The following is a 115,343-nucleotide window of genomic DNA, read 5'->3' as shown; positions in this document are numbered from 1 at the left end:
AGCTGAAAATACGCGGCAGTTATCTAAAAATATATTCCTAAATGATTGCCCCAGCATCATTGTAAAATTTTAACTTTGTTAAAAATACTACTTTATGACTACGATAGATTTTAATCCCGACTGGAAACTAAAACTACAAAACCGCTTTATTAATTACGTAAAAATTTACTCCACCAGCGATCCGGAAAGCGAATCTACGCCGTCGACACCGCAACAGTGGGATATCGCAAAATATATTTTCGAAGAACTGAAAACACTTGGACTGAGCGATGTTTCGATGGATGAGCACGGCTATATATACGCCTACGTTCCGTCAAACATTATAAACGATGAAGAGCCGGTTGTCGGCTTTATTTCGCATTACGATACGTCGCCGGACTTTAACGGAAAAAACGTAAATCCCCAGATCTGGCCTGATTACGATGGAAAAGATCTTCTTCTAAACAAAGACACCGGATTTACCCTGTCTCCGTCAAAATTTGAAACTTTGAAAGATTATATCAAGAAAACTTTAATAACAACGGACGGAACAAGTCTTTTAGGTGCTGATGACAAAGCCGGCGTCGCCGAAATTGTCACAGCCGCAGAATTTTTGCTTGCTCACCCGGAAATTAAACACGGGAAGATAGCCATCGGTTTCACACCGGACGAAGAAATCGGTAGAGGCGCGCATAAGTTTGATGTAAAAAAATTCGGTGCAGAATGGGCTTATACGATGGACGGCAGCGAAGTGGGAGAACTGGAGTATGAAAACTTTAATGCGGCCGGCGCAGTTGTGAAAATTCATGGTTTAAGCGTTCATCCCGGTTACGCTTTTGGAAAGATGGTCAACGCTTCCCTATTGGCCGCCGAATTTGTTCAGATGCTTCCGGAAAACGAAACACCCTCAACGACGGTAGAGTTTGAAGGTTTCTATCATTTAACCGATTTAAAATCTGACGTGTCTGAAGCGAAGATTCAATATATCATCCGGGATCACGATAACGATAAATTTGAGGCGCGGAAAAAATTCATTACAGACCAGGTTGCAGCATTCAATAAAAAACATGGCGAAGGAACAGCAGAAATCGAGATCAAAGAACAGTACAGAAATATGAAGCAGCAGTTCGAAGGGAAAATGTATATAGTGGATATCGCGGAACAGGCCATGAAAGACGCGAATATTGAGCCCAAGATCAAAGCCATTCGCGGCGGAACCGACGGCGCACAACTTTCTTATATGGGATTGCCCTGCCCGAACATTTTCGCGGGTGGAATGAACTTCCATGGTCCGTACGAGTATGTAGCGCTGGAATCCATGGAGAAGGCCGTTGAAGTAATCATCAATATTGCCAGAGCGGTTAAGAAAAAATAGCTTTAGGTAGAGATTTCTAAGAAGCCATCAGCCCATAAAGTTGATGGCTTTTTTTGGGCCTTTGAACTTAAGTCGCTGAGCTGAAGCGCAATTGCGGAAAAGTATAGAAACCTTTAAAAATAAAAAAACCACCACATTTCTGTGATGGTTTTGCTCCTCTTCTTGGGCTCGAACCAAGGACCCTCTGATTAACAGTCAGATGCTCTAACCAACTGAGCTAAAGAGGAGTGTTGCTCTTTGCGCTAAGCGTCTGCAAATATAAAAACTTTTTTAGTTTTGCCAAAACTTTTACCTGAATTTTTTAAAATTTTCCTGTAATCCACTTCACGATGTCGTTTCCGAAGATTAAAATCATTAATCCAAGCAAGAAAACCACCCCGATCATTTGTGCATTCTCCAAAACTTTTTGCGGAACCGGCTTCCCCGTAATCATTTCCCAAAGGGTAAAAACCACATGACCGCCATCCAGTCCCGGAATCGGAATCAAATTGAGGAATGCCAACCAAACGGAGAACATCGCGGTAAAACTCCAGAAAAACTCCCAGTTAATGGTTTCCGGCATTTGCTTGATGATCCCAATGGGGCCGGAAACTTTTTTGTAGCCTTCGGTTTTGGTGTTGAAAATAATCTTAAACTGCTTGATCTGCATCGTCAGCACATCAATTGTTCGGGTGAGGCCTCTTGGGATGGCTTCCAATAATGTATAATGCTTTGTAACCTGCGATTTTTCAAATTCTTTTTGAGCCACCGCCATGTCATTGCTGAATCCTAATTTTCCTTTTTCATCAACCTTGATATCAATTTTTTGCGGGATATTATTCCTTTCAATATCCAACACCACATTTTGATTTTTATAACGGGAAAGCTCGTTGCCCAGCTCATCGAAAAAACGCACCGGTTTGCCGTTAATTCCCACAATCTTATCGCCTTTTATCATTCCCGCCGCTTGTGCAGAACCTTTAGGCAGAAGACTGTCTACCACCACCTCGAAGCGTGGAGAGAAATAGAGTTTGGCTTCGTTTTCAGCCAATACCGCGGCCACACCGTCTTCATTTACAGGAAAGGTAACTTCTTTACCATTTCTTAAAACGGTAGCTTCATTAGCGAAAAGCATATTAATAGTGGAAGTTTCCATTCTTTCCGCGGGTTTACCATCAATCTTCAAAATCTTATCGCCATTTTCCAATCCCATTTTCTTTCCGGCTTCGGAAACCGCAACACCATTTTCGAATTTGGTATTTTCGTGGAAGGTTTCCCCTTTAAAATAGCTTAAAGACGAATAAATGAGCCAGGCTAAAAAGAAATTTACGGTTACACCACCCATCATAATAATCAGTCGCTGCCACGCCGGTTTGCTACGGAATTCCCAGGGTTCAGCAGGTTTTTTCAACTGCTCGGTATCCATGCTTTCATCCACCATTCCGGCAATCTTCACATAACCGCCGAAAGGCAGCCACCCGATGCCGTATTCGGTACCGCCAATTTTTGTTTTGAATAGAGAAAACCAGGGATCAAAAAAAAGATAGAATTTTTCCACCTTTGTTTTAAAAAGTTTTGCGGGTACAAAATGCCCCAATTCGTGCAGAATTACAAGAATCGAGATGCTCAATATAAATTGAAATAACTGAATTAATGTCATTGAATATGATTAAATTATTTAGAATTGGCGAAGGTACGAATTATCAAAAGTATGCCCAATAAAAAAAGGCTCTCAAATGAGAACCTTTTGTCTGATATATTGTAAATCTTAGAGGTTGAAAGAAACACCGATGCTTCCGTTATTCCCTGCTTCAAGATAAATACCCACATTTTGGTTGAAGAAATATCTTACTCCTACGTGTGCTCCGAAATAAGTTCCGCTATCTCCTAAAAGACCTAAATCAACTCCCGGATAAATGTCCCAGTTAGAAGGAAGACCTAAAGGATCCTGCAAGTGAAAATTCAAACGTCCAAAAACCCCAAAGTCATCGTCCGCATACTTGTCGTTATCGTGATCGAAAAAGAAATTAGCACCTGCTCCTATCGAAATGATTTTAGACAAACCATAATCGTAGGTACCTGTAATCCCCGTTCCGTAACCCCATCCGTTGAAACCAACCTGAATTTTCTGGTCACCTTTACCATTCCACGCTTGTCCGAAAGCCATTTGTCCTAAAAAGAACATTGAGCATACTAAGAGTAACTTTTTCATAATTTTTAATTTAATTTTTAATGTTAACCTTTCAGCCATCAAAAACAAGACCAAACACGGCGTCATCTACATTCTTTGATAAATTTTTTGTACATTTAATCATGTTTTACGAAAGTTTATGAAAAATAAATTAAAAATAGTAGGTTTAAATTTTGATATTTCATGGAAGAATAAAGCCCGGAATTTCGCGCAGATTTCAGATTATCTGAAGGATGCGTCAGCGGACATTTTTCTGTTGCCCGAAATGTTTTCCACCGGATTTTACATGAAACCCGCAGAAATCGCAGATCGCGAAGAAGAAACACTGCACTGGATGAAAAATTTCGCCGCAGAAAGAAACACTGCTGTAGCCGGAAGTGCTTCCGTCTGTGAAAATGGGAAATATTTCAACCGTTTTTATTTCGTTTTACCCGAGGGAAATTACCATCAGTACGACAAAAGACATCTGTTTTCGTTTTCCGGCGAAGACACAGAATATGCGGCCGGACGAGAACGGACAATCGTAGAATATAAGGGCTGGCGAATCTTGCTGCAGGTTTGCTACGACTTACGTTTCCCCGTTTTTTCCAGAAATAAGGAGGATTACGATGCAGTTCTGTACGTTGCAAACTGGCCCGGCTCCCGCATCGACGCGTGGAATACCTTGCTTAAAGCACGAGCCATCGAAAATCAGGCGTGTGTATTTGGGCTAAACAGAATCGGGACCGATGGCAATAATCTGCATTATCCCGAAAGCTCCGCCTGCTTCTTCGCGGACGGCAATATTATTTCTAAAACCCATGGAAACCTCGTCTCTGCAGAATTAAGTGGCGAAAAACTCACCGAATTTCGGCGTAAATTTCGGTTTTTACAGGACCGCGACGATTTCGAGATGCGATAGTTAGGACTTCGAAAAACCGTTCAAAAGGTTGGTTAGGGTGTTCACATCGTGAACGCCACTCTCTTTCCAAAGCAATTCGCCTTTTTTGAAAACGGCTAAAGTGGGAACGCCACGCACGCCGTATTCCGAAGCGATGGCCGGAAACTGATCGATATCTATTTTCACAATCCGCGCAAGATCGCCAATATTTTCCTTAACTGTGGTAAGCACCGAGGACTGAACCTTGCACGGCCCGCACCAAGTTGCAAAAAAGTCCACAAGAACGGGTCTTTCTGAGTTAATTAATTCCTGAAATTTTTGTGACATAATAAATGATATTGCGTTAAACTTTAAATGAAAAAATCTAGAGCTTAGAATCGTTTTTGGAAAACGGAACTTCACAGTTTCCCGACGCGCAACCGAATCTGAAAACCGCCATACCGACGAAGTAAAGCCCGAAAGGGATCATCCACCAGCTTCTGTCATTTACGGCGATGAGCACAAAGAAAATGCCGCCGATGAGGTAGATGATTCTTCTTAAATTCCAGTTTTTTAATAATGTATTCATTTGTTCAATTTATTTTGCAGTGCACTCCAGCCGCCGCCGTTATAGGCTTCAAAACCTTTTTCCTTCAACATCGATTTGGCCGAAGCGCTTCTCACACCGCTGGCGCAACACGTAATAACAGGTTTCTTCGCGTCCAGATTTTTCATTTTCGCCGCAAGTTGCTGCAAAGGAATATTTTTAGAATTTTTAATATGGCCATTGTTGAATTCCGCGGGCGTCCTCACGTCGATGACCTGCGCGCCCTGAGCGACCAGCTGTTTATAATTAACCGCTTCGTTGCCGAATAATTTTTTAATAAAATCAAACATACTGAGTTGTATTTGTCCGTTTTTTAAACATAGAGATTGGTCTGGCAGGAAACGGCGCCGCAATGAACTTCCCGGTGCATTACAATTCCTGCGTAACGGTGAACAGATTTTCTGCGGACACTCCTCTAACCTCGTGTTCAACATTCACCGGAATATCGTAAACATCAAATTCTTTTAATCGAATGGTTTCGCCTTGAATTAAAAAATTAATTTCACCCTTCAAAACCACCAAAGTGGAGGGAATCGGCGCCGTATGTTTTTTCAAAAGCGCATCTTTTCCCAGAGCCACGGCAAAATATTTAATTTTTTCGCTTTTTTTTAGGTGAAAAACGTTGGCTTTTTCGGTACTGAACTCTATTTGATCTAAAATATTCATCATTTTATTTTTCGTTTTGGATGACTTCTACATTTTTTAAAGTCATTCCGTTATATACATTTTGCACGCCGTTCTTTTTTAAAAGCTCCATCGCTTTCGTTGCCTGAAATCCGCTGTTGCAGAAAATAACCACGTTATCCTTATCTTTAAAAAATTCGATATTATCTTCAATTTTTGCTAAAGGAATATTTACGGCGTTTTTTGCGGTCTTCTCCTGAAACTGTGCGGGAATTCGCACATCCACAAAGGTGGTTTCGGGATCCTTTACGATTTCTTTGATCTCAGATCTTGCACCCGTCTGAACGGGATTGGCAGTCGTACACGTAGAAAAGAAGAGCACAATGAGGAAGATATTTAATAAATATTTCATTATTTAAATTTTACTTTGACACACGAAATTACTTCTCGGAATAGCTGTTTCTTTAATTTTGTTGAAACCGCCTTCGATCTCAGTGAAATTTCGGATTCCGCGCGAATTCAAAATGCTGGCCGCAATCATGCTGCGGTAGCCGCCGGCACAGTGCACGAAGAAATGTTCGTTGTTATCAAGCGTTGTTACCCATTCGTTGATGTCGGCGAGCGGTCTGCGGTAGGCGTCGTTCACATGTTCCGCTTCGTATTCCGTTTCTTTTCGAACATCGATTATTTTTGAATTTTCGGTATATTGATCTGCAAATTCACCGGCAGAAATCCGGTTGATTTTATCGACCTCTTTCCCCGAATTTCTCCAGCTTTCGAAACCGCCATCTAAAAAACCGATCACGTTATCAAAGCCTACGCGCGAAAGCCTGGTGATAACTTCCTCTTCGGTGCCAACGTCGGCCACCAATAAAATCGGCTGCTGAACATCAACAATCATGGCCCCAACCCAGGGTGCGAAATCACCTTTTAAACCAATATTGATGGCGTTGGGAATAAATCCCTGATGAAAAACGGCCGCATCCCGCGTGTCCAGAATCAGTGCGCCTGTGTTTTCGGCAACGCTTTCAAAATCTTCCACAGAAACGGGTTTATTCCCTTTTTCCATTACCTCATCAAAACTTGCGACGCCGCCTTTGTTCATCGCTACATTCATCCCAAAATACTGCGGCGGCGCGGAAAGTCCGTCTAAAACCTCTCTTACAAAAGATGCTTTGTCCGGCTGATTCAGCGCATAATTCGTTTTCTTTTGATTCCCTAAGGTATCCACGGTTTCTTTCTGCATGTTTTTTCCACACGCAGAACCAGCGCCGTGCGCGGGATAAACGGTGATATCATCGGCAAGAGGGACTATTTTGGTTTGCAGGCTTTCATAAAGCAAGCCCGCGAGTTCTTCCTGCGTCATGTGCGCGGATTTCTGGGCCAAATCCGGGCGGCCTACATCTCCCAGAAACAAAGTGTCTCCGGAGAAAATGGCAGTTTCTTTGCCGTCTTCATCAATCAAAAGATAGGTTGAGCTTTCCATTGTATGACCGGGCGTGTGCAAAACTTTAATTTTAATTTTTCCAATCTCGAAGATTTGGTAATCTTCAGCGATGATGGCTTCAAACTCCGGTGCCGCGGTGGGTCCGTAAACAATCGGGGCGCCGGTTTTTTTCGACAGGTCCATATGACCTGACACGAAATCTGCATGAAAGTGGGTTTCGAAAATATATTTCAGTTTAACGCCATCTTTTTCAAGACGATCCGTGTAAGGTTTTGTTTCCCTCAGCGGATCGATAATGGCAGCCTCGTTTTCGGAGACGATGTAGTACGCACCCTGCGCCAGACATCCGGTGTATATTTGTTCTATCTTCATTGTCTTAGTTTTAAAAATTGGTCAAATTTCGGTATTTAATATTTCAAAACCCGAATCCCTCGATTTAAGATATCGATCTGGACCATTTGAAATTATCTGTATTCGTCGGAATTACCTTCTTTGCCGGATAATTTACCAGCTTTCCCTTCCTGCGTCATTTCCCACATATAATTGTCATTCGTGAAAATGGGATTTCCCGCGGAATTGCTGGTTTTTGCAGTAAGTTTCTGTTCTGCTTCGCCGCCTTTCTTAATTTTCACGGCGACCTCATCGCCCTCCGCGAAATAGGTCACCTGCAAGACTTCGCCTTTGCTGTTTTGCAACTGCTGCGGCTCCTGAACCTGACTGATCTCTGTAGGGACAATTCTGTTGGCATCCTCCGAAGCAGCGGAAACCGGTTCCGTTTTATTGCAGGAGCTTAGGAACAGCAACGCGAAAAGTGCAATAGATAAGTTTTTCATCATTTAAAATTTTGTTTTAAAGCATTAGTTTAAAAAAGCGAAATCGAACTTTAAGTGATCGATTCAATTTTAAAAGAATCTTTCCCGATTTTCATCTTATCACCCACAGCCTTGTCCTTAATCTCCTCGAAAATGGGCGCTTTTTCCGAAAAAGACATTACTTCCTTACCGTCCACTTCGAAAACAGGAACCGAAATTCCCACAAAAATGAAATTCTTATCTGTTTCAATTAAACTTCCGTTTTCAATGTTGGTATGTTGTGTTTTTGTTTCGCTTTGCACGAAATCCAGATCGCGTTGCGCCTGGGCCATCATCTTCTCGAAGCGCAATTGCATGTCTTTCGCCACGGTCTGATTCGAAAAGTCTTCCGGATCGTGCGTGCTTTCTTCGTCCAGGTCCGAGGCGGTTTTGTATCGGTCTACCGATTGCTGCAAGCTTTCGATCACTTTGTTTTGTTCTTCAATTATTTTATTGAGAATGTCTTTTCTGTTCATATTTTTATATTTGATAGCTAACAAATTTACTGAAAATTTACGGGAGTTTAATGGCTGATGATTTACATCAGGCGTACCAAATAATCCGCGTTACCACGTGAAATTTAGATTCAAAAAGAAATTTCTGCCGGGTCTTGGAATCTGATTCCAGTCCGAATACGTTGTGTAAAACCGATCGAAAAGATTTTCGGCACCCATCTTTGCAAGGATTCTGCTGCTCTCAATTTTGAAGAGATAGCCGACACTCGCATTAACCAGAACGTAAGCCGGAGTTTCAGATTCGCCGTAAATGGGTGCAAAATCTTTATGTTTTGTGTTTCCGAGGAGCGATACATCAGCGGAAAAATTATTTTTCTGCAGCCGCAAAGAAGTCTGGTAGCTGAACGGGCTCATGAAGGGAAGATTTTCTTTAAGGTTGTCCTGTCCGCGCGTATAAACCAGTTGGGTAGTCCATTTTAAAGGCTCCGCGATTTGTGCTTCGGTAGATAAACTCACATTAAAAACGTTCGCAAAATCGAGTGAAGTGTAACTTTTTACCCCATTTGCGCCGATCGTCATGGGCACAAGATTCTCCAGAATTTTTCCGACGATATAGTCCGAAATATGAAAATAAGAGCCAGAAATTTTTGCATTGAATTTTTCTTTTCTTAAGCCGATAAAAGCGTTGGCTTCCAGAGAAGATTCATTTTTTAGATGGGGATTTCCAATGTAATCGTATTTTTCGAAACTGTTGAACAGATAAAAACCATAAGCTTCGGAAACCGAGGGTGCGCGGTCGCCGTAACCTAAACCAAAACCCGCCTGCAAAGCATTTTTGCTGAATGCGTAATTCGCCGCAAAACTTTTTAAAACCCGTGTCTTTTCGGCCTTCATATCGGGATAAAAGATCTGCAAACTGTTTAGGCCAAATTCGCTTTCGACTTTATTCTGATGCATCGTTACAGAGGCGGACACCTTTAAACTCGAATTTTCATCCAAATTAATTTGATCCTCGAGGTAAGCGGCCTGAGCCAGCGTTCGCACATCCGGCCAGGTTAGCATGAACATGAGTTTTTCATTCGGATCTTCCGGATACATCGTCATTTCCGCGGATGATTTGTTGTAAAAGCCATTAATATTCGCCAAAAGATGATGTTTGCCGAGAACCGCTTTCAGGTGCGAATAATACCCATATGTTTTGCTCCAACCCGGCATATCCATGTGAATCGGCACATTGGGTCTTTTCGTGTCATCCATTCGGTGCATGATGGTGTTGTAATAAATTTTTGTTTCCCAGTTTTTCAGGTACTTACCTTCGGGCAGCATTTGAAATTTTAACGACGTAATTAAAGCTTCCGCAATAGAAACATCCATTGGCAACGCGGGATATCCCACATCATTGGCTTTGTCGTAGATAACCGCCGCTTCCACGAGTTTATTTTCGCCCAACTTCACACCGGTAATTCCGGAAATATTGATCTTTTGAAATTGGGAAAAGGGAATTTCGATATGCTCGCCGGCTTGATAATTTTCTGCGTCACGCGTCATGAAATTAACATCCGTATAAAATTTTTCGGTTTTAAAATTGGTTCCGGCGCCAAAAATCTTTTGGTTGTTCACGGTTTCGAAACCGCTGTTTACATTAAAGTTCCATTTTTTCTGTCCGAACGTCATTTTATTTCGCTTCAGATCGATGGAGCCGCCAATCGTATTTCCATGGCAGGCCCCTTCCTGCCCCGAACTGATGCTGGCTTCCATTAAATTTGAAACTTCGATGTAAGAAGTTATAGGATCCATTTTATCCGTACACGCACCGAAAATCCGCATGCCGTCGATGCTGACCAGAGTTCTTTCCGTGGGCAAACCGTTGATGAGCGGCTCCCACGCATAAGCGCCACGTTTGATCATATCGACCTTCGCGGATTTCTGCAGATATTCATCAATTGAACCCAAAGGTTTATTTTCCTGGGTTGATATTTTGGTTGTTCCGATAACAATAACTTCGGGAATATGTTGCAGCTGGAGGGAATCCTGTGCATTTCGCTGCGCAGAAATGTTCGAAAACAAAAGCAGTAGAAAGCTGATAAGAATGATTCTTTTCATTTTTGAATTTTTTTTGAATGAGATACTCCGATTTCCTTTCAGAAACTGAAAGGCAAAAGCATCCGTTAAAGAGAGAGAAAATTCAGGCGAAGTCATTTTTCAATAATTTAGCCTGAACTTGAAATGTTAAAAGTCGAGTTCGAAAAACAGACTGCCCGCAGTATTAGCCGGCGTAATTTCTTCACCACCTACAATGCTTCCCGCGGGATTTGCGAGCTGCAGGTTGATCTTCCAGTAGCCCGTCATGGTTAACGAAAGTTTACCGTTGTATAATTTTCCTGGCGCCGTTTGCGTGGGGTTAACGTTATTGGGCGAACTGTGATTTCCCATTCCCGGCATTCTCGGATCAATTTTTACAGTGTAACCGTCTGCGACAGGGAAATTCATCATATCCTGCATTTTCCAAACACCTAAAACCATATCGTTGATGGCAACTTTGGGCGATTTCGGTTCAATGTACGCCACTACATATTTAATATTATCGGAGCCCAGGAAAGAGTTGACGGTTTTTTTAGTTTCAACGGGAACGTCAAGCGCAGTTGTTGCAGAGTAGGAAGTTCCGGCAATCGAATAATCTATTTTCAGATCCCAATATTCAGTGGCGTTGCCGGGCATTTGAAAAACAATATATCCGCCATAAAGACTGCCGTCAGTCGCCAGTTTTTCCACCGCGGATTTCGGGCAGGAATGCGCCATCATTTCCATGTGCATAAGCGGAGTCCAGGAAATTGTCGCATTTTTTTCATATTGATTAGTCGCTTTATTTTTGATTCTCAGCTGAAGATCATTATATCCGAGAGCAATCGTGCCCGATTTGGAAAAAAGCTCGATAACATGCGTATCATTCGTGATTTCTTTAATTTTTATTAAGCCTTCCATTTCGGTATTCGGGTTGGTTGGAAGAGTTGAATCGTCGGAATCTGAAGTTCTGCAGGACACGACGAATAAGGCCATTGCCAAAAAGGCAAGAAGATTTTTTAGGGAAAATTTCATTGTTTTTAATTTAATTGATTGTGGGGAAAAAAAATTCCAGCTACAGAAAAACGATGGTGCGGTCTTCCCATTCAAATAAAAGGAAGATTTCATCTGCAAAAAATCAAATTAAATTTGGGGTGGATGCGGCAGAACGGCTACCGAAACTTCAGAAAAATTTAAGTCCAGATATTTAAAATTATCTTCATTAAACGCAAAACTTTCATTTTTCTTAAACAAAATTTCTACGGGTTTCGTGGGCAAAATATTAAATTCAAAAGAATATTTCACAAGAGTGAAAGGATTTGAAGATTTCTCGCTTTCCTTTTTCATCTGGCATTTACCGTGGCAGTCTAGATCGGGTTTTGCTTTGTTGATGCAATGGATTTCGTAAAAGCTGCGGTTAATCTGGTAATCAATCATAAAAAGCGAGTTCTGAAAACTTGCTCCAAAAATAATGGTGGATAATATGATAGAAAATAAAATCTTCATTTGATTGTTCAAAATTAAGACAATCCCGTCTTATTCGAAAATGACTTTCATCACCCTTTTAAAAATTAATTTTTACCTATAAATTAAAGGTGTGGCAATATTTTTTACCTTTAACGCCTCAAAACACTCTTTACTATGCCAGATAAAGCGAAATTTATTCAGGAACTTTCTGCAAGATATACCCCAAAAGGCGATTTTATTACGCTCGGCAAAGGAATGTTCGGCGCAGAAGTGGTAACGGAAGTAGACGTTACAATTCCACTAAAAACCCTGAACCGCCACGGATTGATCGCAGGTGCCACGGGAACGGGCAAGACAAAGACGCTGCAGGTTTTTGCAGAGCAGTTGTCTCACAAAGGAATTCCGTCGCTGGTGCTGGACATTAAAGGCGATTTTTCCGGAATTGCCGAACCCGGCGCTCAAAATCCCATCATCACCGAACGTTACGCAAAAACAAAATTTCCCTATGAGGCGCAGGCTTTTCCCGTGGAACTTATGACGATCTCCGGCGAAAAAGGCGTAAAACTAAGAGCTACGGTAACCGAATTCGGGCCCTTGCTTTTATCCAAAATTTTAGATCTGAATGATACGCAGCAAAGCATCATGTCGATCGTTTTTAAATATTGCGACGACAAAGGTTTACCGCTGATCGATCTGGACGATCTGAAAAAAGTACTGCAGTACGTAACCGATAATCCGCAGGGTAAAGCAGAGTTGAGCAACAATTACGGCTCCATTTCTACCGCTTCTTTGGGCGCAATTTTGCGCTCCATTGTCGCGCTGGAACAACAGGGAGCCACGTCTTTTTTTGGCGAACCAAGTTTTGATGTGAAAGATTTGTTAATGCAGCGGGATGGAAAAGGCGTCGTCAATATTTTGCGCGTTGCCGATATTCAAAGCAAACCGCAACTGTTTTCGACGTTTATGCTTTCTCTTTTTGCCGAAATTTACATGACCTTTCCTGAAGAAGGCGATTCGGGTAAACCAAAACTGGTTTTGTTTATCGACGAGGCACATTTAATTTTTAATGAAGCCAGCAAAACTTTACTCAGCCAGATCGAAACAATGGTGAAACTTATCCGTTCCAAAGGTGTGGGAATTTATTTCGTCACCCAGATTCCGGGCGATATTCCGGAGAATGTGCTCTCGCAGTTGGGTCTAAAAATTCAGCACGCGCTGCGTGGATTTACGGCGAAAGACCGCAAAGAAATTTCGAAAGCCGTTGAAAATTATCCGGTGACGGACTATTATAAAGCCACCGAACTCATTCAAAACATGGGTATTGGCGAGGCATTCATCACTGCGCTGGACGAAAAAGGAATTCCGACGCCGTTGGTTCAAACCTACCTGCTCTCGCCCGAATCCAGAATGGATATTCTTAACGACGCGGAAGTTGCGGATTTAACAGGTCGCTCTGCGCTGGTTGCGAAATACGAAAATCCTGTAAATAAAGATTCAGCCTACGAAATGCTGACGACTCGCATGGAGCAGGCCGTGCAGAAAGCCGCCCCCACGCAGAAAACACGCACCGTAAAAGAAGAACCCGGCGTCTTCGAATCTGTAATGAAATCCCGCGCCGGCAGAACCTTCACAACGACATTGGCGCGCGAGGGTGCAAAATTTGTATTAGGAATGCTCGGTCTCGGTGGAAGAAAATAAATTTTTGTGCACCCGCAGGTCACTTAATGAGAGAATTAGAAAAAATGTATTCAATAATTGATATAGAAAGTAACGGAGCCGGTTTCAGGAAGGAAAGTATCATTGAAATTGCAATATATAAATATGATGGTCACGGGATTGTGGATCAGTTCATTTCTTTGGTGAACCCCGAAAGCGAGATCACCCCTTTTGTTCAAAAATTAACTAAAATTTCGCCAAAAATGGTGAGAACGGCGCCGCGCTTTCATGAAGTGGCAAAACGCGTCGTTGAGATTACGGAAAACACAACCCTTGTCGGACATAATATTGAATTCGATTATCGCATGCTTCGCCAGGAATTTAAAAGGCTCGGTTACGAATTCAAAATCAACACAATCGACACCATTCCGTTGGCCAAAAAACTTATTCCCGAAGCGGAAAGTTATTCTTTAGGCAAACTCGTGAAATCTTTAGGAATTCCCTTGATCGATCAGCACCGGGCTTCGGGAGATGCGAGAGCCACGCTGGAACTTTTCAAACTTTTGATGGTAAAGGACAAAGATTCCGAAATCATCCAACAACATCATGAAGAAATTAACGCGAAAACATATCTGAACAAAGTAAAACATCTCACGCAGGATTTGCCTTTCGAAAGAGGCATCATCTATTTTCAAAACGCGGAGGGCAAAATTATTTTCTTTGATTTTGTGGATGATCTCAGCAAATTTGCAAAGATGATTTTCAACTCCAAGTCCAAACGGTGGAAGACCGTTCAGGAAGATGTGGAGCAAATTCATTACGATTTAACCGGAAACGATATTTTGGCGAAACTCATCATGCGAACAAAAGGCGTGCAGAAGCGCGATCACTTTCCGTATGGCTTATTCCATAAAAACGGAACTTATATCGCAGAAAAGATCAGTGATCAAAAAGACGAAAAGTCTCTGCTGAAATTTAAATCTTTCACGCAGGGTTTAAAGGCGGTCAGTTTCATTCGGATGCAAAAGCAATTTGAAGATGTTGAGGTATTGAAAAAAACAATCTCCCTGGGCGACCGAAATGAACTTTGGCTTTCTGAAGGACGTACGCTGGGTGAAAAATCATTTATCATTTTCGAAAAAGGAAAGCTAACGTCTTTTGGCTTTTACGAACTTTACAATCAAATAAATTCCTGGAAAAAACTATCGAAGCTGAAGATCGACCTTTCTTCCTGCCCTACAGAGTTGGAAAATGAGTTAAAACTCTCGCTTTTACGTAGTGATTTTGAAATTCAGGTCCTGCCGAAATAATTTTTCTGCAAAAATTTCTACATTTGCACATCGTTTTCAATCCTTCGTTATCCTGAAAACACATTTTCCCTGCTTTTTTTAATAATAATTTCCACTAATCCGTTTTAAAATGACCAATAAAGATCTCCTGAAAATAGCCGAGCAATATGGCACTCCAACCTACGTTTACAATGCGGAATCCATTAAAAATCAGTACGAAAAACTTACTTCCTCTTTTCATAAAAGCACTCGTTTTTTCTATGCCTGCAAGGCGCTCTCGAACATTAATATTTTAAAATTTGTGAACCGTTTGGGCGGAAGTTTAGACTGCGTTTCCATTAACGAAGTGAAGTTAGGCCTGAAAGCCGGTTTCGAGCCGAAAAGAATTCTCTTTACGCCCAACTGTGTAGATTTGACGGAAATTGAAGAAGCCATGTCGCTAAAAGTGCACATCAACATCGATAATATCTCGATTTTGGAGCAGTTTGGGAATAAATACGGGCACGCCTATCCTATTTTCGTTCGAATTAATCCGCACATTTATGCGGGCGGAAATCATAAAATTTCTACAGGACATATCGATTCTAAATTTGGAATTTCCATCCACCAAATGCGCCACATCGAACGCGTGATGAAAACCACAAACCTCAACGTAGAAGGACTTCACATGCACACGGGAAGCGAAATTAAAGATCCGGACGTTTTTCTTCAGGGTCTCGAAATTATGTTTGAACTGGCCGAACATTTTCCAAACCTGAAATATCTGGACATGGGAAGCGGCTTTAAAGTTCCGTATCAGGATGGCGATTTGGAAACGGATGTGAAAGTTTTGGGTAAAAAAGTAGAAAAAGCGATCGCTGAATTTTCCAAAGAGTCCGGCAAAAAATTTGAGCTCTGGTTCGAGCCGGGAAAATTTCTGGTGAGCGAAAGCGGGCATTTTCTTGTGAAAACCAATGTCATCAAACAAACTACGGCGACGGTGTTTGCCGGCATCAACTCAGGTTTTAACCATTTAATCCGCCCGATGTTTTACGATTCCTATCATATTATCGAAAATCTTTCGAACCCAAAAGGCAACGAGAGAATTTACACCGTAGTCGGAAATATCTGCGAAACCGATACTTTTGCGTGGGACAGAAAACTGAATGAAGTTCGCGAAGGCGACATTTTGGTCTTTAGAAATGCCGGCGCGTACGGTTTTGAAATGAGTTCCAATTTTAATTCTAGATTAAAGCCTGCCGAAGTTTTATTTTTGGACGGTAAGGCGCACCTCATCCGCAGACGCGATGAGTTTGAAGATCTGCTGAGAAACCAGATTGAAGTGATTTAATTTTCTTTCGACATATGTTATTTGGGTTAAAAATGCTAACTTTAATTAAAACTGCATTTTGCGCAAAAATTAAGGACTAGCGTGATCTCAGATTTCAAATGTCTTTAAGTTTAGACGATCGCTAAATTCAATAGCCGGATGAAAAAAATAATCTTTGTGGTGCTGATTTTCCCCTTCCTGCCTGCTGCACAAATTTTGCCGCAGTTTCCCTCCAATCAATCACCGTACGAAGGCGGTTACGGGGCGTACTACACCGATTTTAAAGACATTATTGCGCAGGAAAATTTACAGCCTTGTGCCAATAAAATGGAGTTTTACCAGTTTTCTGTTCTCATAAATGCCGATGCGTCCATCAACTTTATCAAAGACCAAAACCAGGATTATTTCGCTGCCAATAAGTGCGCCTCAGATCTGGCCAGAAGCGTTGCGAAGCATCAAACAAAGTGGAAGCCTGCCGTAGTTGACGGCGAAAAGACACCTGCTCTTGCGACTTTTTTAATTTTTCCCGCCGATTATTTTCAGGACAAAGCAGATTATTCGCCTGTAATAACCTATCCAAAATACGATTATCTCGAAATCAATCACATGGAGGCTTTTAGAAAACAGCTCATCGCCAATTTCAATTTAAAAAGGTTTGCGTGGAATGATGTTTTTACGGTGGAGGCAGAATTCATTATTTCCAAAGAGGGAAAAATGAAAGATATAGTGCTGACGAAAAAAACCGGTATAGAAGAGTTTGACCGCATGATCTATTTTGCATTCAAAGACATGAGAAAAAAATGGAAACCCGCGACCATCAACGGAAATCCTGTAGATTATCGGTATAAATATCATTTGTCGGCCTTAACGGATCCCGAATAGTTTCACCTTCAAAATTAATCTTCCCGAAAAGCGCTGATTTTTTCTTTGAAGGGAGCATCTGTTCAACAAGCTGCAATGTTTTCAGCAGATGGAAGGTGCAGACCGCCGCTTGCATTTCCACCGCCAAAATCTGCCATTCTGGCATCAAAAATTTGTATCTTTGCACCTGAACTTTCAAAATTGAAGAGATCATTTCTTAAATTTGAATCCTAAAACCGAAGTCCGTGCAAGAAAAATATATAGACGAAACCAAACAGGGCGAAGCATTCGCCGTTGCAGAAAGACCCGACAATTCTAAAAAACTTTTTTTGGAAAGTTACGGGTGTCAGATGAACTTTTCCGATTCGGAAATCGTTGCTTCTATTCTTAACGAGCAGGGTTACAATACTACCGCCAATGTTGAAGAGGCCGATTTAATTTTGCTAAACACGTGTTCTATTCGCGAAAAAGCGGAACAGACCGTGAGAATGCGGCTGTCTCAGTTCAAAAATTTAAAGAAAGAAAAACCGACTTTAACGGTGGGCGTTTTGGGCTGTATGGCCGAACGTTTAAAAACCAAATTCCTGGAGGAAGAACAACTGGTCGATTTGGTAGTGGGCCCCGATGCTTACCGGGATTTGCCTAATTTATTAAAAGAAACCGATGACGGCAGAGATGCCATTAACGTTATTCTGTCTAAAGAAGAAACCTATGCCGACATCAATCCGGTGCGTCTGGGCGGCAATGGCGTTACGGCTTTTGTAACCATTACACGCGGCTGCGATAATATGTGCACGTTTTGCGTAGTTCCGTTTACGCGAGGACGCGAAAGAAGCCGCGATCCGCACTCAATTATCGAAGAATGCAAAAATTTATGGGATGGTGGGTATAAAGAAATTACCCTCCTCGGCCAAAACGTTGATTCCTATCTATGGTACGGCGGTGGCCCGAAAAAAGATTTTAAAAATGCTACGGAAATGCAGCAATTAACAGCCGTTAAATTTTCGCAATTGCTTGATATGGTTGCGACTGCAGTTCCCAAAATGCGCATCCGGTTTTCCACCAGTAATCCGCACGAAATGACGGAAGAAGTTTTCCGAATGATCGCAAAACACGATAATATCTGCAAGTATGTACACCTTCCCGTTCAAAGTGGCAGCGACAGAATTCTTCAACTGATGAACCGTCAGCATACAAGACAGGAATATCTGGACCTTATTAGAAAAGGAAAAGAAATTGTGCCCGAAATTTCATTTTCGCAGGATATGATCATTGGATTTTGTACGGAAACCGAAGAAGATCACCAATTGACGATGTCGTTGATGCGCGAAGTGGAATACGATTACGGTTATATGTTTTCCTATTCCGAAAGACCCGGAACACCGGCTCATAAAAAAATGGAAGATGATATTCCGGCAGACATCAAACAAAGAAGGCTGGCGGAGGTTATCGCTTTACAGGGCGAACTTTCGCGAAAAAGAATGCAGGGTTACGTGGGCAGAAACCACGAAGTTCTTATCGAAGGAACATCCAGAAAGAATGAAAGTCAGTGGAAAGGAAGAAATTCGCAGAACGCGGTTTGCGTTTTCGAAAAACTGGAAGGCCAGAAATTAGGAGACATTGTGACTGTTTTTGTGTACGACAATACGCAGGGAACACTTTTAGGGACAACCGTAGCTTAGAATTTAGTGATTCATGAAAAATCTTTTAGTTTTCATTTTGTTAAGTCCTCTCGTCCTCAGTTGCCAAGCTGAAAACGCAGTCTCAAAATATCCCGCTCAGGTTGGTGATATTTCTTTTGACAAGAAGATTGACGATGAATTTGAACGATGCGTCAACGAAAAACTGACTTTTCAATATTATAACGATGCAAACAGTTTTAATTACAAAGGCGAGAAAATTGAAATCCAAAGGAAGTTAGCAGGTTTACACTTCCAAAGTGATCAAACCGCAAATGGCTACATTACCATACGTTTTGTGGTGAACTGCGACGGCAAGACTGGATTATTTCGCGTTCAGCAGATGAATACAAACTATGAGGAAATTGCTTTTAATAAAAAACTGCGCGATCAGCTTTTAGATTTTACTAAAAACTTAGACGGGTGGATCCCGAAAGAATATTTAGGAGTAAAATTAAATTACTATCAATATTTAACCTTTAAAATTGAGAATGGAAAAGTTTCCGAAATACTTCCTTAGCTTCTTTATACTGGTTATTGTCAGCAATATGCAGGCACAGGTCAATTGTAACAGCGTTGAAGGAGAAAATTGCAGAAAAGCCTGTGAGATTTATAATAAAGCTACAGTTTCTCAAGGATCGCGTTCCTCGCAGGAAAGTTTTGATAAAGCAATTGCTTTATGTTCCACTTTCTCCAATGCGTATATGGAGAAATCCGTTCCTTATTTAAAGAGAGGAGATTTCATTACCTGGAAAAGCCTTATCGACAAAGCTGTTGATATGGACCCGAAAATGCATTTACCTTACCGGGCGTGGTGTAAATTTCAATTTCTAAGAGACTATAATGGTGCTCTTGCAGATTTTGACGAATTGGAAAAATTAGGTTTAAATCTTAACGGATATTTTTCCCAAAATGGTGATTATAATTTAGAAATTGTGAAAGCAATTTGTTACTCCGGTTTAGGACAGAAGGAAAGGGCAATTTCAATTATTGAGAAACAGCTTTCAACAAAGGACTACAACGTAGGCCTTTACGATTATTACCACCTTGGGGCAACTTATTTCGACGTTAGAAAATATGATCAGGCTTTAGAAAATTTCGAAAGACAGAGCAAGTACAACGATTTTGCAGAAAATATATATTACAAAAGTAAAATTGCAAAAATTAGAAACAAAGATTATTTAGATTTAAAAAAGATCGCTTTACAAAGGTATGATGCAGGTAAAAACATGAAAGACGTTTATACTCATCATTTCAACAAAATTTATAGAGTCCAGATTCTGGAGCTGTAAATATTTAATTAGTAATCTTTAAATCATTAAAATGACAGACTTACAATCTATAAAAACACGTTTTGGCATTATCGGGAATTATCCCGCGCTCAACCGTGCCCTACAAAAAGCTATTCAGGTAGCACCTACGGACATTTCCGTCCTGGTGATGGGCGAAAGCGGCGTCGGAAAAGAATTCATCCCGAAGATTATTCATGGCGAATCCCGCCGAAAACACCAACCTTATATTGTTGTTAACTGTGGTGCAATTCCCGAAGGGACCATTGATTCCGAACTTTTTGGCCACGAAAAAGGAGCCTTCACCGGCGCAACTTCTACGCGAAAAGGCTATTTTGAGGTGGCCGATGGCGGAACCATCTTTTTAGATGAAGTGGGCGAATTGCCTTTGCAGACGCAGGTTCGTCTGCTACGTGTTTTAGAAAGCGGCGAATTTATGAAAGTGGGTTCTTCGCAAATTCAAAAAACCGAGGTGCGCATTGTGGCCGCCACCAATGTAAATATGCTGAACGCCATTAATAACGGCCGCTTTCGCGAAGATTTATATTACCGCTTGAACACCGTACAAATCGATATGCCGGCTTTGCGCGAAAGAAAAGGAGATGTCCATTTGCTTTTCCGCAAATTTGCCATCGATTTTGCGGAAAAATACAGAATGCCCGAACTGGTTTTGACGACCGATGCTGTGAATTATCTGGAAAATTATCCGTTCCCGGGAAACATTCGACAATTGCGAAATCTCGTGGAGCAGATGACTGTTGTGGAGCAGGAAAGAACCATAAATTCCGTAAAATTAGCAGAATATATTCCTATGCAAACACAGCTTCCGGCCGTTGTGCAAAAAGGAAATGCGGTTTCTTCCAACGAATTCCACTCCGAAAGAGAGATTATGTACAAGATCCTTTTCGATATGCGAAATGACCTGAACGATTTAAAATCCTTAACTTCGGAACTCATCAAAAACCGGGAAAGCGGTGATTTAAGCAATCAGGAAAAAAATCTCATTAACCGCGTTTTCACGCCCGAATCTCAAAATCAGAAAGCCAATTCGCTGCTTTATTTTGAAAATTCCGGACAAAATTCTTCCAGCATTTCCACCTCAAATGAAGAATATCAGGATGTTGAAGATATAGAAATTGAAGAGACCAAACCGGATTCGCTTTCGCTGCAAAACAATGAGAGAGAACTCATTGTAAAAGCTTTAGAAAAACACAAAGGCAGAAGAAACAAAGCTGCCGACGAACTGGGAATTTCCCAAAGAACTTTGTACCGAAAAATAAAACAATATAATTTAGAAGACTAATGAAGAGATTTCAGGTATTCAATTTTCAATTGCAACCCCCGAGAATTCGCTTATTGGCGCTCGTTCTCGCTGCGCTTTTTTCCTTTCTTCTTCAGTCCTGCTACAGTTTTACGGGTTCTTCTTTAAGTCCGGAAACGAAGACGATTCAGATCCGGGATTTCCCTAATAATTCTGCTTTGATGAATCCTAATCTGGCGCAGCAGTTTTCCACGGATATCCAAAACAGATTTTTGCAGCGCACCACATTGAAAGGTTCCACAGAAGTTCCGGATATTTTAATTGAAGGCGAAATCACGGATTATATCATTTCGCCCACCACCATTTCTTCCACGGTGAACGCGCCGGGTGGCAACATTCAGGCTGCCCAGAATAAATTGACGATCACGGTAAAAGTTCATTACGAAAACCGGGTGGAACCAGACAAAAGTTTTGACAGAACTTATTCTGATGAGGCCGTTTTCAGCAGCGATTTAGACATTAATGCCATCGAAGCGACGCAGGTAAAACTGGTGAACGAAAGAATCATCAATAAAATTTTTAACGATATTGTAGCCAACTGGTAAAATGAACGCACGAATTTTAGCCTTAGTAAAAGACCCACAACTCATACAGACGCAGGATTTAGATCTTCTGAATGCTGAGGTAAAAAAACACCCCTATTTGCAGGCTTTAAGAGCCTTGCATTTGTTTGGAACCCATCGTCTTCAGCCGGAGAATTACCGCAAAGAATTGTCCGTTGCTGCGGCGTACACTACCGATAAGAAAATTCTGTATCAACTCATCAATACGAAGAAGGACACCATTTCTACTGAAGAAAAAGTGAGAAATCCGGAAATAGATAAAACCACTGAAGCTAAGGTTGAATCTGAAAAGACTCCTTTCAACGAGGAGATTACCTTTTCCCCTGCGCCCACGGCTAAACCGGTATTTTTAGACGGCGTTTTGAACAGGATTTTATTTGAAGGCGAAGAAGATTTTTTAGAAAGAGAAACCGAGCCTATCGATCTGGAATCGACGCTGGAATCCGGCACGATCGTTACTCAGAGTATGGGAGCGAACAAGAAAGTTGAAGTAAAACCTTCGATATCTGAGGAAAAAACGGAATTTAGAGAAGTTGAAGAGGCTGAAACCTTTTCGAAAGAAAGCATCATCAGTGAAAGCGAAATTGGAGCTGAAAAAGGCACGATAGAAGATCCGTCGCAGAAAAGTTTCCACGAAGTGGAGGAATTTCTGCCCGAAGTTTCCGTTGAAACTCCCGAAAATAAAGAATTAAAAAAAATCGAGAACGCTGAAGATTTTAGTGCGGAAACGATTGTCGATGAGAACGAAATTAACGAAGAAGAGCCCATCGTCGATTCCTCCAAAATAAGTTTTCACGGCCTTTCCGACTTTCTGCCGGAAGTTAAAATTACGCACGGCGAGAATAAAGAAGAAAATTACGAACCGCCAAAACCACAGCTAAGCAGGCAGGAAGAGGAAATGCAGCGCCTCATCGCAGCCGTGGAAGCCAAAGTAAAAGCTTCAAAGAAAGAAAAAATACAGGAGCCCGAAAAAGTAGAAAACCGCGAGCTGAATTTCTCTGATACCCAAAGTTTCGAACCCGCCACGCCGGAAATAAAAGTTGCAAAAAACTCAAAAGAAAATACGGAAGAAACGGAAATGACCGACGCTTCCGAAGTTTCTAAAGCCGAAGAAAAACCCGAAATCGTAACGGAGAACGCTACGGACAACGCGCCGGCGAAAAATCTGTCCTGGAAACCTATGCTGTTCGCCAGCAATACTCCCGATGCTCTGATTAAGCAGGAGCCTGAAAAAAAATCCGAAGAAAAATCATCGGTAGACAAAGCGGCAAGTAAACCTGAAGTTATTTCATCGCCAGAAACCGAAAAAGACGAGAGACCGGTTTTTAATGCGTCCTTTTTTACGCAAAATGTCTCTGCCATTCAATCTAAAAAGGAGGAAAAACCCGCAGAAGAAATTTTAGAAACACCTATTGAAGAAGTTGAGACCCAGGACAGCAATGTGACCAATTTCATCAATACCTGGCAAAACTGGTTGAAAATTGAACGAATTCAGCCCGTTATCGAAGAAAAACCTCCGGTTTCTACAGTTAAAGTGAAAAATGACGTCATCGAGAAATTCATCGAAAAAGAGCCACGTATTTCGAAACTGAAAGAAGAGTCGGATTTTGTGGTAAAGGAGAGAGGCTCCAATATCTCTCATCTGATGACGGAAACTCTAGCCAATTTGTATGTGGAACAAAAACTTTACGCAAAGGCCATAAAAGCGTACGAAACACTCATTACCAAACATCCGAAAAAGGAAAATATGTTCCGCGACAAAATTCAGGAAATTAAAGAACTTCGGAAAAACCCCTAAAAAAACGCTCTTCATTGAGCGTTTTTCTGTTATTCTAAATGCCGTGGATTTTCTACGGATTCGACGTCGATGGTTTTAACCGATTTGTTAGTGTTGAAATTCCGGAATTTGCGCCAAATTTTTCTGCCTAAAACCAAAAATGCAATGATGCAGATGATGGCGACAATAAATGCGATAACCGGTGCGGCCAAAGCTAAAACCGACATAATACCGGCACCGGCCGTTTCTGTACTCGCGACCACAGAATTGCCAAATCCACCAGTGGTGGCGGTGGAGGCAGCACGTGTTCCGGCAAAACCCGAACTGATGGCGGCGGCCGTTCCTCCCCCGGCGATTAAAGCCAAAGCCCATTGCGGAAATGTTCCGATATCTGCAAACTGACTCGCAAACATAACCGAACCCGCCAACGTGGCAAGCGGAATCGAAATGGTATCTAACAAGTGATCCACAAAAGGGATATAATACGCTAAAATCTCAACCATCATGGCAATTCCTGTGGCAATTAAAGTTGGCAAGCCCGATAACCACTCAAAACTCCCATTCATGGGAATCCATCCCATGTAAGAAGCTAAACTCACGACGAACATGGGCAGAAATATTCTGAAGCCTGTAGCAGCGGCCAATCCAATACCTATAAAAGCACTGATGGCGTACGGCAAATACGGAACATGATCCAACATATTTTTGAAGTTATAAGATAAACCTACCCAAATTTACGAAAAGTAATTAAGCTGGTATTTTATTTTTTTGATTGACAGAGCGTTATGAAATTTTCTTCCAAAGATTGATAATTTGTGGGTTTTTCTTTGGAGACCCAAAAAATCATCGACAAAGACTGCTTGCCGAACTGCTCCGTAAAAATATCTTTGTTCAGACGATACAATTCGCGCAGCAATCTTTTTATTCGGTTTCGATCTACGGCTTTTTTAAAAAATTTTTTCGATACCGACACGCCAACACGTTGATTAGGCAGCGAAAATTCTTCGGATGGTTTTTTTTCCAAATCAATGGAGATGATTCGCAAATTCCCCGAAGTTTGCCACTTCCCTTTCGCAAAAAGAAAATCTATTTCTTTTTTCTGCTTGAGCTTTTCCCGTGTTGGATATTTTTGAGTCAAAGTCTGTTTAGTTTATTGAAAATGAGGATTTCCAAAAATCCGGAAATCCCTGCGGCTGCAATGTAAGAATTATTTGGAGTCCTTTGTTAAATAAGCAATCACTTCCGCAGCGGCATACAGTCCAAAAATAGCAGGAATGTAGCTGATTGTGCCATAAAAAGACCGCTTAAAGTTGGCGCCATCGGTCATTTTTAAACTTTCTTCGCTTTGAATTTCATTGGAGAAAACGCATCTGATGCCTTTGTTCACATGTTCTTTTTTGAGACGCTTCCGAACCTGACGCGCTAAAAAACAATTATGCGTTTTGCTGATATCCCGCACCATCACTTTCGACGGATCTACTTTTCCACCGGCGCCCATACAGCTTACAATCTTCACTTTTTTCCGCTTCGCCATTTTAAGCAAAGTAATTTTGGGCGTTACGCTGTCGATGCAGTCTAAAATATAATCAAATTTCTGCGAATCAATAACTTCCTCCATTCTTTCCGGGCTCAGAAATTCATTTATTTTGAAGAGTTTCAAGGCCGGGTTAATATCTAAAAGCCGTTCCGCTACGACGTCCACTTTCGACTTTCCGAGGGTTGAATGCAGGGCGGGCAACTGGCGGTTGATGTTCGTAATATCTACCGTATCGCCGTCCACGATGGTCATTTGCCCTACTCCGGCGCGGGCGAGAAACTCTGCTGCAAAAGAACCAACACCACCCAAACCGATCACCAGCAAATTGGCATTCTGAAGTTTTTCGATGCCGTTTTCCTTAATAAGTAGTTCCGTTCTTTCGAGCCAATTTTTCTGCATTTTTATATTGAAATTTGTAAAACCTGAAGATTTTCTTTAATTTTTTGCGTTAATTCGTCGCTGTCAATCTTTTTTAACGAAGCGACTTTAGCGTAGAGTTCTTCGATGTCAAAGTCTGCGGAGTCCGTTTCCAAAAACATTTTGTCGAGCGGAAAATCTCTTAAAAATTCCTGCAAATTTACATTATACAGAACGGACTGTCCAAAACTTAGGTAGAAATTATTCTTCTTCAATTCGTCGCCGATGGTTTTTCGTTTATTGAAACCATGAACAATCAAAGGAACTTTGGATAATTTTTTAAAAGCACCAAGCCTTGAAAATCTTTTTACACAGTGAATGATAATGGGTTTTCGAACTTCGTTGGCCCAAAAAATTTGCTTTTTGAAAACGTCTTCCTGCAATTTATCTTCCACATCGATCAAGCCATCCAAACCGCATTCGCCAATAGCGACGCAGTTCGGGAGTTTGGAAATCTCCTTTAGCCATTCAAACTGTGTGTCGATATCGGTAGAAATTGCATCAGGATGAATTCCTGCCGAGAAAAAACCTTTCGGAACATCTTCGTTGAATTTCAAATTATAAATTCCAAATTCATTTTCTAGGTGGTGATGATGGAAATCGAAAAATTTCATACTCAAAAATATCAAAAAAATCCGACGGAGATGTTTAAACATTTGTTTTAAATTTTGTTAAAATTTTCTTAACTTTACTCAAATTAAACACCAATGGAGAAGAAATTTTCAGAGAAACAGATTCATATTCTGGATGTTGCGGAAAAATTGATTGCGAAAAAGGGGTTTGAAGGCACCTCAATTCGCGATATTTCGACGAACGCCAATATTAATGTTGCGATGATTTCTTACTATTTCGGCTCTAAGGAGAAAATGATGTCTTACCTGTATCGGTATCGGGTACAAAAAACCAGAGAGAGTTTTGCAGAATTTGCAGAAATCATTAAAGACGGAAAACCTGAAATGCAGATGAAAGAACTCGTTAAATACGTTGTAAGTCAGTTATTTAAATATAACTATTTTCATGGTTTTGTGACGCAGGAACTTCGGCATACCGAACATTTAAAGGATGATTTGCTCGAATTTTACACGACCTTCACGACGAAAATCGACGAAGTCATCAAGAAAGGGGTTGCTTCCGGCGTATTTACAAACATGCCAAAACCCGAAGATATTCTCACGGTTATTGTGGGATCGTCGCTTTTTGTCATCCGCAATAAAAACTTTTACGAACTGTACGTGTCGGGGAAAGATGAAAACTATTTAGCGGAAGCGGAAAAGAAAATTCAGGCGAATCTCTTGGTAACGGTATTTTCGGTTATCGGCTATACCGCTTAATAAAAAATTTCGGCAGAAATCGCTTCACCGCGAAAATATTAGTTAAATAATCATAAAAAAAAATCTATTGATAAAAAAGTTATATTTTTGCAAACTGAACCGCAGAAACTAAACCCTTGTGATTTTCTGCTATAATAGATTTATGAAAAAATATTTGATAATAGCCCTGGCATTTTTCGCACTCTCCGCGTGTAACCGGCAGCAGGATTTAGCGATGAAAAGTGCGGACAAAGATTATATCCTGAAGGTGGCGAATGAAAAATTCGAAAAGAAAAAATGGACCGATGCATTGGCTCTTTACGAACGCTTATCGAACCTGGTTGCCGGAACCGATGACGCGCCGAACGTGGTTTACAATTCTGCCTACGCTAATTATTACGATAAAAATTATAAACTGGCCGGCCATCAGTTCAAGAATTTCGCGGTTACTTTTCCTCAGGATAAGCGTGCTGAAGACGCCTCCTACATGTCGGCATTATGTTTTTACGAAGGTTCTATGGATTATAATCTCGATCAAACCAATACTGAACTGGCGATCAACGAACTTCAAAACTTTTTGAATTCTTATCCAAATTCCGAGAAATCCAAAAACATAAATGAACTTATTGACGAATTGAGTTATAAACTGGAATTCAAAGCTTTCGAAAATTCAAAACAATATTACAATATTGCCGATTACAAAGCGGCAAATGTTTCTTTCGAAAATGTTTTGGACGATTTTCCGAGCACCAAACTTCGTCCGAAAATCTATGATTACATTCTGAAATCCCGTTATGAACTGGCGGTCAACTCTGTTTACGACCTGAAAAAAGACCGGATTGAAAATGCGCTTTCTTTCACAAAACAGATTGAAAGAGAAATGCCAAACACGGAAAATGCAAAAACAGCTCTTGACCTGCGCAACAAACTGATGCGCGAAAAAGAGGATTTTTTGATCCTGGAGAAAAAAGTAGAAGACCGGAAGAAAGAACTTTTAGACAAGCAAAAAGCGGAAGAAGTACGGCTTAACGCAGAGAAAGACCTGAACGTGGCCGAAAAAAACAGCGACCAGATTAAAAGAGACAGCGCAGCACTTGTAACGCCAGCGCCGGCAGCTACTTTCCAAATCCAAAAATAACCCGTATATTTGCAAACTTATCAAAATAATAATTCACTGAATATGAGCGTTAAAGATTCGAAAGCGGAATTAAGTACGATAACGTACGACAAAGATAAAATCGAAGAAAAGGTGGGTTCTATCTACGAAGCCATCGTTATTATGGGTAAAAGAGCAGAGCAGATTAATGCTGAAATCCGCTCTGAACTTCATAGTAAACTGGACGAATTTGCCGTGCATAATTCGACTTTGGAAGAAGTTTTTGAAAATAGAGAACAAATTGAGATCTCAAAACATTACGAAAAACTTCCGAAACCAACTTCCATTGCTATTCAGGAATGGTTAGACGGCGATATTTATTTTAGAAATACCGACGAAAGAAACTAGGCAACTGGTTTTTACAAAATAGAAAATCACAAAAGTTTCGGCTTTTGTGATTTTTTTATGAAGGCTACCGAAGGCCTCCGCCCTTCTTCTTTCTAAATTTTTGCCTAAATTCGTACCATTAAAACCAAAAAAATGAGCCTTGAAGGTAAAAAAATTCTCATCTGTATTTCCGGCGGAATCGCCGCATACAAAATCAATTACCTTATCCGGAATTTAATTAAAAGCGGCGCTGAAGTTCAGGTTTTAGTGACGCCTTCTGCGGAAAATTTTGTATCGAAACTTACGCTGTCCACGCTTTCTAAAAATCCGGTTTTTTCCGATTTTTATTCCGAGAACGGCACCTGGAATAACCACGTGGAGTTTGCGCTGTGGGCAGATTTGATGGTAATGGCGCCGTGCACCGCGAATACGTTGTCGAAAATGGTGCATGGCATGTGCGATAATTTGGTAATTGCCACTTATATGTCCGCAAAATGTCCCGTTTTCATTGTTCCCGCCATGGATTTAGATATGTATCAGCATCCTTCTACACGGCAGAATTTAGAAATGGCCGAAGATTTTGGACATATCGTCCTTCCTGCGGAAGTGGGTGAACTGGCGAGTGGTTTATCCGGACAGGGCCGTATGGCAGAACCCGAAACCATTATCGAAAAAATAGAGGAATTTTTTACTTCCGATTTAAATTCTAAAAGCTGGGCGGGAAAAACCGTTCTTATTACGGGCGGACCGACGTACGAAGCGCTCGATCCCGTGCGTTTTATCGGAAATCATTCTTCAGGAAAAATGGGTTTTTCTCTCGCGGAGGCCGCGGCAAACATGGGAGCGAAAGTGATTTTGATTTCAGGCCCGAGTTCTCAGACTGCGCATCATCAAAATGTCGAAATCCATCGTGTAACCTCGGCCCGGGAAATGTTTAATGAAGTTTTTAAACATTACGGAAACGTTGATATCGCCATTGCCAGCGCCGCCGTGGCAGATTATGCGCCGAAAGAAATTGCAAAAGAAAAAATTAAAAAGAACGACGATTCTTTGACGGTTGAACTCGTAAAAAACCCCGACATTCTCAAAACGATGGGCGAGAAAAAAACACATCAATTTTTGGTGGGCTTCGCGCTGGAAACACAGAATGAGGAGGAAAATGCAAAGGGAAAATTAGAAAAGAAAAACCTCGACATAATTGTTTTGAATTCGCTGCGCGATGCCGGCGCCGGTTTTAAAGGTGATACGAACAAAATAAAAATCCTTACCAAAACGGAAACCACAGAATTTACGTTAAAATCGAAAGCAGAAGTTGCCAAAGACATTTTAAATTTTGTGCAGAAAGAGATTTCAAAATAATATTCCTAAATTCCCGTTCTCAAAATTAACATTCAACATGAAGAAATTACTCACCATATTCCTCCTGATTTTTACCTTTAATTTAAGCTTTTCGCAGGAACTTTTGGCAAACGTGCAGGTGAATTACCAGCAAATAAGCGGCAGCAACACCCAGGTTTATAAAACATTGGAAAAAAACTTGCGAGATTTCATCAACAATACAAGCTGGACGGGAAAAAAGCTGCAGAATTTCGAAAAGATCAAATGCAATTTCGCCATTGTGCTTGCTGAAAAATCGGGCAGCAACAATTACAAAGGAAGTATTGTTGTACAGGCAGTTCGTCCCGTTTTCAACACGACCTACGATACGCCTTTATTGAACCTGAACGACACCAATTTTGCATTTGATTATACCGAAAATGAAAATCTTGTCTTTAACGAGCGCCAATTTTCCGGAAAAAATTTGATCGATGTTGTCAGCTTTTATGTTTATACCATTTTGGGTTACGACGGCGACAGTTTCAAAGTTCGCGGCGGCCAGGAGTGGTTTGAAAAAGCCCAGAAAATCTCGAATAATTCGCAGAATCAAAGTTTTCCGGGCTGGTCTGTTATCGAAGGGCCGAAAACACGCGGCGCCCTAATCGACAACATGTTGAAGCCGGAACAAAATACGCTGCGAAACCTATACTACACTTATCACCGCGCGGGTTTAGACAATTTGGGAAAACAGGATCAGGCTTCCGGCAAGAAAATTATTGCTGATGCCCTTTTACAGTTGAAAACCTACGAAAGTAATTTCCAGATGAATTATCCCGTAAATATTTTTATCGACACGAAAAAGCAGGAAATTTTCGATATTTTCAACTCAGGAAACAATGCGAACATCAATATGGCCGACCTTAAGGCACTTTTCACCACATTATCTCCGAAAGACATCGACACCAAGTGGAATAAGTGGAAATAATTTTTTCTCTCCGTTCAAACCACTGGATCTCTGATTTTCCATTTCCCTTTTAAAGTCTTAAATTTACAGACCAGATTTCTCATTTCCTAATTCGTCGCTCAAATATGCTCTCAAGAATTTTCATTCAAAATTTTGCCTTAATCGATTCCCTTGAAATTACTTTAAACACCGGTTTACAGGTAATTACAGGCGAAACTGGCGCGGGAAAATCTATTATTCTCGGAGCTTTGCGCTTAATTTTGGGCGAAAGGGCCGATACGAAATCGATTCAGCAGGCAGATGCAAAAAGCGTTGTGGAAGCAGAGTTTTCACTCAACGAAAGTTTTAAAAACTTTTTTGAAGAAAACGATCTCGACTTCGAAAATCAAACGATTATCCGACGCGAGATTCTTCCCACCGGAAAATCCCGCGCTTTCGTCAACGATGTTCCCGTCACTCTGGAAACGCTGAAAATATTATCAACAAAACTGATCGACATCCATTCCCAGTTTGAAACATCGAATCTTTTTGATGAGGAATATCAGTTCCAGATTATCGATGGTCTTTCGAAAAATAAAACAGTAATCGTCAAATATCAAAAAGAGTTTTCAGACTACAGAAAACATCTTCGCGAGATCGAAAACTTCAAAAAGCAACTTCAGGAAGGAAACAAAGAACACGATTACAAAAATTTTTTACTGGAGGAACTTTTGGACGCAAATCTGGACGAAATGGATTTGGAAGATCTGCAAAACCAACTCAACCGTCAGGAAAATGCCGAATCTATTACGGAAAATCTGGCGTTGATCTTTAATAAAATGGATCAGGAAGAAATTGGCGTGCTCGATTCTTTGCTCGATGTACGAAGCAAACTTTCGAAAGTGGCGGCTTTATCGCACGAATTCTCCCAAATGAATCAAAGATTTGAGGAAAACTTTCTGGAGCTGAAAGATCTTTTGTTTGAACTTCAGGACGAAGCCGAAAAAATGGAAACGAATCCCGAAATGCTGGCGGAACTAAGTGCACAGCTGAATAAGCTAAATTCTTTATTCCTCAAACATAAAGTGGATTCCGTGGCAGAACTGCGGGAAATTCGCGATCAAATTCAAGGCGAACAAACGGGTTTCGCGGAGCTGGAAAGCTTCATCACCGACCTGGAAAAAAAGATCGCTCTTTCTGCACAGCGTTTGGAAAAACTGGCGGCAGAATTGGCAGCAAACCGAAAAAAGTCCGGACCGGAATTTATTAGCAAAACGGAAAAATTGCTGAAACAATTAGGATTGGAAAAAGCCAAAATTGAAATTCAGCTTACGGAAACTTCAACCTTCAATAATTTCGGAAAAGAAGATATTCAGCTTTTGTTTCAGGCGAATTCGGGATTTCCGTTAAAACCGATTCAAACTGCAATTTCCGGGGGCGAGCGCTCGCGCGTGATGCTTTCCATTAAAAAACTTATGGCAGAAAATGCTGAACTTCCCACGTTGATCCTGGACGAAATTGATACGGGAGTTTCCGGGAAAGTGGCCGAAGAAATGGGAAATGTGATGAAAGAGATGGCAGACAACCGCCAGCTGATCGTTATAACCCATCTGGCACAGGTGGCTGCGAAGGGCAACAACAATTACAAAGTGGTTAAGCAGGAAGTTGCGGGCAAAACCCAATCGAATATTATTCCTTTAAATCACGACGAAAAACTTCAGGAAATTGCACAACTTCTTTCCGGCAGCAAAATTACCGAGGCTGCGATTTCTCAGGCGAAAGAATTGATGAAGTAAAGTTTATATTATTGTTTTCTTGATGCGGAAGTTTTACTTTTTTTTGAATTTTATATTTTCAATATTAAAAGAAAACGATTTCCAGCCTTTAAAAATGTATCTTCATGTCCTGAGGATTTAGGCGAACAATTTCAAATTTGCTTATAACAATTCCTGTGGTTTCATCATGTAGATCATTTTACCATAAATAATTTTCTGTAACAATTTTCTTATTTTTATACTAATCATAAAACTAAGAAATGTACCGCAGACTCCTTCAATTTGAATTCAAGAGTTTTATACGCAATCCGCAATTTGCCGCCAATCTTGGAATGAAAATTCTGATGTTTTTCGGAATGGCCTATTTCAGCGCCCTATTCGTCATCGCTCCATTTCTCCTCTACTTTTTTGCAACGGAAGAGATCATGGCCGATCCGCTTCTACTCTTCTGCAAATATTTTATTTATTATTGGGTTGTCGATTTGCTGTTGCGGTATTTTATGCAGCAAATGCCCACACAAAACATAAAACCCTTTCTGACTTTAGGAATTACGAAGAAAAAACTCGTTAATTATACCCTGTTAAAAGTTCTTTTCAACTTTTTCAACTGGGGTAATCTTCTGTTTCTGATACCTTTCGCGGGCTTACTCATCTTTCATGGAGGTTTTTCTGCTGTTCATGTGTTGATGTTTACGATTGGAATTTTTTCGGTATTCTATTTTAATAATTTTCTGAACATTTTACTGAACGGCAGAGATGTTTTTGCGTATGTTGTTTTTGCTGTAATGGCACTTTTTGCCGCGCTGGAATATTATCAAATCATCGAAATCTCCGCTTATTCCGAAAAAGTATTCTACAGTTTTTATCAGTACGCCGGCGCTTTTCTACTCCCGGTTTTATTAGCAGTTTTATTAGCCTACATCGCTTACCGTGAAATTTATAAAAACTTTTATCTCGATAAAGGTTTGGAACTGAAAGTCGCGGAAGGTAAAACCGAAAACATTGCCTTCCTCAACCGCTACGGTGTGATGGGCACGTTTATTAACAATGATATTCGGTTATTAAAACGGAGCAAAGCCGCAAAGTCCGCGCTTATTGCAAGTATTTTCTTTCTGTTTTATGGCCTTTTAACGTTTACGAAAGGTTATCAAAATGACTTTATGCAGCTGTTCACCGGAATCTTCGTCACCGGCGGATTTATGCTGATGTTTGGCCAGCGCGTACCAAGTTGGGACAGTTCTTATTATCCCCTTATGATGACGCAAAATGTGCCCTACAAAGAATATCTGAAAGGGAAATGGGCGCTCATCATCATCGGGATTTTCGCTTCGATGATCCTGGCTTCTGCTTATCTTCTGGTGAGCTGGGAATTTTACCTTACCGTTGTGGCGGCGGGCTTATACAATTTGGGCGTCAATTCATACATCACGCTTTTAGCGGGAGCTTTCAATAAAAAACCCATCGATCTCAACGCCAAAAGCAAATCTTTCGGCGGCGGCACCAATAATTTCAATATGAAAATTATGCTGCTTATGATTCCGCAACTGCTTCTGCCGATGGCCGTTTTCGCCGTGGTTAAATATTTCTTTGGCATCTATCCGGCGGTGGCGAGTTTGGGTATTTTGGGAATAGTGGGCTTTTTGTTCCGCGACAAAATATTCAACCTTATTGTAAAAGTGTACAAAACCGAAAAATATTCCACCCTCGAGGCTTTTAAAAAAGTGTAATTTCTAATTTTCAATATTAAACAGTTCTAAAATGATTTCAATACAAAATATCTCCAAAGTTTACGGTTCAAAAAAAGTCCTGCAAATTGAAAATCTTGAAATTCCGCAAGGCGAAAGTTTCGGCTTGGTTGGGAACAACGGTGCCGGAAAAACTACCCTTTTCAGCATTTTACTCGATCTCATAGAACCAACCACGGGCTTTATTGAAATTGATGGCAATAAAGTAAGCGAAAACGAAAACTGGAAAAAAAAGGTTTCCGCCTTCATCGACGATACTTTTTTAATCGGCTATCTGACACCGGAAGAATATTTCTATTTTTTGGGCGAACTTCGCGGACAGTCCAAATCTAATGTGGACGAATTTTTAAAACAATTTCAAGATTTTTTCAACGGAGAAATTCTTGCCGCGAAAAAATACGTGCGCGATCTGTCGAAAGGAAACCAGAAGAAAGTCGGTATTGTAGGCGCACTTATTGGCAACCCGGAAATTATTGTTTTGGATGAACCTTTTGCAAATCTGGATCCTTCCTCCCAAATTAAACTCAAAAAACTCATCAAAGACTGGTCGCAAAAGGATCAGGTCACCTTTCTAATTTCAAGTCACGATCTCGCCCATACCACGGAAGTGAGCAACAGAATTGTTTTACTGGATAAAGGTGGCGTGGCCAGAGACATTAAAACCACGCCGGAAACGCTGCGGGAACTGGAAGAATATTTTACGCAGGAAGGAAGTTTAATGCTGTAATTCACCTAAGTTCCTTTTGAGAAATAAAAAAGGCCTTTAAGATTGATTGTAAAAAGTTTCTTAAAAATATCGGATGTAATTCATAAAAAAAACTCTGAGTGATTCTCAGAGTTTTTTATCAATTATCCTTTCAAAGCTCAGGTCATTTCCTCCGGTTTCACCCATTGGTCAAACTGTTCGGCGGTTAAAAACCCTAAATTAACGGCTTCTTCTTTTAAAGTTGTTCCGTTTTTGTGCGCTGTTTTTGCAATTTTCGCGGCGTTTTCGTAACCGATGTGCGTATTCAGAGCGGTAACCAACATTAATGATTTTTCTACAAGTTCTTTAATTCGCGGTTCATTCGGTTCAATTCCGACGGCACAATGATCGTTAAAGGAAATACAGGCGTCGCCTAACAACTGCGCAGACTGCAGAAAATTATAGGCCATAACCGGTTTGAAAACGTTTAATTCGAAATTACCCTGCGTTCCGGCAAAAGAAATCGTGGTGTCGTTTCCTAAAACCTGCGCGCAAACCATCGTCATTGCTTCGTTTTGCGTGGGATTTACTTTCCCCGGCATGATGGAAGATCCGGGTTCGTTTTCCGGAATATGAATTTCGCCAATGCCGGATCTTGGTCCGGACGCCAGAAAACGGATATCCTGCGCGATTTTGTACAGCGCCACCGCGAGTTGTTTCAGCGCGCCGTGACTTTCGACCATAGCATCGTGGGCTGCTAGGGCTTCAAATTTATTGGGAGCGGTTTCAAACGGAAGACCCGTAAATTCGGAAATATATTTTGCCACTAAAACGTCGTAGCCTTTTGGCGTGTTCAGGCCTGTTCCTACGGCAGTCCCACCCAGCGCGATCTCCTGTAAATGTTCGAACGTATTCGTGATGGCTTTCATGGCATAATCCAACTGCGCCACATACCCTGAAAATTCCTGACCCAACGTTAAAGGCGTAGCGTCCATTAAATGGGTGCGCCCGATTTTCACAATGTTTTTAAAACTTTCGGCTTTTTCGTGTAGCGTATCGCGCAATTTTTCAACAGCCGGCAACGTATGCTCCACAACTTTTTTATAGGCCGCAATGTGCATCGCAGTCGGATACGTATCATTGGAACTCTGGGATTTGTTAACGTCGTCGTTCGGATGAATTTCAGATTTTTCGCCTAAAGTTCCGCCATTGTTCACGTGTGCTTTATTCGAAATCACTTCGTTCATATTCATGTTAGACTGCGTGCCGGAGCCGGTTTGCCAGATCACGAGGGGGAACTGATCATTCAGTTTTCCCTCCAGAATCTCGTCGCAAACCTGCCCGATCATATCTCTTTTCTCCGCAGAAAGCACGCCCAGTTCGGCGTTAGTAAAGGCGGCGGCTTTTTTCAAATAGGCAAAAGCTTCTATGATCTCGTGAGGCATGGAACCTTCTGGTCCGATCTTAAAATTATTGCGGGAACGTTCCGTTTGTGCGCCCCAGAATTTGTCGGCCGGCACCTGCACGTCGCCCATCGTGTCTTTCTCTGTTCTGTAATTCATTTTAATACCATTTTTTTAAAACCTAAAGTTACAACTTTTCTTAATTTCAGGCTCATGCTCCGGTCTCTTTCCCGAAAAATGCGTCTTCCTTTCAACACAGCATTTATATTGAGTTTAAATTATAAAAATACCGTACAAATCCTTTGTTCAAATAGAAATTTACCCTATTTTTGCCTAAAATCTATTACAATGATGATGTTATCAGCATTCTGGCCTTTCTACCAGTTCCTTTGGACCGCTTATTTTGTAACCATGTTCCTCGTTGGTTTCTGGTGTATCTTCATGTTTTTCGGCTACGTAATTCCACTTTGGTTAAGTGCAGGTTTACTGGAATATTTCGGTAAAACAAAACCTTTCGATCCGGAAGAAGTGCGCAGAAAAATAATGACAGAGCAAGAAGGAGTTGAATTAATCTTCAGCAATCCAAAAGGCCACGGCCCGTTTCTTCACAGCCACGACTCTCACGGTCATCACTAGTTGATGTCATTGCTTTCCCACTTTAATTCCGGGAAAAGCAATCGCAAAGCAAAACCATATATACAGTCAGTTTCTAATTTTTTAGAAACTGATTTTTTATGTTAAGCTTTAAGGAGCACCGGGATTTGTTCTTCCTCCGAAAAAGCTGCCGGCTCTCCGCTCTATCTTTTGCTCCACTCCGTTGCGCAAAAGGATGCCACTGCGATCCGGGCTGGAAGAAAGTTTTGTGCCTCTTCCCAAATAAAAAAAATCCTTTTTACATTTATTCGGCTCTTTTCCGTCGCATTTTTTCCTTCTTTCTTTTTACTTTATCTTTGCAGTCACAAAAAATCAGAAATGTCAAAGTCCCTTATACCCAAACTCCAGGCCATCAAACAACGTTATAATGAAGTCGCCGACCTCATTATCCAGCCCGATATTATTTCAGATCAGAAAAAATATTCCACGCTGAACAAAGAATACAGCGATCTAGGGAAAATTGTGGCCGTTTTCGATCAGTATACACAGTCTTTAAACACAATTGAAGAATCCGACGAAATCATCGCCGACGGTTCCGATAAAGAATTTGTAGAAATGGCCAAACTCGAAAAGTATGAGGCTATGGACCTCCTTCCGGCTTTGGAAGAAGAGTTAAAAGTTTTGCTTATTCCGAAAGATCCGACCGACGATAAAAATGTTATTGTAGAACTTCGGGCCGGGACCGGTGGCGACGAAGCCGCGATTTTCGTAGAAGATATTTACCGCGCCTATGCCATGTATTTTAAAACAAAAGGCTGGAAACACGAGATCACCGACGCCAACGAAGCTTCTAAAGGTTATAAGGAATTAATTTTAAAGATCGAAGGCGACGGCGTTTACGGCATCATGAAATTTGAATCCGGCGTTCACCGTGTTCAGCGTGTGCCCGAAACAGAATCTCAGGGGCGCGTTCACACGTCTGCAATTACTGTTGCCGTTCTTCCCGAAGCCGAAGAAATCGATTTTGAACTGAATCCCGCCGACATTGAAATGCAGACCTCTCGTTCTGGTGGCGCAGGTGGACAAAACGTAAATAAAGTCGAAACAAAAGTTCAGCTCACCCACAAACCTTCCGGAATGGTGGTTGTATGCCAGCAGGCGCGTTCCCAGCTGGCCAACCGCGAACTTGCCATGGAAATGCTGCGTACCAAATTATACGACATCGAAGTTCAAAAATCCGTCGGAGATATTGCAGCCCAAAGAAAATCGATGGTTTCCAGTGGCGACCGTTCCGCAAAGATTAAAACCTACAATTATCCGCAGGGAAGAGTTACCGACCACCGCGTTAATAAATCGATGTATAACCTGGACGCTTATATGAACGGTGATCTGCAGGAAATGATCGACGCCGTGATTATGGCGGAAAATGCAGAAAAAATGAAGGGCGAAGAAGACAATTATTAATGTTATAAAAATAAATAATTATATTTGCTGAATCTTAAACATATTTAAATAGAACTATTATGAAAAAATCACTTTTTATCCTTGGTGCAGTTGGCGTTTTGTCTTTAACAGCATGTAAGAAAACAGAAACTACAGACATGAATTCTAACATCGACACCACTGCTGCGGTAGTTGTAGTAGATAACGATTCTATGCCTATTTCCAACGATTCTACCGTAAACGCGGTAAACAATGCGGCTGAAAACGCAAAAAATTCCACTGAAAACGCGATTAAAGATGGTGCAGAATCTGTAAAAGATGGTGCTCAGGACGCTACAGATGGCGATGGAAATATCACAAAATAATTAAACATTTCCGTTTATTAAACCCGCATTTTGCGGGTTTTTTCAGTTTTTAGGGGTAAATCAACTTTTTTAAATTAGTTCGGCGGCGCCAACTTTATAGAATTTAGAATTTTGTAACTTTACTTTCTTTAAAAAACCACCTCGATGCGCAAGATCATTCAAAACCAAAATCCGGATTTTTCTCTAAAATCAGAAAAAGTACTGCCGTATTTTTTCGAAAAAGATGGTTTAGAAATGAAATCCTCCTATACGGAGAACGATTCAAAAACACTCACCGAAAAAGAATATTCCGCAGGAATAGCGCCTTATCTGCGTGGACCCTACTCTACGATGTATGTTCAGAAGCCCTGGACCATTCGGCAATACGCAGGTTTTTCTACAGCGGAAGAGTCCAATATTTTTTATAAAAAAAATCTCGCCGCCGGGCAAAAAGGTTTGTCCGTGGCTTTTGATTTGGCTACACACCGTGGTTACGATTCGGATCACCCGCGCGTGGAAGGCGACGTGGGAAAAGCCGGAGTTGCCATTGATTCCATCGAGGATATGAAAATTCTGTTCAACGAAATTCCTTTGGATGAGATTTCTGTTTCAATGACGATGAATGGTGCTGTTTTGCCGGTTTTGGCCTTTTATATTGTGGCCGCCGAAGAACAGGGCGTTTCGCAGGAAAAACTTTCCGGAACCATTCAGAATGATATTTTAAAAGAGTTCATGGTGCGAAATACCTACATTTATCCACCAACGCCTTCGATGAAAATTATTGCCGATATTTTCGAATATACGGCGCAGCATATTCCCAAATTTAATTCGATTTCAATTTCCGGTTATCACATGCAGGAAGCCGGCGCAACGCCCGTTTTGGAAATGGCCTACACTTTAGCCGACGGTTTAGAATACGTTAGAACCGGAATAAAGGCGGGAATGAAAATTGATGATTTCGCCCCACGTTTGTCCTTTTTCTGGGCGGTTGGAATGAACCACTTTATGGAAATCGCCAAAATGCGCGCAGCACGATTTATCTGGGCAAATTTATTACAGCAGTTTCATCCCCAAAACCCAAAATCTTTAGCGTTAAGAACGCATTCTCAAACCTCGGGCTGGAGTTTAACGGAGCAGGAGCCCTTCAACAATATCACGAGGACCGCTATTGAGGCATTATCCGCCGCTTTGGGCGGAACGCAGTCGCTGCATACGAACGCGCTCGATGAGGCGATTGCTTTGCCGACCGATTATTCCGCAAAAATTGCGAGAAATACGCAAATTATTCTACAGCAGGAAAGTGGAATTTGCGATGTTGTCGATCCAATGGGCGGCAGTCATCTCGTGGAAAGTCTCACGCAGCAAATGATCGATGAAGCCATGAAATTCATCGATGAAGTTGAAAAAGAAGGCGGCATGACGAAAGCCATCGAAGCCGGGATTCCGAAAATGCGGATTGAGGAAGCGGCCGCCAAAAAGCAGGCAAAAATTGACAGCGGCGAAGAATTTATCATCGGTGTTAATTCCTTTCAATCTACTCAAAAACAAATGGAACTCGAAATTTTGGATATCGATAACTCCGAGGTCCGCCGAAAGCAGATCGAACTTCTACACCAAATTAAAGCCTCGCGAAACCCGGAAGCAGTAACCGAAATTTTGAACCGTTTAAAGACGGCCGCAAAAACAGGCGAAGGAAATCTTTTGGAAATCTGCATCGAAGCTGCGCGACGGCGAGTGACGCTGGGAGAAATGAGCGACGCGATGGAAGAAAGTTTCGGGCGGTACAAAGCCAACATCAGAACCATACAGGGAGTTTACGCTATGAATGCAAGTAAAAATGAATTTTTCGGGAAAGCACTTTCTTTAGCAGAAAAATTCGAAGAAAACGAAGGACGGCGACCGAGAATTATGGTCGTGAAAATGGGCCAGGATGGTCATGACCGCGGCGCGAAAGTGGTCGCAACCGCTTTCGCGGATATGGGTTTTGACGTGGACGTCGCGCCCCTGTTTCAAACTCCCGCAGAAGTTGCAAAACAGGCCGTGGAAAATGATATTCACATTTTGGGTGTTTCTTCGTTGGCAGCGGGACATAAATACCTTGTTCCCGAAGTGGTATCCGAACTGAAAAAACTCGGTGCAGACGACATTACAATTGTGGTGGGCGGCGTTATACCAAAACAGGATTATGGTTTTCTGTACGAAAATGGTGCGGATTTCATCTTCGGTCCCGGCACGAATCTGCCGAAATCGGCGTGCGAGATTTTGGAGGGATTTTTAGAAACTAAATAATTCTAAAACTTTAGATTTTCTTTATCGTAATGCGAAGTTTAGTCTTCGGCAAAAGACAAATTTCTTCCAACGAAAAAACGGGCTTTAGCCCGTTTTTATTGATTGAATGTTTTGTTTAAACTGTACTTTATTTTTATCTCGCAATCGCGACCCGGCTTGAATGAAGCTCTTTTTGCGCAACAAAGTGGAGCAAAAAAGCGGGAATGGAAGACGGAAATTGTCGCCCTAAAAAATATCTTCAAACTCCATTTGTACTTCTAACTTTTCGGCGAGAAGTTTGGAAATTTTTACGCGGAGCGGCTCAATATCAATGTTTTCCATCGCATCATTGGCGAACGCGAACAACAACATAGCCTGCGCTTCGTTTTTGGAAATCCCGCGCGCACGCAGGTAGAACAAAGCTTCTTCATTCAGCTGCCCGACGGTGCACCCGTGCGAACATTTTACATCGTCTGCAAAAATTTCGAGCTGCGGCTTCGTATCGATGGTGGCGCCTTCGTTGAGTAAAACATTGTTGTTTTGCTGATAGGCGTTGGTTTTCTGCGCGAGTTTATCGACAAAAACTTTCCCGTTGAACACGCCGTGAGACTTGCCTTTGTAAATTCCTTTGTAGTTTTGGTAACTCTCGCAATGCGGCGTTCTGTGATGAACAGCGGTGTGGTGATCGACGAGCTGATCGCCATCGATGATGGTAATTCCGTTCATAAATGAATTGATATTTTCGCCGTTGTGAATGAAATCCAAGTTGTTTCTTACCAATTTTCCGCCGAACGAAAACGTGTTGACGGTGGTTAAACTGTCGCGCTCCTGTTTCGCAAACGTGTGATCCATCATATACGACGTATTGCTGTCGTTCTGCACTTTGTGCCAGTCGGCTTTTGCATTTTGGTAGGTGAAAATCTCCGTCACAGAATTGGTAAAGACGAAAGTATCATCAAAATTATGATGGCTTTCGATGATTTCGATTTTGGAACCTTCTTCCGCGATCAATAAGTTTCGCGTGTTGTAAACGGTGTTATCTTCCTGATTTTGCGAGATGTAAAAAACGTGAATGGGTTTTTCGATAACCACGTTTTTTGGCACTTTCAGGAAAAATCCCATTTTGCAGTAGGCAGTGTTCAAATTCGTGAACGCCAGGTTTGGATCGGCGATCGTATCGAAATACTGGTCGAAAACATCTTTATGTTTCGGATCATTCAGGGCGAAATTGAAGGAGAGCAACTCTACATTTTCAATCGAAATATTGGAGAGTTCTTTATTCAATTTGCCATTCACGAAGACGATCCAATCAAAAAACTCTTCGCCCAAATGCAGCTCGTCGATCTTTTCTTTCGAAATCGTGTGCGCTTCGGTAGGGAAAAAATTGTAGTTTTTCTCGGTAATCTCTCTTAAGTTCGTGTATTTATATTCTTCGTCTTTTTTCGTCGGAAAACCATACTGGAAGAATTTCTTCAGCGCCGCGGTCCGGTTTTCATGGAGAAAACGGTGTTGCAGCGTATCTAAAAAAGCCGCGTGATTATTTTGTATATTTTCTAATAGAGCCATTATTTATTTGATATTTGAAGTTCGATATTTGAAAATGAAATTGTGTTTTTACAAAAACCCATTTAATTCAAAAGCCAATCGTAACCTCGGTCTTCAAGTTCTAAAGCAAGTGATTTATCTCCGGTTTTAATGATTTTTCCGTCGGCTAAGACGTGAACGAAATCCGGCTCGATATAATCTAAAAGTCTTTGGTAGTGGGTAATTAAGAGAACGGCGTTCCCTTCGTTCCGGAAGGAATTCACCCCATCTGCCACAATTCTTAAGGCATCGATATCTAATCCGGAATCGGTTTCATCAAGAATTGCCAATTTCGGATTGAGCATCATCATCTGAAAGATTTCGTTTCGCTTTTTCTCTCCGCCGGAAAACCCCTGATTGAGCGAACGAGCTAAGAAATCTCTCTTGATACTTAATTTTTCGGAATGTTCCTTCACCATGGCCAACATTTCTTTTGCAGGCATGTTTTCCAAACCTTTTGCTTTTCGGTTTTCGTTAATGGCTGCTTTGATGAAATTGGTTACGGTAACTCCTGGAATTTCTACCGGATACTGAAACGACATGAATATTCCCTGATGGGCTCTTTCTTCCGGCGCATCTTCAACGATGTTTTTCCCTTCGAACAGGATTTCGCCGTCCGTAACTTCATATTCTTCTTTGCCGGCAACTACAGATGCTAATGTTGATTTTCCGGCACCGTTGGGTCCCATAATGGCGTGTACTTCGCCAGGGTTTATCTGTAAGTTGATTCCTTTTAAGATCTCTGCGCCGTCTTCGATTCTGGCGTGTAAGTTTTTAATTTGTAACATATTGCTAATTGTAATGTCCTCTTAAAGACAAAATATTTAAAATTTCTAGTGTATTATCGTTTGTAATTTGGTAGATAATCCGATGTTCCCTGTTTATTCTTCTGGACCACAATCCCACAAGATCGTATTTCAATTGCTCCGGTTTTCCTAAACCTTCAAAAGGATGTAGAATAATGTCATTAATAAGCTCAGTGATTTTTTTCATCATTGCTTTGTTACCGGATTTTTTCCACAATTCAATATCTCGCTGTGCTTTTTCAGAATAGATTACGTCCACAAATCTTCTGTTTTTATTTTAATGCCCTTTCCATTTTTAATGCTTTCTTTTGCGTCAAGAATCTCCTTAACAAATTCCGGCTTATACAATTCTTGCTGTCTCTCTTCGACTTCAAAACCTAGCGCTTTTGCAAGTGATTTTATCACTTCAAAATCTTTTTTCTTAACTTTTTTCAGAATCAGTTCCATATTTAGACTTTCTTTAAAATTAAAAAATTTATCCCACACTTCCTTCCAAAGAAATTTCCAGTAATTTTTGCGCTTCGATGGCAAATTCCATTGGCAATTTATTGAGTACTTCTTTTCCGAAACCGTTTACGATCAAGGCAATTGCCTTTTCAGTACTGATTCCGCGCTGGTTGCAGTAGAAAATTTGATCTTCGCCGATTTTAGAAGTTGTGGCCTCGTGTTCGAGTTGGGCGGTTGGATCTTTAATTTCGATATAAGGAAACGTGTGTGCGCCGCATTCGTTACCCATTAAAAGTGAATCGCACTGGGAGAAATTACGTGCTCCTTTTGCAGAAGGCATTACTTTTACCAACCCGCGATAAGAATTATTGGATTTTCCCGCAGAAATTCCTTTAGAAATAATGGTTGATTTTGTGTTTTTTCCGATGTGGATCATCTTTGTACCCGTATCTGCATACTGATGATGATTGGTGACGGCGATCGAATAAAATTCGCCAACCGAATTATCGCCTTTCAAAATACAGCTCGGATATTTCCACGTAACTGCAGAGCCGGTTTCGACCTGCGTCCAGGAAATTTTTGCGTTTTTCTCACAAATTCCACGTTTTGTTACGAAATTGAAAACACCACCTTTTCCTTCGGCATCTCCCGGAAACCAGTTCTGAACAGTAGAATATTTAATTTCTGCATCATCCATCGCAATTAATTCCACGACGGCGGCGTGCAGTTGATTTTCATCTCTCGCCGGCGCAGTACAACCTTCCAAATAGGAAACGTAGCTGCCTTCATCGGCAATAAGCAAGGTTCTTTCGAACTGGCCGCTTCCAGATTTGTTAATTCTGAAGTACGTAGAAAGTTCCATTGGACATTTCACACCTTTCGGAATATAGCAGAAACTACCGTCGGAAAATACTGCTGAGTTTAACGCTGCGTAGAAATTATCGCCTCGTGGAACGACTTTTCCGATGTATTTGCGCACCAATTCCGGATAATCCCGAATCGCTTCGGAAATAGCACAGAAGATGATTCCTTTTTCTTTTAATGTTTTTTGAAAGGTGGTTTTAACGGAAACAGAATCAATTACGATATCCATTGCTACGCCAGATAATCTTTTTTGCTCTTCGATATTGATACCAAGTTTTGCAAAGGTTTTCAATAATTCGGGATCGACTTCGTCTAAACTCGCCAGCTCCGGTTTTACTGTAGGCGCAGCGTAGTAGCGAATAGATTGAAAGTCGACTTTTTCATATTTTACGTTCGCCCATTCCGGCTCTTCCATCTTCAACCACATGCGGTACGATTCGAGCCGCCACTCGGTCATCCACTCCGGTTCTTCTTTTTTCGCAGATATCATTCGCACAATTTCTTCCGATAAACCGACCGGGAAATCATCGTACTCGATATCTGTCGTAAATCCGTATTCGTATTTTTGATTTTCAAGATCGACCCGCAAGTCGTCTTCTGTATATTTTGCCATTGTATTAAAAAAATTAAATCATTTACAGCGAGAAACTCTCACCGCATCCGCAGGTTCTGTTCGCGTTGGGATTGTTGAAGACGAATCCCTTTCCATTCAAACCTCCCGAATATTCTAATATTGTTCCTGCAAGATATAGAATTGACTTTTTGTCGATGATTATTTTGATGCCGTTGTCTTCGAAAACCTGATCCGAATCCGTCTTCTCGTTGTCGAACTTCAGCATATACTCTAAACCGGAACAACCGCCGCTTTTAACGCCGACTCTTATATAATCTTCAAAAGGTTGAAAACCATCTTCAGTCATCAACTGAATGGCCTTTTCTTTTGCCTGATCGCTTACTTTTATCATTGTTTTTATTTAGACTTATTTTAGATTGCAAAATTACTAATAATATAATGAATATCAAATTCAGAGACCACTATTTATCTATCTGATGTATAGACGGACGTTTTAACTTTTAAGGGCAAATTACATCAAAATCGAAATCAACTTTTATGAAAAAAATTGGCCTTCTGTTTTTGGGATTTTGTACCCAAATGATCTTCGCTCAGGCAACGCGTTTTGTATATCAGGTTTCCATGAAACCCGACTCTGCAAACCGAAACGATGTGAAAACCGAAACCGCCTATCTGGATATCACTCCGGAAAAATCGATTTTCTATGGCGAAAAGCGCTTGCAGCGGGATTCCATACTTGGCAGAGCACGACAAACAGGCAGTTTTAATTTTGACCGCAGCCAAATGGAAAATCTCCGGTCCAATATCGACTTTACCGTTGTAAAGGATTATAAATCCGGTATCAAAACGTTTAATTCAAGAATTTCGCGAGATCAATATTCCTATGAGGAAGATCGCCCGATGGACTGGAAGATCTTACCGGAAACAGCAACGATCGGCGACTATAAAACGCAGAAAGCTGAAACTACCTTCGCTGGCAGAACCTGGTTTGCCTGGTTTACGCCGGACATACCTTTTCAGGATGGTCCTTATAAATTTTCGGGGCTTCCGGGGCTCATCGTAAAAGTGGAAGATGCGAAAGGAGATTATTCTTTCGATTTGAAAGAGACCAAAAAAATTGCGCAAATAGAGGATTTCTCGCAACGCGGCAATTTGGTAAAAGTGAAGCGGAAAGATTTCGAAAACCAAAGTGCGTTGTTCAAAAAAGATCCCGTATCCTTTATGCAGGCTTCCATGAACTCGCGCCGAGGAGGCGGACCCGGAAGAAATGCAGATCCCAACCAACGAAAAGAAATGGAAAACCGCCTGAAAGAGGAAACGAAAAAAAATAATAATCCGATCGAACTGAACTAAAGGTAATCCCGGCAATTAAAAGAAAGCCGGGATTTTTTAAAATTTCCCTATTTAAATATTTTCCTCAGATTTTAACCACTCGGAATTTGAAAGGTACTGATTGTCTGGATAATAAATAAACAAACAGTTTTTGCCTTTAATGGAATTAATGATGGGCTCTGCCAACGCACGCGGTACCGCGGGACAACCCCAACTTCTCCCAATTCGATGCTGAGATTTGATGAAATCTTCACTTACGTAATCGGCGCCGTGCATAACAATGGCCCGTTGCAAAGCCGCATCATTGTAACCGGAATCCATTCCGAGAAGCTTTAAAGAATAACCGTTGTTTCCATTGTACGTACTTTCGGTGATATAGAAGCCGAGACTGCTTTGATAAGAGCTTTCGGTGTTCGAAAATTTCTGCGCAAACTCTTCGCCGGTATTTTTGCCGTGTGCAACCAAAGAATTGAAGAGGATTTTATGTTCGTTCAAATCGATAACCCACAATCTGTTTTCGGTGGAGGATAAAGAGAAATCGCAAACCGTTAAAAGGTGAGACGCTGCGGGTAATTTTCCTGCCTTCTTTAAATTTTCGAAACCTAAAAAGGCTTTATAAAAAACTTCGGGATTAAGCTTGTTGACGTTATCGAATTTAATCGTCGTGTAAATCTCTTCGGCGGAAGTAGTGATCGATTTTGATTCGGCTTTAAGAACTGATTTAGAGGGTCTGGCTTTTAGATTTGCTTCTGTTTTACGCGTTGTAACTTCGGGGGAATAGAAAGAAGTGGTAACAAAAAAAACAGCTGTTAATGTTAAAAGGACTTTATTCATTCTTTATTATGTTAAATGATTTTAGTCCGGCAAAAATACAATTATTTAATTATCAGATCATTAAATCGAAATTTTTTAACTTTTTATTAAGAAACTTTAACCTAAAGGCGCCGTTCGGAATAATTTAGTAATTTTGCAAAAGCATGTTTAGGACTTTTAAAATATTTTTAATGATTTTGGGTTTGGGAGTTTTTATACTTCCGAAACAGGCCGTTTTTGCGCAAAAGATTGAACAGGCATGCACCCACAAATCTGATAAAATGGATTGCTGCAAGTCCGGAGCAAGCGAATCCTGCCCGCCCACAAAAACTTCCGACAAAAACACCTGCGGTGATGATTGCCTGAACTGCCATTCCTGCACCGTTCATTGTGTAACGAACTTTCTCTCGGCGGAATATAAATCAACACTGCTTCCAACTCATTTTTTTCTTAAAAAACTGAATTTTAAGTACGGAATTCCTTATTTCACTTCTACCATCCAAAACATTTGGCAACCGCCCAAACTAGGTTAATTACTTAATCGACAGCCAAAAGAATGTTCTTTTAGCACCTCTTTTTATTCAATTAACTTATTTTAAAAATGAAAATTTTACTGAAAAGCTTTCTGCTTTTTTCGACCTTATTTTTTTCTCTCCCATCTGCCCAAACCCTTTCGAAAGCAAAATTCACCGTGAGAGGAGAATGTGACATGTGCAAAGAGAGAATCGAAACTTCCGCAAAAAAAACCGGCGCGTCCACGGCTTACTGGAGCGCAGAAACCCAAAACCTTCAAATAGAATTCGATGCCGGTAAAACTTCGGCAGACGAAATTTTAAAAAATATTGCCGGCGACGGTCACGACAACGAAAAACACAAAGCACCAAACAGTGCGTACGACAATCTTCCCTCGTGCTGCCATTACGAAAGAGAAAATCCGCCAGCAAAAATGGCTGAAGCCAATCATCAAATTCAGGAAAGCCAGTATTTCGTGCGTGGAAATTGCGATGAATGCAAAGAAAGAATAGAAACCGCCGCCAAATCTGCAGGTGCAACAGGCGCTTTGTGGGAAGCGGAAACGCAGAAAATCTCCTTAGAATTTGATCCTGCCAAAACTTCGGCAGATCTTATTCTGAAAAAAATTGCAGAGGTGGGCCATGACAACGAGAAATTTCTGACCACGAACCAGGTTTACAGGAATCTTCCGGGCTGTTGTCTTTATGATCGCGACCTTCCGTTTGGGGAAAAAGGAAGCGGTGTTCATTCCGACAATCCAGCACCGAAAAAAGATTTCTCCCGCAACGGGGATCACTACGACAAATCCATCGAGGAGGTTCGTTTGGAGAAATTCAAAGATGCAACTGCATTAAATAAAAAATCCGCGGGTTTAACGTTTAATATTGGCGGCAAGGAATTGTTGAAAGCCGCGTGCTGTAATTTATCCGAAAGTTTCGAAACCAACGCGACGGTGGATGTTTCTTTCAGCAACGCCGTTACAGGAACGAAGCAGCTAAAAATGCTGGGTCTGGACCAAAAATATACGGCTCTTACAAAAGAACTTTTGCCTTCCATTCGCGGTTTGGCAGCGCCATATGGTTTGAATTTAATTCCGGGACGCTGGATCGGGGGAATTCAACTTACGAAAGGTGGCAGCACCGTGGTCAACGGCTACGAAAGCATCACGGGACAAATTAATACAGAACTTTTGAAAGTTCAGGAAAAACCCGAAACTGCGCTCAATATTTTTGCAGACGCTAATGGCCGCGTCGAAACCAATATCACAACGACGTCCCAACTGAATGATCACTGGAATCAATCCGTTCTCCTGCACGGCAATGCAACTTTAGGAAAAACGGATTCGAATAACGACGGATTTTTAGATCAACCCACGGGAAATCAAATCAACGCAGCGTATTTACTGAATTACAACGATTTGGAACATTCCGGATTGGGTTCGCATTTCGGCATCAGTTTTGTGAAAGACGAACGTTTCGGCGGACAAACCGCTTTTGATCCCAAGGAAGAACAGTCGCAGCAAACCGCTTACGGCGTGGGAATCGATCTTTCGCGTTTCGAAATCTGGAATAAAACCGGCTACGTTTTCAAAGACAAACCTTATCAAAGTATCGGCTGGATGAATCAGTTTACAACGCATCAGCAGGACAGTTTTTTCGGAAACAGAAATTACTGGGGCAATCAAAATACATTTTATTCCAATTTGGTTTTCGAAAGCATCATTGGAAATACCAATAATAAATTCAAAACCGGCGCGAGTTTTTTATACGATAAATATGATGAAGACTATCTGGCTAAAAATTATCAACGGACAGAAACTGTGCCCGGTGTATTTTTCGAATATACGTTAACAGGTCTGAAATATACTTTGGTAGCGGGCATCAGAAGCGATTTTCATAATTTGGCCGGAACGCAGTTTACGCCGAGACTGAACTTTAAGTACGATCTTTTTCCGAAAACGATCTTACGGCTTTCGGCAGGACGGGGTTTCCGAACCGCTAATATTTTCGCCGAAAGTCAGCAGTATTTCGCGTCCAACCGAGAAATTGAAATCTTGGAAAATGGCGGAAAAACTTACGGTCTAAAGCCGGAAATTGCCTGGAACTACGGCGCGAGTTTACAACAGGAATTCAAATTATTCAACAGGAAAGCGACTTTGGTGGCAGATTTCTTCAGGACAGATTTCCAAAATCAGGTTTTGACCGATCTGGATGTTTCGCCCCAAAAAATTGTTTTCTATAATTTGGAGGGCAATTCCTTCGCAAACAGTCTGCAAACCCAACTGGATTTCGCTCCCGCGAGAAATTTAGAAATCCGCCTCGCATATAAATACTATGATGTTCGGGCCGACTTCATAGGCGGAGAACGAGAGATTCCGTTTATGGCGAAAAACAGAGGTTTTTTTAATGCGTCCTACTCCACCAGTAAAACCGGAAAAGGCGCTTTTTGGAATCTCGACACAACGCTTCAGTTAATTGGGCGACAAAAACTGCCGAACTTAAATCTTAATCCCAGCGAATACCGTTTACCGGCATATTCGAAAGGTTACGCCACGCTGAATGCGCAGATTTCTAGAAATTTCACCAAAAATATGCGCGTTTATCTGGGCGGAGAAAATTTGACAGGCTATACGCAGAAAAATCCGATCCTCGATGCGCAAAACCCTTTCGGCAACTACTTTGATGCGGGAATGGTTTACGCGCCCATCATGTCCGCGAACGTGTACGTTGGCGTAGACTTTACCTTATAATAAAATTTCTTATTTTTGAAAAAAGTAGAAAATGAAAATAATACCCTTATTGATAGCGAGCGCAGCACTCATGATGTCGTGCGAAAAAAAATCTTTGACAACACAGGAAAACAATTCAGTTACGCCAACGGCTGATTCTGTAAGTACAACTGTAGACAGCACCTCCACCACCGATGCGGCAGTTTTGACACCTGAAACTTCGGTTGCGCAAAATAATTCTGCTGTAAAACCGGCTTTAAATCCCGCGCATGGCGAACCTTTTCACCGGTGTGACATCGCGGTAGGAGCGCCTATCGACAGCGCACCGCAGCAGGCTGCCGCTCCGCAGGCGATTCAGCAGCAGACGCCGGCTAACAATTTTAACACCAGTCCGATGTCGCCGTCGGTTACGTCTTCAACTTTGCCCGTTCAGGCAACCGGACCGAAGCCCGCCTTAAACCCGGCGCATGGCGAACCGCATCACCGCTGCGATCTGCAAGTTGGAGCGCCGTTAACTTAGTGCTTTTCAGAAAAGAGATCATAAAAAATGCAGCTTCTAAGGGCTGCATTTTATTTATTTTTAAAATTGCCGAAGAATTCAACTTTCGGAATTACTTAATTGAAATGTTTTTTGGTATTTACTGTTCGATATCCCGCGCTTCAAAGCCCACCAATTCTTCATTTTCAAAGCTGACCTGCAATTCGATAGGATTGCAACAAACTTCGCAATCTTCAATGTACGTCTGATGAGAAACGGAAGGATCTAAAAGAGCAGAAATTTCTTCCCAACAATAGGGACAGGTGTAAAAATGTTCCAGCATGATCTAAGAGAATAAAAATTTAATGTTTCTAATTACAGAATTAGAAGTAGTGGAGATTTTCAGCAAAAAATCTATTGGTCAAGATCAAATATTTAATTATTATTTCGCATCTGCCACTTTCGAATCCGGTACAAATTCGAGGCTGACAGAATTCATACAGAATCGCGTTCCGGTTGGCGCAGGACCATCGTTAAAGACGTGACCTAAATGCGAATCGCAACGTTTACAGAGCACCTCTGTTCTTTCCATGCCGTAAGACGAATCTCTTTTGTACGACACACCTTCTTTATCTGCTTCGAAAAAACTTGGCCAACCGCAGGTAGAAGAAAATTTAGAATCTGAGCGGAAAAGGTGATTTCCACATACCACGCAGTAATATTCGCCTAACTCATCAAACTGGTTATATTTACCGGTTCCCGGTCTTTCCGTTTCGGCTTCACGCGCTACCGCATAAACTTCGTGATCCAATATTTTTTTCCATTCGGAATTCGGAACATTTAGTTTCGTGCGGTCTGTGCGGGAATAATAAGGATTTTCTTTTTTAGTACTTGAATTTTCCATTGAGGTTGAATTTTTTATGGAGTTAGATTTTTCGGCTTGTTTAACTTGGGAACACATCTGCATTGAAAGGCAGAAGAATATAAAGAGGATTGCTTTCATAAAATTTTTATATTAAATTGTATCTTGAGAATCGTATTGATGAAAAATTAGAATTGAAATTTTTCGCCTTTAAGAAAAGGAATACAACATAAAATACGAGTTTTAGCAACAAAAGGTTTGCCACGCCCCGATATTAACGTGTAACTTTTTTGTAATTTAACCGCGACAAAATTGAAAGCCTCAATACAGAACAGATGAACGACGACGAAAAGAAAATTCAGCTACGGAATTTTAAAATGTTTGCCACGGGACTTTTTGTCCTGATGGCCCTTATTTTTGTAGGGATGACGATTTTAGAAAAGAAAAATCCCGCGCATTGGATCGGTTACCTCCGGGCTTTTTCCGAAGCCGCCATGGTGGGAGCTTTGGCAGACTGGTTTGCCGTTACCGCGCTTTTTCATTATCCGCTTGGGATAAAAATTCCGCACACCAATTTAATTGAAAACAGCAAAGAAAGAATCGGCGATAATCTGGGGAATTTCGTCGTGGAAAATTTTCTTTCCCCGGAAAACATCCGTCCTTACATTCAAAAAATTAAAATCTCCGCTTTTGTGGGCGATTGGCTGTCCAAAGAACGCAACCAGGAAAATTTAATGAAAGAAGTTTCTACCATCGTTTTGGATATTCTAAATAAACTGGATGATGCAGAAGTCGTTAATTTTATCGGGAAAAAGGCCAAAGAAATGTCGGATGATCTGAAGTTTAACGAAATCATCGGCAACGGACTCGAATATATTTTAGATAAAAAAGACCATCAGCGCTTTGTTACGAATCTCTCCAAACAGATTAAAGAATATGTTCTGAACAACCAGCAACTCGTGAAAGAGCGCGTAAAAAGTGAAAGTTTTTTCCTTGTTCCGAAATTTGTGGATGATGGCATCGCGGACAAAATTACAAAAGGGCTTTCCAAATATTTTGAAGAAGTGGAACTGAACGAAGATCATTCTCTGCGGGCGGAAATCACGCAGAAATTATATGAATTTTCAAAAGAAATTCAAACCGAAGAAAAATGGGCCGAAGAATTTCGGAATATCAAAAATGATGTTCTGAAAGAAGAAAAGATTGCGCAGTATTCGACGGACATTTGGAATTCCATTAAAAAATCGTTGTCCAAAGAACTGGAAGAAGAACAGTCGTCCCTCAAAAAATACATTCAGAAAAATTTGGCGGAACTGTCGAACAATTTAAAGACGGACGAGAAATTTCAAAACAAAATTGACCATTGGGTCCGCGTAACGGCTTATAAATATATTCTCAAAAACACGCATCAGTTCGGCGCTTTAATCAGTTCTACGGTGGGAAATTGGGAAGGAAAAGAACTCAGCGAAAAACTGGAGCTGGAAGTTGGTAAGGATTTGCAGTTTATCCGTGTGAACGGAACCATTGTCGGGGGACTGGTAGGCCTGGTAATTTACACCATTACCAATTTCTTTATCTAAAATTTTAATATCTTTCCAAAAAAATTATGAAAAAAATCTCTATTTTATTGACGTTATTATTGTTTTGCGTCTCTTTTTCCCAGGAAATAACTTTGTCGAAAAGCGGCAGAAAATTTGTAAAAAATGGCGTAGAATATAAAATGTCCGAATATAAAACACAGTTTCAAAATCCTGTTTCGAAAGCGTATATTAAAGAAGGTCGCGGGTACCAAACTGCGGGAAATATTTTAGGTTTTGCCGGTGGCTTATTGGTAGGTGCAGGGCTTCCAAGCGCACTTTCCCACAAAAAATCGAGCGGATTTTTTGATCCCTATACTGGGCAGTATATAAAAAGTGAAATCAAAAACCCCGGCTGGACCTACGTGGGATTCGGAATCGGCTTAGTTGCAGTCGCGGTTCCACTTGCAATTATCGGAAGCAATAAAGTGAAGAAAGGCGTAAAAACGGAGAATACTTTTGCCCCAAAATCTCAAAACTTTTATCAATTCGACTGGACGGGGACTGGTTGTGCGCTCAGCTATAATTTTTAAGTAATTTCCTGTTAATTTCCCGAATCAGCGCCGGACCTTCATAAATAAATCCCGTGTACAATTGCACCAGACTTGCGCCGGCATCAAGTTTTTCCAAAGCGTCTTCTGCTGAATGAATTCCGCCTACCCCGATAATAGGAAAAGCTTTTCCACTTTTTTCGAAGAGAAATCGGATGACTTCTGTGGAACGTTTTGCTAAAGGTTTCCCCGAAAGTCCACCCGTTTCTTTTTTGTTTTCGGAAGTTAAATTTTCGCGTGAAAGCGTGGTATTTGTTGCGATTACGCCTGCGATCTGAGTTTCTTTCACAATATCAATAATATCCAAAAGTTGATCATCGCTTAAATCTGGTGCAATTTTTAAAAGAATGGGTTTTGGCTTTTCTTTTTTTGAATTGAGTTCCTGAAGCGTTCCCAAAAGTCTGGTTAAAGGTTCTTTATCCTGAAGTTCGCGAAGATTGGGCGTGTTTGGCGAACTTACATTCACCACAAAATAATCCACCACCGGAAATAATTTTTCGAAACAGATGATGTAATCGTTGACCGCTTCTTCGTTGGCCGTCGCTTTATTTTTTCCGATGTTTCCGCCGATCAGAACATTTTTATTTTTCTTCAATCTTTCAACAGCTGCGTCTACGCCGCCATTATTGAACCCCATCCGGTTGACGATGGCAGCATCTTCTTTCAAACGGAAGAGTCTTTTCTTCGGATTTCCTTCCTGCCCTTTCGGCGTTAAAGTTCCGATTTCGATAAAGCCAAATCCCAAATCGGAAAGTTCGTGGAACATTTTCGCATCTTTATCAAAACCTGCGGCTAAACCGACGGGATTTTTAAATTTCAAGCCAAAAACTTCACGTTCCAGTCTTTTGTCTACAATCGGTTTTGGAAGAAAAATTTTTGCTAAAAAAGGAAATTTCTTCAGAACAGAAAAAGTAAAATAATGAACTTCTTCCGGATCGAAGTTGAAAAGAATCGGGCGAATTAGGGATTTGTACATGAAAGAAAAGTTTGACAAATTTACTGAATTATAACGATACTTTTATTTTAAAAAGAGAGCCCAATAGCCCTGATCGAAACGGCATCCTTTTTTATTTTTCGGTGCGGGAAAAGTGCGGCAAAAAATAAAAAAGATAGAGTGTAGAGCAGGTTCCCGGCTCCAAAAAAATACAATAAATTTCCCTATTTTTGCACAAATTCTAACAACGATGGCAAAACAGGAAGATGTTTTCAAAAAATTGATCTCGCACGCAAAAGAATATGGTTTTATTTTTCCTTCCAGTGAAATTTACGACGGTCTTTCCGCGATTTACGATTATGGACAAAATGGGGCGGAACTGAAAAACAACATCAAACAATATTGGTGGAAAGCAATGGTGCAGCTGAACGACAACATTGTGGGCATCGATTCCGCAATTTTTATGCATCCGACCATTTGGAAAGCTTCTGGTCACGTCGACGCCTTTAATGATCCTTTAATTGATAACAAAGATTCAAAAAAACGTTTCAGAGCCGATGTTTTGCTGGAAGATTACTGTGCCAAATTAGAAGAGAAAGCGCAAAAAGAAATCGATAAAGCCGCCAAAAGATTCGGCGAGGCTTTCGATAAAAATGAATTTGAGAGCACGAACCCACGCGTTTTAGAATACCGTGAAAAGCAAAAAACCATCCTTTCCAGAATGGCGAAATCTTTAGAATCTGAAGATCTTGCCGATGTGAAAGCCTTGATTGAAGAACTGGAAATTGCGGATCCTGACACGGGTTCGAAAAACTGGACCGATGTCCGTCAGTTCAACTTGATGTTCGGAACGAAACTCGGCGCTTCTGCAGATTCTGCGACGGATTTATATTTAAGACCGGAAACGGCGCAGGGAATTTTTGTAAACTTTTTGAACGTTCAGAAAACTTCCCGCCTTAAATTGCCTTTCGGAATTGCCCAGATCGGAAAAGCCTTTCGAAATGAGATTGTTGCGCGGCAGTTTATTTTCAGAATGCGTGAATTTGAACAAATGGAAATGCAGTTTTTTGTACCGCCGGGAACAGAAATAGGTTTCTATGAAATGTGGAAAGAGAAACGCTTAAACTGGCATTTGGCTTTAGGTTTAGGTGCTGAAAACTATAAATTCCACGATCACGAAAAACTCGCACATTACGCAAATGCTGCGGCAGATATCGAGTTCAAATTTCCGTTTGGATTTAAAGAACTGGAAGGTATTCACTCCCGAACCGATTTCGATCTGAGCGCGCACGAAAAACATTCCGGCCGTAAACTCCAGTATTTTGATGCCGAAAGAAATGAAAACTATGTTCCTTATGTCGTGGAAACTTCGGTTGGTTTGGACCGATTATTCCTCGCAATTTTTTCAAATTGTTTGAAAGATGAAATTTTAGAAGACGGTTCAGAAAGAACAGTTCTTTCTCTTCCGCCGGCTTTAGCTCCCGTGAAAGCGGCGATTTTACCTTTAATGAAAAAAGACGGTCTAGGCGAATACGGCGAAAAGATCTTCAACGAACTGAAATATGATTTCAATATGATTTACGAAGATAAAGACAGCATCGGGAAACGTTACAGACGTCAGGACGCCATCGGAACACCGTTCTGTATTACGGTGGACCACGATACTTTGACCGACGACACGGTGACTCTGCGTGACAGAGATACGATGAAACAGGAAAGAGTTGCTGTCGCAGATTTGCGAAGAATCATCGATGAGAAGACCAATTTCCGAAACCTGCTTTCGAAGATTTAAGATTGCAAAAATATTTTTATTAAAAGTTCCGGAGCCATTCGGAACTTTTCTCGTGAAAGACCAAACGATTGCTTCTGTTTTTAGAAAAATTTGATTAAGATTTTAAGTCCTAATTTTGTAGCCAGACTTTTGGTATGATAAAAAAAACGATTCAGGGTGTTTTGCTTTCCCTTGCCGTGCTTATTGCGCTCACCTACGCCTTTGGCTACGATTATCTTTTTCGCGGAATCCGGCAAACCTATTTCCGCGGAGAAAGCGGCTCCACGATCGACGACGGCATCCATTTCAAATCGCACGTAATCGCGAAAGGAAAAGCAGTTCCGTGGGAGCTCGATTCGTTGTACAATAAAAATCCTTTGCCGAAAGGGGTAGTTGAAGACCTGAAACAATCGAATACAGCCTCTTTTTTAATTATCAGGAAGGGCAAGTTATTGCACGAAGAATACTGGAATGGCTACACCCAGGATTCTAAAACGAATTCATTTTCCATGGCGAAAGCGGTTACCGTAATGCTTTTGGGGAAAGCGATTGAAGAAAAGAAAATCAAAAGTTTAAGCCAGAAATATGCGGATTTTTTTGAAAATTATTCAAATGTGGAATTCGGTAATCATTTAACCATCGGTGATCTGGCAAAAATGGAAGCCGGGCTCAACTGGAACGAAGATTATAAAAATCCGTTCCTCCAAAATGCCAAAGCGTACTACGGGAAATCTTTGGAAGAAGCTGTTCTTCTGCGCGGTTTCAAAAATGAGCCGGGCACAAAATTCGAGTATCAGTCGGGAGCCACTCAACTTTTGGGATTTGCCCTCAGAAAATCGATGAACAGAACCCTTGCGCAGTATGCCTCCGAAAAATTGTGGCAACCTTTGGGCATGACGCAAAATGCAGATTGGAACACCGATGATTTCGGCATGGAAAAAACGTTTTGCTGCATCAATTCCAGTGCACGGGATTTTGCGAAATTGGGTCAGCTTTTTTTAAATGATGGAAAAGTTGGCGAAGACCAGGTTCTCAATATGAATTTTCTGAAACAAATGCGAACACCAACCAAACTTAGCGGCGGCGCTTACGGAATGGGTCTTTGGATTAACTACGACGCGCCCGTTAAACATTATTATTTTTGGGGTTTATACGGACAATACATTATTGTTATTCCGGAACAGGAGATGGTTATCGTACGCACCGGAACTTACAAAGATCAACCCAAAGATGCGAAAGGCCGGCCGCAACAGGTTGCATTTCTGGTGAATGAAGTGGTGAAAAGTTTTCGATAATTTTCTGCAAAATATTCAAATTTAATTTCCGTAAATTTGAAGGATTCTAAATAAGCAACATGTTCGACCTACAAAATATTCGCAGTCAGTTTCCTATTCTTACGCAAAAAGTAAATAATAAGCCTCTGGTTTATCTGGATAATGCGGCTACGTCGCAAAAACCGATCTCTGTTCTACAAAGTTGGGAGCGATATTATTCGGAAATCAACGCGAATGTTCATCGTGGCATTCATACATTGAGTCAGCTGGCGACGGAACAAATGGAACTTTCGCGCCGGAAAATTCAGAAATTCATCAATGCAAAGAATGATTTTGAAGTTATTTTCACGAAAGGAACGACGGAAGGGATCAACCTTATCGCCTTTTCGTTAACTACAATGATCCAGGAGAACGATGAGATCCTAATTTCTTATCTGGAGCACCACTCGAATATTGTTCCGTGGCAAATGCTTTGCGAAAGAACCGGCGCCAAACTGAAAGTGATTCCGATGGACGAAAACGGAGTTCTTCAGCTGGATTTTTTAGATGAAAATTTAAGCGAAAAAACCAAAATCATCTCCCTAAATCAGGTTTCCAACGCTTTGGGAGTCATCAATCCCATCGAAGAAATTATCGCAAAAACACGCGCGAAATCCGATGCGATCATCGTTATTGATGGCGCACAGTCGGTGCCGCATTTTAAGATCGATGTTCAACAGATGGATTGTGACTTTTTTGTCTTCTCCGGACATAAAATGTACGCGCCGATGGGAACCGGAATTCTGTACGGCAAGGAAGAAATTCTACGGAAAATCCAGCCTTTTCACGGTGGTGGCGAGATGATCGCGACGTGTTCTTTTGAAAAAACAACCTACGCTGATCTGCCTTTTAAATTTGAAGCCGGAACGCCCAACGTTGGTGGAAATATCGCTTTGGGAGCCGCCGTAGATTTTATTGAAAGTATTGGTCATGAGCATATTCAGACACATGAAAAAGCCTTGCTCGATTATGCGCAGAAAAAACTGCTGCAGATTGAAGGTTTAAAAATATACGGTGAAAAAGCCGCCCGAACGGGTGTAATTTCTTTTAATTTGGAAGGAATCGGAATTGCTTCTGATGTTGGAATGATCCTCGATAAACTCGGAATTGCCGTGAGAACAGGACATCATTGTACGCAACCGATTATGGAATACTTTAAGATTGCGGGAACGGTGCGTGCGAGTTTCGCCGTTTACAATACTTTTGGAGAGATCGATATTTTAACGGAAGGCGTAAAAAAAGCGCAGCGCATGTTGGGCTAAATTTCTATATTCTACCGAATTCCACTGATTAGACAGATCTTTCGAACTTTAAGAGGTAAATTTTACTTATAAAATTTTGTGACTTTTGTGGTTAAAAAGAATTTGTGCTTAATTACTTTCAAAAATTTGAGCAGCAGCTTCTTTCGTTTTCACTTTGTCGATCACTCTTGTACAAATGCCGTTTTCATCAAAAATAAAAGTCGTACGTAGAATTCCCATGAATTCTCTACCCATGAATTTTTTCAGTTGCCACACGCCAAATTTTTCGATGACCTCTTTGTCTTCATCTGCGAGTAAGGGATATTGAAAGCCAAATTTCTCGTGAAATTTCTTCTGCGCTTTCACGGCATCTGCAGAAACACCTAATAATTGGTAACCTTCCCTCTTTAAAACTAAAATATTATCATTCAAATCACACGCTTCCGCTGTACAGCCCGGTGTATTGGCCTTCGGATAAAAGAAAACAACGAGTTTTTTCCCGGAAAAATCACCTGATTTCACGGTTTCGCCGTCTTGATTTACACTTTCGAATTCCGGTAATCGGTCGCCTACTTTCAACATAATGCTTAATTTTGTTCAAATTTAAACTTAAAATGACGAAAAAGCAAAGAGCAGCGATCATCCTGACGGAACTGGAAAAATTATATCCCGAAGTTCCTATTCCGCTCGATCACACCGATCCTTTTACGCTCCTTGTCGCCGTTGCACTTTCGGCCCAAACAACCGATAAAAAAGTGAACCAGATCTCCGGCAAGCTTTTCGAAGTCGCGGGCGATCCTTTTAAGATGAAGGATTTAGGGGTTGAGGAAATTAAATATTTAATTAAAGAAATCGGCTTAGCCAATACGAAAGCCAGAAATCTCAAGCGCATGGCGGAACTCCTGGTCGAACGGCATGACGGCATTGTCCCGCAGACTTTTGAAGAACTGGAGGCGCTTCCCGGCGTTGGACACAAAACGGCGTCCGTGGTGATGAGTCAGGCGTTTGGAGAGCCCGCGTTTCCGGTGGACACCCATATTCACCGCCTGATGACCCAATGGAAACTGACGTCCGGAAAAAATGTCGTGGAAACTGAAAAGGACGCGAAGAAAATTTTTCCGAGAAGCACCTGGAACAAAGTTCATCTGCAGATTATTTTTTATGGGCGCGAATATTCGCCGGCGCGCGGCAATCAGGAGAAAGATTTCTTAACGAAAATGTTATTCTTGCCGCAGGAAAAATAAAGTCAATTGTGCAACTCCAATTATCGGTATTTCATAACATTCCGACTTTGGCTTACGGGATCATCCCTCAAAACCTTTATCCGCAAGCTACACACTGAACTTTTCGTTTCTAAAGTTGCAAGCTTATATTCTACTGCTTTTTTGCCCAGATTTCCATTTTCCGGTTCAGAACATCTAAAGGCAAGCAACCCTGATTCAGTAACTCGTCGTGAAATTTCGCCAAACTGAATTTTGCGCCTAACTGTTTTTGGTATTGATCTCTTAACTCGCGAATCTTCAGCGCGCCAATCTTGTACGATAAGGCCTGACCCGGAATTGCCATATAACGCTCCACTTCCGCGGTTGCGCTGGCATCATCATAAGAAATATTGCTCAGAAAGTACGTAATCGCCTCTTCTCTCGTCATTTTCCCTGTGTGAAGTCCCGTATCTACCACAAGCCTTACGGCACGTAACATTTGATCGCTTAAATAACCCATTTTCTGATACGGATCGGTGTACAAACCCAATTCAGGCCCGAGCGTTTCGCAGTAATGCGCCCATCCTTCGCCATACGCACCAAACCAGCCGAACCGCATAAATTTCGGCAGTGCGGTGTTTTCCTGCTGCAAAGAAATCTGATAATGATGTCCTGGAATTGCCTCGTGAAGGAATAAAGATTCCATGCCGGAGGTTACGTTAAATTTGGTGGGGTCAGGAAGTGGAATGTAAAAAATACCCGGTCTTTTTCCATCGGGAGTTCCGGGAATATATTCTGCACTGGCACTTTTTTCGCGGAATTTTTCGGTCTGTCGAATTTCAAAAGGAGTTTTGGGAGTGACGCCAAACATAGACTTCAGTTTTGGCGTGATGGTTTTTAAAATTCCGTTAAAGGCTCCGATGACTTCTTTGTCCGTTTTGTACGGCATCGCTTTCGGATCCGTTTTAACGAAAGTGATAAATTCTTCCACCGTTCCTTTGAAGCCTACTTGTTGTTTCACCTTTTCCATTTCTGCGCGGAGCATGGCAACCTGTTCCAATCCTGTTTTATTAATTTCGGCAGGCGTTTTGCTGGTTGTTGTCCAGCTTTTAGCATAATAGGCATAAATATCATTTCCGCGCGGCAAGGCATTTATTCCGTCGGAACTTCGGGCTTTGGGCAGATATTCCGTCTCCAAAAAGTTCGCCATCTTACTGTAACTCGGAATAATCTTCGTAGTGATCATTTCCTGATACCTTTTCGTAAATTTCTCCCGTTGCGCCGCCGTGAAATTCGTCGGAAATTTATTAACAGGACCATAGAAAATATTTTTCGAAAATTCCGGTGAAATTAATTCTTCCGCTTTCATTTGCGGAATCATTTTCGCAACCAGCTTTTTCGGCAGCACATATTGTGCGGCAATTCCCTCTTTGAAATTTTCAATAGCAGCATCCATCCATTCCGGGAATTTCTCGGTACGTTTCAACCAGTCTTCATAATCTTTTTCTGTTTTACAGGGCTGGCTTCCTTCCGCACTTCCCAACAAAGGAAAATCCAGCGGCAGACCGCCAAATTGGGTGAATGGAATGTATTCGGGATGATAGGCATACCGTTCAATCTTATCTTTTAAGGTATAATCCAAAACATTATAAACCGTTTTATCTTCGTCGCTCAGACCTTTGTAATCCACTTTTCTGAGCTGTGTCTGCACCGAATTATAAAAGGAAATTTCCCCCGAAATAAAATCCCTGTCGATATTAATGGGCAGTTGGTCATTATAGCGCACATCGCCCTGGGCCGTAGCTTCCAGCGGATATAATTTAAGATACTGTTCATAATAATTCGCCGCAATAGAATCGAGTTCCACTGGAGTTTCTTTGGTTATAGGAGAATCCGATTTTTTACAGGAGATCAAGCTCCCGGCTAAAGAGAAAAAGAAAAGCGTTTTATAAAGAAGGTTTTTCATAGTCGTATTTTGAAAAGGCTAAATTAATTGTTTTTGTTTAAAGTTTTAGCGTTAAAATTATGGCACCAAAATTTTTTCCAAAGAGCTAAACCACAGCAGCATTAAAAGCGACTCTAGTGGGGTTTGCTCTGCCTTTTCGGCCTGCCGGCTTTAAAAATAAGCGAAAACATTTTGCACTATCAATCAATTTTTTATCTTTGTTGAATCAGTTTCAAAATCAATTATTTAACACTTTTTTTCTCAAAAAAAATGAAAGGGATTTTAAAAATCTACCATCCTGAAGAAACCCTTAAATATAACATCAAAAGCACTTACTGCAAAGCGGTTTACAGCAACAAAAAACATTTTCTGGAAGTTGAGATCATTACCGATGATTCTTTAGACCATGTTGATGATGATTCTTTACAATATAATTTTCCGCAACTCTCGATGACAATTATCGAATTTCCCATCGAGGACGCCGAACTGGCGGGAAAAACGTTCGATATTCAGGATTCCCAAATTGATACCTACACCGAAGTTGATCTTTTTGATGACGAAGATGCCTACCTTTACGAAAGCAAACTCGCCTTCGATAAAAACACCGAAGACGAGCTCCAACTCTTTTGGAAGGGCAATATCGATGATTTTTACACGGGTTCGGGCGACCCAATTCCGTTTCAGCTCAAATGCGACTTCAAGCCGGATCTTATTGAGGTAGATGAAGATTAATCTCTCATTTTCGCCACTAATGCTGCAAAACTCCTTAAAATCTATACTATTAAGGTAATTTTGCCGTTCAATTTTAATATCAAAAACTAAAAAATGTTTTTACAAACACCTACTCCAGTAATTAATACCACGACCGAAAAACACATTTTTTCTCTTTGGGAAATCCTCTTCAGCGGCGGCATCGTCGGAAACGTGATTATGATTGCTATTTTTCTCCTCGGGATTTTAGCGCTTTATATCTTTTTGGAAAGATTTTTCTTCATCAAAAGAGCTTCAAAAGCCACACCTAATTTCCTCGAAAACATTAAAGATTTTGTGCAGGAAGGTAAAATTCAAACGGCGGTGGATTACTGTAAAACCATAGATTCTCCCGAAGCCCGGATGATTGAAAAAGGTTTGGCAAGAATCGGACGGCCAATTTCCGACATTTCCAACGCGATGCAAAACCAGGGTCAACTCGAAGTTTCCAAACTCGAAAAAAATCTGAATATCCTGGCCTCCGCTTCCGGAGCCGCACCGATGCTCGGCTTTCTGGGGACCGTGGTCGGAATGATCATGGCTTTTTTCGAAATATCAAATGTTACTGGCGCCGTAAGTCCCAAATTACTGGCTTCCGGAATCTATACAGCCATGGCAACCACTGCCGTCGGTTTATTCATCGGTATTCCCGCCTACTTTTTCTATAATATTTTGGTGACGAATGTAGACCGTTTGGTGTTGAAAATTCAAACCCACGTTAACGAATTTCTGGACGCTCTAAACAAACCGCTATAATGGAATTGAAACGCAGAAACAGAGTGAACGCCGAATTCAGCATGGCTTCGATGACAGATATTATCTTTCTGTTGCTGATCTTTTTTATGATCACGAGTTCCGCCATCAGCCAAAGCGCCATCGATGTGAACCTTCCAAAGGCCGACGCCACGAATCCTAACGTTCAGGACACTTCCACCGTAACCATTAAAGAAGATGGCAAATATTTCATCAACGATAAAGAAATTCCGAAAGAAGCCCTGGAAAGCCAGTTGGTGAACGCGTTGAAAGACGAAACCAATCCTTCCTTCACCATCCGCGCCGATGAAAATACGAGACACAAAGACGTGGTTTTCGTTATGGGAATCGCAGAAACGCATCATTATAATTTAGCCATTGCGACCACGCAGGAATAGATTTAAATAATTTCTGAAAAAGAATTTTACCAAATGGATTATATAATTCAACATAAAAAAAATCAGGAGAAAGACAAAAGGAAAAGCGCTGTGCTAACGGTCCTTGTGTCGCTTTTGGTATTTTTAGGAATTTTCTTTTACAAATTCACCAAAATAACCGAAAAGCCGGAGCAGATCACGACGATGCTCATCAATTTCGGCGACAATCAAAACGGCGCCAATCTCGAAGAGCCCGCAAATCAGGAGGGAAGTTTAGCTGCAAACACCGAAACCGAAGTTCCTGAAACCGTTCCCCAACCCAAAGTAGAAACCGCGCAACCCGTTGCGAAAGAAAAAGTTTTAACAGGACAGAACACGAAAGTTTCTGCCCCAAAAGTTGAAAAGGTCGCGAAAACCGCCACCAAACCCAGCCCTACGAAATCGACACCCGCAAAAACCTCCGCGGCGAAAGCCACCAAAGCCAATTCGAAAACCGGCACCGGCGATGGAAAAGGCACTGCAGCCATTGGTAATTTGCTGAAAGGTCGCGGCACAAAACCCGGCTCCCAGGGAACCAACGGCACCACCGGAAATGCGGGAGATCCGCTGGGCGGCGACGGAAATGGCGACAGCAAAATAGGTGTGGACCGCAAACTCGTCGGTTTCATTCCCGGCACCATGGGTCGCGGCGGCGCACAACCTTCGCACACCTGCACGGCGAGTGGCACCATTAATATTTCCTATACCGTAGACAAAGCCGGAAATGTAGTTTCTGCGCGGCGCTTAAGCGGTATTTCCGATGCCTGCGTTGCCTCCAATTCCATTTCGTGGGTGAAAAGATACGTGAAAGCCGAACGCGCAAACACCTCTTCTACCGGCGTTTATCAAATTACTTTTTAGCATATTTCTTTTTATTGGGGCGCCAAATCCCTGCTTTCACTACTCGCTTTTTTATTATTTTCCTGCGGAAAAATAATAAAAAGAGCTCAAACAGACCGTTCAATCAGGGGCGCGATTCCACATTTTTCGAAGTGATTTTTTTAAAAGTCAGATTTCTTTCTTCAAACCGGAAATTTTTTGGGAATTTTGCACCATGACACCTCAGCAATATCAGGACGCGCTCGACTGGCTTTTTCAGCAACTGCCGAATTATCAAATGGTGGGCAAAACCGCATACAAACCCGGCCTGGAAAACATTACGCAACTCTGCGAATTTTTCGGCAATCCGCAGGAAAAAATAAAAACCATTCACATCGGCGGAACCAATGGCAAAGGTTCGACGAGCAATATGCTCGCTTCTGTGCTGCAAGAAGCCGGCTACAAAACCGGTCTCTATAATTCACCGCACCTCATCGATTTTACAGAAAGAATTAAAATCAACGGCGAAAATTGTGATAAAGAATTCGTCTTTGAATTCATTCAAAAACTAAAAAAACTTCCGCCAGAAATCACGCCTTCCTTTTTCGAATTCACGACCGTGATGGCTTTCGACTATTTTTTCCGCAAAAAAGTAGATTATGCGATCATTGAAGTTGGCTTGGGCGGAAGATTAGATTCCACCAATATTATTACTCCCTTGGTTTCCGCTATTACAAACGTCGCGCTGGATCATCAGGAGATTCTGGGAGAAACGATCGAAAAGATCGCGTTGGAAAAAGCCGGAATCATCAAACAAAACATTTCGGTGATTTCCGGCGCAGAAAATTTAACGGTGAAAAACATCATCAAAGCAAAAGCCGCAGAACAAAAGGCTGAATTCATCGATGCAACAAAAATCGAAACCGATTTACAATCTGATCTGCGGGGAAATTATCAGCAGAAAAATATTAAAGTAACGTTGGCTTTAATCAGTTCATTAAAAGATCTCGGTTTGGAAATTTCTGAAACGAACATTAAGAACGGTCTGTTAAACGTCCAAAACAACACCAATTTCATCGGCCGCTGGTACGAATTTTCGAAAGATCCATTAACAATTTGCGATACGGCGCACAATCAGGCGGGTTTGGAAGAGGTTTTTTCGCAGCTTAACGCCATACCAAAATTCAAACATATTATTTTGGGCTTCGTAACGGACAAGAAAATCGAGGAGGTTTTACAGATTCTTCCGGCCGACTCCACTTTCTATTTTGCCAAACCAGCCATCAATCGCGGTCGGCATCCGCAGGATTATGAAGATTTGCTGAAAAAATCGAAAATTAATTATAAAATTTTTGATAAGGTTCACGACGCCTATGTTTCTGCAAAACAGAATGTTAAAAAAGAAGAAATGATTTTTATCGGCGGAAGCAACTTTGTAGTAGGAGAATTTTTAAAAAATAATTTGGAGAAATAAAAAATACTTGTATATTTGCCGAACCAAAATTTGAGAGATCAAACAATGGAATCGGGCTCTTAGCTCAGTTGGTTCAGAGCATCTGGTTTACACCCAGAGGGTCGGGGGTTCGAATCCCTCAGGGCCCACCCAAAACTTCTCAGGAAACTGAGGAGTTTTTTTTTCGGGCGGTTAGCTCAGTTGGTTTAGAGCGTTGCGTTGACATCGCAGAGGTCGCTGGTTCGAACCCAGTATCGCCCACACAAAACTCCTCCGGAAACAGAGGAGTTTTTTTTAACCATTTTTTTCGCACTTCAACTTTGCGGAGGGTTTTTATTACCATTATCGGTTACTCCGCCGATGTGTCGGCCAATAAGAATTCGCCTTCAAATTCGGAAGCGATAATTTCGTCCTTATTGATCCAATATTCTGAGGTGATAAACGTGAAGTTATTTCCTTCTTCCTTATCCAGCGTCCAGATAATATCTTCCGCTTCGTCGAAATGCAGGTTTGTAGACATTTGCTCGGAAAAAAGTCTTTTGATGATGTTACTGTCCGAAAGTCCGCGGTTCAAAGATTTCAAGATAATTTCTTTGGTCAGTTCTCCTTCCAGTTTGTCGGTATCTTCGCTTGAAAATTTGACCATCGTGGCTTTGGCATTCGGAAATTTGCCGTTGTACGCTTTGAATAATAATTGATTGATGTTGAACAGATCGAAATGCAAATCGATTTCCGGATACTCTTCGCAGATTTTATCCAGAAGCATGTCATTAGACATTTGATCGATCTGTCCTTCGTTTAAGCGCTCCGAAAGCTTGTACGTTAAAAATATTTTTGCGGCTTCGTTCGGCTCAAAATCGCTAATCGCCATAAAAAGCATTTCCTTTAAATTCTCCGGTTTAATGGTATTCGCATCGGGAAAGTCGAATAATCCCAGAAGATTTTTGTAGTCTTCATTTTGCCAGTAATTTTCAATTTCTTCAATTGTTGCTGCGCTGTTTATTTTTACGTTAAATTTCATTGTACTATCGTTTAAATTGCTTCGTACTTAATGATTGATTTCTTTAATAATCATTAAAATACGCTACGCAAGGGGCAATATACATACCACGCTGTAAAACTTAAAGTCGTCCGGTCCAACAAGATTGTTTCTCAACCCCCAAAAATGCGTACCAAAGTTGTTCCTCAGATTGGTAAAATAAACTTCACCAGCAATCGGCGAAATTTTACTAATTTTATACAAAACACAAAATATGCTGGTGAAAGTTTATGGAAGTGCCATTTATGGCGTTTCTGCGCAAACGATTACGATTGAGGTTAACATTGATACTTCCGGCGTTGGCTATCACCTGGTTGGCCTTCCCGACAATGCCATCAAGGAAAGCAGCTACCGGATTTCCGCGGCGCTGAAAAATGTCGGTTTCAAAATTCCCGGCAAAAAAATTACGATTAACATGGCGCCCGCCGATTTGCGCAAAGAAGGTTCTGCCTACGATCTTAGTATCGCCTTAGGAATCCTCGCGGCTTCCGATCAAATTAAAGCTGAGCATTTAGCAGAATATATCATTATGGGCGAACTTTCCCTGGACGGCGGTTTATTGCCTATTAAAGGGGTTTTACCCATTGCCATCAAAGCGCGCGAAGAAGGTTTCAAAGGAATTATTTTACCGAAACAAAATATTCGAGAAGCCGCAATTGTCGATCAGCTCGAAGTGTACGGCATCGAAAATATAAAAGAAGTCATCGATTTTTTTAATTCAGATATTCCGCTGGAACGGACGATGCTCGATACTCGCAAAGAATTTCAGGATAAGATTAATTTTTTTCCTTTTGATTTTTCTGAGGTCAAAGGCCAGGAAACCGCCAAACGCGCCATGGAAGTTGCCGCGGCAGGCGGACACAACATTATTTTGATCGGGCCGCCAGGAAGCGGCAAAACCATGCTTGCAAAACGGGTCCCAAGCATTTTGCCACCCCTGACTTTGAAAGAAGCCCTGGAAACCACAAAAATCCATTCCGTGGCGGGAAAAATCGGCACCGAAAGTTCGCTCATGACCGTTCGTCCTTTTCGCAGCCCGCACCACACCATTTCTGATGTGGCCCTGGTTGGCGGTGGCAGCTATCCGCAACCGGGAGAAATCTCCCTGGCTCATAACGGCGTTTTGTTTTTAGACGAAATGCCGGAGTTTAAAAGAACCGTGCTCGAAGTGATGCGCCAACCTTTGGAGGACCGCGAGGTAACTATTTCGCGCGCAAAATTCACGGTGAATTATCCGGCGAGCTTCATGCTGGTGGCGAGCATGAATCCCAGCCCGAGCGGTTATTTTCCGGATGATCCGAACAACACGTCTTCCCAGTTTGAAATGCAGCGGTACATGAACAAACTTTCCGGGCCGCTTCTGGACCGCATCGACATTCACATTGAAGTTCAAAAAGTAGAATTCGACCAGCTTTCAGACAAAAGAAAAGGCGAGCAAAGCGATGAGATCCGAAACCGGGTGTTGAAGGCAAGAGAAATTCAAACAGAACGATACAGAGAATCTGACATTCACTACAATGCGCAGATGGGGCCAAAAGAAATTGAAAAGTTTTGCGACCTCGATGAAGCCTCGAAAAATTTAATCAAAGTCGCTATGGAAAAACTCAACCTTTCCGCCCGGGCTTACGACCGGATTTTGAAAGTAGCGCGCACGATCGCGGACCTGGAACTCACGGAAAACCTAAACTCCGGCCACATCGCAGAAGCCATTCAGTACCGAAGTCTGGACCGGGAATTTTGGAACGTCTAAAAAAAATACCGCCTCAAAGGAAGTGGTACACTAAAAAATTCTATATATCAGCGCATCAATCAACGACAAAAGGTTTGATTAATTTCTTGTTCTTCTCTTTATTTTCAAAGCCGAGATTATAGGAAAATCCGACTCCGAGGGTTTGTTTCATCTGGAGCTTTTTAATTTGATCGTGATCATAAAGCAGATCCAAACTCACCACCGTCGATATAAACTTGTTGAATCTAATATTTAAAGTCCCATTATAGGCAATATCCACTCTTTCCGGATGGAAAATATAATTGCTGAAAAAATTAACCTGATTCACAAAATTAATGTCTTTGTAAATCTTGAGTCGGTAGAGGATATTCACCAAGGCTCCTAATTCCGAACGTACGCTTTGGCCGTCTTTTTCCAAACCGTATTTTCCCGCTTTTTGGAGAAAAGGATCGGTAACAAACGTAAACTTACCATTCAGAGGGCGGAAAATAACCTGAAAATTTTCATTGGGGTTATAGGAAATACCCAGACCGGCATTTAAATAGCCCGGCGCCATAAATCTCGAAATGCGGTCCTTAAAAGCAGGATCCGGCGTTTCGGTATAATTATATCCGGCGGAGAACTGGGAAAGAAATTGAAAACCGGTGGAGAGATAAAAATTCTTCCCGATATCGTATCCATAGTTCGTCATCAAATCGATATAATCCTCTGTCTTTCGCGAAGCTTCGCCCTGCGAAGCCACAAAACCATATCCGAGTTTAAGGTTATTGTCCAGAAAATGCTTGTCTTTTTTATAACTTAAATTGTATCTTATTTTACCGATGATTCCGATATTGTTGTTCCCGCCCGAATTCCAGTTCGAAAAAGAAGACTGGTTAAACACAAAATTGTTTTGGCCGTAATAAAACCACTTGATGGGTCCTGTCATTTTCATGATATTATAAGGCGTCACGGGAATCTCCTCGGTAATGTTGGAAATCACCACTTTGTCGCGAATGACAATCGTGTCTTTAAAATGCATGTCGAACTGTACCAGTTTAGGATCCGCAAGACTGTCTAAATCGAGTGCCATCAAATCCCATCGGTGTTGGGATATCGAATCGATCTCCTTTAAAACAGGTCGGTCTTCTTGCGCCAGAAGAGCAGACCAAATACTCAGAAAAGAAATAACAAACAAAACCTTTTTCATAGTGCGCAAATTTAAGTGAAACAAACAATACCATAAAACTTCCGAATTATAATTTTATTACTTTTTGGCTGATTTCACATTTTATTTTAAAAGTTATAGCCATATTTACTTAATAATATTTTTGGCAACCGTTTTGACAAAATGAATGCATGTTGAAAGAAACCCTTAATTACAAAGCTGTTTTGTACGCTTCGCTGATGGTAGCCGCAATGTGGGTGGGTTTTCTGCTTCAAAATTTAGGTTGGTTCGATGGCTGCAGTGGCGCAATTATTCCGCTGAATCCTTACGGCCTGAAAGGAATTTTTTTCTCCCCTTTTTTACATGGAAGCCTGGAGCACATTTTTGGCAATTCGGTTCCGATTTTCGTTCTCATCTTCCTGCTGATTCAGTTTTATCCCTTTATCGCCAAAAAAGTATTTTTTTTAGGTTGGTTTGTTACGGCACTTTTGGTTTGGCTGCTACCGCCGGTAGATATTTTCACGGGAGAAGTCGATCAGGTCTGCATAATCGGCGCCAGTGGAATCGTGTATACTTTAGCATTTTTCCTCTTTTTCAGCGGTGTTTTTCGGTGGAATATGAAATTGCTCACCGTTTCGCTGGTTGTCGCACTTTATTATGGAAGTTTAATTTGGGGCGTGATGCCCGAAGAACTCTTCTCCCGTCTCGAGGTTCCGAGCAGAATCTCTTGGCAGTCGCATCTTTCGGGTGCTATTGTTGGGATGATGATGGCGTTCATGTTTCGAAAAAGCGGTGAGAAAAATGTGCGTTTCATTTGGGAATATCCTAATTATTACAGCGAAAAGGACGATAAACTGTGGCAGGATTACAAGGAAAATCACCCCGACGACTTTCTGGATCTTCCGTACAAAAAGAAAGATGACATTTGGGATCATTTGGATGAAATTCGGAAAAAATAAATACATTTGATAAAAATTCGCCATGTTCTCCGAGGAAACACTTTATTCCGTTGCTCTTCGACATTGCCCGCTCATCGGCGATATTGTATTCCGTAAGCTCATCGGCGAAGTAGGATCTGCCAAAGAAGTCTGGGAACTTTCCAAATCCGGTTTAAAGAATATTTACGGCATCGGGAAAAAAATTTCTTTGGAAATCGGCAATCCTGCGCATCTCGAATTCGCAGAAAAAGAACTGAAATTCTGTGAGAAAAATAACATCAAAATCAACCTCCGCCATCAAAACGACCTTCCGCTTTTGCTTCATGAATGCGAAGACGCGCCTGCCGTTCTGTACCAAAAAGGAGATTATGATCCGTCTCTGAAACCGCTGAGTTTGGTTGGCACCCGTAACATCACTTCCTACGGCAAGCATTTTATACATGATTTCCTGGGAGAACTCAAATCAAAAAATGCGGTAACGGTAAGTGGTTTGGCGCTAGGGGTAGATACAGAAGTTCACCAGGTTTCGCTAGAAAATAATATTCCCACTGTCGCCGTTTTAGCGCACGGTTTTCACACACTTTACCCATCGAAAAACAGAAAACTGGCAGAGAAAATTGTGGAAGAAGGCGGCGTTCTTTTTTCTGAATTCAATTCCTCTCAAAAGCCTGACCGCGAAAATTTTATTCAACGAAACCGCGTTATTGCAGGATTGTCTCCCGCGACAATTGTGGTAGAAACTGCTTTCGGCGGCGGCTCCATTAGTACGGCCACCTTTGCCTTAAATTATAACCGCGAAGTCTATGCCCTGCCCGGAAAAATTACCGATAAATACAGCCAGGGCTGCAATCACCTCATCTTCCAAAACAAAGCAGGGATTATTTCCACCGCTACCTCCCTGGTAAAACAGCTCGGACTGGCGAATGAAGGCGAGAAGATGGGCGAACTGTTTCCGTCTTCTGAAATACGCCTTCAACTTTCGGAGAATCAGCAAAATATCTTCCGCGCCATCGATAGATCGACGCCCATTTCTTTGGACGAGCTCTCGGAGAAAATTGACATCCCAGCCTACAAAATTTTACCGGATTTACTTCAACTTGAAATTTCGGGTTTCATCAAAGCACTTTCGGGCAGGCAATACCTCGCAGTTTAGCAATCCCTCCTTTTTAAAAATATACTGAATTAGGATTACCGTTAAATTATCATTACAATATATCTCAAAATTATCAATTTAATAAAAATAAAACCGAATTTTATTAATATTTTGGCAATCCATAAATTTTATCTTGCAAGTTTTGAAAAAAAAATTAAATTTGTTGACAATAATAATCAACCTTTTATGGAACACTATAACGTCGAGCAAAAAATTCAGGAGTTTATTTCTAAAATTGAAGCTAAAAATCCAAACGAACCTGAATTTCTACAGGCTGTAAAGGAAGTTGCGGTAACTGTAATTCCCTTTATTGCTACCCGTCCGGAATATAATGGCATGAAGCTTTTGGAAAGAATGGCCGAGCCCGAAAGAACAATTATTTTCCGTATTCCATGGGTTGACGACAGTGGCGAAATTCAGGTAAACCGAGGTTTTAGAATTCAAATGAACTCGGCGATCGGTCCTTATAAAGGTGGCATCCGCTTCCATCCCACCGTTAATTTATCAGTACTTAAATTTCTGGCGTTCGAGCAGACTTTCAAAAACTCTTTAACTACGTTGCCTATGGGTGGCGGAAAAGGAGGTGCAGATTTTGATCCGCAGGGTAAATCGGATATGGAGGTGATGCGTTTCTGCCAGGCGTTCATGACTGAATTATGCAAATATATCGGACCTGAAACCGATGTTCCGGCGGGAGATATTGGAGTTGGAGCGAGAGAGATCGGCTATTTATTTGGGCAGTACAAAAAGATCAGAAACGAATTTACAGGCGTTCTTACCGGAAAAGGTTTAGCCTATGGCGGTTCTCTTATCCGTCCGGAAGCGACCGGTTACGGCGTGGTTTATTTTGCAGAACAAATGTTGAAAACCATCGGCGAAAATTTCAAAGGAAAAACTGTTACCGTTTCGGGCTTTGGTAATGTTGCGTGGGGTGTAGTGAAAAAAGTGGAAGAACTGGGCGGAAAGGTGGTTACGATCTCCGGTCCAGACGGTTATATTTATGATAAAGACGGAATTAGCGGGGAGAAAATTCACGCTTTACTGGAACTTCGTTCCTCAGGCAATAACAGAGCAGAAGATTATATTAAAAAATATCCGGAAGCAGAATTCCACGCCGGAAAAAGACCGTGGGATGTGAAATGTGATGTGGCGATTCCTGCCGCAACGCAAAATGAGCTCTTCCTCGAAGACGCGCAGAAATTGGTTGAAAACGGCGTAATCTGTGTGTGCGAAGCCGCGAACATGCCTTCAACCTTAGAAGCCATTAATTATTTCCTCGACAGCAAAGTTCTTTTCTCTCCGGGGAAAGCGTCCAATGCTGGTGGGGTTGCGACTTCAGGTTTGGAAATGACGCAAAATTCCATCCGCTTAAACTGGTCTTCTGAAGAAGTGGACGCACGGCTAAAAGAAATTATGATCGGAATTCACCAAGCCTGTAGAGATTATGGCAAAGAGGAAAACGGCTATGTAAATTATGTGAAAGGAGCAAATATCGCCGGCTTCGTGAAAGTAGCAGAAGCCATGTTGGCGCAAGGTGTAGTATAAAACAGAAAGTCCGTGAAATCCCGCGGACTTTTTTTATGATAAAACCTGTCCCGGGGTAATGGGAAAAAGTAAAGTGAAAGGATAAAAAGCATTGTTGATCAATGCTTTTTATTTTTGCATATAACCCAAAAAAATTCCTGCAAAACTGCAGGAATTCCTCTTTCTTTTTACTTACTAACCTTTTACTTTTCGTTTTCGGCTTCCATTTTACGGTCAGCCTTTGATTTTCTCTTCATTTCCGCCGGTGTTTCTTTTTTTACGGCTTTGTCGTGCGCTTTCATCTCGTCCATTTTGGTTTGATCGGTAGAGGGCGTTGCAACAACAGAGGTGTCAGCTTTCATATCCATTTCGGGAGTCACTGCTGCCGTTTCCGTCTTGGCTTTGGCAGAGTCCGTAATTTGTGCCTTCGCGAACGTAACACTTGCAGCAACTAAAACTACTGCGATTGATAACTTTTTCATAATGTTATTTTTTAATTTTAATAAAAGAGTAACGCTGAAAAAGTTGCACCCGTATTTCGCTTCGGAAAGTTTAACTTTAATTATTAAACTTTAAGAGTACTTTAAAACTTTAGCGCTTCCCGAGGCGCTTTTTTATTTGCTCCACGAACTCAAATGCGGCAGGACAAATGAGCGTGTTTTTCACGGTTAGATGATTGATCTGATAAATCTTTTTTCGGTCGGTATGCGGAAATTCGCGGCAGGCTTTGGGCCGAACTTCGTAAATTGAACACGTGTTGTCTGTATTTAAAAACCAACACGGAAGATCCTGCAGAACTTTATCCTGATCTTCGTCGGTACGTAAGAACTTGCTTTCAAATTCTGCCGGCTTCATGCGAAGGTGTTTCGAAATGCGCTCGATATCTTTTTCTACAAATAAAGGCCCAGTTGTTTTGCAGCAGTTGGCACATTGCAGGCAATCGATCTTCTCAAAAACTTCGTCATGCGTTTCCTGAACCATGTAATCGAGATCTTTTGGCGGTTTGCGCTTCAAATTCTCCAGAACTTTTTTATGTTCTTTTTGTTTTTGAAGTGCCTGTTCTTTGTAATATTCTAAATTCATGGTTTATAAACTTCTGGGACGATAAGAATCGATTAAATCCAGATTTAAAATGGTGGTTTTCTGATCCCGGGAGGGCGCGTACATCAGATTGAATTTTTCGGCGAAAAGAATTTCATTTTCCCGGGAAACATACGACGTGCGCTGCACCACGGTATTTGAAAACACTTCGTCGAAAGCCCGAACGTGAGCAAAAATTTCGATATCCAGGGTTTTAAAATCTTCTTCGGTCAAATCGAAAAAGGGAGAATTTTCATCAATTTTATGTACAACGGTCCAGTTGAGCGACAAAGTGTTGATTTTGCTGAGTTCCGTTTCTAAAGTAAAAAATTTGCTTTTCGATGTCCCATCTTCCTCCACATCTTCGACAGCGCAGGTTAAAACGATGTTGGCATCGGTTAAGAGGTTATTTTTATACGGTGCCATTCGAAACATCAGGGCTGTGGTTTCCTGAAAAGGCACGATTAATGCGATTCTGCTGAATTTCAAAAATGCGCGCGGCCGCGAGAATCTTCCGTAAAACAAACCCGTGGCGATGGCAAAACCCAGTAGTCCTAAAAAAGCTTCGAAAGTGGCCACCATGCTGGCTAAAAAACCAACGGGCGCAATTCTGCCGTAACCCACGGTGGTAAAAGTTTGGGAGCTGAAAAAGAAAACATCGGTGAATTCATTAAGCGGCGTGCTTTTGTCGATTCCGGTGAGGTGCTCGATGCCTATGGAAAAATAGATTAAAGCAAAACCGAGATTGGCGAGAATATAGCCGAAAATGAGAAAGAGAATAAACTTCCAGGAGGGCAAATCGAGCAAAGTATGATACCAGCTGTACTTTTCGAAGGGATGGGAAAGGCCGGCGCGGCGAATGTTGGGCGTGCCGTTTTTGTTGACAAACCTTCCGGTGGCGTTAGAACTGAAGCCACTGTCTTCGCGGGATTTTAGGCGGGAAAATCTGCCCTTCATTTTTGCCATGATGCAAAATTACTTGAAAATTAGGAAACTACGCCGGGTTTGGGGCAGAATCTGCGGCCGCGATAGGAGCGGTTACCCCGCAAAGAGGCGGCGGAACGAAGTGGAGCCGCCGATTGAGGAGTAGTAGCGGATAGCGCGAATTGTCCGCCCAAAAAAAATAATCAATGACTTCGGTCATACGACTTGGCTGTAAATTGTCTTAATTTTGAAGTATGAAAAATTTGGAAACACGAGAGGATATTGAATTGCTGGTCGATAAATTTTACGAAAAAGTGGCCACGGATGAAACCATCGGTTTCTTTTTTAATGATGTTGCCAAAGTGGACTGGAGCCACCACCTGCCGAAAATGTATTCCTTTTGGGAAACTTTGCTTCTCGGAAACGTGTCGTACAAAGGGAACCCAATGGCGGTGCATTTTCCCATCAATAAAAAATTGGCGATGCAGAAAGCGCATTTCGCGCATTGGGTAAAGTTGTGGACGCAAACGGTGGAAGAAAATTTTGTCGGAGAAATGGCAGAAATGGCGGTCTACAAAGCCACCAACATCGCCAATCTCATGGGTTATAAAATGGAGACGGCCAAAAAACTGGAATAATTTTAAGGCACAATTACGGTAAAAATGTACGCGGCCAAATTAACCAAAAGCACGGTTCCGTAAAGATGATTGGTCTTGCCGCGGCTCAAAGAAAGCATGACGATGAAAACCGAGAGCGCCAATAAAATAATCGATTTCATATCGAGGCCCAAAACAAAGGGTATATCATAATAGATGCACACGGCGGAAACTGCAGGAATCGTTAAACCCACACTCGCCAAGGCCGAGCCCAGGCCCAAATTGATGGAAGACTGAATTTGATTGTTACGGGCAGCACGAATTGCGGCCAGCCCTTCGGGCAACAAAACAACCGCGGCGATAATCACGCCAACTAATGCCCGCGGCGCACCAATATTTTCTACAAACTCTTCAATAACAGGCGAAAGTCCTTTTGCCATAAAAATAACCGTCGCCAGGCAAATGATGAGCATTGCGAGACTCAGCAACGTATTTTCCATGGAAGGCGGATCTGCCTCGTGCAAAGTTTCGTCCGGCGATTCGATAACAAAATAATTCCGGTGACGAACGGTTTGAAAGGTTAAAAAACTGCTGTAAACCGTGAGACAGGCCAGTGATATAAACACGAGCTGCGCTTCGGAATAATACGGGCCGCGCGCACTTGAAGTGTAGTTGGGTAAAATTAAAGTTAAAACTAAAATGGCCACCAAGCACACCAAATAAGACGTCGCCGAATTGGTGATGAAAAACTGCTCTTTGTATTTTCTGCTGCCAATCCAAATACAGATTCCAAGAATACCGTTAAGAATCAACATCACCGCGGCAAACACTGTATCTCGTGCATACGTTTGTGATCCTTCGCTGCCGGAAAGCATAAAAGAAATGATTAAACCCACCTCCAAAATGGTGATGCAGATCGCGAGAATAATCGTTCCGTAAGGTTCGCCCACTTTATGGGCAATTACTTCGGCGTGATGAACGGCTGCCAAAACGCTCACAAATAAAAGAAGCGCACCAATTATATTGCTAAGTGCCGTGTTGTTTAAAAAACCGAACAGGTAAAAAAGACCTGCAAGTAAGGGGAAAATGATGGTCCAGTGAAGGAGTGCCTTTAATTTCATATTTTGATTTGCGATAAAATACAAAAAAAACACTAAAAAGTAATATTAATTTATTGGTCCAGGGTATATTTTTTAAAACGGCGTGATGCCGAGTTTAACTTCTTCGCGGAACAATTTCATGCAAAAACCTTTCAAAACATTTTAGAAAACGTCTTAAATTCGGGACTGTAGATAATCCTGACGCAGATTTTCGTCTAATTTTTCGATTGCGTAGCGAAGCGAAGTTCGCGGCATCTTTTTGTAATGAAGGTTAAGAAAATTCAAAAGTTCCGTTTCATCCTTTTTACCCATCTCGCGCAAAAGCCAGCCATTCGCCTTTTGCATCAGATCGTGTTCGTGGTTCAGGTTTTTAAGAACCAACTCTTTTGTCAAATTGAATTTTCCTTTTTTAATATGGAACATTGTTGCGACTATCGCAATTCGTCTGCTCCATAAATGATCTTCTTCGGCTAAGCTTTTTAAAATGGAATCATCGTCATTTTCGAAACAAAACCGTCCCAAAATTTTATAGCACGAGGTATCGACCAAATTCCAGTTATTGATGAATTTTTTGTTTTGAAGGTAAAACGCAACGATCTCAGCCTGTTCTTCAGGATCTTTTGTTTTTTCGAATTTCAGAACCAGCATCAATAAAGCTGACAGCCGGTGTTCGTGAATTTTGGACGATAACAACTCCTGCAACTCATCCAAAGATATTTTTTGGAAATATTCTTTTGCAATTTTCCGCTGATCGGGCACGCTGACGCCGATAAATTCGTCGCCTTCGCCGTACTGTCCCTTTCCTGTTTTGAAAAAAGAGGGATAAAACGCCGCCTTTTCTGCTACAGAGAGTGCCTTTAAAGCTTCTTTAATTTCTTCAACCATTATCAAAAAATAGATTCCCGTGTTTGCATGGTGAACTCCTGCAGAAATTTCATGCCGCGGTAGGAGTTGCCTTTCGGATTTAATTTCGGACTCCACACGGCGATGCAGTAATGTTCCGGGTAAAGCGCAATGATGCCGCCACCTACGCCGCTTTTTCCGGGCAGGCCTACCAAAAATGAAAACTCGCCGGATTCATCGTAAAATCCGCATGTAAGCAGGATCGCATTAATTCTTCTGGCTTTATTAAGGGAAATAATATGTTTGTTGCTTCCGGGAAGTTTTCCGCCGTTAGCCAAATAGAGAAGGCTTTTGCTTAGCTGTCTGCAGGACATTTCGATGGAGCAAAGATGACAGTACAGTTCGATTACCGCATCGGGTTGGCTTCTGATGTTGCCGAAGGATTTCATGTAATTGGCCATCGCGGCATTTCGAAAACTGTTCTGCATTTCGCTCGCGGCAACTTTTTCATTGAAATCCGCGGACTCGTCGTCCGTAAGTTCGCGGATGTAAAGAAGAATTTCGTCTTTCGGATTTTTGCAGTTTTCTAAAAGAACATCGCAAATAACCAAAGCGCCCGCATTTATAAAGGGATTTCGTGGAATGCCATGGTCGGCTTCCAGCTGTACCAAAGAATTAAAGGCGGTGCCGGAAGGCTCCACATCTACTCTCTTCCACAATTCTTCGCCCAACTTTTCATAAGTGAAAGACAGCGCAAAAATTTTGGATATGCTTTGAATGGAAAATTTTTCCTCAAAATCGCCCACCCCAAAATTGAATCCGTTCAGATCGGTGAAAGAAACACCGAATTTGTTCTCATCAATGCAGGCGATTTCGGGGATATAATCGGGAACTTTGCCCAGATTTTCCTGAGATAAAATGCTTGCATACGTATCTGCAATAATTTGGCGATAGTCTTTTCCCACGTTTGATGTTGAGCGAAATTATTCCAGTTCCAATGGTTGGTCCTCTTTAACTTCCTCTTCTTCTTCGTGATATTCAAACAGAAAATCATTGTACGGAAATCTCGAGATATGAATTTTTAGAACTTCGTCGTAAATCATTTTTTTCATCTCCGGGAAATTATCTTTCGTCAGCGCAGAAATAAAAACGGTCGGATATTGCGATTTCGACATCCAGGTTCTCTTCCATTCCTCCAACGAAATATTTTTACGGGTTTCCGGTGTTAGATCGTCTTCCTCTTTCACCTCATGAGAGAAAGCATCAATCTTATTAAAAACCATAATCATGGGTTTTTGATGGGCTTCAATCTCTACAAGAATCTGGTTCACGGAATTGATGTGGTCTTCAAAACTTTCGTGGGAAATATCCACGACATGAATAAGAAGGTCAGCCTCCCGCACTTCGTCCAGCGTCGATTTAAAACTTTCGACGAGCTGCGTCGGTAATTTTCGGATAAAACCAACGGTATCTGTTAAAAGGAAGGGTAAATTTCCGATAACCACTTTGCGCACCGTGGTATCCAACGTTGCAAAGAGTTTATCTTCGGCAAAAACCTCTGATTTCGAAATGGAATTCATCAGCGTGGATTTTCCCACATTCGTATAACCCACCAACGCAACACGCACCATTTTTCCCCGGTTTTGTCGTTGTGTGGACATTTGTTTATCGATGGTTTTGAGTTTCTCCTTGAGTAAAGTAATCCGGTCGCGAATGATTCGTCTGTCGGTTTCGATTTCTGTTTCACCCGGACCACGCATTCCAATTCCCCCTTTTTGTCTTTCGAGGTGGGTCCACATTCGCGTTAACCGCGGCAACAGATATTGGTACTGCGCCAGCTCAACCTGCGTTCTTGCGTAAGAAGTTTGCGCGCGCTGGGCGAAAATATCAAGTATCAAATTTGTGCGGTCCAGAATTTTGACTTCCATTTCTTTTTCGAGATTCTTCAGCTGAGAAGGCGTAAGTTCATCATCGAAAATTACGGTCCCGATATGGTTTTCTTTTACGTAATCTCTTATTTCCTGGGCTTTCCCGCTGCCAATAAATGTTTTGGAGTCCGGCTGCGTTAATTTTTGGGTAAATCTTTTCACGACGGAAGCTCCCGCTGTTAAAGCGAGAAAGTCCAACTCATCCATATATTCAACAAGTTTATCTTCGTCCTGATTTTGCGTAATTAAGCCGACCAGTACGGCTTTTTCGTAGTTGTGATCTTTTTTTCTAACATAAATTTCCTTTCGGCATTTGTACAAAGATAATAATTTGAATTTCAGCAATAAAAAATCTCAGATAAAAATGCTCTGAGATTAAATTCTATCTTTAATTTTCTAGTCCCAATCGGCGGCTAGAAATTTCATCATTTTTCCCGTGTTGTCGGAAAGCGTCAAATAATGACCGTCAATCTTAAAGTTCGTCATCGTAGGCAAAGCTTTGCCAAACGCGGCTTCCAAATCCATGGCTTTATCGCAGTACATCATCGTGCTTCCAACATCCGAAAATGTTACATTTCCATTCGCATTGAAAGTTGCGGTGCCAAACATGCTGTTGCAGCCCATATTGGCGGTAAACTTTCCGGCTTGATTAATATTGGTTAAGTTCATGTTGGCTTTGCTGCTTACCATGAGATCTTTGCTGAAATCCTGAAATTGCACCAACATCCATTCTTTATTAAGGTTAGCTGGAGTTGGCATTTGCGACGTACAGTTCGCTAAAAAAAGCAGCGCGAAAATGGCTAAAAAGCCCGTTATAATTTTTTTCATTTTTAAATTTTCCACTACACTTCCATTTCTGTGCCACCTTTTCTTTAAATTTGTGATCCTCTGCAAATCTTTAAATGGCAATAAAATGATGGAAATTAAAAATCTGGAGACCGAACGCTTGGTGCTGCGACCAATGTCCGTCGCCGATGCGCCTTTTATTTTCGAACTTTATAATTCGCCGAAATTTATCGAATTTATTGGCGATCGAAAACTTCGAACCCTGGAAGATGCAGAAAATTATATTCAGGAGAAATTTTTCCCGCAGATCGAAAGATTGGGTTACGGTAATTATTTGATCGTACGTAAATCTGACAACGCTAAAATTGGTTCCGTAGGAATTTTCGAGCGCGACGGCCTCGATGTGCACGACATTGGTTTTTCTTTTCTGGATGAATTTCAGGGGAAAGGTTACGGCTTCGAAGCGGCGTCCAAACTTTTGGAAAAAGCTTTTTCAGATTTTGGAATCACGAAGGTTTCTGCAATTACAGTTACAGAAAATATTGCCTCGCGAAAATTGATAGAAAAGCTCGGTTTGAAATACGTAAAAATGGTTCAGCTTCCCGGCGATGACGTGGAATTGATGTACTACGAGACGGAAAAATTCAAATAAAAAAAAGAACGCACCGGTGATGCGTTCTCTATATTTTTAAAGCTAAAGCTTAATTCTGCTTCCAGTCCACAACAGCGCGAATAAATGCTTCGGCGTTTTCCAGTGGAATATTGGGTAAAATTCCGTGGCCAAGATTAACGATATAGCGGTCTTTTCCAAACCGATCGATCATTTCGTTTACCATTTTTCGGATGGTTTCCGGCGAAGAATATAATCTTGCGGGATCAAAATTTCCCTGCAAAGTCATCGTTTGATTGGTTAAAGTTCTTGCCATTTCCGGCCGAATCGTCCAGTCGACACCCAGCGCCGAAACTTTGGACAGCATCATTTCTTCCAAGGCAAACCAACAGCCTTTTCCGAAAACAACAACGTGGGTTAAAGGGCTCAGAGCCTCAACAATCTGATTGATATACTGGTAAGAAAAAACCTGATAATCTTCCGGCGACAGCATTCCGCCCCAGGAATCGAAAACCTGAACGGCAGAAACGCCTTTCTCTACTTTCCTTTTCAAATAGGCAATCGTGGTATCTGTAATTTTCTGCAACAATAAATGCGCGGCTTCCGGGTTTTGGAAACAGAATTTTTTGGCCACGTCGAAAGTTTTGGAGCCTTTTCCTTCAACGCAGTAGCACAGGATCGTCCAGGGAGATCCCGCAAAACCGATCAACGGAATGTCATTATCCAGTTTGTGTAAAGTCATTTCGATGGCGTCGAAAACGTAACCTAAAGTATCATTCACGTTGGGCACGTAAACGTTTTGCACATCTTCCAAGGTGCGGATGGGCTTTTCTAACCAGGGCCCAACACCATCGCGCATCTCGAAATCCATGCCCATCGCCTGCGGAATCACCAAAATATCCGAAAACAAAATGGCAGCATCCAAAGGATAGCGGCGAATCGGCATCACCGTAATTTCCGAGGCCAGTTCCGGCGTTTGGCATCTTGTAAAAAAATCGTATTTATCGCGTAGTTCCCGAAATTCCGGTAAAAATCTGCCGGCTTGCCGCATCATCCAAACCGGTGGTCTGTCAACGGTTTCGCCTCTTAACGCTTTTAAATACAGGTCATTTTTAATCATAATAATAGATTTTCCCCGCTCAGTTTTGTTTTTTCTGCGCAGAAATTAATTTCAGCAAATCGTCGAGATTGCTTTCTTTACTTGTTATAATTGGATTTTTTGTGAATTTCCTCAGCTCACTTTCAGTTGTTTCGCCAATTGAAAACAACTGCAGGTGGTCCAAAGAATTAAACTTTGCAAAACTACGAACTCCGCTCGGACTAAAAAAACACACGCCATCATAATCGCCGGAAACTTCCGGATAGATTAGGCTGGTTTCGTAAACGACGATCTTTTTGTAAGATATATTCTGCAGAGGTAATGTTTTATCTAAGACATCTAAGGCAAGATCGCCACAAAAATGGAGGAATTTTTCGGTTGTGCTGTTGTCGATAATAAATTCGGAAAGCTCCTGCGCATTTTTTGCGACTTTAAAGGTTCCGAAACCGCGTTTCCGCAGGGCGGCTTTGGTCTTCAAGCCCACTGCATAAATCTTGTTGTAATTTTTCTCCACGAAGTTTTCATTCGGCTTGAAATCATTGGCAAAAAAAGAATCTACAGCATTGACGCTCGTGAAGACAAGCGATTTATTTTTTAATGCGAAAGGTTCAACTTTCAAAGGTTTGATTTTAATCACTTCTAAAAAATCATAAGAAAAATGACTTCCTAATTTCTTGGAAATCATTACTTTACTTAGTTTTTTTGTGAAAAGAATTTTCATAAGTATTTTTAAGGATCGCGAGAAAACGCGAGACTATAATGAATTTTTAATTTCCTGCATCAGTTCCCGACCGCCGTTCAGCAGAATTTTTTCTGCCAGCCTTTTGCCGTGATTTTCTGCTTCATTCCAGGCGAAGATTTCATCGGTTTCAATACAGTTTTTTCCGTCCAAGGAACATAACCGTCCTACGAAACGGATTTCATTTTGATCATTAATTTCGGCAAAGGCTCCAATTGGCGCGGTACAGCCGCCTTCCAATGTATTGAGAAAACTTCTTTCGATATCGATGCAGATTTGCGTTTTTTTATGATTAATGCTTTCGAAAATTTCCTGTATTTCTGCATCATCACTTCTGCCGCAAACCGCCACCACACCTTGCGCAGGTGCCGAAATCATCATCGGAAGCTGTTCATAATCAACATTTAAACCCATTCTGGCAATTGCTGCGAGGGAAAAGAGCGTCGCGTCGAAATCGTTTTCTTCCAGTTTCTTTAATCTTGTCTGAACATTTCCGCGGATGTCGGAAAATTGGGTTTCGGGAAATTCGCGCAGCCAAAAAGCGCGGCGTCTCAAGCTGCTTGTGGCAATTTTGAGATTTTTCAGGTCCAGCGTGGCAGAATCTTTTTTCCGTACCAAAACATCTTCCGGATAATCGCGTTCTAAAACCGCAATTATTTTGAGGTTTTGCGGCAGTTCGGTGGGGATATCTTTTAAGGAGTGCACGGCGATATCGACTTCTTTATTCAAGAGCGCAATATCTAAATCTTTCGTAAAAATACCGGTAATTCCTAATGTATAAAGTGGTTGCGTAAGATTTTTGTCACCGGAGGAAAGGATCGGAACAATGTCGGTTTTATAATTTTTATTTTGAAGATTTCTGGCAACTTCGCGCGCCTGCCAAAGTGCAAGTGGAGAATTTCGGGTGCCTATTTTAATGCTTCTCATTGAATTCGTTATTGGGTTGTTCGACTAAGATCTCATGCATCAACTTGCTGATTTCCTCTGCTTTCCAGGGATTATCGATGATGTATTTTGCAAAGCGATTGGTGATTTTCTGGATCATTTTATCCGAAAGTTCCATATCATCAACCGCGACATATTTGTGTTTTTTGTGAATATTGTGCATCTCTTTGCGCTCCATATTTTTCAGAGCTGCTTTGAAATGATGAATATTTGGGGCCAGTTTTCGTTTCTTTTCCCACTCCATAAAGTCTTTCGTCATCTCTTTGATGATTTCTTCGGCTTTCGGAATTTCTTTTTGACGCTGCAGCATGGTTTCGCGGATATGAAGGGAAAGCTCATCAACATCCACCAAACTTACATTTGTATTGTCGGTAATATTCTTCTCCACATTATTCGGAATCGAAAGATCGATAACCAGCGTCTCTTTGCCGTTCGGAAAATGGCTTTTGTTGATAATGGGGTGTTGCGCGCCGGTGGCGACAATTAGAATATCGGTTTTGCTTAATTCTTCCTGAAACTGATCAAATTCAATATGTGGAATCTTATATTTTTCTGCAATTTTTTCAGCTTTGTCTAAACTTCGGTTCGCAATTTTTACGCGCGGCTGATAAACGTGTTTTACAAGATTTTCCACGGTGTTCTGCCCAATCTCGCCGACGCCGAGCAATAAAATATTTTTTTCGGAAATCTGGGGTTGATTTTTCAAAATGTAGTGCACCGCCGCGTAAGAAACGGAAGCTGCCCCATTTGAAATTCCCGTCTCATTCTTGATTCTTTTTGAAATTTGGATGGCCGAATTGATGGATCTTTCGAGAAAGGGATTGGAATTTTGCTTTTCTTTTTTGAAGCGGTAATAGGCATTTTTAATTTGCCCAATAATTTCGAAGTCGCCGATAATCTGACTTTCCAAGCCGGCAGCTACGCGAAAAAGATGGTTCAGCGCTTCTTCGCGTTTCAAAACATTCACATACTTCATGAATTCGGTTAAACTGACGCCTATAATTTTGCAGTACATTTCTGCAATCAGCAGATAGTTTGGGGTGGTGGTATAAATTTCCGTGCGGTTGCATGTAGAAACCACAAAGGCATCACCCATATTTTGATCATGAATCTCGCGGACAAAATTTTTGATATTTTCATCAAAAAAAGAGAATTTACCCCGCGTTTCGGCATCAGCTTTCTCGAAACTGATACTTAGAACGGCAAAATTAGCAGTTTTGTGAATGTTGGAATCCTGATTCATAAGCAATCGCAAATTTAAGATTTTTAATTGAAAACAGGGTTAGAATGCAGCATGAAGATTATCATCAAAATCGAGACAAAAAGCTCATCAAAATACTTATTTACCCTTCTAAATGAAATATTTGCAGAATAAAAAAGTTATACTATTCACCACACCAACTTTAATAAAACTTTAACCAAAATTAGTTGAAATGTAATTTTTAGAACGGTTCTAAATTTATATCTTTGTAAACTTAAAAAAATCAGCAAAAAATGGGGTTATTTGATATGTTCACGCAGGATATCGCGATAGATCTGGGAACAGCGAACACACTTATTATACACAACAACAAGATCGTTATTGATCAGCCATCTATCGTAGCTATCGAACGCAGCAGCGGAAAACCAATTGCGGTTGGGGAGAAAGCGAAACATATGCAGGGCAAAACCCACGAAGACATTAAAACCATCCGACCTTTGAAAGACGGCGTTATCGCTGATTTTCATGCGTCTGAACATATGATCAAGGAATTCATCAAACAAATTCCGGGCATCAAAGGAAAACTTTTTCAACCTACATTAAAAATCGTAATCTGTATTCCTTCCGGCATTACGGAAGTGGAAAAAAGAGCCGTACGAGATTCTGCGCAAAAAGTAAATGCGAAAGAAGTACGCCTTATTTACGAACCAATGGCCGCGGCAATAGGAGTTGGCATTGATGTGCAAAAACCCGAAGGTAACATGATCATCGACATCGGTGGTGGAACTACGGAAATCGCAGTTGTCGCTTTGGGCGGCATCGTTTGCGACAAATCCGTAAAGATCGCGGGCGACGTTTTCACCAATGATATTGCGTATTATTTAAGAACACACCACAATTTATATATCGGAGAAAGAACCGCCGAAAGAATTAAAATTGAAGCCGGTTCTGCCGTGGAAGAACTAGATGTCGATATTGAAGACGTGCCGGTACAGGGGCGTGACTTAATTACGGGTAAGCCAAAAGAAATTATGGTTAACTATAAAGAAATTGCCCGTGCTTTAGACAAATCAATCATCCGTATTGAAGATGCTGTGATGGAAACGCTTTCTCTTACACCGCCGGAATTGGCCGCAGACATCTATAAGACAGGAATTTATCTTGCAGGTGGTGGCGCTTTATTGAGAGGACTTGCAGACCGACTTCACCGAAAAACCGGACTTCCCGTTTTTGTAGCGGAGGATCCTTTGAGAGCCGTAGTTCGCGGAACAGGCATCGCTTTAAAAAACATGGATAAGTTCAACTTCCTTATTAAATAAATTTTAACTTTTTACGAACATTAACCGATGGGATTTTTGCTGAGATTATTTTCGAAGAACGGCCTATTCGTCTTCTTTATATTTCTGCAACTCATTGCCTTGGTCTTGATTTTCAGCAGAAATTCAATGCAGCAGTCCTGGGTTGCGGGGCAAACCGCGGCCTTCAATTCCTGGGTTTCCGGGTATATTGACGAAGGTGCTTCTTATTTGAAACTGAAGCAGATTAACGATCAGCTGGTCTCTCAAAATAAAGATTTGATGGAGCAGGTTTACGGTAAAAACTCCACCACTTTGCCGCAGTTTCGTAAAGTTCACGATACCATCGGTGGCGGACAGATTTATACCTTCGTGGATGGCGAAATCGTTTTTAACAGCATTAACAGAAAAGACAATTACTTTACCATCAACCGTGGAAAAAGAGACGGCGTTCTGCCAAAAATGGGGGTAATGGCACCGAAAGGCATCGCGGGAATCGTGATTAACACGACAGAATCTTATGCCTTGGTACAATCTGTTTTAAGCATCAATAAAATAAAAATTAATGCTTCCCTGAAAAAATCCGGCTATTTCGGAACGTTAACCTGGCGCGGCGACGACTCCAGAACCATGCATCTTTCGGATATTCCGAAATATGTTCCGCTTCAGGTAGGCGATACCATAATCACCGACGGCAAATCGGCGCTTTTTCCGCAAGGCGTGATGGTGGGAAAAGTTTCCGGGTATGAAGTGGACAGCAAAACCGGCTTCTGGGACATTTCTGTGGAACTGAGCGAAAAAATGGGAAACCTCAGCAAAATTTATGTGGTTAAAAACCTGAAAAAAGCAGAAGTTCAGAAAATTCAGGATACGTTGCAGGCGACGATAAACAAAGAGAAATGATAAGCAGAACCTTATTTACAGATATTCTGATGATTGTTTTGCTGATTGCATTACAAATTTTTGTGCTGAACAGGATTACGCTCTTCGGAAAATACACGCCGGTTTTGTATCCCGTATTCATCATGTTTTATCCATTCTTTAGAAATAAATTTCAGTTTTTGGCGTTGAGTTTTCTTTTGGGTCTCGGCATCGATGCATTTCTTTACACATGGGGAATCAATGCTTTTGCCACCTTAGTTATCGCCTATTTCCGAACCTTAATTTTTCGGACTTCAACCGATACGTCCACCGATTTTTTCTCCTTTCAAACGTTGCAGTGGTCGCAATATCTGTTTTTTATATTCTCCAGTATTTTTTTACACCAATTTTTGGTGCAGTATATTGAATTTTTTAAACTGAGCCGCATTTTCGAAATCTTCCTCAATATTTTGGCAACCAGTGCGATTTCGTTTATATTTATACTGCTCTACTCCTTAGCATTTAAAATCAAACAAAAAGTTTGAAATCACAATACCTCAAAATCACTGCTGTTCTCATTTTGCTTGCTTTAATATTTATCGCGAGACTATCCTATCTGCAGCTTTTTACAGACCGATATGCCTTAAATGCGGCAAACACTTCCATTAAAACCGAATATATAATTCCGCAACGCGGCGTCATTTTCGACCGCAACGGAAAAATTATGGTGGGCAATCAGCCCTCTTACGAGATCTCTTTCACGGAGGCGCTGATGCGTCCGGATTTTGATACTTTGGATTTTTGTAATTTAATGAAGATCACCAAAGCCGATTTCATCACCAGAATTAATGCAATTAAAAAGGAAAAATATTATTCGAAGCTCACACCGATCACCTTTACGAAAAACCTAAGCCGGGAAGAAATTGCAAGAATTCAGGAAATTATTTTTAAGTACCCTGCTTTTAATATTGTTTCGCGGCCACAACGACAGTATGAGGTTTCCACCTCTGGAAATCTTTTAGGCTACACGAATGAAGTGAATGATCGGGAGATTAAAAAAGATTCGCTGTATTATTTACCGGGCGACTTTATCGGAAAAACCGGGGTTGAGAAATCCTATGAAAAGGAGCTGCGCGGGGAAAAAGGAGTGCAGTATATTCAGAAAGACATTCGGCTGCGAAGCATCGGTTCCTACAAAAACGGTACGTTAGATAAAGACGTAGTTACCGGAAAAGATATTACGCTCACCATCGACTACGATCTGCAGAAAATGGCCGAGGAAATGATGGTGAATAAGCAGGGCGCCATTGTGGCGATAGATCCGGCGACGGGAGAAATCTTGGTTTTGGCCACCGGCCCGGATATCGATCCGAATCTTTTCATCGGACCGGAAAAAACCAAAAACCTGTATCGGCTGCAAATGGATACGGTTTATAACAACCGCCCTACTTTCGATCGGTCCGTGCAGGCAGCTTATCCGCCGGGATCCACTTTCAAATTGCTAACCGCCGCGGCCGCCATGCAGATGGGGGTGATGGATGAAAATACCATCTTTCCGTGTGGTGGAGGATTTTATTACAGAGGTTTAAGAATTAAAGGTCACGGTGGTGCAGATCCGCTCATTCCCGCGATTCAGGTTTCGAGCAATTGCTATTTCTCTCATGCCTATATCGCTATTATGGATAAATATCCGGGTAATCCCACCAAAGGAGTTAATGAATGGAAAAAAATCATGAGCAGTTTTGGCGTCGGCGAATTTCTGAATAATGATATTGCGGTAGGTTCTAAAGGCCGAATTCCGACGGGCGAATTTTACGAAAAGCGAAGTGGCGGCAAAAAAGACTGGAGTTCTGCTTATACGATGAACGGTTCAATTTTTAACGGGATGGGCCAGGGCGATGTTCTTTTAACGCCTTTACAAATGGCCAATGTGGTTGCAGCAATTGTAAACAGAGGCTGGTATTATACGCCACATATCGTAAAATCCATCGATGGAAAACCAAACCCGGATCCAAGATTTAAAGTAAAGCATAAAACTCTGGTCGAACCGAAACATTTCGAACCCATCATCAAAGGGATGGAAGCCGTAGTTTTAAACGGAACCGCAAGAAGTTTAAAATCCAATGATTTCACCATGCTCGCAAAAACAGGAACAGCCCAGGTTCCGCAGGGAAAAGATAATTCTATTTTCGTTTTGGCGGCACCCGCAGAAAATCCTAAAATCGTTATTGCGGCTGTTTTCGAACACGCCGGCTTCGGTGGCACCTGGGCTGGGCCTGCCGCAACCGCTATTGCAGAAAAATACCTGACGGGCGACTTAAAGCGCGAACAACTTTACAAAAAGCTGGTAAACGCCAGTTTTATGCCGGAATATCAAAGACAATGGGTGGGAGAACTGAAAAGGAAAGGGCTTTACAAAGAACCCAACAAAGACTCCGTAAAAATTCAGAATATAGAAGACAGTCTGAAATTTATTAAAAACCCGGCGATACGAACTAAACTGATTTATAAAAGAGATTCCCTTCGAACAAGATTAAAAAGTAATACCCCCGCCAAATGAAGTGGACAGAAGGATTAGATAAAACCAGCATTTTTATGTATCTCGCCATCTCCAGTTTTGCAGTGGCGAATATTTATAGTGTGGACGAAACGCTCGGGAAAAAACAACTGATTTTTTTCGGGATTTCGCTCGTGGTTGGTTTGATGATTTTTATGATGCGGACCAAGTTTTTCGAAAATTTTTCGAGCATCATCTATGTGGGCGGAGTTCTGTTACTCATTGGTCTTTTTCCGTTTGGAACTGAAATTTTAGGCCAAAAAAACTGGTACAAGTTTGGCGGAGTCACGATGCAGCCCGTGGAATTTGCAAAAATCGGGGTTTCCCTGATGCTCGCGAATTATGTCTCGGGGCCAGATTTTAATTTAAAGGTTAAAAAATCGCTCTGGACGTCTCTTGCCATTATCGGTATTCCTGCAGCAGTGGTTTTGGCAATTCCGGATGTTGGCTCGCTGCTGGTATTCACGGCGTATTTTATCGCCTTGTTTCGGGAAGGGTTAAGTGGATGGTTTTTTGGAGTCGGTGGAATTTTAGCTGCGGTTTTCCTGGTGGCGCTTGCGGTCGATCCCGTTTATGTAATTCTCGGCGTGGCGGTAATCTATGGCTTCGTCATTCTGTTCAATTATCATAAAATCAACTGGAATATTTTTTCCCTCGCAAATTTCGGCGGTTCTTTCATACTGCTTTGTGGGCTGGCTTTTATTACGCCCACTATTTTAGAGAAAATGCCGAAGCATCAAAGAGAACGGATTGAAGTATTATACAAAGGCGAAAAGGCCTTCCGGGATACATCCGGTTACAACCTGCTCTATTCAAAAACGGCAATTGGCTCCGGCGGATTTTTCGGAAAAGGCTATAAAGAAGGCTCTGTAACGCAGGGTAAATTCGTTCCGGAACAGGAAACCGATTACATTTTCTGTACGGTGGGTGAAGAATGGGGATTCTTTGGTGCTTCGCTGCTGGTAATTTTCTACGCAATATTTATTGGACGGATCTATTATCTTTCAGAACGGCAAAAATCGACTTTTAACCGCGTTTTCGGCTATTGTTTTGCTTCGATCCTGCTTATGCACTTTGCCATTAATTTAGGGATGGTAATGGGCCTTTTTCCCACAGTTGGTATTCCTCTGCCCTTTTTTAGTTACGGAGGTTCTTCGCTCCTGGCATTTTCAATTATGACCTTTATTTTCTTTAAACTTAATTATACGGATCAGAACAGTTTGGTTTAATGTCTAAGAATTTGTCTGATGCTTCTTCTTGTTGAATTTATTTTGTTCTTACAACCGTCTTCTGTCTTAAAGAAGTACAGTGCGAACATATAAATAGCTTGCACTTAAAGGTTTAATAGCTTCGCAACAAACTGTAGAATGGCATCGATAAAAAGCTTTTAATTCAACAGTGCTTATTGCTTTTAGATTGTACTTTATATCGCTTCTTCGGAAAGTTCAATATTAAACTGAAGCTTGATGAAACCTTCCAGTGTATTAAAATTCTGCACGAAAAAAGCCACCATTGCTGGTGGCTTTCGTATCAATTATTAATATCTGCGTTTAATTATTATTTGCAAAATTACTGTTAAAGACTTCCTGAGACATTACCCGCTTCGCAAATCTAAATTTTGGTCCCCAATACGAGTCATTCAGCGAAGATATCATTACGCCCCTCGAGGTGGCTGCATGTATGAACATGATTTGACCGTCTTCCGTTACATTTTCCACGATTCCTACGTGAGAAATTCTTCCTCTGCTGTGGGAAAAGAAAACCAAATCTCCTTTCTGAAGGTTTTCTTTATCAATTTTTTCTCCTTCCTGTGCTTGTGAAGCTGCAACTCTAGGCAAATTCATCCCCGCCGCGGCACCAAAAACTGAAAGCACGAAGGCAGAACAGTCGATTCCCTTTCTGGTCATTCCACCATATCGGTAGGGAGTTCCTAAGTAAGATTCTGCTTCTGTTAAAATATCGTCGATTTTTCTTGTGAATCTTACCGTTTTTGCGATTTCTTCATTTTTAATTGAAGCTTCTAAACTTTTCGCTGCAGCTGCTTTTTCTTCTTTAAAGCTGTTAAGTAATTGCAGTTTAGCAATCTCTAGTTTTTTATGATCAATAGATGCAAGTTTGGCATCTGATTTGTATTCATTAATATAGGTTGGTGGAGCAGATACTGTGTAGTTGGTAACACAAGATTGCATTGAAAATGTAGCAATCGCACCAACCAAATAAACCAAAACTCTTTTCTTCATATATATTTGATTTCCTGTGTTAAAAAGTGATATTTGTTTTTAAATGCAAAGCAAAAGTAAGTATTACCCTTAATGTACAGGTGAAAACACCTTTTCATAAAAGTCATTTTAACACATTTTAACATTTTAGAATGTAATGTTAAGAGAAAATGAATCGCAATCGCCGTAATTTGGTGATTGCGTTTTTATTTTTATTATGATTTGTTAACATTTATTCAAACCATCTATGCGCTTTATTACATTCTTCTATGACAATGGAGTTAATACCAAAAAAAATCCCGCAATCAATGCGGGATCTTGAATGTTAATGCTTTTATCTTGTGAATAGTAATTCGCGATATTTAGTCATTGGCCAAAGCTCATCATCAACCATCATTTCCAACTCATCTGCTGAATTCCTGATTTTATCAAAGAGCGGCTTAACATCATTACAGAAAATTTCGGCCATCGTCTGAGAATTATCAGCGGTTTTCGCCATTGTAATCGCAGCGAGCAAACGGTCGACCTCAACTTTAATAATGGACACATGCTCCGATATTTCTGCGATCATATTCATCTGTTCGCTGGCCAATTTTTTAAATTCTTTTTCGCCAAAGATATCCTTAAGCCCTTTCACGTTTTCAATCAATCGGTTCTGATAATTTAAAGCACATGGAATAATGTGATTCCGGGCAATGTCGGCGAGCACTGTGGCTTCAATTCCAATAACGGTAGAATATTTTTCTAACTTAATTTCATTCCGGGCTTCGATTTCCCGGTGTGTATAAATTCCCAACTCTTCGTAAAGTGCCACAAATTTATCGTCCATCTCTCTTTTTAAAGCCTCCGGCGTCGTTTTTAAATTACTTAAACCGCGTTTCTCTGCTTCCAGCGCCCAATCTTCCGAATAACCATCGCCTTCGAACATGATGTTTTTTGACTGTTTAATGTACTCTCTCAAAATATTGAAAATGGCTTCATCCTTTTTCAATCCTTTTTCAATGAGCGCATCAACTTCTTTTTTGAAGGTCTGCAACTGTTTCGCAACAATCGAATTCATCACCGTCATCACCTCTGCACAGTTCGCAGAAGAACCTACAGCCCGGATTTCAAATTTATTTCCGGTAAAGGCAAACGGGGAAGTTCGGTTGCGGTCTGTATTATCCAGCAAAATCATCGGGATCTTTCCTACAACATTTAATTTAAGTTCTGTTTTTTCTTCCGGCGATAACTTTCCGTCCGTCACTTTTTCCAATTCTTCCAAAACACTGAAAAGTTGTGTTCCTATAAAGGTAGAAATAATTGCGGGCGGCGCTTCATTGGCACCCAAACGGTGATCGTTGCTTGCAGATGCAATGCTTGCACGTAATAAATCTGCATAGTCGTGAACCGCTTTAATCGTATTCACGAAAAAGGTAAGAAACTGTAGATTTTTCTTTGGATTTTTTCCGGGGCTTAAAAGATTTTCTCCCGTGTCCGTCGCCATGCTCCAGTTGTTATGTTTTCCACTTCCATTAACGCCGGCAAAAGGTTTTTCGTGGAAGAGAATATGAAAGTGGTGTTTGTGCGCCACTCTCGCCATAATGTCCATTAATAAGGAGTTGTGGTCTACCGCAACGTTCACCTCTTCGAACATCGGCGCCAACTCGAACTGGTTTGGGGCAACTTCGTTATGACGTGTGGTTACGGGAATTCCCAACTTCATGCACTCGATCTCGAGCTCCTTCATAAAGTTCATCACCCGTGTGGGGATGGAGCCGAAATAATGATCATCCAACTGCTGTCCTTTAGCGGGCGAATGCCCCATCAAGGTTTTCCCTGTAATAACGAGATCAGGTCGCGATTGATACAGGGCCGAGTCAACCAGGAAATATTCCTGTTCCCAACCCAAAGTCGGGCTTACCTTGGTTACATTTTTATCGAAATAGGATCTGCAAATATCTGTTGCCGCTGTATCAACTGCATGCAAGGCCCTTAATAAAGGTGCTTTATAGTCTAAAGTTTCTCCTGTGTAAGAAATAAAAATCGAAGGAATACAAAGCGTTGTACCAACGATAAACGCCGGCGAAGTGGGATCCCAGGCGGTATATCCTCGCGCCTCGAACGTATTTCTAATTCCCCCGTTTGGAAAAGAAGAAGCGTCAGGCTCCTGCTGAATTAACATTCCGCCCGAAAATCTTTCAATGGCACGGTCGCTTTCGAAAGGCGTGAAGAAAGAATCGTGCTTTTCTGCCGTGGAACCCGTTAAGGGTTGAAACCAATGCGTATAGTGCGTTGCACCTTTACTCAAGGCCCAGTCCTTCATCGCAACTGCAATTTGATCGGCAACGTCCCGCTGAATTTTGGTGCCTCGCTTTATTGCGTCCTGAATGGATTTGAAGGCTTCCTGCGTGAGGTAAGATCTCATCGTTTCCTCCGAAAACACATTTTGGCAGAATAATTCCGACAGTTTCGCAGGAACTTCCACTGCATTGTCTTTTCTATAATCTTTAAAGGAAAGCATTTCTAATGCTTTAAATCTTAAATATGCCATGGTTGTATTGAATTATGAGGACAAAATTACAATAAAAATCAATTCAAAATAAAATAACCCCAATTTTTTTAGGGGTGTTTGCAAAAAGTTTGATTTCCAAATTATTTTTAAATTAATGTTTATCGTCGAATTTTGCTTCCCGCAATATTAAACTATCATTAAAAAAGGCGGCTATCAGGACAGAATTCGGAATTCTACCATATATGTATTATCTTTGCCAAAAGATACACCTATGGTAAATTCACGTGCAAGAGAAACAACTGAAGCGATTGAGCGACTTTATGTTTCGATGCGACACTTATTCTATCGCGGCTTTTTCAAACCATCCGGAATCTCCGGAGAAAGCCTAAGATCCCTCCTAACCACCATTAATCCTGAAATTTACGGAACAATGGGTGTTCCCAACAAAATTGAATTAGACGGTTTAATGTATGTTCTCGATCGACTTCCCGAAGGAATCGAAGAATGTTCATTTATTCACCTAACCTCGGACGAAGGTTTCGAAAAAGGCAGTTTTGAGGTAATTGTTCCGAAAAAAAGACGCCGAAACTGCTACCGAATCGACGAACACCAGATGAATATTGAGGTTCTCCTGGGACGTTCCGAAATCTATGATATTCTTACACACCTTACATTCCTTTATATTGAGGCCGACAAAATTCGGCAGCTTGCCTTTATTTCCGACGAAAATGATAAACCAACCCGGGCCTGGAAAATTATCGAAGAAGTGGCAAAAGGCGAGAAAAAATTCAGCCGAAAAGAAAAAGAAGTCGCCTTAATTCACCTCTCTTCTCTTTTAGGCAGAACTTTCGACGAAACCCTTAATGCATACAACAGCTTTGGCGACGACAACAATCCCGACCGTTTGTTCAAAATTATCTATCATTTAGGCGAAGAAAGCTTCAACGATTCCAAAAAAATCCGCGAACGCGAAGTTCATTTCTCCGCCATCCTGCGCGAAAGAGTTGGCCACCACTTCTTCGGCGAAAAATGGGCGAATAAGGTGAAGCAGGTTTTAGCAGAAAACGATCTGCACATGCGGCCTTTGCACATTATTTCTGCCAATATGCATTCCGTGAAAAATATGCTTTATGCGAATGATGCGGTTTCCAAAAAAGCCACAAAAGAGGTAGATTATAAACTGTACGAAGAAATTTCCAACAAAAAATCTTTGCAGGAAAAAGTCCTCACACACTCGCAGAACGCCGGTTTAATTTACATCGACGATCAGAGTGGCAGTAATATCGATGTTCAGATCATCGATCTTGCGAAAACCGACTTAAAAAACACGCCGTTTTCCGGACTTAAATTTGCCGGCGACGATGTTGTCATGGTTTTCGATTATGCTTTTGGCGAACAGGCCTACGAAGTAATGGACGAACTTTTGCGTCCCTACGATTACAACGGCGAGATCTACACCATGAAGGTGAAATCAATCTCCATTATGGGGAAGGCCGGCATTCTAATGGGCGGTAAAGGCGACATTATGATACCCACTTCCCATGTTTTCGAGGGTACCGCAGACAATTATCCTTTCGAAAATGCGTTAAAACTGGCAGATTTCGAAGACGATGAACTGCAGGCGTTTGAAGGCGGAATGGTTACCGTTCTCGGGACTTCTCTTCAAAACAAAGACATCTTGCGCTATTTTATGGATACTTCCTGGAAGGCCATCGGGCTGGAAATGGAAGGCGCGCATTATCAAAAAGCCATTCAGGTAGCGTCTAAAATTCGCCATCATATTTCCGAAGATCTTTTTGTAATGTACGCTTATTATGCTTCGGATAATCCTCTGGAAACCGGCTCTACACTGTCTTCCGGCGGTCTGGGACTTACCGGCGTGAAACCAACGTATCTTATCACTTTAAGAATTCTGGAGAAAATTTTATCCTCCTCCGAATCTAAAAAATAGTTTTTTGGGCGCCTTATCCGCCTTCCATTCCCGCTTTTTTGCTTCACTTCGTTGCGCAAAAAGAGCTTCATTCAAGTCGGGGCGCAGGTGGGATTTTCTCCACACCATACAATTTAACAGAAAAGCTTTTCCCTTTCCGGAAGAGCTTTCTTTTTTTAAAATTCCTATCTTTCCGTTTCAAAAAAATTTTTAAGAAATGAACAAAGGACTTTTCGTTATTTTCGCTTTCGTTTTCGGATCACTTACCGCGCAGCAAAACGCTTACTACCAACAATACGCCAAATATAAAATGGATATTGATGTCGACGCCGAAAATTTCACCTATCAGGGCAAACAAACCTTAACCTATACCAATAATTCCCCCGACGAACTTAAAGTTGTTTACTTTCATCTTTACTGGAATGCTTTCAAAGCCGGTTCCATGATGGATCAACGCGTGGGAGGACAAGGAAAAAACGGCGATTCGCGCTTGCAAAACAACGGAATTTCGCGCCTGGCGTCCATTCCGAAAGAGGAAGAAGGCGCGCAAAACATTCACTGGATTAAGCAAAACGGCAAAGACCTCAAATTCGAAATTCAGGAAACCATCATGAAAGTAGAATTGGCAACTCCTATAAAACCCAATGCTTCCACCACTTTTACTATGGACTGGGACGCCGTAATTCCTATGCAAATCCGACGCGCCGGCAGAAATAACCGCGAAGGCATCGACATGACCGTGACGCAATGGTATCCAAAAATCGCCGAGTACGATTATGATGGCTGGGCCACGTTCGATTACATCGGCCGCGAATTTCACGCGCCTTTCGCTGACTTCGACGTTACCATTAAAATCGATAAAGACTATGTGATCGGTGCGGGTGGAAATTTAGAAAATCCTGCGGAAGTAAAAGGCTACGACCCAAAAGCAAACATCAAAACCGACGCGAAAAATAAAGCCACCTGGAGATGGACGGCGAAAAATATGCTTGATTTCGCCTGGGCAGCAGACCGCGATTATACGGTGGAAAACTTTACCGTGCTGGACGGACCGAAGGTATATTATGTTTATCAAAAATCGGAAAAAACAAAACTTTGGGAAGAAAGCAAACCTTACATCACCCAATTTTTCCAGTTGATGAATGCCTCTTTCGGACGGTATACTTATCCATCTTACTCCTTTATTCAGGGCGGCGACGGCGGTATGGAATACGGAATGTGCACCATGATCTTAGGAAACGCCACCAGTTTGGAAGGTTTGCTTGGCTTAATGGTTCATGAAGGTGGACATTCCTGGAACCAGCAGATTATGGCGTACAACGAAAGTATGCGACCCTGGATGGACGAAGGTTTCACCAGTTACTATGAAAGTCTGGTGATGCATCAGCTTTTGCCGCCGAAAGAGCCCATCGCCAATCCTTTTGTGGGAACTTTAAACGGCTACAGAAATTTTGTAAAAAGAGGAATCGAAGAACCGGCCGTTTGGTTTGGCGATCATCACGACAACGGTTCCGCGTATTCGGTTTCAAGCTACGTGAAAGGCGAACTTTTCCTTGTTCAGCTCGGCTACATTATGGGCGAGCAGAATTTATCTGCGACCATGAAAGAATTTTACCGGCAGTGGCATTTAAAACATCCCACCGACCGCGATCTGATGCATATCGCCCAAAAAGTTTCGGGCATGGATTTGAAATGGTTCCACAATTACTGGATCAATACGACGAAAACGATCGATTACGCTGTTAAAGATGTGAAGTACGAGGAGCATTCAACGACGATCACTTTAGAAAATAAAGGTTCTGTACCGATGCCAATTGATTTTTCAATCCTTACGAAAGACAAGAAAGTGGTGAACTATCAGATCCCTTTAAACATGACGCACGTGTGGAAATCCAAAGATATTTACGGCGACTTCACAACGCTCAACTACTGGCCGTGGACGCAGAAAGAATACACCTTTACAATTCCGTACAGCAAATCGCAGATTTCCGCTTTGGGCATTGATTTTTCTCAAAGATTGGCAGATGTGAATCCGGCAGACAATATGGTTGAAGTAAAATAAAAGTCGTACAAAAGGGCAAGAACAACGTCCAAATTTTTAGTCTTATAAAATTTTTTAATGAATTCCATCGCCATCAACATCGGAAACACCAACATCAGATTCGGACTTTTTGATGATGACCGCTGCGATATTTCCTGGATCATCAACACCAAACCCTACCGCACAAGCGATGAGTTGCAGATGCAGTTTATGATGATGTATCAAACGCATAAACTCGACATCGAAAAAATCGAGAAAGTAATTATCGGGTCGGTGGTTCCGCAGTTAACGAGGGAGATTTCAAGCGCTATTAGAAAAATTCACGGTCAAAAACCGATCATTGTGGACCGCGACACGCCCTCGAACGTCCAGCCAAAATCCAAGCAGATGGGAACGGACATTTACGCGAATCTCGTGGCGGCACATCACCTTTATCCGGAAAGAAAGAAAATTATTTTCGATTTCGGCACGGCCCTGACTGCAAGCTGTCTTTCCGAATCCGGCGAAACTTTAGGCGTCATTATCGCGCCCGGAATTATTACGGCGCTGAATTCTTTAATTAAAGGGACGGCACAACTACCCGAAATCGAATTAATTAAACCCGACAAAGTATTGGGACTCGATACCGTTTCGTGCATGCAAAGCGGCATGGTCTACGGATATTTGGGAATGGTGGAAGGCTTTATCGACCGGATAAACAAGGAAGTGGACGATGATTGTTTTGTAATCGCAACGGGTGGCGTTTCCCACGTTTATAAACCTTTAACGGACAAAATTCATGTTGCAGACCGGCTGCACACGCTGAAAGGACTGCATTATCTGGGAAAGGATCTTTAAACGGTTTCTTTTGAATGGAAGCATTCGCAAAAAGAAAATTCAGTTAAAAATAATATCTAATAGAAATTCGCTACCTCTTATTTCTAAAAAAATCTTTCACAATCACGGAACACTCGTTTTCCAAAACGCCCAAAACGATTTCGGTTTTCGGATGAAGTTTTAAACCTTTGTTGATAAAACCGCGCTGTTCATCGCGCGCACCGATGACCACTTTCGAAATCTGGGACCAGTTTAACGCCCCACAGCACATTACGCAGGGTTCGAGGGTAACATATAACGTACAGTTTTGCAGATATTTTCCGCCCAAAAAATTGGCCGACGACGTGATCGCCTGCATCTCCGCGTGCGCGGTAACATCATTTAAAGTTTCTGTAAGGTTGTGTGCCCGGGCAATTACGCGGTTGTTTGAAACCACGATACAGCCGATGGGAACCTCCTCCTTTTCCAGAGCGGTTTCGGCTTCCTGCAAAGCCATTTTCATAAAATATTCGTCGGTGAACATGAGTGAGGGATGGTGGATGATGGATGATGGATGATGGATGATGAATGATGAATGATGAATGATGGAAGATAGCTTTTAAATCAAAAAGGTTCAGTAGAAACCAAACCTTTTGATGAAGTTTAGGTTAGAATCGGTATCCGATGCCCAACATTCCTTTTCCTGTAATTGCTGAGTCATAATGGGAATCCAGTCCGAATCTTCGCGCAATACCTGCGCTGGCTTCAAAAATGATATTCTTTCTGGCTACCCATTTGCCGCCGAATCCCACACCAATTCCCAAAGTGGTATTTTTTTCTTCCACAGGCGAGGTGTAATAGTTGTTGGAATCGTAATGAGGAATGTAATGCGTATCATTAGTCATGGTGATGGGCACAAAGCCTTCTACAAAAAATCCGGACGCGTATTTTTTTCCAAAATACATGCGGTAGTACGGGGAGATCTGATTAAAGGAATAATCCTCGTCATTCTGCAGATCGAAAAGGCCGTTGATGCCGATTCCGGAATTTTCATTAAGAAGTCTTTCGTAGCTTACATTGAGGACCGGTCCGGCGATCAACTCAATAGGTGAAATCATAATGTCGTTTTGTCTTTCGGCTGATGCTGTATTCTGTGCATTCAGCGAAGATAACCCAGCCACCAGAGCTGAAACCAAGAGAATTTTCTTCATATATTTTTTTTAAATATATAATTAATATTTGGATTAATAATCGGGTATTTTCAGGACGCAGCTTTAATCAAAATTCATGGCTAACGGAAGGCGAAAGCGGTAACGAACCGCGGCACCGTTGATGACGGCAGGGGAAAATCTTTCGGGAAGTAGGTACATGGCAATTTCTGCCTGCCGGTTAAACGCAAAATGATCACCTTCCGCATGCACGGAACTTATGGTGCCATCTTTCTCCACCACAAACAAAACATTTGCTTTGATGATTTTTTGGTCCGGCAAAATGGCTTCCGCGTAAAAAAGATCTGAAACCTGTTTGCGTAAAATCTCGAAACCGCCCGGGTATTTTGCTTCCTTATTCAAGTCCTTTTTCGACGGATTAGACGCAGAGGCAGGGCGGGAATTTTTCGTATTCAGCCGCTGTAAATCTTCGCGGTTTTTTACTTTGATCAAGGTTCCGATAAAGGCGGTGTTTTGAATGCTGTCGAGCTTCGTCATAAACTCGGAAAAATCTCTTTTGATAGACATTTTCTCCTGCGTATTGTCTTCCAGGTCGAATTTTTTCTTGAACTCATTATTCAGCATAAACCGCTGATAGTCGAAATATTTCTTAGCCGACTGAAATTCTTCGTTTTGCTGGGCATGCAGAAAGCAGCCGCTGCAAAAAAGGATGGTATAGAATAATTTTTTCGGCACGAAATGGTTTTTGATGAACGTAAAATTAGGTAAAAAATATGAATCTGGTTTTAAATTTGCAAGGCTGGTCTGTCGGCGAAGGGGGAAATCATTTTATTTTCAGCCGCGATTGGAGCGGCATCCTTTTGTGGAGACTTGCGAAAGGCTCAGGCCCGCCAAGGCGGAACAAAAGATACAGCGGAAAGCGCGACACCTCTTCGAAAGCAGCGAAATTGAGGTTGCTGCAAAAAAAATCCCGCCAAATGAATGGACGGGATTTTATAAAATATTTGCGGAAAAATTATTCTGCGCTTGTAGCTTCTGCAGCAGGAGCATCTCCTTCTACAGCAGCATCCGTAGTTTCTTCTTCGTCTTCGTCGTCTGCGCCAGCGCCACCTTTCATTGCAGTTCTGGACATCTTAACGGCAACAACTACAGCGTTGTCCGGATGCATGAAACTGAAATTTTCGGTTTTGATGTCGCCCACATAAAGTTTACCTCCAATTTTCAATGAAGTTACGTCGACCACGATTTCGTCCGGCAAGTTTCCTGGAAGTGCTTTTACTTTCAGTTTTCTGAAGGACTGTCTTAGCGAACCACCGGCAACAACACCTTTTGAACGACCTGTAAGTGCTACAGGAACTTCCATAACCACCGGTTTGTCATCGGACATCTGATAGAAATCAGCGTGTAAAATTTTGTCGGTTAGGGGATGGAACTGGATGTCTTGAAGGATTGCGGCAATGGTTTGCCCGTCAACCTCAATAGATACCGTGTGTGCTTCGGGAGTGTATACCAAACCTTTGAAAGATCTTTCTTCAGCAGAAAAATTAAGGGTTTCGGCGCCTCCGTAAACAACACAAGGAACTAATTCAGCATCACGTAAAGCTTTAGTAGACTTTTTGCCCACGCTTTCTCTTTTTGTACCTTGAATTGTGATAGATTTCATAATGTAAATAAAAAATTTTTAAGGGTGCAAAGATATAGATTATTTTCTATATAATGAATTTCTCGCTGATGGATTTATGTTCGTGCACCATTTTCATAACATCTGCAAAGAGTTCGGCACAGGAAAGTACCTTTATTTTGGAGGAAAGATTTTCTTTCACCGGAATACTGTCGGTTACAATGACTTCGACTAATTTTGAGTTTTCAATGTTTTCGTAGGCTTTACCGGAGAGTACACCGTGAGTAGCCATGGCGCGAACGCTTATGGCACCGTTTGCCATCAGGATATCTGCGGCCTTGCAGAGTGTTCCCGCGGTATCGATCATATCATCGATGAGGACCACGTTTCTTCCTTCTACATCACCAATCAGAAACATTTCGTCGACAACATTGGCTTTCTTTCGTTCTTTGTAGGCGATCACAACATCTGCTCCTAAATGCCCGGCGTAATTTTTGGCGCGTTTTGCGCCTCCCATATCCGGCGAAGCGATGGTAAGATGGTCTAAATTTAATTTTTGAATATAGTCGATGAAAATGGTGGAAGCATACAAATGATCCACCGGAATTTCGAAAAATCCCTGAATCTGATCCGCGTGTAAATCCATGGTCATCACTCTTGTGGCGCCCGCCGCTGTAAGAAGATTCGCAACCAGCTTGGCACCGATGGGGGCTCTGGGCTGATCTTTGCGGTCCTGCCTTGCCAAACCGTAATAAGGCAAAACAACGGTAACACTTTTGGCCGAAGCGCGCTTGGAGGCATCAATCATTAATAACAATTCCAGCAAATTATCTGCGGGAGGAAAAGTGGATGCAATTAAAAAAACCCGCCCACCACGGACAGATTCATCTAAAACTGGCTCGAATTCGCCATCACTAAACTCCTGAAAATTAATTTTACCTAATTCCTGCCCATAAAAACGGGCGATTTTCTCTGCCAACACCTTGCTGGTCCTGGTGGAAAATAAATAACTTGCTTGCTCAGACATTTTTACTTTTTTAGATGCACAAATTTAAAAAAATAAAACCACCTGAAAGAATTCAGGTGGCTTTATAAACTTAGATTTCAAGAATTAGGGAAAGGTAACTCCTGAATACGCATTCACATTAACCATTGGTAAAGTGGATTTGTACTTCTGGTTGATCTGTTTTAAGAATTCGTTAGCAATCAAAGCATATCCTCTTCCCGTCAAATGAACTCCGTCTAAAGAGAATGTTCCGCCGGTTACGAAAGTTGCGGTGTATTTAACGCCGCTGAACTGAATGCCTGAAGCTGAGGAAAGTTCCCTCATTTTAGCATTCGCATCAACAAACGCCAAACCTTTTGAATCTGCAACAGCTTTAATGGCGGCATTATATGCGGCAGTGGCTGTTAAAACCTTTGCTGTTTCTGTTTTCGTTAATACATACTGATTAGCTAATGGATAGGAAATTCCGTTAACATTGATGCTTGCCGGTACTCCTGGAACAGTGGTTCCGATTACTGAGCTCGTTGGCAAAAGAATTAAATCCTCAGACGTTGCCTGTCTCGCCTGCCCATAAATCTGGCCGAAAGCCGCAGCCGTTGCTGCTCCTAAAGAAGGCGTTAACGCAGCGGTTAACTGTGCAGAAAGATTGGTTAAGGAAAGATCTACAATTAATAAAGGATTGGAAGCGGTTGCGGAAAGCAAATTAATTCGGTCTCCCGCCCCAAAAGCCGTAAGTGCCTGTTTCAATGGACCATATAAACCGCCGTTTAAAGCCGGAACATTTGCACCAACCAACGCCGGAGTTAATGGATTATAAGGAACTCTTGTAAAGTATGGAATTGAAGTTACGTTTGGAATGTTTGCAATAACTCCTTTCGCACCGTTTGCAGTTAAGGCAGCTACGTAACCATTAATTACGGCACCAACCACGCCCGGATCTGTAATATCATTTCCACCATAAGTTGCCGGGTTCGTATTTCCTGTTTGATCTACGCCTAACCCCCCGCTCGTTGCATAAGAAAGTACATCGTTATTACCAATCCACAAAGAGAAAAATGTAGGCGCCTGCGCTGCAGCATCTCCGATAACCGAAGCTGTTGGGCTGGAGGCAAACCGAACGAAATAAGGATTGGCCTGTCCGCTTTGCAAACCGGCTGCATTACCGTAACCCGCTACGCCTAAATGAAATGATTTGGCGCCGGGAACCCCCATATTTTGGTAAGGTCCAGCACTGAAGATATTGGCCAGGGTAGTTGTACCCATAATTTTTGTCGGATCAGAGTCTCTGTAAGGTGCCAATGCACCGTTCACTACTAATAGCTGCAATTTGTCTAAAAGACCTACCGCTTTTATGCCTCCTAAATTATCTGCCATCAAGGGCTGTTTAAAGTCGCCGCCCCCTGCAAGTTTCATCTGTGCCGCCATCATGGACGGGAAGGATTCATTTTGACCGTCAAGATATAACGCGCCGTCTCTATAACCCGAAGTAAGGGAATTTCCTACGGAAACAAATTTAGAGAAGTTGGCTTCACCACTTGTCACCTGAATGTTGCTCACGTCCGTGTCGAAATCGTTCTCGCAGCTAACGGTAAAAAACAGTGCTGAAACAGCGATTGTTGAAATTAATATTTTTTTCATAATTATTTAAAAATTAAAATGGGTTGTAAGATAAACCTAGACCAAAGTAGTAGGCTTTAGCCTTAGCCTGTCCGTAAAAACTGGTATATTCGTTTTTAACCTCGCGGCTTTTTGGAAGCGCAAGACCGCCCGCGACGTCCACTCCAATTCCTTTTGCGAATTTAAATCCTAAACCTGCAGTAATAACATTGGAATCAAAAGAAGGTGTTTCCGCCTGAAAGTTTTCGTCTGTGTACGGTGATTCATCGTAATAATATCCTGCACGTGCGGCAATCATATCATTAATTTGGTACTGCGTTCCGATTCGCCATGTTTGGGTGCTCTGGAAGTTTTTCGGACTTACCAAAATTGTAGGATCAGTCGGTTGGTTTCCAATCGGTGCATTTGCAAAATCCAAAGTCAGCCTGTTGTACCGGTCCCAGCCACTGTAGTTGAAATCGCCGGACAATAACCACTTCGGAGTTACCTTATAAGTTACCCCAATCGTATATTCGTCCACCAAAGGCAAGGTGGCTTTAAAGGAATCTTTACCGGAAGCATCCAAACCTAAAGCCGGATACAAAGCGGGAGAAATATTAAAGCTAACAGTTCCGTTTTCAGCTTCCATATCAATCGGAGAACGGTAGGCAATACTCACGTCCAGTTTGTCGTTGGGCTGAAAATAAAAACCAACACCGAAGCCGCTGCCAGAAGCTTTATCATCATTTAGGTTAAGCGTTCCGCCTAATTGTGTAGCTGCTTTGTCCCAATCTACAATTCCTTTTGCATAAATATAACTTCCACCTAAAGATACCCACGGCGCCAGTTTAAAGGAAACCATCGGCTGAAAGTAGAATGCTTTCAGTTCCAGGCGCTGTACGATCTCTCTTCCTGCCCAATCGGAGGGCCATTCAATTGTACTTCCGAACGGTGTGGAAAAATTAAAACCTACAGAAATATTATCCATCACCTTATACGCTACGGCCGCATAAAGTGGCGTTCCAAGGGGATTGTTGGTGTCGTAAGATTCTAGAGTCGATAAGCTTTGATAAGTCACATTGGACTGTGCGCCAAAACCACCGGCCGCAATACTTAATTTAGCTGGGATAAAAGACATTCCCGCAGGGTTAAAGAAGGTAACACTCGCATCTTCTGCGTGTGCACTGGTATGCGCCATTGCCAACTGCTTTACGCCTTGCAAAGAAACTCTAAAACCTCCTGCATAAGCCAAAGCTCCGGCCAATAGTGCTGTGGTTACAACAATTTTTTTCATATGATCTTTATTAATGTCCCAAATATAAAATTATTTTTTAAACAAATGTTAATAAATCATAAATCTTTTTAAACAAATTTAAATGCAACCTTAATGTTTAAATTTTCCTTACCCCATAACATAATGCAATCTCTTTGTTGGCGGGCTTTTTATGAATTTGGAATGGGATAGGTAAATCCGTCGTTTAAACTAAATAATCCTTCAAAAATGCTTTAAAACGAATGTTTTCGAATTATATGATCTGCATAATATTATAAATATTATTAAATATTCTACAATAAAATGTTTAAATCTTTGAAACAGAAAAAACAATACTGTTAAATATCTTGGCTTTGAATTAAACAAAATAAATTTATGCTAAATTTGCACTCATAATATCAATAAATATGAGTTGTGGATGTAAAACGTCCGGCGATTCTGCCCACTCCTGCGGAACAAAAACCGCGAGTGGCTGTGATAGCGTAAATACCTGCGGGAATAGTTATAAATTAAGCGTTTTCGATTGGCTCTCCAATATCAACAACCCCTCAACATCCCAAACGGATTTTGTGGAAGTAAGATTTAAGAACGATCGCAAATTTTTTTATAAAAACGTAAACAATTTACCCCTGCATATGGGGAGCGTAATCACAGTAGAATCCAGTCCGGGTCACGATATAGGCGTGGTAAGCCTTACCGGAGAATTAGTAAAAATTCAGATGAAAAAGAAATTCGTTTCTGAAGATAATCCTCTGAAAATATACCGCTTAGCCAACCAAAGAGACATCGAAGTTTGGCAGGAATCAAGAGCCAAAGAAGAGCCGGTGAAAATTCAGGCGCGAAAAATTTCTTACGGCTTAAATCTGGACATGAAAATTACAGATGTGGAATATCAGGGTGATGGTGGAAAGGTAACTTTCTATTATACCAGCGACACGCGCGTGGATTTCCGACAGTTAATTAAGGAGTTTGCGGGCACCTTCCGTACAAAGATCGACATGAAACAGATCGGCTTCCGCCAGGAAGCTGCAAAAGTTGGAGGTATTGGGTCTTGCGGGCGCGAGCTTTGCTGTTCCACCTGGCTTACCGATTTTCGGTCTGTAAATACGAACGCGGCGCGGTACCAGCAGCTAAGCATTAATCCGCAAAAATTAGCAGGACAATGTGGCAAATTAAAGTGCTGTTTAAACTACGAACTCGATAGTTATCTCGATGCGTTAAACGATTTTCCACCTTCTTCGACCACGCTCGACACTGTGAATGGCAAAGCTTTCTGCATTAAGATCGATGTTTTCAAGAAGAAAATGTGGTTTGCATATGTAGAACGTTCTATGGCATGGTACGATTTGGATGTTGCCGATGTGAAGAAAATGGTGGCCCAAAACAAAAAAGGGGAAAAAGCCCAGCCATTGGAAGAGATTAAAGTTCATGATATACCGGTACGATCCGTCGATTTGATTCAGGAAAACACGATCGACCGTTTCGAACGAAAAAATAAAAATTCCGGGAAAAATTCCAACAGGAAAAAACCGAGTAATAATAATAATAATAATCAAAGACCACCTAACGCGCCAAGAGCGGAGAACAGGGGTCCGGAGAACCAGGCTGAAAGAGGTAATAAAAGACCGGAGAAAGCACCAAACCAAAACGGTAAACCCCAAAATCAGCAACCTAAAAAATTTAAAAAGAAGTTTCCGCCCAAACGTGACGATAATGCATAAGATAGCAGGTGTTTTTTTCGTTTTGATGATTCTCGCGGGTTGCAGTAATGCTTCCGAACAAGTGAACATGAAAAACCTTAATGGAAATTGGGATAAAAAAATAGAGCAGAAATTCGATTTTAACGTGAACGATGCTCAAAATCCGAAAAACATTATATTTGTTGTAAGGAACAATAACGAGTATCCATACAGCAATATCCGTTTCATCGTCCATTTTTTGAACGCTAAAACAAATGTAAAAACCACCGATACGCTGAATTATGTTTTGGCACAGCCGAACGGCGAGTGGTTAGGTAAAGGATTTGGGTACACTAAAGAAACACTCTTCCAGTACAAGTTAAATTATAAATTTCCTCAAAATGGAGCGTATTCCATCGGGATTATTCAGGCGATGAGAACCGACAAATTGAAGGGAATTGAAGATATCGGTATTAAAATAGAAACGGCTAAACCGTAATATCATTTATGGAAAACAAACAAAACCAAGGCAGCAAACCTAAACAAAAGTTTCCCCTACCCCCGAAAAAGGTTAAGAATACCGGGTGGAAAAGGTGGGTAAAATTAGTCTGGATAGGTCTTATTATTGTTATTCTGGGAATTTCTTCCCTCTTTTTTGGTGTTTCGCAAGGTTTTTTCGGAAGTATGCCCGATGTTAAAGAGCTGGAGAATCCCGATATTTATGTCGCCTCCGAAATTTATTCTTCCGACGGAAAAATGCTCGGCAAATTCGAAAAAGAAAAAACGCAGCCCGTTACGTACAAAGAATTGCCTCTATATTTAATTTATGCGCTTCAGGCAAAAGAAGATGAGCGGTTTAAAGAACATTCTGGCATCGATTTACAATCGGTCGCCAGAGCCGTTGCTTTTGGCGGACAGCGTGGTGGTGGTTCTACCATTACGCAACAGCTGGCCAAATTATTATTTACCGGAACACGTTCCCAAAACAAAGCCACAGCCGTATTTCAAAAACTGAAAGAATGGGTTGTAGCCGTAAGTTTAGAGAAAAGATATACGAAAGAGGAAATCATTACACTCTATTTCAATAAGTTCGATTTTCTTTATAACGCCAACGGAATCGAAATGGCGTCGCGTGTTTATTTTAATAAACCCACCTCCAAACTAACGCTGCCCGAAGCTGCTATGTTCGTGGCCATGCTCGAAAATCCGGTTAAAAATAACCCGATGCGAAATATGGAAAGAGCAAAATCCAGAAGAGACGTCGTTCTGGATCAAATGCTGAAAACAGGTTATCTGGATCAGGAAAATTATCAAAAAGCCGTAGAATCTCCGATTACTTTGGATTACCATCCAATAAAATCCATTGATGATGGTTACTCAGCTTACTATAAATTTTATTTAAGAAAAGAGATCGATGGCTATTTGAAAGATTACGAAAAGAAAACAGGTAAAACCCTCAACCTTTTCAAAGACGGCCTGAAAATCTACATCACCCTTGATTCTAAAATGCAGGGTTACGCGGAAGAATCTATTAAAGAACATTTAACTGATCTTCAGAAAAGATTCGACAACGAGCAGCGAAACAGAAAACAAAGACCATTTTACCTCATCAACGACAAGGAAATCAATTCCATCATGATGAGCGCGGTAAAGAGAACCGGACGGTACAAACAGTTGAAAAATGCAGGCGTATCTGAAGATTCTATTATGCTGGACTTCAAAAAGCCTATTAAAACTTCCAGATTTACGTGGAATGGCGAAGAAGAGGTTGAAATGTCGCCCTGGGATTCCATTCGCTATCACAAACAGATCGCGCAGGCCGGCTTAATGTCCATGGTTCCCGGAACCGGCGAAATTAAAGCCTGGGTAGGCGGTATCAACTGGCAGCATTTTCAGTATGACCATATTAAACAGGGGAAAAGACAGGTCGGTTCCACTTTTAAACCTTTCGTGTATGCAACTGCCATTATGAAATTAGGAATGACACCCTGTTCCACCGTTTCGAATGCGACTTATACCAAAGGAAGCTGGTCTGTACAGGGAAGCGGCGGAAGTTTAACTCTGAGAGATGCCCTAGCACAATCTAAAAACCCCGTCGCGGTTCGATTGATAGAAATGGTAACGCCGAAAAGCGTTATTCAAACGGCGCGGGATTTGGGCGTGACCGAAGAAATGCCAAACGAATACGCCATTGCGCTGGGTTCTTCAGATATTACCATTTTTGAAATGTTGGGCGCTTACAGCACTTTTGCGAACTACGGAAACTACATAAAACCCGAAATGATCTGGCGTATTGAAGACGCAAATGGCCGGGTTATCAAAGAGGTAAAGCCCGTAATGAAAGAAGTGATGAATGAGCTTTACGCATACACAATGATCGACCTTATGAAAGGCGTCGCGCAATTCGGGACGGCTTCGGGCGAACTCGGCCGAAGAGGCGTACCAAAAACAATAGAGATCGCCGCTAAAACCGGAACCACACAAAATAATTCCGACGGTTGGTTTATGGGGATGACTCCAAATCTGGCCACCGGGGTTTGGGTTGGTTGGGAAGACCGCGCCACCCATTTCTGGGGAACCGGCGAAGGTCAGGGTGCGAAAATGGCCCTTCCGATCTGGGCAATCTTTATGAAAAAAGTTTGGGCAGATAAAGCCCTCGGCGTCTCACCTGACGACAAATTTGTGAAACCTTCGAACTGGACCGGAAGCTGTTCTGACCTTCAAGGTTTAGGCGGATACGGCGATGACGGCGGTTTACAGACGATCGATGAAATTAGAAACCCCAAAGTCGTGGAGCCCGCTTACGTTCCGCGGCCGAATTCCGGTAAAAAGGAAGAAAACGTCAACGAGAACATTAATGCCGGCGACGATATCGACTTCAACAAGTAACTCCGATACACAATATAAATCGAAAACATCCTTTCAATCTTTTGGAAGGATGTTTTTTTTAACGACCTTTGAACCATGAATTTAGATCAAATTACACAACCTTTTTCAGAAATATTTCCGGGCGATCTTTCCGGAAATCCGCGACAAAGGCAAACGCCGAAAGTCCTTTTTTCAACCACACAAATCATGGGTTTTGAAAACGCAGACCTGATTATTTTTAATAAAAAACTTGCGGAAGAAATCGGGCTGGGGAAAATAGAGAAAGAAGCAGACACAGACTTTTTGAATGCCGCTTCTTTGCCGGCAAATATTAAAACCTACGCCACGGCTTATGCAGGACATCAGTTCGGAAACTGGGCGGGACAGTTAGGCGACGGACGGGCTATTTTCGCCGGCGAAATTCAAAATAAAAACGGTAAAAAAACGGAACTCCAGTGGAAAGGCGCCGGCGCAACACCCTATTCCCGGCACGCCGATGGAAGAGCGGTTTTAAGATCGTCTGTGCGCGAATATTTGATGAGCGAAGCCATGTATCACCTGGGAATTCCCACCACAAGAGCACTTTCTCTTTCCTTCACCGGCGAACAGGTGATGCGCGATATGATGTACGACGGCAACGCAGACTACGAAAAAGGCGCCGTCATGATGCGAACCGCCGAAAGTTTCCTGCGTTTTGGCCATTTCGAACTCATTTCGTCCCAACGGGAAATCGCGACTTTACAACAACTCACTGATTTTACCATTCAAAATTATTTCCCGGAGATTAATGTCGAAAGTCCGGAAAAATACGCGTTGCTTTTCCAAAATATTTCAGAACGAACCGCAGATTTAATGGTTGAATGGTACCGCGTTGGTTTTGTTCATGGTGTGATGAACACGGATAATATGTCTGTTTTGGGCTTAACCATCGATTACGGACCTTTTTCTTTTTTGGATGAATATGCTTTAAACTTTACCCCAAACACCACCGATTTGCCCGGCCGTCGGTACGCTTTCGGCAACCAGGGCAAAATTGCGCAGTGGAATTTATGGCAACTCGCCAACGCGTTATTTCCGCTGATCAACGACGAAAAAATCCTGGAAAAAATACTGAACGATTTTACAGAAATGTTTTGGACGAAACACGACGCGATGATGGCGAAGAAATTCGGTTTTGATCGTGTTCTGGAAAGCGACGTCAGTTTTTTTACGGATGCGCAGCAAATTATGGAAGATCTGAAAATTGATTATACGCTCTTTTTCAACAAGTTAGAAAATGCAGACGAAAATTCAGATTACGAACGCCTTTTTGCAGAGGTTTTCTATGAGCACGTTTCGGAGGAAAACTTTTTAAAGTTTGAAAACTTCATCAAAATATATTTGGAGCGATTAGACAAGAACACAATTTCCCGCGCCGAATCGCTGGCCTTAATGCAAAAAAACAATCCAAAATTTATCCTGCGGAATTATATTCTTTTTGAATGCATTAATGAAGTGAACGAAGGAAAAAAAGATTTGCTGAATAAAATTCTTACGGCTTTGGAAAATCCGTACAAAGAACTTTACCCGGAATTTTCGAAAAAGCGACCTTCGATGTATAACGGTCAGAGCGGCTGTTCAACGCTTTCGTGCAGTTCTTAAAATTTCTTACTTTTGCCGAAATTTTCCACCTTGGTTGTCAAACAAAAACTGACCGATCTTTTAAAAACCGTTTTTCCCGCCACGAAATTCGAGTTTTTGCTCTTCGCGATCTTCCTTGCCGTTTATGGTGTTTTGGGCAGCGCCATCGCGCTGAATTACCGCATTATTTTCGATGACCGAATTCCGTGGGATGCTTATTTCAGTTTTGATAACCGCGCCATTATTTTAACCGGCGGCGGTTATGAAAGACATCCGCTTTCCAATTATTTTTTTGAGGGGTTGCGAAACTTTGCCTACCTTTTTTCCGGGGGCAAAAAAGATGAAATTTTCCGTTTGGCATTGGCCTGGTGCAGCAATCTGGCGGTGAGTTTAAGCCTTATTCAGATTTATAAATATTTAAAGAACATTATTGAGTTGCCGAAGAAGATCTCGCTTTTAATCCTCTTCTTTTTTGCTTTTTTCTCTACAAATATTTTGCTTTCCTTCACGCCGGAAAATTATACGTACACACTATTTCTGCTCGTTCTGTTTAATTATTACGCTGCTTTAAAACTTAAAAAAGACGAAAAAATTCCCGCCACTGGCCTCGCTTTAGCCGGAATCTCTGTCGGCGGGTTAACCGTGACGAATATTGTAAAAGTGTATATTCCACTTCTTTTTGAAACGAATATTTTCCGAAACTGGAAAAAGTTAGGAAACGCTTTTTTTCGCGTCACAGTTTCGGCCGCTGCTTTCGTTTTGCTCTTTTTGTACCGGATCGATTTCAATTACATGAAATTTTTGAATAAATCCGGTGAGCAATATGAGAAATTTTCCACGCCAAAAGTGACGCCGGTTTGGGACATGATCCTCTCCTGGTTTTTTGGTGGAAATATGCTGTTCGCCGGTTTTGAACTGCGGGATTACCACAACAAAAAAGGCTTTTATTACAAAGCCCTTTTTATGGAGGTTTACCATTCCTGGCTTCCCTATGTTTTTGTGGTCGCGATGATCGCGTTGGTTTTATGGAGTTATTTGCGAAATTTTAAAAATAAATTTGTTCAGATATTGATGATCTCCTTTCTTGTAGATATCGTCATTCACTGTATTCTAAAATTCGGTCTGCACACATCGTATATTTACGGCGGACACTTTGTTTTTGTGTTTCCGTTGTTAATCGGGTGGCTTTTTTATTCCTACAAAGATTCCCCACGAGTACTTTCTTTCCTCGTGGTCACGGTAAGTCTTCTCTTCTTTTATTTAGGAGTGAACAATCTCTTCCGACTGGAAGAATTCTTCGAATTCCTGGAACAGTATTACCGGTAAAATTTTTATTTGATTTCAACACATCCGACGCGGCCGCCTGCATTACCCGTTGGCTGCGTATGGAAGTCGTCTTTTCCGGCGTGAATCACTAAAGATTTTCCAACGATGTTTTTGCTTTCGTCGCTACATCCAAGACACCATTTATCGGTATTAAACATCAATCTCGCTGTACCGTCTTTATCAGCGACCAAATTTCCGATATCGCCCATGTGGAAATGTTCCGTTCCCCACTTTCCGTGATCATTGTTGGAAGGATTCCAGTGTCCACCGGCAGAGCTGGCATCGGTTGCAGAACAGTCGCCTTTTTCATGAACGTGTACAGCGTGGATTCCGGGCGTTAATTTGTAGACATTGAGATCCATTTTTACGTTTTTACCTTTCTGCACAAACTCCGCCGTTCCCTGCGTACTGGTTCCGCTTTTGGAGTTGACCGTATAATTTTTTGTGGTTGTGCAGGATACAGCCAGGACTGCACTGCAGATAAGCATTGAGATTTTTGTGACATTCATAATACTATTTTTTTAAAGTTTTATTGATGATAAAGATACGGAAATACTGAAGGACTTCATTTCGTACAATTCAGCAGGGATATTTTACCGTTCGGTTAGAATAATTTTCAGCAAAACTCATTCCGCAATATCTTTACGGTATAAAATTAAAACCATGCAAACCTTCATTATTTCTAAAGTTTTGCTCCTTGTGTCCTTTATAATGGGAGTATTTCTGAACGCGCAGATCACCGTCTCGGGCAGCGTTAATTTTAAAAACAAAGGCGTAAAAGATGTCTCGGTGACGCTGAAAGATACGTACGATGGCACCACCACAGATGCAAACGGCAATTTTTCCTTTGAAACTTCCGAGAAAGGCAATCATGTTCTCCTATTTTCGAATCCAAAATTTGCTGAAGTTGAAAAAAACATTGTGATTGCCGACGAAAATATCAAAATCAACGCAGATATGAAAGAACAGATCTCGGAAATTGA

At 41.6% G+C, this 115,343-nt stretch carries 113 protein-coding genes and 3 tRNA genes (1 of these 116 only partly in view); 60 read left to right on the top strand and 56 right to left on the bottom strand.

Going from position 1 to position 115,343, the window contains the following annotated elements:
* Positions 1 to 94: 94 nt before the first annotated feature.
* Complete coding sequence (gene pepT / locus L0B70_RS06340) at positions 95 to 1,354, top strand: peptidase T (protein WP_235143439.1); 1,260 nt, start codon at positions 95 to 97, stop codon at positions 1,352 to 1,354.
* A 153-nt stretch (positions 1,355 to 1,507) separates the two neighbouring features.
* Here pepT and L0B70_RS06335 read toward each other — a convergent pair.
* The 3 genes from L0B70_RS06335 to L0B70_RS06325 all read right to left on the bottom strand — a co-directional run bounded on the left by L0B70_RS06335 (position 1,508) and on the right by L0B70_RS06325 (position 3,545).
* Positions 1,508 to 1,581: transfer RNA gene (locus L0B70_RS06335), tRNA-Asn, on the bottom strand.
* A gap of 74 nt (positions 1,582 to 1,655) precedes the next feature.
* Positions 1,656 to 2,993 carry an RIP metalloprotease RseP gene (rseP, locus tag L0B70_RS06330; RefSeq protein ID WP_235143438.1) on the bottom strand — a complete coding sequence of 446 codons (1,338 nt, stop codon included), beginning with the start codon at positions 2,991 to 2,993 and terminating at the stop codon, positions 1,656 to 1,658.
* Between the two features lie 108 nt (positions 2,994 to 3,101).
* Positions 3,102 to 3,545 (bottom strand): DUF6646 family protein, encoded by a 444-nt coding sequence (locus tag L0B70_RS06325; protein WP_235143437.1) that lies wholly within the window; start codon positions 3,543 to 3,545, stop codon positions 3,102 to 3,104.
* Between the two features lie 118 nt (positions 3,546 to 3,663).
* Here L0B70_RS06325 and L0B70_RS06320 point away from each other — a divergent pair, with 118 nt between their 5' ends.
* Positions 3,664 to 4,425 (top strand): amidohydrolase, encoded by a 762-nt coding sequence (locus L0B70_RS06320; RefSeq protein ID WP_235143436.1) that lies wholly within the window; start codon positions 3,664 to 3,666, stop codon positions 4,423 to 4,425.
* On the opposite strand, the gene L0B70_RS06315 is transcribed toward L0B70_RS06320, so the two are convergent.
* From L0B70_RS06315 to L0B70_RS06265, 11 genes are all read right to left on the bottom strand, one after another.
* On the bottom strand, positions 4,426 to 4,731 hold the full coding sequence (locus tag L0B70_RS06315; RefSeq protein WP_235143435.1) for a co-chaperone YbbN: 306 nt from the start codon (positions 4,729 to 4,731) through the stop codon (positions 4,426 to 4,428). It lies immediately after the preceding gene.
* A gap of 37 nt (positions 4,732 to 4,768) precedes the next feature.
* Positions 4,769 to 4,972 (bottom strand): hypothetical protein, encoded by a 204-nt coding sequence (locus L0B70_RS06310; protein WP_235143434.1) that lies wholly within the window; start codon positions 4,970 to 4,972, stop codon positions 4,769 to 4,771.
* A complete protein-coding gene (locus tag L0B70_RS06305; protein ID WP_235143433.1) occupies positions 4,969 to 5,280 on the bottom strand; it encodes a rhodanese-like domain-containing protein in 312 nt (103 codons plus the stop codon). The genes L0B70_RS06310 and L0B70_RS06305 overlap by 4 nt, the downstream gene beginning before the upstream one ends.
* 79 nt (positions 5,281 to 5,359) lie before the next feature.
* Entirely contained in the window at positions 5,360 to 5,659 is a 300-nt protein-coding gene (locus L0B70_RS06300) for a hypothetical protein (RefSeq protein WP_235143432.1), read from the bottom strand.
* Position 5,660: 1 nt separating this feature from the next.
* Entirely contained in the window at positions 5,661 to 6,026 is a 366-nt protein-coding gene (locus L0B70_RS06295; protein WP_235143431.1) for a rhodanese-like domain-containing protein, read from the bottom strand.
* Between the two features lie 3 nt (positions 6,027 to 6,029).
* Positions 6,030 to 7,433 (bottom strand): rhodanese-like domain-containing protein, encoded by a 1,404-nt coding sequence (locus L0B70_RS06290; RefSeq protein WP_235143430.1) that lies wholly within the window; start codon positions 7,431 to 7,433, stop codon positions 6,030 to 6,032.
* Between the two features lie 92 nt (positions 7,434 to 7,525).
* Positions 7,526 to 7,897: a hypothetical protein gene (locus tag L0B70_RS06285; RefSeq protein ID WP_235143429.1), complete on the bottom strand. Its 372-nt coding sequence runs from the start codon at positions 7,895 to 7,897 to the stop codon at positions 7,526 to 7,528.
* A gap of 47 nt (positions 7,898 to 7,944) precedes the next feature.
* Positions 7,945 to 8,388 carry a hypothetical protein gene (locus L0B70_RS06280; protein WP_235143428.1) on the bottom strand — a complete coding sequence of 148 codons (444 nt, stop codon included), beginning with the start codon at positions 8,386 to 8,388 and terminating at the stop codon, positions 7,945 to 7,947.
* Positions 8,389 to 8,478: 90 nt separating this feature from the next.
* Positions 8,479 to 10,470: a TonB-dependent siderophore receptor gene (locus L0B70_RS06275; protein ID WP_235143427.1), complete on the bottom strand. Its 1,992-nt coding sequence runs from the start codon at positions 10,468 to 10,470 to the stop codon at positions 8,479 to 8,481.
* 126 nt (positions 10,471 to 10,596) lie between these two features.
* On the bottom strand, positions 10,597 to 11,463 hold the full coding sequence (locus L0B70_RS06270; protein ID WP_235143426.1) for a hypothetical protein: 867 nt from the start codon (positions 11,461 to 11,463) through the stop codon (positions 10,597 to 10,599).
* A 108-nt stretch (positions 11,464 to 11,571) separates the two neighbouring features.
* Positions 11,572 to 11,934, bottom strand: a complete 363-nt coding sequence (locus L0B70_RS06265) for a hypothetical protein (RefSeq protein ID WP_235143425.1) — start codon at positions 11,932 to 11,934, stop codon at positions 11,572 to 11,574.
* 135 nt (positions 11,935 to 12,069) lie between these two features.
* Between L0B70_RS06265 and L0B70_RS06260 the strand changes: the two genes are divergently transcribed.
* From L0B70_RS06260 to L0B70_RS06215, 10 genes are all read left to right on the top strand, one after another.
* Positions 12,070 to 13,593, top strand: coding sequence for a helicase HerA-like domain-containing protein (locus tag L0B70_RS06260; protein ID WP_235143424.1), 1,524 nt, complete (start codon positions 12,070 to 12,072; stop codon positions 13,591 to 13,593).
* Positions 13,594 to 13,637: 44 nt separating this feature from the next.
* Positions 13,638 to 14,861: a PolC-type DNA polymerase III gene (locus L0B70_RS06255; RefSeq protein ID WP_235143423.1), complete on the top strand. Its 1,224-nt coding sequence runs from the start codon at positions 13,638 to 13,640 to the stop codon at positions 14,859 to 14,861.
* Positions 14,862 to 14,970: 109 nt separating this feature from the next.
* The gene (gene lysA / locus L0B70_RS06250) at positions 14,971 to 16,170 is read left to right on the top strand and encodes a diaminopimelate decarboxylase (protein ID WP_235143422.1); all 1,200 of its coding nucleotides are present in this window, start codon (positions 14,971 to 14,973) and stop codon (positions 16,168 to 16,170) included.
* Between the two features lie 138 nt (positions 16,171 to 16,308).
* Entirely contained in the window at positions 16,309 to 17,031 is a 723-nt protein-coding gene (locus L0B70_RS06245; RefSeq protein WP_235143421.1) for an energy transducer TonB, read from the top strand.
* Positions 17,032 to 17,255: 224 nt separating this feature from the next.
* Complete coding sequence (gene miaB / locus L0B70_RS06240) at positions 17,256 to 18,692, top strand: tRNA (N6-isopentenyl adenosine(37)-C2)-methylthiotransferase MiaB (RefSeq protein WP_235143420.1); 1,437 nt, start codon at positions 17,256 to 17,258, stop codon at positions 18,690 to 18,692.
* Positions 18,693 to 18,705: 13 nt separating this feature from the next.
* The gene (locus tag L0B70_RS06235; RefSeq protein ID WP_235143419.1) at positions 18,706 to 19,209 is read left to right on the top strand and encodes a hypothetical protein; all 504 of its coding nucleotides are present in this window, start codon (positions 18,706 to 18,708) and stop codon (positions 19,207 to 19,209) included.
* A complete protein-coding gene (locus L0B70_RS06230) occupies positions 19,181 to 19,981 on the top strand; it encodes a tetratricopeptide repeat protein (protein WP_235143418.1) in 801 nt (266 codons plus the stop codon). Before L0B70_RS06235 ends, L0B70_RS06230 begins: the two co-directional genes overlap by 29 nt.
* 31 nt (positions 19,982 to 20,012) lie before the next feature.
* A complete protein-coding gene (locus L0B70_RS06225; RefSeq protein WP_235143417.1) occupies positions 20,013 to 21,281 on the top strand; it encodes a sigma-54-dependent Fis family transcriptional regulator in 1,269 nt (422 codons plus the stop codon).
* Positions 21,281 to 21,844, top strand: a complete 564-nt coding sequence (gene lptE / locus L0B70_RS06220; protein WP_235143416.1) for an LPS assembly lipoprotein LptE — start codon at positions 21,281 to 21,283, stop codon at positions 21,842 to 21,844. The genes L0B70_RS06225 and lptE overlap by 1 nt, the downstream gene beginning before the upstream one ends.
* 1 nt (position 21,845) lies before the next feature.
* A complete protein-coding gene (locus tag L0B70_RS06215; RefSeq protein WP_235143415.1) occupies positions 21,846 to 23,660 on the top strand; it encodes a tetratricopeptide repeat protein in 1,815 nt (604 codons plus the stop codon).
* A gap of 29 nt (positions 23,661 to 23,689) precedes the next feature.
* Here the strand turns inward: L0B70_RS06215 and L0B70_RS06210 are convergent, their stop codons facing one another.
* The 4 genes from L0B70_RS06210 to L0B70_RS06195 form a co-directional block, all read right to left on the bottom strand.
* Positions 23,690 to 24,340 carry a DUF4126 domain-containing protein gene (locus tag L0B70_RS06210; protein WP_235143414.1) on the bottom strand — a complete coding sequence of 217 codons (651 nt, stop codon included), beginning with the start codon at positions 24,338 to 24,340 and terminating at the stop codon, positions 23,690 to 23,692.
* 59 nt (positions 24,341 to 24,399) lie between these two features.
* The gene (gene rnpA / locus L0B70_RS06205; protein ID WP_235143413.1) at positions 24,400 to 24,777 is read right to left on the bottom strand and encodes a ribonuclease P protein component; all 378 of its coding nucleotides are present in this window, start codon (positions 24,775 to 24,777) and stop codon (positions 24,400 to 24,402) included.
* A 69-nt stretch (positions 24,778 to 24,846) separates the two neighbouring features.
* Positions 24,847 to 25,575 (bottom strand): ThiF family adenylyltransferase, encoded by a 729-nt coding sequence (locus tag L0B70_RS06200; RefSeq protein WP_235143412.1) that lies wholly within the window; start codon positions 25,573 to 25,575, stop codon positions 24,847 to 24,849.
* 2 nt (positions 25,576 to 25,577) lie between these two features.
* Entirely contained in the window at positions 25,578 to 26,207 is a 630-nt protein-coding gene (locus L0B70_RS06195) for a TatD family hydrolase (RefSeq protein ID WP_235143411.1), read from the bottom strand.
* A 93-nt stretch (positions 26,208 to 26,300) separates the two neighbouring features.
* Here L0B70_RS06195 and L0B70_RS06190 point away from each other — a divergent pair, with 93 nt between their 5' ends.
* The 8 genes from L0B70_RS06190 (at position 26,301) to L0B70_RS06155 (ending at position 34,893) form a co-directional block, all read left to right on the top strand.
* Positions 26,301 to 26,924 (top strand): TetR/AcrR family transcriptional regulator, encoded by a 624-nt coding sequence (locus L0B70_RS06190; protein ID WP_235143410.1) that lies wholly within the window; start codon positions 26,301 to 26,303, stop codon positions 26,922 to 26,924.
* A gap of 142 nt (positions 26,925 to 27,066) precedes the next feature.
* On the top strand, positions 27,067 to 28,041 hold the full coding sequence (locus L0B70_RS06185) for an outer membrane protein assembly factor BamD (protein WP_235143409.1): 975 nt from the start codon (positions 27,067 to 27,069) through the stop codon (positions 28,039 to 28,041).
* A gap of 42 nt (positions 28,042 to 28,083) precedes the next feature.
* Positions 28,084 to 28,407, top strand: a complete 324-nt coding sequence (locus L0B70_RS06180; protein WP_235143408.1) for a DNA-directed RNA polymerase subunit omega — start codon at positions 28,084 to 28,086, stop codon at positions 28,405 to 28,407.
* Positions 28,408 to 28,539: 132 nt separating this feature from the next.
* Entirely contained in the window at positions 28,540 to 29,745 is a 1,206-nt protein-coding gene (gene coaBC / locus L0B70_RS06175; RefSeq protein WP_235143407.1) for a bifunctional phosphopantothenoylcysteine decarboxylase/phosphopantothenate--cysteine ligase CoaBC, read from the top strand.
* Positions 29,746 to 29,782: 37 nt separating this feature from the next.
* Complete coding sequence (locus L0B70_RS06170) at positions 29,783 to 30,688, top strand: DUF4835 family protein (RefSeq protein ID WP_235143406.1); 906 nt, start codon at positions 29,783 to 29,785, stop codon at positions 30,686 to 30,688.
* 104 nt (positions 30,689 to 30,792) lie between these two features.
* A complete protein-coding gene (locus L0B70_RS06165) occupies positions 30,793 to 32,442 on the top strand; it encodes a DNA repair protein RecN (protein WP_235143405.1) in 1,650 nt (549 codons plus the stop codon).
* 239 nt (positions 32,443 to 32,681) lie between these two features.
* Positions 32,682 to 34,148: a DUF5687 family protein gene (locus L0B70_RS06160; RefSeq protein WP_235143404.1), complete on the top strand. Its 1,467-nt coding sequence runs from the start codon at positions 32,682 to 32,684 to the stop codon at positions 34,146 to 34,148.
* Positions 34,149 to 34,179: 31 nt separating this feature from the next.
* Positions 34,180 to 34,893, top strand: a complete 714-nt coding sequence (locus tag L0B70_RS06155) for an ABC transporter ATP-binding protein (RefSeq protein ID WP_235143403.1) — start codon at positions 34,180 to 34,182, stop codon at positions 34,891 to 34,893.
* Between the two features lie 137 nt (positions 34,894 to 35,030).
* On the opposite strand, the gene fumC is transcribed toward L0B70_RS06155, so the two are convergent.
* Entirely contained in the window at positions 35,031 to 36,413 is a 1,383-nt protein-coding gene (gene fumC, locus L0B70_RS06150) for a class II fumarate hydratase (protein WP_235143402.1), read from the bottom strand.
* Positions 36,414 to 36,605: 192 nt separating this feature from the next.
* On the opposite strand from fumC, the gene L0B70_RS06145 reads away from it, so the two are divergent.
* From L0B70_RS06145 to scpA, 4 genes are all read left to right on the top strand, one after another.
* Positions 36,606 to 36,890 (top strand): hypothetical protein, encoded by a 285-nt coding sequence (locus L0B70_RS06145; protein WP_235143562.1) that lies wholly within the window; start codon positions 36,606 to 36,608, stop codon positions 36,888 to 36,890.
* Between the two features lie 336 nt (positions 36,891 to 37,226).
* Positions 37,227 to 38,312, top strand: a complete 1,086-nt coding sequence (prfA, locus tag L0B70_RS06140; protein WP_235143401.1) for a peptide chain release factor 1 — start codon at positions 37,227 to 37,229, stop codon at positions 38,310 to 38,312.
* Between the two features lie 59 nt (positions 38,313 to 38,371).
* Positions 38,372 to 38,656, top strand: coding sequence for a hypothetical protein (locus L0B70_RS06135; RefSeq protein WP_235143400.1), 285 nt, complete (start codon positions 38,372 to 38,374; stop codon positions 38,654 to 38,656).
* 144 nt (positions 38,657 to 38,800) lie between these two features.
* Positions 38,801 to 40,924, top strand: a complete 2,124-nt coding sequence (scpA, locus tag L0B70_RS06130; RefSeq protein WP_235143399.1) for a methylmalonyl-CoA mutase — start codon at positions 38,801 to 38,803, stop codon at positions 40,922 to 40,924.
* A gap of 225 nt (positions 40,925 to 41,149) precedes the next feature.
* Here the strand turns inward: scpA and sufD are convergent, their stop codons facing one another.
* The 6 genes from sufD to L0B70_RS06100 all read right to left on the bottom strand — a co-directional run bounded on the left by sufD (position 41,150) and on the right by L0B70_RS06100 (position 45,569).
* Positions 41,150 to 42,469 (bottom strand): Fe-S cluster assembly protein SufD, encoded by a 1,320-nt coding sequence (gene sufD / locus L0B70_RS06125; protein WP_235143398.1) that lies wholly within the window; start codon positions 42,467 to 42,469, stop codon positions 41,150 to 41,152.
* Positions 42,470 to 42,531: 62 nt separating this feature from the next.
* Complete coding sequence (sufC, locus tag L0B70_RS06120) at positions 42,532 to 43,275, bottom strand: Fe-S cluster assembly ATPase SufC (protein WP_235143397.1); 744 nt, start codon at positions 43,273 to 43,275, stop codon at positions 42,532 to 42,534.
* Between the two features lie 4 nt (positions 43,276 to 43,279).
* Positions 43,280 to 43,552 (bottom strand): Txe/YoeB family addiction module toxin, encoded by a 273-nt coding sequence (locus L0B70_RS06115; RefSeq protein ID WP_235143396.1) that lies wholly within the window; start codon positions 43,550 to 43,552, stop codon positions 43,280 to 43,282.
* Positions 43,543 to 43,740 (bottom strand): DUF2683 family protein, encoded by a 198-nt coding sequence (locus tag L0B70_RS06110; protein ID WP_235143395.1) that lies wholly within the window; start codon positions 43,738 to 43,740, stop codon positions 43,543 to 43,545. Before L0B70_RS06110 ends, L0B70_RS06115 begins: the two co-directional genes overlap by 10 nt.
* Before the next feature lie 28 nt (positions 43,741 to 43,768).
* A complete protein-coding gene (gene sufB, locus L0B70_RS06105) occupies positions 43,769 to 45,217 on the bottom strand; it encodes a Fe-S cluster assembly protein SufB (protein ID WP_235143394.1) in 1,449 nt (482 codons plus the stop codon).
* 22 nt (positions 45,218 to 45,239) lie between these two features.
* Positions 45,240 to 45,569 carry an iron-sulfur cluster assembly accessory protein gene (locus L0B70_RS06100; RefSeq protein ID WP_235143393.1) on the bottom strand — a complete coding sequence of 110 codons (330 nt, stop codon included), beginning with the start codon at positions 45,567 to 45,569 and terminating at the stop codon, positions 45,240 to 45,242.
* Positions 45,570 to 45,715: 146 nt separating this feature from the next.
* Here L0B70_RS06100 and L0B70_RS06095 point away from each other — a divergent pair, with 146 nt between their 5' ends.
* The gene (locus L0B70_RS06095; RefSeq protein ID WP_235143392.1) at positions 45,716 to 46,531 is read left to right on the top strand and encodes a GLPGLI family protein; all 816 of its coding nucleotides are present in this window, start codon (positions 45,716 to 45,718) and stop codon (positions 46,529 to 46,531) included.
* Between the two features lie 51 nt (positions 46,532 to 46,582).
* Here the strand turns inward: L0B70_RS06095 and L0B70_RS06090 are convergent, their stop codons facing one another.
* Both L0B70_RS06090 and L0B70_RS06085 read right to left on the bottom strand, forming a co-directional pair.
* Entirely contained in the window at positions 46,583 to 47,344 is a 762-nt protein-coding gene (locus tag L0B70_RS06090) for a murein L,D-transpeptidase catalytic domain family protein (protein ID WP_235143391.1), read from the bottom strand.
* 167 nt (positions 47,345 to 47,511) lie between these two features.
* A complete protein-coding gene (locus L0B70_RS06085; RefSeq protein WP_235143390.1) occupies positions 47,512 to 47,712 on the bottom strand; it encodes a hypothetical protein in 201 nt (66 codons plus the stop codon).
* 212 nt (positions 47,713 to 47,924) lie between these two features.
* Here L0B70_RS06085 and L0B70_RS06080 point away from each other — a divergent pair, with 212 nt between their 5' ends.
* Together L0B70_RS06080 and L0B70_RS06075 are read left to right on the top strand one after the other, a co-directional pair.
* Positions 47,925 to 50,585, top strand: a complete 2,661-nt coding sequence (locus L0B70_RS06080; protein ID WP_235143389.1) for a TonB-dependent receptor domain-containing protein — start codon at positions 47,925 to 47,927, stop codon at positions 50,583 to 50,585.
* A 31-nt stretch (positions 50,586 to 50,616) separates the two neighbouring features.
* A complete protein-coding gene (locus L0B70_RS06075; RefSeq protein ID WP_235143388.1) occupies positions 50,617 to 51,084 on the top strand; it encodes a hypothetical protein in 468 nt (155 codons plus the stop codon).
* A gap of 118 nt (positions 51,085 to 51,202) precedes the next feature.
* On the opposite strand, the gene L0B70_RS06070 is transcribed toward L0B70_RS06075, so the two are convergent.
* The gene (locus L0B70_RS06070; RefSeq protein WP_235143387.1) at positions 51,203 to 51,385 is read right to left on the bottom strand and encodes a CPXCG motif-containing cysteine-rich protein; all 183 of its coding nucleotides are present in this window, start codon (positions 51,383 to 51,385) and stop codon (positions 51,203 to 51,205) included.
* A 99-nt stretch (positions 51,386 to 51,484) separates the two neighbouring features.
* Positions 51,485 to 52,003 (bottom strand): peptide-methionine (R)-S-oxide reductase MsrB, encoded by a 519-nt coding sequence (msrB, locus tag L0B70_RS06065; protein WP_235143561.1) that lies wholly within the window; start codon positions 52,001 to 52,003, stop codon positions 51,485 to 51,487.
* A gap of 236 nt (positions 52,004 to 52,239) precedes the next feature.
* Between msrB and L0B70_RS06060 the strand changes: the two genes are divergently transcribed.
* Positions 52,240 to 53,484 (top strand): DUF445 domain-containing protein, encoded by a 1,245-nt coding sequence (locus L0B70_RS06060; RefSeq protein WP_235143386.1) that lies wholly within the window; start codon positions 52,240 to 52,242, stop codon positions 53,482 to 53,484.
* A gap of 26 nt (positions 53,485 to 53,510) precedes the next feature.
* A complete protein-coding gene (locus L0B70_RS06055; RefSeq protein WP_235143385.1) occupies positions 53,511 to 54,014 on the top strand; it encodes a hypothetical protein in 504 nt (167 codons plus the stop codon).
* Here the strand turns inward: L0B70_RS06055 and L0B70_RS06050 are convergent.
* Positions 53,998 to 55,008: a quinone-dependent dihydroorotate dehydrogenase gene (locus tag L0B70_RS06050; protein WP_235143384.1), complete on the bottom strand. Its 1,011-nt coding sequence runs from the start codon at positions 55,006 to 55,008 to the stop codon at positions 53,998 to 54,000. The two genes, L0B70_RS06055 and L0B70_RS06050, sit on opposite strands and share 17 nt — an antisense overlap.
* Before the next feature lie 208 nt (positions 55,009 to 55,216).
* Between L0B70_RS06050 and L0B70_RS06045 the strand changes: the two genes are divergently transcribed.
* The 3 genes from L0B70_RS06045 to L0B70_RS06035 all read left to right on the top strand — a co-directional run bounded on the left by L0B70_RS06045 (position 55,217) and on the right by L0B70_RS06035 (position 59,312).
* On the top strand, positions 55,217 to 56,758 hold the full coding sequence (locus tag L0B70_RS06045; protein ID WP_235143383.1) for a glycine--tRNA ligase: 1,542 nt from the start codon (positions 55,217 to 55,219) through the stop codon (positions 56,756 to 56,758).
* A 134-nt stretch (positions 56,759 to 56,892) separates the two neighbouring features.
* Entirely contained in the window at positions 56,893 to 58,032 is a 1,140-nt protein-coding gene (locus L0B70_RS06040) for a serine hydrolase (RefSeq protein WP_235143382.1), read from the top strand.
* Positions 58,033 to 58,091: 59 nt separating this feature from the next.
* Positions 58,092 to 59,312 carry an aminotransferase class V-fold PLP-dependent enzyme gene (locus L0B70_RS06035; RefSeq protein WP_235143381.1) on the top strand — a complete coding sequence of 407 codons (1,221 nt, stop codon included), beginning with the start codon at positions 58,092 to 58,094 and terminating at the stop codon, positions 59,310 to 59,312.
* A gap of 108 nt (positions 59,313 to 59,420) precedes the next feature.
* Here L0B70_RS06035 and bcp read toward each other — a convergent pair whose 3' ends face one another.
* Complete coding sequence (gene bcp, locus L0B70_RS06030; RefSeq protein WP_235143380.1) at positions 59,421 to 59,873, bottom strand: thioredoxin-dependent thiol peroxidase; 453 nt, start codon at positions 59,871 to 59,873, stop codon at positions 59,421 to 59,423.
* A gap of 32 nt (positions 59,874 to 59,905) precedes the next feature.
* Here bcp and nth point away from each other — a divergent pair, with 32 nt between their 5' ends.
* Positions 59,906 to 60,535 (top strand): endonuclease III, encoded by a 630-nt coding sequence (gene nth, locus L0B70_RS06025; protein WP_235143379.1) that lies wholly within the window; start codon positions 59,906 to 59,908, stop codon positions 60,533 to 60,535.
* Positions 60,536 to 60,665: 130 nt separating this feature from the next.
* Here the strand turns inward: nth and L0B70_RS06020 are convergent, their stop codons facing one another.
* A complete protein-coding gene (locus L0B70_RS06020) occupies positions 60,666 to 62,459 on the bottom strand; it encodes a DUF885 family protein (RefSeq protein ID WP_235143378.1) in 1,794 nt (597 codons plus the stop codon).
* Positions 62,460 to 62,708: 249 nt separating this feature from the next.
* Here L0B70_RS06020 and L0B70_RS06015 point away from each other — a divergent pair, with 249 nt between their 5' ends.
* The 7 genes from L0B70_RS06015 to L0B70_RS05985 all read left to right on the top strand — a co-directional run bounded on the left by L0B70_RS06015 (position 62,709) and on the right by L0B70_RS05985 (position 66,890).
* Positions 62,709 to 63,170 carry a hypothetical protein gene (locus tag L0B70_RS06015; protein ID WP_235143377.1) on the top strand — a complete coding sequence of 154 codons (462 nt, stop codon included), beginning with the start codon at positions 62,709 to 62,711 and terminating at the stop codon, positions 63,168 to 63,170.
* Between the two features lie 93 nt (positions 63,171 to 63,263).
* Positions 63,264 to 63,944: a MotA/TolQ/ExbB proton channel family protein gene (locus L0B70_RS06010; RefSeq protein WP_235143376.1), complete on the top strand. Its 681-nt coding sequence runs from the start codon at positions 63,264 to 63,266 to the stop codon at positions 63,942 to 63,944.
* The gene (locus tag L0B70_RS06005) at positions 63,944 to 64,339 is read left to right on the top strand and encodes a biopolymer transporter ExbD (RefSeq protein WP_235143375.1); all 396 of its coding nucleotides are present in this window, start codon (positions 63,944 to 63,946) and stop codon (positions 64,337 to 64,339) included. The genes L0B70_RS06010 and L0B70_RS06005 overlap by 1 nt, the downstream gene beginning before the upstream one ends.
* A 33-nt stretch (positions 64,340 to 64,372) precedes the next feature.
* Positions 64,373 to 65,218, top strand: coding sequence for a ferric siderophore ABC transporter substrate-binding protein (locus L0B70_RS06000; protein ID WP_235143374.1), 846 nt, complete (start codon positions 64,373 to 64,375; stop codon positions 65,216 to 65,218).
* Between the two features lie 193 nt (positions 65,219 to 65,411).
* Positions 65,412 to 66,650 (top strand): folylpolyglutamate synthase/dihydrofolate synthase family protein, encoded by a 1,239-nt coding sequence (locus L0B70_RS05995; RefSeq protein ID WP_235143373.1) that lies wholly within the window; start codon positions 65,412 to 65,414, stop codon positions 66,648 to 66,650.
* 53 nt (positions 66,651 to 66,703) lie between these two features.
* Positions 66,704 to 66,778 (top strand) — tRNA-Val (locus tag L0B70_RS05990).
* A 37-nt stretch (positions 66,779 to 66,815) separates the two neighbouring features.
* Positions 66,816 to 66,890: transfer RNA gene (locus L0B70_RS05985), tRNA-Val, on the top strand.
* An 88-nt stretch (positions 66,891 to 66,978) separates the two neighbouring features.
* Here L0B70_RS05985 and L0B70_RS05980 read toward each other — a convergent pair.
* A complete protein-coding gene (locus L0B70_RS05980; RefSeq protein WP_235143372.1) occupies positions 66,979 to 67,650 on the bottom strand; it encodes a hypothetical protein in 672 nt (223 codons plus the stop codon).
* 232 nt (positions 67,651 to 67,882) lie between these two features.
* Between L0B70_RS05980 and L0B70_RS05975 the strand changes: the two genes are divergently transcribed.
* A complete protein-coding gene (locus L0B70_RS05975) occupies positions 67,883 to 69,418 on the top strand; it encodes a YifB family Mg chelatase-like AAA ATPase (RefSeq protein ID WP_235143371.1) in 1,536 nt (511 codons plus the stop codon).
* 55 nt (positions 69,419 to 69,473) lie between these two features.
* On the opposite strand, the gene L0B70_RS05970 is transcribed toward L0B70_RS05975, so the two are convergent.
* On the bottom strand, positions 69,474 to 70,586 hold the full coding sequence (locus tag L0B70_RS05970; protein ID WP_407929700.1) for a DUF3078 domain-containing protein: 1,113 nt from the start codon (positions 70,584 to 70,586) through the stop codon (positions 69,474 to 69,476).
* 149 nt (positions 70,587 to 70,735) lie between these two features.
* Between L0B70_RS05970 and L0B70_RS05965 the strand changes: the two genes are divergently transcribed.
* The 3 genes from L0B70_RS05965 to gdhA all read left to right on the top strand — a co-directional run bounded on the left by L0B70_RS05965 (position 70,736) and on the right by gdhA (position 74,180).
* Entirely contained in the window at positions 70,736 to 71,503 is a 768-nt protein-coding gene (locus L0B70_RS05965) for a rhomboid family intramembrane serine protease (protein WP_235143369.1), read from the top strand.
* 22 nt (positions 71,504 to 71,525) lie between these two features.
* The gene (gene dprA / locus L0B70_RS05960) at positions 71,526 to 72,635 is read left to right on the top strand and encodes a DNA-processing protein DprA (RefSeq protein WP_235143368.1); all 1,110 of its coding nucleotides are present in this window, start codon (positions 71,526 to 71,528) and stop codon (positions 72,633 to 72,635) included.
* Between the two features lie 186 nt (positions 72,636 to 72,821).
* A complete protein-coding gene (gdhA, locus tag L0B70_RS05955) occupies positions 72,822 to 74,180 on the top strand; it encodes an NADP-specific glutamate dehydrogenase (protein ID WP_235143367.1) in 1,359 nt (452 codons plus the stop codon).
* A 182-nt stretch (positions 74,181 to 74,362) separates the two neighbouring features.
* Here the strand turns inward: gdhA and L0B70_RS05950 are convergent, their stop codons facing one another.
* From L0B70_RS05950 to L0B70_RS05940, 3 genes are all read right to left on the bottom strand, one after another.
* Positions 74,363 to 74,641, bottom strand: coding sequence for a hypothetical protein (locus L0B70_RS05950; RefSeq protein WP_235143366.1), 279 nt, complete (start codon positions 74,639 to 74,641; stop codon positions 74,363 to 74,365).
* Between the two features lie 109 nt (positions 74,642 to 74,750).
* Positions 74,751 to 75,242 carry a YkgJ family cysteine cluster protein gene (locus L0B70_RS05945; RefSeq protein ID WP_235143365.1) on the bottom strand — a complete coding sequence of 164 codons (492 nt, stop codon included), beginning with the start codon at positions 75,240 to 75,242 and terminating at the stop codon, positions 74,751 to 74,753.
* Between the two features lie 3 nt (positions 75,243 to 75,245).
* Positions 75,246 to 76,205: an ion channel gene (locus L0B70_RS05940; protein ID WP_235143364.1), complete on the bottom strand. Its 960-nt coding sequence runs from the start codon at positions 76,203 to 76,205 to the stop codon at positions 75,246 to 75,248.
* Between the two features lie 212 nt (positions 76,206 to 76,417).
* Between L0B70_RS05940 and L0B70_RS05935 the strand changes: the two genes are divergently transcribed.
* Positions 76,418 to 76,801: a group III truncated hemoglobin gene (locus tag L0B70_RS05935; protein ID WP_235143363.1), complete on the top strand. Its 384-nt coding sequence runs from the start codon at positions 76,418 to 76,420 to the stop codon at positions 76,799 to 76,801.
* 2 nt (positions 76,802 to 76,803) lie between these two features.
* Here L0B70_RS05935 and L0B70_RS05930 read toward each other — a convergent pair whose 3' ends face one another.
* The 5 genes from L0B70_RS05930 to L0B70_RS05910 all read right to left on the bottom strand — a co-directional run bounded on the left by L0B70_RS05930 (position 76,804) and on the right by L0B70_RS05910 (position 81,458).
* A complete protein-coding gene (locus tag L0B70_RS05930; protein ID WP_235143362.1) occupies positions 76,804 to 77,880 on the bottom strand; it encodes a calcium:proton antiporter in 1,077 nt (358 codons plus the stop codon).
* Between the two features lie 153 nt (positions 77,881 to 78,033).
* Positions 78,034 to 78,747, bottom strand: a complete 714-nt coding sequence (locus L0B70_RS05925) for a DNA alkylation repair protein (protein ID WP_235143560.1) — start codon at positions 78,745 to 78,747, stop codon at positions 78,034 to 78,036.
* Positions 78,747 to 79,667 carry a glutaminase gene (locus L0B70_RS05920; protein WP_235143361.1) on the bottom strand — a complete coding sequence of 307 codons (921 nt, stop codon included), beginning with the start codon at positions 79,665 to 79,667 and terminating at the stop codon, positions 78,747 to 78,749. Before L0B70_RS05920 ends, L0B70_RS05925 begins: the two co-directional genes overlap by 1 nt.
* Positions 79,668 to 79,685: 18 nt before the next feature.
* Positions 79,686 to 80,951, bottom strand: coding sequence for a GTPase HflX (gene hflX, locus L0B70_RS05915; protein WP_235143360.1), 1,266 nt, complete (start codon positions 80,949 to 80,951; stop codon positions 79,686 to 79,688).
* A gap of 75 nt (positions 80,952 to 81,026) precedes the next feature.
* The gene (locus L0B70_RS05910) at positions 81,027 to 81,458 is read right to left on the bottom strand and encodes an META domain-containing protein (protein ID WP_235143359.1); all 432 of its coding nucleotides are present in this window, start codon (positions 81,456 to 81,458) and stop codon (positions 81,027 to 81,029) included.
* Positions 81,459 to 81,543: 85 nt separating this feature from the next.
* Between L0B70_RS05910 and L0B70_RS05905 the strand changes: the two genes are divergently transcribed.
* A complete protein-coding gene (locus tag L0B70_RS05905) occupies positions 81,544 to 82,068 on the top strand; it encodes a GNAT family N-acetyltransferase (protein ID WP_235143358.1) in 525 nt (174 codons plus the stop codon).
* A 49-nt stretch (positions 82,069 to 82,117) separates the two neighbouring features.
* Here L0B70_RS05905 and hemE read toward each other — a convergent pair whose 3' ends face one another.
* The 4 genes from hemE to hemA are packed head-to-tail and all read right to left on the bottom strand — an operon-like array spanning position 82,118 to position 86,052.
* Positions 82,118 to 83,146: a uroporphyrinogen decarboxylase gene (gene hemE / locus L0B70_RS05900; RefSeq protein ID WP_235143357.1), complete on the bottom strand. Its 1,029-nt coding sequence runs from the start codon at positions 83,144 to 83,146 to the stop codon at positions 82,118 to 82,120.
* A gap of 19 nt (positions 83,147 to 83,165) precedes the next feature.
* Positions 83,166 to 83,846, bottom strand: coding sequence for a uroporphyrinogen-III synthase (locus L0B70_RS05895; protein ID WP_235143356.1), 681 nt, complete (start codon positions 83,844 to 83,846; stop codon positions 83,166 to 83,168).
* A 33-nt stretch (positions 83,847 to 83,879) separates the two neighbouring features.
* Positions 83,880 to 84,791: a hydroxymethylbilane synthase gene (gene hemC, locus L0B70_RS05890; RefSeq protein ID WP_235143355.1), complete on the bottom strand. Its 912-nt coding sequence runs from the start codon at positions 84,789 to 84,791 to the stop codon at positions 83,880 to 83,882.
* Complete coding sequence (gene hemA / locus L0B70_RS05885; protein WP_235143354.1) at positions 84,778 to 86,052, bottom strand: glutamyl-tRNA reductase; 1,275 nt, start codon at positions 86,050 to 86,052, stop codon at positions 84,778 to 84,780. The genes hemC and hemA overlap by 14 nt, the downstream gene beginning before the upstream one ends.
* 251 nt (positions 86,053 to 86,303) lie before the next feature.
* Between hemA and L0B70_RS05880 the strand changes: the two genes are divergently transcribed.
* Genes L0B70_RS05880 through rodA form a run of 5 tightly spaced genes read left to right on the top strand, consistent with a single transcriptional unit; the run spans position 86,304 to position 91,952 of the window.
* Entirely contained in the window at positions 86,304 to 87,329 is a 1,026-nt protein-coding gene (locus tag L0B70_RS05880) for a rod shape-determining protein (protein WP_235143353.1), read from the top strand.
* 27 nt (positions 87,330 to 87,356) lie between these two features.
* A complete protein-coding gene (gene mreC, locus L0B70_RS05875) occupies positions 87,357 to 88,208 on the top strand; it encodes a rod shape-determining protein MreC (RefSeq protein ID WP_235143352.1) in 852 nt (283 codons plus the stop codon).
* On the top strand, positions 88,205 to 88,711 hold the full coding sequence (locus L0B70_RS05870) for a rod shape-determining protein MreD (RefSeq protein ID WP_235143351.1): 507 nt from the start codon (positions 88,205 to 88,207) through the stop codon (positions 88,709 to 88,711). Before mreC ends, L0B70_RS05870 begins: the two co-directional genes overlap by 4 nt.
* Positions 88,708 to 90,726 carry a penicillin-binding transpeptidase domain-containing protein gene (locus L0B70_RS05865; RefSeq protein WP_235143350.1) on the top strand — a complete coding sequence of 673 codons (2,019 nt, stop codon included), beginning with the start codon at positions 88,708 to 88,710 and terminating at the stop codon, positions 90,724 to 90,726. The genes L0B70_RS05870 and L0B70_RS05865 overlap by 4 nt, the downstream gene beginning before the upstream one ends.
* Positions 90,723 to 91,952, top strand: coding sequence for a rod shape-determining protein RodA (rodA, locus tag L0B70_RS05860; protein WP_235143349.1), 1,230 nt, complete (start codon positions 90,723 to 90,725; stop codon positions 91,950 to 91,952). The genes L0B70_RS05865 and rodA overlap by 4 nt, the downstream gene beginning before the upstream one ends.
* Before the next feature lie 321 nt (positions 91,953 to 92,273).
* On the opposite strand, the gene L0B70_RS05855 is transcribed toward rodA, so the two are convergent.
* Both L0B70_RS05855 and L0B70_RS05850 read right to left on the bottom strand, forming a co-directional pair.
* The gene (locus L0B70_RS05855; protein ID WP_235143348.1) at positions 92,274 to 92,963 is read right to left on the bottom strand and encodes a C40 family peptidase; all 690 of its coding nucleotides are present in this window, start codon (positions 92,961 to 92,963) and stop codon (positions 92,274 to 92,276) included.
* Between the two features lie 313 nt (positions 92,964 to 93,276).
* Positions 93,277 to 95,475 (bottom strand): glutamine synthetase III, encoded by a 2,199-nt coding sequence (locus tag L0B70_RS05850; protein WP_235143347.1) that lies wholly within the window; start codon positions 95,473 to 95,475, stop codon positions 93,277 to 93,279.
* A 232-nt stretch (positions 95,476 to 95,707) separates the two neighbouring features.
* Between L0B70_RS05850 and L0B70_RS05845 the strand changes: the two genes are divergently transcribed.
* The 3 genes from L0B70_RS05845 (at position 95,708) to L0B70_RS05835 (ending at position 100,244) form a co-directional block, all read left to right on the top strand.
* Positions 95,708 to 97,387, top strand: a complete 1,680-nt coding sequence (locus tag L0B70_RS05845; RefSeq protein ID WP_235143346.1) for a DUF6909 family protein — start codon at positions 95,708 to 95,710, stop codon at positions 97,385 to 97,387.
* A gap of 196 nt (positions 97,388 to 97,583) precedes the next feature.
* Entirely contained in the window at positions 97,584 to 99,428 is a 1,845-nt protein-coding gene (locus L0B70_RS05840) for a M1 family metallopeptidase (RefSeq protein ID WP_235143345.1), read from the top strand.
* Between the two features lie 57 nt (positions 99,429 to 99,485).
* The gene (locus L0B70_RS05835; protein ID WP_235143344.1) at positions 99,486 to 100,244 is read left to right on the top strand and encodes a type III pantothenate kinase; all 759 of its coding nucleotides are present in this window, start codon (positions 99,486 to 99,488) and stop codon (positions 100,242 to 100,244) included.
* 70 nt (positions 100,245 to 100,314) lie between these two features.
* Here the strand turns inward: L0B70_RS05835 and L0B70_RS05830 are convergent, their stop codons facing one another.
* The 7 genes from L0B70_RS05830 to L0B70_RS05800 form a co-directional block, all read right to left on the bottom strand.
* Positions 100,315 to 100,746, bottom strand: coding sequence for a nucleoside deaminase (locus L0B70_RS05830; RefSeq protein WP_235143343.1), 432 nt, complete (start codon positions 100,744 to 100,746; stop codon positions 100,315 to 100,317).
* 124 nt (positions 100,747 to 100,870) lie between these two features.
* The gene (locus tag L0B70_RS05825; RefSeq protein ID WP_235143342.1) at positions 100,871 to 101,413 is read right to left on the bottom strand and encodes a DUF3575 domain-containing protein; all 543 of its coding nucleotides are present in this window, start codon (positions 101,411 to 101,413) and stop codon (positions 100,871 to 100,873) included.
* A 63-nt stretch (positions 101,414 to 101,476) separates the two neighbouring features.
* Complete coding sequence (locus L0B70_RS05820) at positions 101,477 to 102,106, bottom strand: energy transducer TonB (protein ID WP_235143341.1); 630 nt, start codon at positions 102,104 to 102,106, stop codon at positions 101,477 to 101,479.
* 280 nt (positions 102,107 to 102,386) lie between these two features.
* Complete coding sequence (locus tag L0B70_RS05815) at positions 102,387 to 103,034, bottom strand: 50S ribosomal protein L25/general stress protein Ctc (RefSeq protein ID WP_235143340.1); 648 nt, start codon at positions 103,032 to 103,034, stop codon at positions 102,387 to 102,389.
* Between the two features lie 46 nt (positions 103,035 to 103,080).
* Entirely contained in the window at positions 103,081 to 104,019 is a 939-nt protein-coding gene (locus L0B70_RS05810) for a ribose-phosphate pyrophosphokinase (protein ID WP_235143339.1), read from the bottom strand.
* Positions 104,020 to 104,103: 84 nt separating this feature from the next.
* Positions 104,104 to 105,636 (bottom strand): G-D-S-L family lipolytic protein, encoded by a 1,533-nt coding sequence (locus tag L0B70_RS05805; protein ID WP_235143338.1) that lies wholly within the window; start codon positions 105,634 to 105,636, stop codon positions 104,104 to 104,106.
* Between the two features lie 13 nt (positions 105,637 to 105,649).
* The gene (locus tag L0B70_RS05800; protein ID WP_235143337.1) at positions 105,650 to 106,888 is read right to left on the bottom strand and encodes an OmpP1/FadL family transporter; all 1,239 of its coding nucleotides are present in this window, start codon (positions 106,886 to 106,888) and stop codon (positions 105,650 to 105,652) included.
* Positions 106,889 to 107,274: 386 nt separating this feature from the next.
* Here L0B70_RS05800 and L0B70_RS05795 point away from each other — a divergent pair, with 386 nt between their 5' ends.
* The 5 genes from L0B70_RS05795 (at position 107,275) to L0B70_RS05775 (ending at position 114,360) form a co-directional block, all read left to right on the top strand.
* Entirely contained in the window at positions 107,275 to 108,588 is a 1,314-nt protein-coding gene (locus L0B70_RS05795) for a regulatory iron-sulfur-containing complex subunit RicT (RefSeq protein ID WP_235143336.1), read from the top strand.
* A complete protein-coding gene (locus tag L0B70_RS05790) occupies positions 108,581 to 109,045 on the top strand; it encodes a gliding motility lipoprotein GldH (RefSeq protein WP_235143335.1) in 465 nt (154 codons plus the stop codon). Before L0B70_RS05795 ends, L0B70_RS05790 begins: the two co-directional genes overlap by 8 nt.
* Positions 109,046 to 109,053: 8 nt before the next feature.
* Positions 109,054 to 111,435 carry a transglycosylase domain-containing protein gene (locus L0B70_RS05785; protein WP_235143334.1) on the top strand — a complete coding sequence of 794 codons (2,382 nt, stop codon included), beginning with the start codon at positions 109,054 to 109,056 and terminating at the stop codon, positions 111,433 to 111,435.
* Positions 111,436 to 111,510: 75 nt separating this feature from the next.
* A complete protein-coding gene (locus L0B70_RS05780; RefSeq protein WP_235143333.1) occupies positions 111,511 to 113,055 on the top strand; it encodes a YdiU family protein in 1,545 nt (514 codons plus the stop codon).
* 12 nt (positions 113,056 to 113,067) lie between these two features.
* The gene (locus L0B70_RS05775) at positions 113,068 to 114,360 is read left to right on the top strand and encodes a DUF6080 domain-containing protein (RefSeq protein WP_235143332.1); all 1,293 of its coding nucleotides are present in this window, start codon (positions 113,068 to 113,070) and stop codon (positions 114,358 to 114,360) included.
* Positions 114,361 to 114,365: 5 nt separating this feature from the next.
* Here L0B70_RS05775 and L0B70_RS05770 read toward each other — a convergent pair whose 3' ends face one another.
* Positions 114,366 to 114,869 carry a superoxide dismutase family protein gene (locus L0B70_RS05770; RefSeq protein WP_235143331.1) on the bottom strand — a complete coding sequence of 168 codons (504 nt, stop codon included), beginning with the start codon at positions 114,867 to 114,869 and terminating at the stop codon, positions 114,366 to 114,368.
* 154 nt (positions 114,870 to 115,023) lie between these two features.
* On the opposite strand from L0B70_RS05770, the gene L0B70_RS05765 reads away from it, so the two are divergent.
* Positions 115,024 to 115,343: the 5' portion of a TonB-dependent receptor gene (locus tag L0B70_RS05765; RefSeq protein WP_235143330.1), read on the top strand. Its footprint extends 1,900 nt past the window's final position; 320 of the gene's 2,220 nt are visible here — the first part of the coding sequence; the start codon lies at positions 115,024 to 115,026; its stop codon lies off the right edge, out of view.

The sequence above is a fragment of the Kaistella sp. 97-N-M2 genome (genome assembly GCF_021513235.1).
Lineage (GTDB): Bacteria > Bacteroidota > Bacteroidia > Flavobacteriales > Weeksellaceae > Kaistella.
Note: the sequence above shows the minus strand (reverse complement) of the source record. Positions and strands in the feature narration are given on the sequence as shown.

Bases quoted from the DNA above. Each gene is read 5' to 3' on its own strand.
- pepT (WP_235143439.1), top strand. From the start codon at position 95: ATGACTACGATAGATTTTAATCCCGACTGGAAACTAAAACTACAAAAC.
- rseP (WP_235143438.1), bottom strand. From the start codon at position 2,993: ATGACATTAATTCAGTTATTTCAATTTATATTGAGCATCTCGATTCTT.
- L0B70_RS06325 (WP_235143437.1), bottom strand. From the start codon at position 3,545: ATGAAAAAGTTACTCTTAGTATGCTCAATGTTCTTTTTAGGACAAATG.
- L0B70_RS06320 (WP_235143436.1), top strand. From the start codon at position 3,664: ATGAAAAATAAATTAAAAATAGTAGGTTTAAATTTTGATATTTCATGG.
- L0B70_RS06315 (WP_235143435.1), bottom strand. From the start codon at position 4,731: ATGTCACAAAAATTTCAGGAATTAATTAACTCAGAAAGACCCGTTCTT.
- L0B70_RS06310 (WP_235143434.1), bottom strand. From the start codon at position 4,972: ATGAATACATTATTAAAAAACTGGAATTTAAGAAGAATCATCTACCTC.
- L0B70_RS06305 (WP_235143433.1), bottom strand. From the start codon at position 5,280: ATGTTTGATTTTATTAAAAAATTATTCGGCAACGAAGCGGTTAATTAT.
- L0B70_RS06300 (WP_235143432.1), bottom strand. From the start codon at position 5,659: ATGATGAATATTTTAGATCAAATAGAGTTCAGTACCGAAAAAGCCAAC.
- L0B70_RS06295 (WP_235143431.1), bottom strand. From the start codon at position 6,026: ATGAAATATTTATTAAATATCTTCCTCATTGTGCTCTTCTTTTCTACG.
- L0B70_RS06290 (WP_235143430.1), bottom strand. From the start codon at position 7,433: ATGAAGATAGAACAAATATACACCGGATGTCTGGCGCAGGGTGCGTAC.
- L0B70_RS06285 (WP_235143429.1), bottom strand. From the start codon at position 7,897: ATGATGAAAAACTTATCTATTGCACTTTTCGCGTTGCTGTTCCTAAGC.
- L0B70_RS06280 (WP_235143428.1), bottom strand. From the start codon at position 8,388: ATGAACAGAAAAGACATTCTCAATAAAATAATTGAAGAACAAAACAAA.
- L0B70_RS06275 (WP_235143427.1), bottom strand. From the start codon at position 10,470: ATGAAAAGAATCATTCTTATCAGCTTTCTACTGCTTTTGTTTTCGAAC.
- L0B70_RS06270 (WP_235143426.1), bottom strand. From the start codon at position 11,463: ATGAAATTTTCCCTAAAAAATCTTCTTGCCTTTTTGGCAATGGCCTTA.
- L0B70_RS06265 (WP_235143425.1), bottom strand. From the start codon at position 11,934: ATGAAGATTTTATTTTCTATCATATTATCCACCATTATTTTTGGAGCA.
- L0B70_RS06260 (WP_235143424.1), top strand. From the start codon at position 12,070: ATGCCAGATAAAGCGAAATTTATTCAGGAACTTTCTGCAAGATATACC.
- L0B70_RS06255 (WP_235143423.1), top strand. From the start codon at position 13,638: ATGTATTCAATAATTGATATAGAAAGTAACGGAGCCGGTTTCAGGAAG.
- lysA (WP_235143422.1), top strand. From the start codon at position 14,971: ATGACCAATAAAGATCTCCTGAAAATAGCCGAGCAATATGGCACTCCA.
- L0B70_RS06245 (WP_235143421.1), top strand. From the start codon at position 16,309: ATGAAAAAAATAATCTTTGTGGTGCTGATTTTCCCCTTCCTGCCTGCT.
- L0B70_RS06235 (WP_235143419.1), top strand. From the start codon at position 18,706: ATGAAAAATCTTTTAGTTTTCATTTTGTTAAGTCCTCTCGTCCTCAGT.
- L0B70_RS06230 (WP_235143418.1), top strand. From the start codon at position 19,181: ATGGAAAAGTTTCCGAAATACTTCCTTAGCTTCTTTATACTGGTTATT.
- L0B70_RS06225 (WP_235143417.1), top strand. From the start codon at position 20,013: ATGACAGACTTACAATCTATAAAAACACGTTTTGGCATTATCGGGAAT.
- lptE (WP_235143416.1), top strand. From the start codon at position 21,281: ATGAAGAGATTTCAGGTATTCAATTTTCAATTGCAACCCCCGAGAATT.
- L0B70_RS06215 (WP_235143415.1), top strand. From the start codon at position 21,846: ATGAACGCACGAATTTTAGCCTTAGTAAAAGACCCACAACTCATACAG.
- L0B70_RS06210 (WP_235143414.1), bottom strand. From the start codon at position 24,340: ATGTTGGATCATGTTCCGTATTTGCCGTACGCCATCAGTGCTTTTATA.
- L0B70_RS06200 (WP_235143412.1), bottom strand. From the start codon at position 25,575: ATGCAGAAAAATTGGCTCGAAAGAACGGAACTACTTATTAAGGAAAAC.
- L0B70_RS06195 (WP_235143411.1), bottom strand. From the start codon at position 26,207: ATGAAATTTTTCGATTTCCATCATCACCACCTAGAAAATGAATTTGGA.
- L0B70_RS06190 (WP_235143410.1), top strand. From the start codon at position 26,301: ATGGAGAAGAAATTTTCAGAGAAACAGATTCATATTCTGGATGTTGCG.
- L0B70_RS06185 (WP_235143409.1), top strand. From the start codon at position 27,067: ATGAAAAAATATTTGATAATAGCCCTGGCATTTTTCGCACTCTCCGCG.
- L0B70_RS06180 (WP_235143408.1), top strand. From the start codon at position 28,084: ATGAGCGTTAAAGATTCGAAAGCGGAATTAAGTACGATAACGTACGAC.
- coaBC (WP_235143407.1), top strand. From the start codon at position 28,540: ATGAGCCTTGAAGGTAAAAAAATTCTCATCTGTATTTCCGGCGGAATC.
- L0B70_RS06170 (WP_235143406.1), top strand. From the start codon at position 29,783: ATGAAGAAATTACTCACCATATTCCTCCTGATTTTTACCTTTAATTTA.
- L0B70_RS06165 (WP_235143405.1), top strand. From the start codon at position 30,793: ATGCTCTCAAGAATTTTCATTCAAAATTTTGCCTTAATCGATTCCCTT.
- L0B70_RS06160 (WP_235143404.1), top strand. From the start codon at position 32,682: ATGTACCGCAGACTCCTTCAATTTGAATTCAAGAGTTTTATACGCAAT.
- L0B70_RS06155 (WP_235143403.1), top strand. From the start codon at position 34,180: ATGATTTCAATACAAAATATCTCCAAAGTTTACGGTTCAAAAAAAGTC.
- fumC (WP_235143402.1), bottom strand. From the start codon at position 36,413: ATGAATTACAGAACAGAGAAAGACACGATGGGCGACGTGCAGGTGCCG.
- L0B70_RS06145 (WP_235143562.1), top strand. From the start codon at position 36,606: ATGATGTTATCAGCATTCTGGCCTTTCTACCAGTTCCTTTGGACCGCT.
- prfA (WP_235143401.1), top strand. From the start codon at position 37,227: ATGTCAAAGTCCCTTATACCCAAACTCCAGGCCATCAAACAACGTTAT.
- L0B70_RS06135 (WP_235143400.1), top strand. From the start codon at position 38,372: ATGAAAAAATCACTTTTTATCCTTGGTGCAGTTGGCGTTTTGTCTTTA.
- scpA (WP_235143399.1), top strand. From the start codon at position 38,801: ATGCGCAAGATCATTCAAAACCAAAATCCGGATTTTTCTCTAAAATCA.
- sufD (WP_235143398.1), bottom strand. From the start codon at position 42,469: ATGGCTCTATTAGAAAATATACAAAATAATCACGCGGCTTTTTTAGAT.
- sufC (WP_235143397.1), bottom strand. From the start codon at position 43,275: ATGTTACAAATTAAAAACTTACACGCCAGAATCGAAGACGGCGCAGAG.
- L0B70_RS06110 (WP_235143395.1), bottom strand. From the start codon at position 43,740: ATGGAACTGATTCTGAAAAAAGTTAAGAAAAAAGATTTTGAAGTGATA.
- sufB (WP_235143394.1), bottom strand. From the start codon at position 45,217: ATGGCAAAATATACAGAAGACGACTTGCGGGTCGATCTTGAAAATCAA.
- L0B70_RS06100 (WP_235143393.1), bottom strand. From the start codon at position 45,569: ATGATAAAAGTAAGCGATCAGGCAAAAGAAAAGGCCATTCAGTTGATG.
- L0B70_RS06095 (WP_235143392.1), top strand. From the start codon at position 45,716: ATGAAAAAAATTGGCCTTCTGTTTTTGGGATTTTGTACCCAAATGATC.
- L0B70_RS06090 (WP_235143391.1), bottom strand. From the start codon at position 47,344: ATGAATAAAGTCCTTTTAACATTAACAGCTGTTTTTTTTGTTACCACT.
- L0B70_RS06085 (WP_235143390.1), bottom strand. From the start codon at position 47,712: ATGAACGGTGCAGGAATGGCAGTTCAGGCAATCATCACCGCAGGTGTT.
- L0B70_RS06080 (WP_235143389.1), top strand. From the start codon at position 47,925: ATGAAAATTTTACTGAAAAGCTTTCTGCTTTTTTCGACCTTATTTTTT.
- L0B70_RS06075 (WP_235143388.1), top strand. From the start codon at position 50,617: ATGAAAATAATACCCTTATTGATAGCGAGCGCAGCACTCATGATGTCG.
- L0B70_RS06070 (WP_235143387.1), bottom strand. From the start codon at position 51,385: ATGCTGGAACATTTTTACACCTGTCCCTATTGTTGGGAAGAAATTTCT.
- msrB (WP_235143561.1), bottom strand. From the start codon at position 52,003: ATGTGTTCCCAAGTTAAACAAGCCGAAAAATCTAACTCCATAAAAAAT.
- L0B70_RS06060 (WP_235143386.1), top strand. From the start codon at position 52,240: ATGAACGACGACGAAAAGAAAATTCAGCTACGGAATTTTAAAATGTTT.
- L0B70_RS06055 (WP_235143385.1), top strand. From the start codon at position 53,511: ATGAAAAAAATCTCTATTTTATTGACGTTATTATTGTTTTGCGTCTCT.
- L0B70_RS06050 (WP_235143384.1), bottom strand. From the start codon at position 55,008: ATGTACAAATCCCTAATTCGCCCGATTCTTTTCAACTTCGATCCGGAA.
- L0B70_RS06045 (WP_235143383.1), top strand. From the start codon at position 55,217: ATGGCAAAACAGGAAGATGTTTTCAAAAAATTGATCTCGCACGCAAAA.
- L0B70_RS06040 (WP_235143382.1), top strand. From the start codon at position 56,893: ATGATAAAAAAAACGATTCAGGGTGTTTTGCTTTCCCTTGCCGTGCTT.
- L0B70_RS06035 (WP_235143381.1), top strand. From the start codon at position 58,092: ATGTTCGACCTACAAAATATTCGCAGTCAGTTTCCTATTCTTACGCAA.
- bcp (WP_235143380.1), bottom strand. From the start codon at position 59,873: ATGTTGAAAGTAGGCGACCGATTACCGGAATTCGAAAGTGTAAATCAA.
- nth (WP_235143379.1), top strand. From the start codon at position 59,906: ATGACGAAAAAGCAAAGAGCAGCGATCATCCTGACGGAACTGGAAAAA.
- L0B70_RS06020 (WP_235143378.1), bottom strand. From the start codon at position 62,459: ATGAAAAACCTTCTTTATAAAACGCTTTTCTTTTTCTCTTTAGCCGGG.
- L0B70_RS06015 (WP_235143377.1), top strand. From the start codon at position 62,709: ATGAAAGGGATTTTAAAAATCTACCATCCTGAAGAAACCCTTAAATAT.
- L0B70_RS06010 (WP_235143376.1), top strand. From the start codon at position 63,264: ATGTTTTTACAAACACCTACTCCAGTAATTAATACCACGACCGAAAAA.
- L0B70_RS06005 (WP_235143375.1), top strand. From the start codon at position 63,944: ATGGAATTGAAACGCAGAAACAGAGTGAACGCCGAATTCAGCATGGCT.
- L0B70_RS06000 (WP_235143374.1), top strand. From the start codon at position 64,373: ATGGATTATATAATTCAACATAAAAAAAATCAGGAGAAAGACAAAAGG.
- L0B70_RS05995 (WP_235143373.1), top strand. From the start codon at position 65,412: ATGACACCTCAGCAATATCAGGACGCGCTCGACTGGCTTTTTCAGCAA.
- L0B70_RS05980 (WP_235143372.1), bottom strand. From the start codon at position 67,650: ATGAAATTTAACGTAAAAATAAACAGCGCAGCAACAATTGAAGAAATT.
- L0B70_RS05975 (WP_235143371.1), top strand. From the start codon at position 67,883: ATGCTGGTGAAAGTTTATGGAAGTGCCATTTATGGCGTTTCTGCGCAA.
- L0B70_RS05970 (WP_407929700.1), bottom strand. From the start codon at position 70,586: ATGAAAAAGGTTTTGTTTGTTATTTCTTTTCTGAGTATTTGGTCTGCT.
- L0B70_RS05965 (WP_235143369.1), top strand. From the start codon at position 70,736: ATGTTGAAAGAAACCCTTAATTACAAAGCTGTTTTGTACGCTTCGCTG.
- dprA (WP_235143368.1), top strand. From the start codon at position 71,526: ATGTTCTCCGAGGAAACACTTTATTCCGTTGCTCTTCGACATTGCCCG.
- gdhA (WP_235143367.1), top strand. From the start codon at position 72,822: ATGGAACACTATAACGTCGAGCAAAAAATTCAGGAGTTTATTTCTAAA.
- L0B70_RS05950 (WP_235143366.1), bottom strand. From the start codon at position 74,641: ATGAAAAAGTTATCAATCGCAGTAGTTTTAGTTGCTGCAAGTGTTACG.
- L0B70_RS05945 (WP_235143365.1), bottom strand. From the start codon at position 75,242: ATGAATTTAGAATATTACAAAGAACAGGCACTTCAAAAACAAAAAGAA.
- L0B70_RS05940 (WP_235143364.1), bottom strand. From the start codon at position 76,205: ATGGCAAAAATGAAGGGCAGATTTTCCCGCCTAAAATCCCGCGAAGAC.
- L0B70_RS05935 (WP_235143363.1), top strand. From the start codon at position 76,418: ATGAAAAATTTGGAAACACGAGAGGATATTGAATTGCTGGTCGATAAA.
- L0B70_RS05930 (WP_235143362.1), bottom strand. From the start codon at position 77,880: ATGAAATTAAAGGCACTCCTTCACTGGACCATCATTTTCCCCTTACTT.
- L0B70_RS05910 (WP_235143359.1), bottom strand. From the start codon at position 81,458: ATGAAAAAAATTATAACGGGCTTTTTAGCCATTTTCGCGCTGCTTTTT.
- L0B70_RS05905 (WP_235143358.1), top strand. From the start codon at position 81,544: ATGATGGAAATTAAAAATCTGGAGACCGAACGCTTGGTGCTGCGACCA.
- hemE (WP_235143357.1), bottom strand. From the start codon at position 83,146: ATGATTAAAAATGACCTGTATTTAAAAGCGTTAAGAGGCGAAACCGTT.
- L0B70_RS05895 (WP_235143356.1), bottom strand. From the start codon at position 83,846: ATGAAAATTCTTTTCACAAAAAAACTAAGTAAAGTAATGATTTCCAAG.
- hemC (WP_235143355.1), bottom strand. From the start codon at position 84,791: ATGAGAAGCATTAAAATAGGCACCCGAAATTCTCCACTTGCACTTTGG.
- hemA (WP_235143354.1), bottom strand. From the start codon at position 86,052: ATGAATCAGGATTCCAACATTCACAAAACTGCTAATTTTGCCGTTCTA.
- L0B70_RS05880 (WP_235143353.1), top strand. From the start codon at position 86,304: ATGGGGTTATTTGATATGTTCACGCAGGATATCGCGATAGATCTGGGA.
- mreC (WP_235143352.1), top strand. From the start codon at position 87,357: ATGGGATTTTTGCTGAGATTATTTTCGAAGAACGGCCTATTCGTCTTC.
- L0B70_RS05870 (WP_235143351.1), top strand. From the start codon at position 88,205: ATGATAAGCAGAACCTTATTTACAGATATTCTGATGATTGTTTTGCTG.
- rodA (WP_235143349.1), top strand. From the start codon at position 90,723: ATGAAGTGGACAGAAGGATTAGATAAAACCAGCATTTTTATGTATCTC.
- L0B70_RS05855 (WP_235143348.1), bottom strand. From the start codon at position 92,963: ATGAAGAAAAGAGTTTTGGTTTATTTGGTTGGTGCGATTGCTACATTT.
- L0B70_RS05850 (WP_235143347.1), bottom strand. From the start codon at position 95,475: ATGGCATATTTAAGATTTAAAGCATTAGAAATGCTTTCCTTTAAAGAT.
- L0B70_RS05845 (WP_235143346.1), top strand. From the start codon at position 95,708: ATGGTAAATTCACGTGCAAGAGAAACAACTGAAGCGATTGAGCGACTT.
- L0B70_RS05840 (WP_235143345.1), top strand. From the start codon at position 97,584: ATGAACAAAGGACTTTTCGTTATTTTCGCTTTCGTTTTCGGATCACTT.
- L0B70_RS05835 (WP_235143344.1), top strand. From the start codon at position 99,486: ATGAATTCCATCGCCATCAACATCGGAAACACCAACATCAGATTCGGA.
- L0B70_RS05830 (WP_235143343.1), bottom strand. From the start codon at position 100,746: ATGTTCACCGACGAATATTTTATGAAAATGGCTTTGCAGGAAGCCGAA.
- L0B70_RS05825 (WP_235143342.1), bottom strand. From the start codon at position 101,413: ATGAAGAAAATTCTCTTGGTTTCAGCTCTGGTGGCTGGGTTATCTTCG.
- L0B70_RS05815 (WP_235143340.1), bottom strand. From the start codon at position 103,034: ATGAAATCTATCACAATTCAAGGTACAAAAAGAGAAAGCGTGGGCAAA.
- L0B70_RS05810 (WP_235143339.1), bottom strand. From the start codon at position 104,019: ATGTCTGAGCAAGCAAGTTATTTATTTTCCACCAGGACCAGCAAGGTG.
- L0B70_RS05805 (WP_235143338.1), bottom strand. From the start codon at position 105,636: ATGAAAAAAATATTAATTTCAACAATCGCTGTTTCAGCACTGTTTTTT.
- L0B70_RS05800 (WP_235143337.1), bottom strand. From the start codon at position 106,888: ATGAAAAAAATTGTTGTAACCACAGCACTATTGGCCGGAGCTTTGGCT.
- L0B70_RS05795 (WP_235143336.1), top strand. From the start codon at position 107,275: ATGAGTTGTGGATGTAAAACGTCCGGCGATTCTGCCCACTCCTGCGGA.
- L0B70_RS05790 (WP_235143335.1), top strand. From the start codon at position 108,581: ATGCATAAGATAGCAGGTGTTTTTTTCGTTTTGATGATTCTCGCGGGT.
- L0B70_RS05785 (WP_235143334.1), top strand. From the start codon at position 109,054: ATGGAAAACAAACAAAACCAAGGCAGCAAACCTAAACAAAAGTTTCCC.
- L0B70_RS05780 (WP_235143333.1), top strand. From the start codon at position 111,511: ATGAATTTAGATCAAATTACACAACCTTTTTCAGAAATATTTCCGGGC.
- L0B70_RS05770 (WP_235143331.1), bottom strand. From the start codon at position 114,869: ATGAATGTCACAAAAATCTCAATGCTTATCTGCAGTGCAGTCCTGGCT.